Below are 115,343 nucleotides of genomic sequence, written 5' to 3' on the forward strand. Positions count from 1 at the left end.
CTGGACAAAAGCAGAAGTAGTTGCGGTGTTTACGTCATAGCCCTGCGATTCCAAGAGTTCCTTATATAGGCTGTTGCCACCCATTGAGATCAGGAGTTGCATAACCGTGTCAAAGGGCAACTTTTTTCTTGCGGGTAAAATCTTTTTCAGGATTTTTGACATAAGGTGCTGGTGCAGCTGCCATTTCTCGTATGAGGGATGTCAGCGTTTCTTTTAGCGAATTCGCGTACTCATCCATTGGCGTAACCTCCTCGTTTTTCAAGGGGCTTCGCCACACATTACCAACTGTTTGTCAAGTTCTATTTTTTATTTTCGTGCAAAAAAAGAGCGGGCTATCTTTTCGATAACCTGCTCTTGTTCTTAATTTTGGGCTCTTCGCCTTAACTTAATGACATTGGCCATTCGGCCCGGCTTTTTCGTTTTTTGAAGAGCTTATAAATTTCGGGGTCCCCGCATTATCTCGTTGCGGGCTTGGAGCCGTAACCGCCGACGAGCTTGCGGCGTTTGCGGCGCTGCGTCGTCATGACGCTGCCAAGTCCCATGAGGAACGTCGGAATGCCTGCGAATATAAGCGTAATGATCCACTCCTTCATCCCGAGCGGCACCGTCTTGAAAATCGGCTGCAGCGGCTCGACATACATGACGACAAGCATCAACGCCAAGGACGACAGGACGGCCAGCACCAAATATTTGTTTTGAAACGGATTGCGATGGAAAATCGATCTCGAGCTCCGGCAGTCGAACACGTGGATCAGCTGCGCCATAACGAGTGTGGCGAAGGCGACGGATTGTGCCTTGATCAGCACTTCGGCGCTGCCGGGATTTTCCCGGAGCATAAGCCAGAATGCGGCTAATGTGCATATTCCGATCAAGATGCCGCGGCTGATGATTTTCCAGCCCAATCGGCGGGCGAATATGTTTTCTTTGGCGGTACGGGGCTTCTGCTGCATCAAATCTTTCTCCGGCTGATCGACGCCGAGCGCCATGGCCGGCAGACCGTCCGTCACGAGGTTGACCCACAGGATTTGAATCGGCACGAGCGGCAAGGGCATTCCCATCATCATGGCCAGGAACATCGTCATAATTTCGCCGACGTTACTGGCGAGCAAATACCGGATAAACTTGCGGATGTTTTCGTATATTCCGCGACCTTCCTCTATGGCGGCCACGATCGTGGCAAAATTGTCGTCACTCAAGACAAGCGAGGACGCTTCCTTCGTCACGTCGGTGCCGGTCTGTCCCATCGCTATGCCGATATCCGCCGCCTTGATCGCCGGGGCGTCGTTGACGCCGTCGCCCGTCATCGCTACGACATGGCCTTTGCGCTGCAGCGACTTGACGATCCGCAGCTTGTGTTCGGGCGATACTCGCGCGAACACGTACACGTGGTCGGTTTTCTCGTCCAGCTCGTCATCGGACAATGCCGACAGCTGCTGACCGGAGATGGACAAGCCGTTCTGCGGAATCATGCCGAGCTGGCGGGCGATCGCCTCGGCCGTCGTCTGGTGGTCGCCGGTTATCATCACCGTCTTGATGCCTGCCCGCTTGCATATTTGAATCGCATCCCGCACTTCTTTGCGGGGCGGGTCGATCATCCCGGCAAGGCCGACGAACACGAGCTGCTGCTCCAGCTCTTGAGGCGTTTCTTCGCGATCGGTCGATTTCAGCTCCTTGTAGGCGAGCCCGAGCACGCGCAGCGCGGAGCGGGCCATTCCTTCGTTTGCCGCCGTCACTTTCTGTTTCAGCGTAGGGGTAAACGGAATCACTTTACCGTCCCACAATACGTACGTGCATTTCTCCAGCACGACGTCCGGGGCGCCTTTCGTGAACAGCAGACGGCCGCCTTGGTGCTGCATAAGCACGGACATGCGCTTGCGGTCAGAATCGAACGGCAGCTCGCCTTTCCGTTCATACAGCCCTTCCAGCGACTGGCGGGTTATGCCCGCCTTGGCCCCCAGAACGACAAGCGCGCCTTCGGTCGGATCTCCTTTGATCGAATAAATCGGCTTAACGGGACCTTTGCTTCCTTTGCGCTTCTGCTCCGGCATTTCTTCGTGAAGGACGGCGTTGTTGCAAAGAACCCCGATTTGCAGCAGCCTGCGCAGCGTTTGGTTTTGCCGCAAATCGACCGTCGCCCCGTTGCTGACGATTTGTCCCGCAGGCTCGTAGCCGTCGCCCGTCACCTCCAGCACTTCGCCGCCGAGCCAAACATGCGTCACCGTCATTTTATTTTGCGTCAGCGTACCCGTTTTGTCCGAGCAGATGACCGAAGCGCAGCCGAGCGTCTCTACGGACGGCAGCTTTCGGACGATCGCCTTGCGCTTGATCATTCTCTGCACGCCGAGCGCGAGCGCGATCGTTACGATTGCCGGCAGTCCTTCCGGGATGGCGGCGACCGCTAGGCTTACTCCCGCCAGGAACATCGCGTACGGCGGCTGCCCGTGAAGAATGCCCGCCACTACGACCATAATCGTCAGCCCGATCGCTACGGCGATAAGGATTTTCCCGAGCTGCTCCAGCCGGTGCTGCAGCGGCGTTTCCATCGCCTCGGTGTTCTGGATCAAATCGGCGATCTTGCCCATTTCCGTCTCCATGCCGGTCCGGACCACGATCCCTTTCGCCGTTCCGCGCGTCACCATCGTGCCCATGAAGCCCAGGTTTTTCTGATCGCCGAGCGGCACTTCGCCTTCCTGCAGCTCATCCGTATGCTTGCGCACGGGAACCGATTCCCCGGTCAGAGCGGATTCCTCCACATAGAGGCTGTTCGCTTCGATCCATCGGATGTCGGCCGGAATACGGTCGCCGCTCTCGATCAGGACGATATCGCCCGCCACGAGCTCCTTGGCCGGGATTTGCACGAGCGTGCCGTCGCGAATCGCTTTCGCCGACGGGGCCGACAGCTCCTTGAGCGCCCGCAGCGACCGCTCCGCGCGAAATTCCTGAATGAAGCCGAGAATGCCGTTCATGACGATGATCGCCACGATCGTGATCGCATCCAAATATTCGCCGAGCAGCCCGGATATGAGCGTGGCCGCCATGAGCACGAGCACCATGAAATCTTTGAACTGATTCAAAAACAACGCGATCAGCGAGACATTCCGCTTCTCCGTCAGTTCGTTCTCCCCATGCCGCTCTCGGCGAGCCTTCGCTTCATCCCACGTCAGTCCTTGCGCCGGAACGACATTGTGCGCCCGGGCCGTTTCCTCCGTTCCCATCTGATACCACTTCTTCTGTTCCACGCTTTTTTCCCTCCCGAAGCGCTGTATTGTACACGCCCACTCAAGGTATATGTATTCAGACAAGCAGCAAAATATCCCACCGCCCGTCCGATGCGCGGTATTTTTCACATTTCCGGTTTTGTAAAAAACGATTATAATATTTGTTCGGCCCTCCCCGTTTATGGCATGATAGAGGGAAGCCGGGCACCGGGCCGGAATAACGAAACTGTTCGAATCAGAAGGAGTGTTTGGATTATGTCTTTGGACGGTCTCGTCACCCGAGCGGTCGTCAGCGAGCTGACGGCGTGCGTAGGCGGCCGAATCAATAAAATTTATCAGCCTACCGGGCACGACATATACCTTCATATCCGGGCGCAAGGCCAAAACCGCAAGCTGCTCGTCTCGGCCAACCCTACGTATCCGCGCGTGCATTTCACGGAAGGGCAATCGACGAATCCGACCGACGCCCCCATGTTCTGCATGCTGCTGCGCAAGCATTGCGAAGGCGCCGTTATCGAGAAGGTGTCGCAGGTCGGTCTCGAACGCATTCTCCACATCGACGTCAGACAGCGCGACGAAATCGGCGATGTCAGCTTCAAGCGGATCGTCGTCGAGATTATGGGCCGTCACAGCAATATCATATTGCTCGATCCGAGAACGGGGACGGTACTCGACGGCATTCACCACGTCACGCCGGCTATCAGCGCCTATCGGATCGTCATGCCCGGAAGCACTTATACGGCTCCGCCGGAGCAAGGCAAGGCAAACCCTTTGGAGACGACCGAACCGCTGTTTCTCGCGGCCATGCAAGCCGAGGAGGAGAGCGGCAAGCTGACAAGGCAGCAGCTCGTCGACCGGTTCAGCGGATTAAGTCCGCTTGCGGCCAAAGAAATCGTCCACCGGAGCGGATCGGCGGCCGGCGCTACCGTCGGTCTGACGGATATGAAGGCGCTGTGGAGCTCTTTCCGGGATATGATGGCGGCGGTCGCGGCCGACCGGTACGAGCCCGTTATCGTTGAAGAGGAGGCAAGCGGGAAAACGTACTTTTCCGTCATGGCACTGACGCATGTGGAAGGTACGGCGAGCCGATTTGATTCCGTCAGCGCGTGTCTCGAGGCGTATTACGGGGACAAGGCGGAGCGCGACACGGTCAAGCAGCGCGCCTCCGACCTGCTCCGTTTGTTGCAGAACGAGCGCGGCAAAAACGCCAAGAAGCTGGAGAAGCTGCGGGAGACGATCGAAGACGCGAAGGAAGCGGACGACATCCGCATCCTCGGCGAGCTGCTGACCGCCTCCCTTCACCTGATGCGCAAGGGCGAGAAATCGATCGAGGTCGTGAATTACTACGACGAAGAGCAGAAGACGGTCAAGATCGAGCTGGACCCGCTTCTGACGCCGTCGGAAAATGCCCAACGCTATTTCAAGAAGTATACGAAGCTGCGCAACAGCTTGACCGCCGTCGAGGAGCAGATCGATTCGACGAACGCGGAGCTCGTCTATATGGACACATTGCTGGCTCAGCTGGACCGCGCCTCGCTCGCCGACATCGAAGGAATCCGCGACGAGCTGGTCGAGCAAGGCTACGTTCGCGAACGCGGCGGCAAGAAGCGGAACGGCAAGAAGAAAAAAACCGACAAGCCGGTCCTCACCTGCTACACATCCGGCGAAGGCATCCCGATCTACGTCGGCAAAAACAACATGCAGAACGAATATTTGACCAACCGCCTCGCCCAGCCGAACGACACTTGGCTGCATACGAAAGACATCCCGGGCTCCCACGTCGTCATCCGCGCCGACAAATTCGGCGAAACGACGCTGCAGGAAGCGGCTATGCTCGCGGCCTACTACAGCCAGGCGAAATCGTCCAGCCAAGTGCCGGTCGACTATACGCTGATCCGCCATGTGCGCAAGCCTAACGGGTCGAAACCGGGCTTCGTTATATACGAGAGGCAGAAGACGCTGTTCATGACGCCTGACGAGCAGGCGGTCAAATCGATGTCGGTGACGGTGAAGTAAGGCTAAATGCCGCTCAGCCGCGATGTTCTACAAAGAGGAGACTGTCTATTATGAAACAAAACAAATACGATGACCCCGGATTTTTCGCAAAATACAGCGGAATGCCCCGTTCGGTCGGAGGACTCGATTCCGCCGGGGAATGGCCCGCCTTCCGTGCGCTGCTGCCCGAGCTGCGCGGCAAAAGGGTGCTCGATATCGGCTGCGGCTTCGGCTGGCACTGCCGGTATGCGCGCGAACGGCAAGCCCGGTCGGTGGTGGGGATAGACTTGTCCGAGAATATGATTGCGCGTGCGAGGGAAAGCACCGACGATCCCGCGATCGAGTACCGCATACTCGCGATCGAAGATATGCATTTCGATGCGGCGGAATTTGACGTGGCGATCAGCTCGCTTGCCCTTCATTATGTCGAACGGTTCGATATTGTGTGTCAGAAAGTGCATCAGTGTCTGGCACCGGGAGGCGCGTTCGTGCTATCGTTCGAACACCCGGTCTTCACCGCGCTCGCCGCGCAAGATTGGCACTACGGTCCGAATGGCGAACGATTGCATTGGCCCGTCGACCGTTACCAGGACGAAGGGCCGCGCGAAGCCAGATTTCTGGACAACGATGTCGTGAAGTATCATCGTACAGTGGCCACTCATATAAATGCGCTGATCGATGCCGGCTTCAGGATTGCGAGTATTTCGGAACCGCAGCCGTCTCCGGAATTACTCGATAAGCATCCCGAAATGCGGGACGAGACGCGCCGCCCCATCTTTCTCCTAATCTCGGCCGTTAAAGACTAATACGGCAACAAAAAGAGCAGTACGGCGTTGTCCCTAAGAGGATCGCCCGTACTGCTCTTTACATTCCTACTTCACGGCAAATCCGGCAAGGATCGGACGATGATCCGACGTCGTTGATTCCAGTACGGCCGCCTGAAGTTTGACAAGCCGGCCGGAATGCAAAATATAATCGATTCTGTCGGTCGGAGCGTCGGACGGGAAGGTGAGGACGTCCGGGAGGCCGGCGAAGCAGTCGGCCATCCCCCCGTCCAGCAGCAGATGCAGCTCCGGACTGTCCGGGGCGGCATTGAAATCCCCGGCCAGCACGAGGGGTCCCTCCCGCCGCCGGATAATCGCCAGCGCTTCCTTCGCCTGCACCAGACGCTGATCGGGTGTCAGCCCCATGTGGATGCAATAACAGCCGAGCCGCGTCCCATTTATGTCGATCTCCGTCTCGAGGAGCCCCCGCTGCTCGTAGCCGAAACTGCTCAGCGGGTAGTTTCGATTGCCGACGATCTCGTATTTGCTTAATACCGCGGTTCCGTATTGTCTGCGCGGCGCTCCCGGCTCCGGAGGCTCCAGGTCCAGATTGGCCCCGTATGCGGCGTGCATGCCGAGCGCTTCGGACAAGATCCGAACCTGATCGGCGAACCCGCTCCGTTTCGACCAATGCTTATCGACTTCCTGCAAAGCTACGATGTCCGGGTCGGCCGCGGCGATCGTATCGATCGTCTTAGGCAAATTCGGCACCTTCGCATAGTCCGTACCGAACTGAATGTTGAACGACATCAGCTTGAACGACTGAGCCATCTTGCGTCACCGGTTCGGCAGCGATATTTCGACTTCGCGCTTCAGCTCGGAAGAGCGCAGCACCCCGTCGATGATCGCCTGATTGTACAAAATTTGCTCGCCCGGAATCGGGGCGGCGCGCCCTTCGCGGATCGCCGCTACGAAATCTTTGACTTTCTCGTGGAACAAGTTGATCGAATGCTCCTTGATCGGGATCGGACTTTCCGTCTGATGGCCGAGCACGTCGTGGAACAGCGTAATGCTTCCTACTTTGCCGTCCCATACGCCGCTCCAAGGCCCTTTGCCGGCAGGCGTAATTTTCAGCCCGCCCTCGGAACCGAGAAACATCGTCGCCCCGAGCGTATCCATATGCATCGCCCAGCTGATTTTGAAATTCAGCGCAATGCCGCCCTCCAGCCTAACAAGCGCCACGCCGAAATCCTCGACGTCGAACTTATCGGCTTCGGGGTGGTACTGCGGATTCGTGCCGAAGAAGTTGGACGTGTACGCGCTGACGCTGAGCGGCTTCGGATAGCCCAGTGCGTTAAGCGCCATATCGAGCGAATAGCAGCCGATATCGGCCATCGCGCCCGCTCCGGCCAGCTCCTTGCGGACGAACGTCCCGCGCGGCATGCCCCGGCGGCGGCCTCCGCCCGTCTCTACGTAGTACACATTGCCGAGCTTGCCCGACTGGACGATGTTGCGGATAACGTCCATATTCGGGTCATAGCGCGGCTGGAAGCCGATCGTCAGCATACGCCCCGTCCGTTTGGATACTTCCACCATGTCGATCGCTTCGTCCAGCGTAACGGACATCGGCTTTTCCAATAAAACCTGCTTGCCCGCTTCCATGGCATCGACCGCTGTCCGGTAATGCGCCATATTCGGCGTACAGATGCTGACGCCGTCCAAATCCGATTGCAGCAGCTCGCGATGGTCTTCGAACGCTTTCGCGTCGGTCAGCCCGGTCGCCTGAATGAATTCCGCCGCTTTGCCTGGGACTACGTCGGCCACGGCGACGATTTGTACGTTGTCTATCGTTTTGTATGCGGCCACATGAGCGCGTGCAATACCGCCGCTGCCGATAATGCCGATTCGTATCGTACGGTTGGTAGTCATTTCGCCTGTTTCGCCTCGCTTCGCGTATTTTTCCGGTATGCGCCCGGAGTCATGCCGAATCGTTTTCGAAATACGAAATACAAATAGTTGGAGCTGGAAAAGCCTTGCGCGAGCGCTATGCGTTCGATCGGCTCATCCGTACCGGCCAAGCTTCGGCACACCGCTTGCAGCCGAACCTCTTCAACGTAGTCGCTGAAGGAGCCCATGCCGTTCTCGCGGAAAATGCGCTGCAGCTGTCTGCCGCTTATATGGATTTTCTCCGCCACGTCCTCGAGCGTAATTTGGCGCATGTAATTGGCTTCAATAAATTGACTCGCCATCTGGATGCGGTAGGCGTTCATATCCCGCGTAGGAATGCTCGACTCCGCCTGATGATGACCGAAAGCCCGCACCGAGCGGAGCAAAATTTGAATGACCGACTGCTTGATCGTCGTATACATGCCGGGCTCGTTCTCGGTCCAGGCCAGAAATGCCGTCATAAAGCGATCCATGGCGCCGAACTGATCCGCCGTCGGCCTGCGCGGCAGCTCCTGCAGACGCCTTACGCATTCTTCGGCTTCGTCCGCCTCGGAATCCGCCCCCCAGCCGGACGACGCCTCCATCCCGTCCTCATGAGCCAAAGACGAAGCCGTGTCGAGCTTCACGATATCGATATGCAGACACAGCTCATCCATACCTTCCCGGTCGTCCGCCTCCTGCCGATGCTCGACATCGGGCCCGGTCAAGTAAAACATCCCTTCGTGAAAAGGGTGAGCGATATCGTCCATAATCACGACGCCTTTACCGCGCGGAATAAAGTGAAATTCGTACTCGGCGTGCTTATGGAACCCGACTACCCTGGAAGGGGAGAACGTCGTCCAATGAAAGTGAAGGATGCGGAAGCCGTAGTTGCCCCAGCGGAACCGGATATCGCGCCGTTCCCATTCCTTATGCCTGCCGTTGATAAATGCATACGGATTGCGCTTCTCCACGCGCTTCGCCGAGTGAAGGACGGCATCGCCCGTATCGGTCATACCCACCTGGCTGCGTCTTCTTGCGCAAGCTCGCTCAGCTTCACGGCTTGATCGCTTTGTACGGACAAATTGGAAGCTTCCATCAGCTTCGTCAAGTCGAGCGCAAGCGCGATATTTTCGGACGCCACCGTATTGTTCCGGATATGCCCTACCCATTGCTGGATCGCCGTCGCCCGGTTTGCGGGCTGTTCCTTCACGGTCCACGATTTGGAAGCTTCTTCGCCGAGCTTGGACGTGCGCAATACGATCCGGTTGTCCGGCGTTCCGAACAACATCGATCCTTCCGTGCCGTGAAGCTCCAAAGTAAACGGCGAGAACTTGTTGACGAAGCCCGCCTCCACGATGCCAAGCGCCCCGTTCGGATAACGGAGTACGGCTACGGCGTTGTCCTCGACCTCTTTGCCCGTCACATATCCGTAGTTCGCGGTAACGCTTTCCGGGAGCCCGAGGAACAGGCGGGTCAAATACATCGGATGACAGCCCAGATCGATCAGCGCTCCCCCGCCCGTCTGCTCCAGGTTATAGAAATGCGCAGGCAGCCAGTTCGCCACCGCTCCGCCATGCGACAAGCGTGCGCGCACCAGCGTCAATTCGCCGAGCAGTCCTTGGTTCAGCACTTCCTGAATAGCAAGCGTGTAGCCGTCGTTCAGACGGGGAAGCGATACGGTCAGCTTGACGCCCGCCTTCTCTACGGCAGCTACGATCTCATTCGCTTCCCGGATCGTCGTGGCCAATACTTTCTCCGTAAAGATGTGTTTGCCGGCGTTCGCCGCTTTGACCATAACATCCCGGTGCATATTCGAAGGCGTATCGACGACTACCGCATCGATATCCGGCTGCGCAAGCAGCTCGTCAAGCGATTCATAGAACCTTACACCTCTGGCTTCGGCTTCCTTTTGGCCTCTTTCGGCTATTTCGTCCCATACCGCTACAATTTCCGTATCCGGATGCTCGTTAATTTGTTTGGCGTAATCTTTGGCGTGCACGTGCCAAAAGCTCAGCATGGCCACACGAATCACAATAGATCCACTCCCTCGGATATGGAACTTTTACGGAATATCTGCTCACTGACGAACGGGACTTGCCGGACTCGACAAAGCTCCGGTCGTCAGTCAGGGAGGTAATTCCGTTAAAGCTCCTATGTACTGAAAAAATACGACACTCCCTACAAAATACCACAGTTCATCGCCGTTGATTAGTGCTATATTGTGACATTCTTACTCAAATATTACGACAAGCCTTCAAATCCCCTTACAGGAACACTATTCTCGCAACCGGCAAACTCCTCACAAGATTACCCCACGATGCGGAGCCTTCTTCGAATTAAAAAAAAGCGGGCCCGCAGGCCCGCAAATCCATCGTTCTACCTTCTCGCTCCCGATCCGAGCGTCCATCCCTCTACGAGCGACGTCAAATATTGCTTAACGTCCTGCTTCAAATCGTCGCGCGACAAAGCAAATTCGATCGTCGCTTCGATATAGCCGAATTTGTCCCCGATGTCGTACCGCTTGCCCTCGATCGGATAAGCGATCATCGGCTTGATCGTATTCAGCAGGCGAAGCGCGTCCGTCAGCTGGATTTCTCCGCCGCGGCCCGGCTTGCACTCCTCGAGCAGCCGGAAAATATCCGGCTCGATGATGTATCTGCCGATAACGGCCATATTGGAAGGGGCCGCCTCGCGGTCCGGCTTCTCGACCAAATCTTCGATCCGCGAGTAGGGGACCGGTCCGTTTACCGATTCCGAAGGAGAAACGATCCCGTACTTCTGCACGTCTTCCCAAGGTACGCGCTGCACCGCGATGACGGACGAACGCTCGCGCTCGTACAAATCGATCATCCGTTTCAAGCAAGGCGGATTGGAGTCGATGATGTCGTCTCCAAGTAGCACGGCGAACGGTTCGTCTCCGATAAACTTTCTCGCGCAGTGGACGGCATGGCCGAGACCGAGCGGCTGCTTTTGCCGGATATAGTGAATGTCGGCCATATTGGATATGTCCTGCACGATGCGCAGCAGATCCGAGCTGCCCTTCTCTTCGAGCGTCGCCTCCAGCTCGACCGATTTGTCGAAATGATCCTCGATCGCCCTTTTGTTGCGCCCGGTTACGATAATAATGTCCTCTATGCCGGACTCGATCGCTTCTTCAATAATGTACTGGATCGCCGGCTTGTCGACGATCGGCAGCATTTCTTTCGGCTGCGCCTTCGTGGCGGGCAGGAAACGCGTACCGAGTCCCGCTGCGGGTATAATGGCTTTACGTATAGTCACGACCGGTCACGGCTCCTCTCGAAATAACGGCTTGAAGCTTGCAGACGCTGTACGATGTCGGCACCGGCATGGCGAGCCCCGAGCGGCGCGTGGAAGACGACTCCGCCCCTCGAGCCGTGGAAATCCGAGCCTGCGGTCGCAATCAATCCGAACCGCTCCGCCATATCCGCATAATGCGCTTCGGTTTCCGGCGAATGGTCGGAATGGTACGCCTCGATGCCAGCAGCTCCATATTCGATCAGCCGTTGTACGAGCTCATCGTTTCCGTACAGGCCGGGATGTGCAATGACGGGCACTCCGCCCGCTTCGCGGATCCAATCGATCGCATCCTCCGGACGGCTGCGAGGGGGATTGACGTAGGCCGCCGCGCCATTGCCCAAGTATCGGTCGAACGCTTCGCTCATGTCGGCGACATACCCTTTCCCGACAAGCACCGCTGCGATATGGGGGCGACCTACCGTCTCGTCTTTGCCGGGCTTCTTGCGCGATTGTTCCAGCACCTCATCCATCGTCACGGGAAGCCCCAGCTCGGCCAGCTTGGCCAGTATCATCTCGTTGCGCAAATCGCGGGTACGCCTCAGCTGTTCCAGACGCTGCCGGAATACAGGGTCTTCCGTATCGATGTAGTAACCTAGCACGTGAATATCCCGTCCGTCCGCGACCGTGCTTATTTCCACGCCGGGGATGACCGTCATGCCCAAGCTTTTCCCTTCGGCCACCGCCTCTGCGACGCCCGCCACCGTGTCGTGATCCGTAATGGCGAGCCCGCGAAGCCCGGCTTCCCGTGCCAGTCTGACATTTACGGCGGGAGCGTTCGTACCGTCTGAAGCGGTCGTATGCGAATGCAGGTCATACCGTTCCGTCACGCTGTCGTTCCTCGCTTTCCTATGAATATTCGCTTGCTTACCGGCTCATAACCAGGCATTCAAATCGCGCTCCCGCAAAAACGTCAAAAACGTGACCGCCGAAATCGGGAGAAGAGCCGCCTGCAAATAGATCGAATAAAAGTGCCGGGTAAAGGTCAAGCCTTCGATCGATTTCACTTTAAAAATGCCGAGCGCCGTCTCGTGTCTGACGGCCGTAGGCGACATGAGGGTTATGCCGAGGCCCGCTTCCACCGCGGATTTGATCGCTCCGGTGCTGCCAAGCTCCATGACGATTTTGAGCCGGTCCGTCCCGAAGCCGACTCGCTGCAGCTCTTCCTCCATCACCTGCCGCGTACCCGATCCTTGCTCGCGCAGGATGAACGGATACTTCAGCACATCGTCCAGCGTAATCGATTCCTGAACGGCAAGCGGATGATCCGAAGGAACGATCAGCTTCAGCTCGTCGTTCAGCACGATTTCCGCTTTGACGTCGGGGTGATGAATCGGCGCTTCGACGAGGCCGAACGTCAACTGATGATTAAAGATTTCCTCAAGAATTTGCGTCGTATTCATAACCTTCAGGCTGACGGAGATACTCGGGTATTCTTTGCTGAACGGCCCCAGCAGCCGGGGCAGTATATATTCGCCGATCGTAAGGCTCGCTCCGAGCTGCAGGCGCCCTTCCAGCATATGGGTAAATTTGGACATCGCGATATCCGTATCTTTGATCAGATCGATGCTTCGTTTGGCGAACGGAAGCAGCGTACGGCCGGCTTCGGTCAATTCGATTTTTTTCGTGGACCGTTGGAGCAGCTTCGTGCCGAAATAATCTTCGAGCGACTGAACCTGCATCGTCACTGCGGGCTGCGTCATATGAAGCGCCTGTGCCGCCATCGAGAAGCTTCCCTTATCGGCTACCGTATAAAAAATATGCAGCTGATGAAAATTTAACGCCATACCGCTCCCGCCCCCTTTCTATTAGATACTGTAGCGGAACGGCCGCCGGTTTGCAACAAATGGAAACGAAATACGACCGAAATTTATAACCTCTATACAGGTTAAAAAAGCATGCGGGCCGCTTGCGGCTGCATGCTTGATCGAAACGACGGCTGTCGTTATTTCCGTTTACGGCTGTTCTTGATCAAAGTCATTCTCCGGGAATGCCGGAGCCAGGAATAATAGGATTTCAAGTCCCGCAGCTCGATCACCTCGGACATGCGTCCCAAGAAAGTGACGATTATCATTTTGTGGAGCGGGTTGCCGGCAATATCGTATTCGTTCTCGAGTACGGAAAACTCGGCTACCATGACCAAGTCTTCCTCGATGACATAGACGTCTTTCTCGTTTTTGTAATAAGGCTTGATTTGGTCTTTTTTCAACCGATCCCACAGAAAAGCGCAAATATCCTCGAAGCCGGTCTTTTCGCTTTCTACGCGATCGATCCAGCGGGATCGGGCATGATTCGTAATGATGATGTCGGCTATTTTTTTATCGCCCAACACGACGTAGAACGGTTCATACGTGCTCCAGCGATCCATAATTTTATCCTTCATAATCCCAACCCCTTTCCTACCGAATCAGGCCTTATTACCTATGTACATCGAAGTTAACTTTATTTTACTCGATCTTTAATATTTTTCCAAATGGAATATGTACTATTTTTTGAAGTTTGACCGCCCGTTTGAGGTACGCGAATTTTTTAAAAAACATGCCGTCCGCCAACTATTAAGAATACGATCCGGCATGGTATAATTAAATCTTATGAATGAAGCCGGCAAAAGGGAATGCACTTCGCCCGGCTATGGAATATTCCCGCATTTACCTAGTAACCGACGCCCGATTTCTCATATCAAGCAATACGTATCTCCAAGCAGATACGTTATTACGCGACGGTTTCTATGTGTAAAGTTTCGCTTTATCTGGCACATTACTATTATATTCCGTACGGATCTCGTTTCGGAACGACCTCTCGATTTTTTTTACGAACGACAATTTCTGGATCGCCTTCGTCGTTTCATCCGCCTTCTCGGCATTTACGTATAAGACGACGTAGTGCATTCGCTTCGAGACGTAATGAATGGTGCCGAACTTCTCCAGATGCTTCGTCTGCTTCAGGTCGGACACCCACAAGATGAGGCCGGTGCGTAGTGGATACATCGTCTTCTTTCCTTCCTTCTATCGGATCGCCTTAACGGCTGTAAAATTGCGGCGCAATCATGGCTTGAGGAAGCCAGCATGATGACTACACAAACGGGAGTGATCGCAAATCATGAGTTCAGAACTATTGGTACGCATCGAGCGGGGACCTTTGACGGAATCGGTCCATCACGGGCATATTGCCGTCGTCGAGGCGAAGGGCAGCTTGCTTGCTTATGCCGGAGATGCCGGCTATCTTACATTTGCCAGATCGGCCGCCAAGCCTTTGCAGGCCGTCCCGGTTATCGAGGCGGGCGCCGACCGGCGATTCGGTCTGACCGGCGAGCAGATCGCGCTGATGTGCGCGTCTCACAACGGAGAGAGCGAGCATGTCCGAACCGTGGCCGACATGCTGGGCAAGCTCGGGCTTGCGCCGGATGCGCTGCTGTGCGGTTCGCACTATCCGTTTCATGAGCCGGCGGCAGACCGGATGAAGCGGGCGGGCGAGGAGCCGACCCGGCTGCACAACAACTGCTCGGGCAAGCATGCCGGAATGCTGGCGTTAGCTCGCATCATGAACGCTCCGACCGGCGGCTATGTCTCGCCCGATCACCCGGTGCAGCAAGCGATGCTCCGCGCTATAGCCGATCTGGCCGGCGTATCGCCCGGACGCATTCGCCTCGGCACCGACGGCTGCGGCGTCCCGGTATTCGGCCTGCCGCTCGATCGGCTCGCATACGCGTTCGCCACGCTGGGCGCACCGGCCCGGCTCGACGAGCCGCGCGCTGCCGCTTGCCGCACCATTCTCGATGCCGTCCGCAATCATCCGCACTACATGGCCGGAACGGATCGGTTCGATACCCGGCTGATCGAAGCGACGGGCGGCCGCATCATCGGCAAAATGGGCGCCGAAGGCGTCTTTGCGTTAACCGCCCCCGGGGAAGGCGCCGCTCTGGCCGTCAAAATCGCGGACGGGGCGCAGAGGGCGCTGTATCCGGCGGTTGTGGAAGCGCTTATCCAACTCGGCTGGCTGAAGCCCGACGAGCGGGCCGCCCTCGCCCCGTTCCATCGTCCGCCTGTGCGGAACTGGAGCAAAGACGAGGTCGGCGCCGTCGTGCCCGATTTCAAGCTGCACTGATTGTGCGGGCTTGTCAGCCGCAGCTGCTGCACCCTCCGCTGCATCCGCCGGTGCTGCAGCTGCCGCCTGTCGGCAGCGGGTTGTTGCTCGGCACCTTGATCGTTTCCGAAACGGCATGTGCGATTGTCTCCGACACGCTGAACAGCAAATCGTCGAGCAGCGATTCCGCTTCCTTGAACCGTCGGACCGCTTCGAAGGCGTCGAGCTTCTCCTGCGCTTTATGGACTGCTTCCAACGCGGCATGGTAATCCGGGTGAAAATGTCCGAATCTTTCGCAATCCTCGAAATTCAGCTTCGCCTTGGCGAAAGCCGATACGGCCGTCTGGATTTCGGAATCTCGTTCCACGGCGTTTTTCCATCGTATATATTCCGCCACTTCCGCGGAGCTATTGATCATGTCTCCGACATTGTACGCCTGCAGGAGCAATTGCGCCATATCAAGCGTTTGCGTCTCGGTCATGCTCATCGGTTCCGTCCTCCTCCGTCACCGGGACTCGTCGTTGATTCCCGGCAATATGAGCTGCATCTCCTCCCACTGATCGGGCTGCAGCCGGACTTCGTTCATTTGCTCGAAGCCGGTAACCGCCCAATCGTCGCGGATGCCGTCCAGACGAAGAGGGATTAGTAGAGTATCGGCGCCTGCTTTCCGCAGCCGAAGACACGCTTTCCAGTCCAACGCCTTCTGGACCATCTGCTTGCGGGTCGATACGTGATACGTTCTGAGGTCTTTCAGCCATATCGGCGGAACTTCCTGCAGTCCGGGATACACGTCTTCGATTAACGGAAAATTGCACTCTCTATCATAATACTGCACCGCCGCCTTCGAGTAAATAAGCCCTTTAGAGGGAACGCCTCCATCGGCTGGAATAGGGTCCAGTCCCCCGGCTTCGACCGGCGGCTCCGGCTGCTGCGCGGCTTCATCCAGAAGCGGAAACGAAGCGCCTTCCTCATCCGCTCCGCGCTTGATCCCGCCGGGGCTATAGCCGCTCCGCTCGAGCAGCGCCCTAAGCTCCGCCGCCTTATCCGCACGTACGACCCATGCCGCAGGCCCCAATGCTTCAGCAAGCAGCGGCGCGATCCGATCGTTCCGGCGAACCGTATCCGCCGTAGCTTCATCCCGGAATCTCAATACGGTGACCGTCTCCACCCGCAGCTGCGACTGCTGCTCGCCCCATTGCGCGATCGCCGCCTTTACGTTGTCCGGCACTGCATACTTCGCATGGGCTTCCAGAAATTGCAGCGTGCCGTCCGCCGTTCTTCCATGATCCAGCGCCCGAACTACCGTTTCCCGTGTCATCCGGTATACGGCCATATGCTCATGCCGGACACGTTCGCAGATCATCTCCAGCTCCCATCTCACCCGGTAAGAACAATCGGGCGGCACTATAAGCTCGAAATCGGGCTGAATGAAGAACCGCCCCCCGCCATCGGTTCGGTTGACCGGAGCGGTCTGCTCCCCATCGAATCCGTCATGCGGCAATCCCTTGTCCGCTCCAAGCGGCTGCGGTTTCCGAAGCCAGCGGAATAATCGATTGCCGTCCGCCGCACTGCCAATTTCCGACCATCCCCAAGCGGCCAGCGGAGCAAGCCAGGACAGCAGCGGTTCGGCCTGGTTCGTCATCCGTATTTGGCCGCCGGATTTGGCATCCGCTGTCCCGACGCCTGCATCGCACAGCTGCCCGACCATACTCCCGATTGAAATCCAGCTTCCTTCCGGCATTTGTTCTGCGAAGCATACCGCATGCTGCAGCCAAACGTCCGTCGAACCGTTTGCCGTTTTCCATAGTTCATACAGTCGATCGTTCATCTCCGCCTCGGACAGCGAGAACCATTGCGCCAGCCGTCCGGGCTTTACCGTCAGCCGCTCGCTTCCTTTGGCGAGCAAGCCCAGCCGGAGCGCCGCTCCGCATAAGAAATCGACGGCGGCGGAACCGAAGTCGGCTTTTACGATTGCCGGCGCCCCCTCAGCCGGCTTCAACTCCTCATCCCGAACCGGGACAAGCGCGGCAAGCCGTCCCGCATGCCGTTTGTGAGTCCCGCCCTTCTGCGTGACCGTTACATCCTCCTTGGCGATATAAGCCAGTACGGACAGCATGTGAACGGCTATTCCGGGACGATACAGCGAATCGGAAGCGGCTTCTTCCCCCTCATATATCGCCTTGTCCGCCGCAATGGGCAGCAGCAGCTTTTGCCACAGCGGAAAACAGTCCTCCGGAAGGATATAGTCCGTCTCCCCCCATTTTCTGCGAAGCTCGAATATAATGCCTCTCCGGCATAGCCGGATCAGCCCCACCTTCAATGCGGCACCGGACCAGTTCTTCCGCCCCGTCTTCTCCAGCTTCGCGAAGTCGAAAGGTTCGCGGCCGAAACGGCGCACGATGAGATCCAGCGTCTTTCGCTCCAGCTCAAAAAGCGAATCGACCATCAGGCGGACGGCTTCGTCCGACCGGAGCTGACGCGCCAAGTCCGGCTCCGCTCCGGCCCATCCGTTATGGCGGCATATTTCATGGCGCATCGGTTCCGACATATTCGCAAGCAATTCCTCAAGCTTCATCCAGCACCTCCAATTCCCGTTCCGCTCCGGGCTCCGATTTCCGGATTTCGTATCGGTATCCTTGTTCCAGCAAAAACAGCTGACGGTGTATCGAAAAATCTTGCTCCCGCGTATCGTCGCTGACAAGCGAGTAAAAGTAGGCGCGGTTATCCTCCCGCTTCGGACGCAAAATCCGGCCGAGACGCTGCGCCTCTTCCTGCCGCGAGCCGAAGCTGCCGGAAACCTGGATGGCGACCCGGGCATCGGGCAAGTCGATCGCGAAGTTGGCCACCTTGGATACGACGAGCGTCCGGATGTCGCCGCGGTTGAACCGCTCGTACAGCTCATCCCGCTCTTCGTGGGGCATTTCTCCCGATATCATCGGCGCGCCGACCGTCTCGGATATGAGCCTCAGCTGATCCAAATATTGGCCGATTACGAGCGTCTGCTCCTCCTTGTGCCGGTCCAGCAAGCCGATCAGCACGTCCAGCTTGACCGGATTTTCCCCGGCTATCCGCTGCTTGTGCCGCGCTTCCGCCTGCGAGTACGCCTCCCGTACCTCATCGGGCAGCGGAACGCGCACTTCCATACATTGCACGCGGGCAACCCAGCCTTTGTGCTCCAAATCTTTCCACCCGGCCTCGAACAGCTTCGGGCCGACGAGCGAGAACACGTCCTCCTCCCGCCCGTCTTCGCGAACGAGCGTCGCCGTCAATCCGAGTCTGCGGGTCGCTTGAATGTCGGCGGTCGCCCGGAACACCGGAGCGGGCAGCAGATGCACTTCGTCATAAACGATCAGCCCCCAGTCGCGCTCGCTGAACAGCGACATATGCGAAAATCCGTCCTCCTTGCGATGCCGGTGCGTCAATATTTGATAAGTGGCGATCGTAACCGGGCGAACCTCCTTGCGGTCCCCGCAATATTCGCCGACCAGCTCCTCGTCGAGGTCGGTTTTGTCTAGCAGCTCGCGCTTCCATTGGCGCACGGATGCTACGTTTGTCGTCAAGATGAGCGCGGCGCACTGCAGCCTGGCGAGCGCGGCGATGCCGATCACCGTTTTCCCCGCGCCGCAAGGCAGCACGACCACTCCACTTCCGCCGTGCAGCCGTTCTCCGTTATAGAAAGCGTCGGCGGCGGCCCGCTGATAGTCGCGCAGCCGGAACGGCTCGCCCGCCGCGGTCGATTCGCGGAGACGGATCGGCAGCGTTTCGCCGTGGTGATAGCCGGCCAAGTCCTGCACCGGAAATCCGAGCCGGATCAAATCCTGCTTGATTACGCCCCGGTAAACCGGCGATATTTCCAGCGCGCCATCGGCCGCGGCTCCTCCAATGAAGTAAGACTGGAGCGACTTGTATCCGGACAGCTTCTCCAGCAGCTCCTTATCTTCCGCAACGAGCATCATCCGCTGACCGTCGATCACGAGCTTGACGAGCCCGTATCGTCCGACGAAGTGGCTCACATTTTGCTTCACCTGCAGCGGCACATCGAATTTGCCGTAGCTGTTCAAAACGCCGATGATGTGCTCCACGCTCAAACCCGATGAAGCGGCGTTCCACAAGGACAGCGGCGTCATCCGGTATGTGTGGATCAGTCCCGGAGTCTTCACCAGTTCGGCAAAGCGGCTCAGGGCGATGCCCGCTTCTTCTCCTTGCGGATGGCCGGCTTCGAGCATTACGGTCGAATCGCTTTGGACAACCAGCGGCCGATCCGGATCATAGCGCATGTCGGTTCCCTCCAGTTCCATTCCCCTTATTCCAAATCAGTATTAGTATGAAAAGAATCGGGCGGAAATAAACGGTCCGCCCCGCTTTTACGCGTTGAACGCCGCTCGCCGAAAGAGTACTATAGAGATTGAACATACGGGGGAGGAACCGCACATGCACCATTTCAAACCGATTCGTATTCTGCTTCTATTCGCGCTGCTGCTTTCCGGTTGCGGCTCGCCTGCCGCGAGCGGCGGAGCGGACGGCATGGACGGAATATGGAGCCGCTACCCTGAACTGAAAGGCCGGTCCTACACGACCGCCGAAGTGAAAAGGGTCGTCGACGGGGATACGTTCGAGACGGATAAGGGCGAGAAGGTCCGGCTAATCGGCATGAATACGCCCGAGACGGTCAAGCCGAACAGTCCGGTCGAGAAATACGGCAAGGAAGCAAGCGCGTATTCGAAAAAACAGCTGACCGGAAAAACCGTATACTTGTTTGCCGACGCCGGGGATAAAGACAAATACGGACGGCTGCTCCGCTACGTGTTCGTCAAAGGCAGCGCGGAGATGTACAACGAGACGATGCTCAAGGAAGGCTATGCCAACACGATGACGATTCCGCCGAACGTCATGTTTGCCAAAACGTTCGTAGAGACCGAGCGGGAAGCGCGGAACAAAGGCAAAGGCTTATGGGGCGGCGGAGACGCCAAAAGCGGTCCGAACAAGACGGGAAGCGCAGCCTCCTGCAAAGATCCTCAAATCAAAGGCAACATCAATTCCAAAAACGAGAAAATTTATCATCTCCCCGGCGGAAAGTCTTACAGTCAGACGAAAGCCGAGATGATGTTCTGTACCGAGGAAGCGGCCGAAGAGGCCGGATTCCGGAAAGCGGGGGAGTGAGAAATCCCCCAAAAGTGATGCTGGCCTCCGATGCCGATTCCGATTACTTTTGGGGGAGCCCCCGTTATCCGTGGAAATTAGCTTCGCATAATTTTCTAAACGACAAAAAAGAGAGCGGCACGATACACGGATGCCGTCTCTCTTTTTTGTGTATTCAGGTGGACTTCGGAATTAACGTGCCGAAGCCATATGGTCGACATTCTCGGAAATTTCGCTTAACGCTTCGCCGGCTTCGTTCACGAAAATTTCCCGTACCGCCAAGTCGGCAATCGCTACGACTCCGACAAGCTCGCCGCCGCTTACGACCGGCAGACGGCGAATTTTGTCCCGCGCCATCAGCTTCGCCGCTTCGTCGATCGTCGTGTCCGGCGCGACCGTCGTCACGTCTTTGGAAATCACTTCCTCCACCGCCGTGGATCCGGAATGCTTCTCGGCATAGCCGCGAACGACCAAGTCGCGGTCCGTTACGACTCCGATCAGCCTCTTGCCTTCGACTACGGGGACGAAGCCGATATCGTTCTGCTTCATCTTCACCGCGATTTCGTAAAGATTATCTTGGAGCGTAACCGTAACGCAATCGGTACTCATGATATCTTTTATCGTTTTCACCGGATAGCCTCCTCCTTCTGCTTATGTTGACGGATTGCATCTTTAGGTTTTCCGGGTACAGGGAGGGCATACCTGTGAGTTTGTTCCATTCCTTAGCGGCGGTTCGCTTCCAAATAATCTTCCGCCATCGAGAAAAGCAGCGCCGCCGACTGAAGCATGGCCGACTCGTCGATGTCGAACCGCGGATGATGGTGAGGCGCGACGATCCCCCCTTCCGCGTTGCCCGCTCCCACGAACATGAAGCAGCCGGGAACGTGATGCAAGTAGTACGAGAAGTCTTCGCCCGCCATGATCAGCGGACTGCGAACCGCCCGATCGGCACCGAACAGTCGAGAGGCAACGCGAAAAAATCGTTCCGTTTCCGCCTCGTCGTTGACGACCGGAGGATACCCGACCTTGTAGTCCAGCTTAATATCGGCTCCGTACATCTCTCCGGTTCGCGCGCATATTTGCTCCATTCGTTCCACGATCCGATCCCTTACGCGAACATCGAACGAGCGTACGGTCCCGGTGATGCAGCACGATTCCGCTATAACATTGAAGCCGTTGCCGGCCTGGATTTTCCCTACCGATACGACGCACGGCTCGACCGGATCGATACTGCGGCTGACGATCGTCTGCAGGTTTACGATAAGTTGGGCCCCGACCATAATGCTGTCCACCGTCTCGTGGGGCAATCCGCCATGACCGCCTTTGCCCTTGATTTGAATGACAAATTCGTCGGCAGCCGCCATGACCGGACCCGCGGCCGAATACACGTTGCCAGCCGGAAACGGCGTCCACAGATGAACCCCATAAACGGCATCGACTCCTTTCAGCGCCCCGTCCGCGATCATCGGTGCCGCACCGCCCGGGCTCAGCTCTTCCGCGGGCTGGAACAGCAGCTTTATAGTCCCCGCCAGTTCTCCCCTTTTCCCGGCGAACAGCTTCGCCACCCCGAGCAGCGCTGCCGTATGCGCATCGTGTCCGCATGCATGCATGACGCCGGGGACGGTCGATGCATATTCGCACGTTTTCTCGTCTTGTATAGGCAGAGCGTCCATGTCGGCCCGCAGCGCTACCGTCGGGCCCGGCTTCGCTCCGCGCACCGTACCGATGACCCCGTACCCGCCGACGTTCGCCCTGACCTCGACGCCCCATTGCTTCAGCAAATCCGCCACGAATACGGATGTGCGCTTCTCCTCGTAAGAAAGTTCGGGATGGCGATGCAGATGGCGGCGCCATGCCACCATATCCGCGAACATCGACTGCAGCTTTTCCGATAGGCTGTTCATGCTTTCTCCACTCCCGACAGTTGCATGATTACGTTACAGTTTCTTAACGGTTTACTGATTTCATTGTACCAAAACGGCACAGCCGTTTCATCCGCGCGTCGGGATCGCCATCAAATTTTAAAATCTCGGATTCCTAATAGGCTTGCGCATGCAAGGGAAACATACTATCATGGATAAAGGATTGCACGCCTGCCGGAAATACTTTATATGAACGCTCAGGAGGTTCCCTATCGTGATTATCGAAAATGCAGGACTGAAAGGCTTGAAAAGCGATTTGGCTCATTTGGACAGCGTATCGACCAAGATCGGCTTCATTCGCTGGCAATGGGAATATTACCGCGCTACATACGATTTGAAAGTGGAATATAAACCGACGAACGACGAGTATTTTTTGCGGTTCAACGCGAGAGTTGTGGAAGGCAAGCTGGAATCCCCGTACGCGATTTTGACGCTGGAAGACGCTTATATCGGACGCGGCACATTCCCGCACGGTCTCGATTACGACTCCCCGATTCCGGATCAAGTTCTGAAAATCGCGAACACGAAGCTGGCCGAATTGAAAAAGCAGCTGAGCGAATAAACGTGAAGGCGGAACCGTTATGAACGAACCCCGTAGGGGCACTCCGGATTTCATGCTGCTGCTGCTTACGTTTCTGCTCGTCGGTTTCGGGCTTGTCATGGTTTTCAGCGCAAGCTCCGTAATCGCGCTAGCCAAGGAAAAGTTCAACAACGATCCGTTATATTTCGTGAAGAAACAAGCCATCTTTGCCGTCGCCGGCACGGTTGGCATGTTTTTTCTTATGAATATTCCGGCGAGCAAGCTTAAGCCTCTGCTGCGCCCCGCCTTTATCATGGTGCTGGTACTGCTTATCCTGGTTCCGTTTTTCGGAATCGAGGCGAATGGCGCGAAGAGCTGGTTTAATATAGCAGGGTTCAGTATGCAGCCTTCGGAATTTGCCAAAGTAGCCGTCATCCTTTATTTATCTTTATTGATCAGCAAGAAAGGCGAGAAATTCCGCGACTTGAAGAAGGGGCTTCTGCCGACAGTCATTATCGTCGGATTTGTTGCCGGACTGATCATGCTGCAGCCCGATTTCGGGTCCATGATGATTCTCGTTATGGCCGCTTCGCTCGTCATCGTCGTCGGAGGCGCCAACCTAAAGCACATCTTTCTGGCTGTCGGGTCGATTGCCGTTATTGCCTCCTTAGTCCTGACGATGTACATGCTGTCGTCCAAGTCGCTCGGCTATCGGATGGATCGTATATCGTGCTATCTCGATCCTTGGTTCGATGAGAAGGACGTCTGCTATCAGATCGTGCAATCGTTATATGCCTTCGGGCACGGAGAGGTCATGGGCGCGGGCTTCGGCCAAAGCATTCAGAAGATGCATTATTTGCCGGAAGCCTACAATGACTTCATCTTCGCGATTATCGGCGAGGAGTTCGGTTTTGTAGGCACCGTTTTATTTTTGCTCTTCTATTTGGCTTTCTTGTGGCGAGGCATTATCGTCTCTCTGCGATGTCCCGACACGTTCGGGAACTTGGCCGGGATCGGAATCATCGGATTAATCGGCATCCAGGCGCTGATCAATATGGGGGGCGTAACCGGCACGATCCCCATGACAGGGATTACGCTGCCGCTCATCAGTTCCGGAGGCTCATCCCTGCTCGTTACGATGTGCAGCATCGGCATATTGCTCAGCATTTCCAGAGAATATACCCGGACGGACAAGGAACATAAGGAGCATAAGGAACGAAGACATAGATAACGGACGGAGGGGTGCGTAGTGTCCATTTCGATACGCTACGCGGTGCGGGAAGATTTACTAAAGCTGCTTGACATTTACAACGATGCGATTGTGCATACCGTCGCCACCTTCGATCTTGCAGTCCAATCGATTGATGAACGCGAAGGATGGTTCGCGCAGTTCGGCGAACGTTATCCTCTCATCGTGGCCGAACGGGATGGTTGCGTCGCGGGGTACTGCTGCTTAACCGCCTTTCGAAGCAAGCCGGCTTACAGCCGCACGGCGGAACTGTCGATTTACTTGGATAAAGATTTCCGCGGAAGTGGTATCGGGACGGCTCTGATGGAAAGGATCCTCGGCATCGCTCGGGAACGCCGCTTTCATGTCATTATCGCTGCTATTACGGGCGGCAACGAGACGAGCGTCCGGCTTCACCATAAATTCGGCTTCGTGCCGATCGGCGTTTTTAAAGAAGTCGGCTACAAGTTCGACGCTTGGCAGGACGTTCACTTTTTCCAACTGACGTTACCGGAATAATTCACTTATGCGGCGCTCCTGCGCCGCTTTTTTGTGTTCCCATTTTACAAAATGTTACAAAATCCCCCTCTTTACAAGGCGGCATCTCTGTTTCATGATAGATTTGCAAGGTTACATAGGAATGACCCGACTTTCATCCGAGCAAAGGAGCGTGAAATGATGTCCAAAAAAATTTTGATCATCACGGGGGATGCTGCGGAATCGCTGGAAGTATATTACCCGCTGTACCGCGTACTGGAAGAAGGGTATGAAGCCGTTGTCGCTTCCCCGACCAAGAAAGTGCTGCGGACGGTCGTGCACGATTTCGAAGGATGGGACACGTATACGGAAAAACCGGGCTATCAGCTGGAGTCTCACGTTTCGTTCGCGGATGTCAACCCGGCCGAGTTCGATGCCCTTATTATCCCGGGAGGCCGGGCGCCGGAATATATCCGGTTGAACGAGCACATCCCGCGCATCGTGGGCCATTTTTTCGAAACGAATAAGCCCGTAGGCGCGATCTGCCACGCGGCTCTCGTGCTCGCCGCCCTGAAGAACAACAGCTATTTCGAAGGCCGCACGATGACCGCTTACACGGCTTGCAGACCGGACGTCGAGAACCTCGGCGCCTCTTACGCGAAAGAAACGCTTTGCGTGGACGGGAACATCGTCTCCGGCCATGCTTGGCCGGATTTGCCCGGCTTCATGCGCGAGTTTCTGAGGTTGGTTCGGGCTTGACTTTGTAAAATGTTGCGGCGCAGTTGCGCCGCTTTATTTTTTAGGATGAACCTGGACAACAAAAAAGCGGTGCCTAAGCACCGCCCGTTCATTACTTGATTCGTACAGCCGCTTCTTCCGCTTCCTCTTCCTTAAAAGCGACGCCTTCGACTTTCACGTTGACTTCCACTACGTTCAATCCCGTCATGTTTTCCACGGCTTCTTTCACGTTTTCCTGCAGTTGGCGGCAAACCTCTTGTATTTTCGAACCGAAATTGACGATTACGCGCAAATCAATCGCCGCTTCCAATTGTCCGACTTCAACGGATACGCCCTTCTGCACGTTTTTCCCGCTGAGCCGTTTTGCCAATCCTTCCGAAATGCCTCCCGACATGGCGGCGACTCCCGGTGTTTCAAGTGCGGCCAGTCCGGCGATCGTAGCTACGACGTCATCGGAAATGCGGATCATTCCCGTTTGATTGTCAACGGACATTCGTCTCACTCCTTGTATACGAATATTTCCATTGTACCTTGTCCGGAGGTCGGTTCGCAACCAAACGGGAAACGTTCGGAAATCGTTCATTTGTTCTATGCATTTTCAAATTTTTCCTTTATAGTAGAATAGGATTTGGAACAATAAGGAACTTTAACGGAATAGGTCGGTAATTCGGTTAAAGTTCCTAAGGAACACTGGTACAAGTCGGAAGGAGCATGGATATGAAACAAAAGCTGTTTTACGCCATTTTGATTGCAAGCTTCGCCGTTAGCGCAATCGCCCATTACAGCGGGATGTCCAGCACGCTGCAATTTTTCCTGTGCTGTATTGCCGTCATATTCGCCGCGGGCTTCATGGGAAAAGCGACGGAAAGCGTGGCCCACTATGCCGGTCAGCGGGTCGGCGGATTTTTGAACGCTACGTTCGGCAATGCGGCCGAGCTGATCATCGCGATTTTCCTCGTCAAGGACGGCCTGCACGATATGGTCAAGGCGAGCATCACCGGCTCGATCATCGGCAACATGCTGCTCGTTCTCGGCCTCAGCGTGTTGTTCGGGGGCTTGAAATATAAAGTCCAAAACTTCAACGTCAAGCTGGCGGGCTACAACGCGTCTCTGATGCTGCTGTCCGTCGTGGCCTTGTTCATACCGGCGCTGTTTGCCAAAAGCTTCACCACCAAGGAAACGGACACGCTCAGCCTCGTTGTCGCCGTCATTCTGATATTGGCTTATGTGCTATGGCTGCTCTTCTCCATGATTACTCACAAGGAAGAGCTGAGCGACACCGCCTCTGTCCACGTCGAGGATGCGAACGCGCACGAGATGAATTGGAGCAAAGGGAAATCCATTCTGTTCCTGCTGCTCGCCACCGTCATGGTCGCTTTCATCAGCGAATGGCTCGTCGGTACGCTGGAGGAATTTACGCACAAGTTCGGCTTGTCCGAGCTGTTCGTCGGCGCATTCCTGATCGCCATCATCGGCAATGCTGCGGAGCACAGCGCCGCCATCTTCCTTGCCATGAAAAACAAAATCGGCGCCGCCGTCGAAATCGCCATCGGCAGCAGCTTGCAAATCGCCTTGTTCGTGGCCCCGGTGCTCGTTCTCGTCAGCTATTTCATGGGCAATACGATGAACATCGTCTTCACCACTTACGAGCTCGCCGCAATCGGGGTATCGGCGGTGATCGCCAAGTCCATTTCCCAGGACGGGTCGACGAGCTGGTACGAAGGCGTGCTGCTGCTGGTCGTCTATGTCATATTGGGGATCGCGTTTTTCCTCGTGTAAATCGGCCGGCTACGGTTTACGGAACTGTGTTCCGCTATTCGCCTGCGAAAATCGTATATTCCAAAAATAAAGGAACTCACGTCCGTAATTCAGCCTCCTTGCTGCGTTTTTCCATGAAAATCGGGAGGATTACGGAATGAAGTTCCTTTATTTGATGGATGTGCCGGAAACCGGCGGGTTTAACGGAACATAGTTCCTCTATTCTTTCGGATAAAAAAACGAGCGGCTCGCCGGGAGCTACTCGTCTTTGTTTTTGGCCAACGCCTCGTGCAATTGGGCCAGCTTGCGCTCCAACTCGCTCAAGATGCTCTTGCCGACTATTTCGGAAATAAGTCCCGCGCGCGCCGCGAAGTCGATTTCCCGGGAGAGCCCATACATCTGTGTATCCAACACCTCTTCATAAAGAGGGCATCTGCGATTCGTTAACGATTCCATCTGGATTTGAATCAGCTTCTCGATGTTGTCCGCATCTTCTTGAAGAAGCGTCAACGCTTTCTGGTGCAAGCTGTCCATGACGTCCGATGAAGACATCCCGTTTCCCCCTTTGCGCAAAGCTCATCCAGCTTCTATAAGCTTATGATAGACGAAAACCGGCGATTACACAAGCGATAAGAAACGAATGCCCGATTTTTCGGATTGAATCCGCACGGGCCAGCCGATACAATAAGATCGAACCTATACACAGTGAGGAGCACGCGGATGAACGCGGAAACGAATCCTTTCAACCGAAGCTTCGATCATTTGGAAGCTTTGGCCGATACGATCGGCGAAGTGCTGGAAGCGCCCGTTACGATCGAAGATGCAAACCATCGCCTGCTCGCTTACAGCAAGCATGATCTGCATACGGACGCGGCCCGAATCGCCACCATTATCGGCAGGCGGGTACCCGAGAATGTTATAGGCAGCCTATGGAAGGACGGCGTCATCCCCCGCCTGATGGAAAGCGACGAGCCGCTGCGTGTGAAATCGATCGGCGAAGTCGGGCTCGGCGATCGTGTCGCCGTCTCGATACGCAAGGACAATCATGTCCTCGGCTATATATGGGCGATCGAGGCATACCGCCCGTTGGACCAAAAGGCGCTATACCAATTAAAAATGGCGGCCGGCGCCGCAAAAATCAAGCTGCTGCGGCTGCAGACGCAAAGGCGCAAAGAGGACGAGGAGCGCCGCGACTTGTTCTGGGAGCTTCTGACCGGCCACCATAAGACGATTCAGCAGGCAAACTCGAAAGCCCAGGCGCTCGGCATCCGGCTTCCCGGAACGTTTTGCGTCACCGTGTTCCAATTCCGCTCCGACGTCAACGACACGCTCCATCAGCAAATTCATTATATCGTTACGACGACGCAGCGGGTCCGCCCGGTGTTTCATGTCATAACCGGCAATCAGCTGATCGTGCTCGTGGCAAGCGCAAATGCGGCCCGTTTTTCCGCGGATGCGGCGGAGTTCGTAACGGCCTTTTGCCAACAAATCAACGACCGGTTCGCCAGCCCGCCGCTCGAAGCCGGCATCGGCGCCGTCTATGAAGAAATTACTTCCGTCGAACAAAGCTACCGCGAAGCGCTGACCGTGCTGCAGATCAAGGCACAGTTCCCCGCGGAGACAGGGACGATCGTCCATTATCACGAGCTCGGCTATTATCGCTATCTTCCTTACTTTCTCGAACAGAAGCGGCTGCACCGGTATGAGAATCCGTGCTTGAGACGGCTTCGTGCGTACGATCGGGAACATCATGCCAATCTCCTCGAAACGCTGGAGATGTTTCTCGCTGCCGGCGGAAACGCCAAAGAGGCGGCCGACGCGCTTCATGTGCACACGAATACGCTGGCATACCGGCTGAAGCGGATCGCGGATATCGGAGGGATCGATTTCACGAACACCGATCAACGAATAACGCTGTTTTTGGATATCAAAACGGATAAATGGAGCGGGAGCCCGGAGACTTTGTGATTTTTCACAAGCCCGGTCTCTTTTTTTCTCGGTTCGGGACGAAGCCGTACGGCTTGTTCGCACGTATACTTGTATCGATAACGTGCGGGGGAGCTGGAAAACATGAGAATCGGCATACCGAAAGAAATCAAAAACAACGAAAACCGGGTGGCGATTACGCCTGCCGGAGTAATGGCGCTGGCCAAAGCCGGGCACGAGGTCCGGATCGAGAACAATGCGGGCGCCGGAAGCGGCTTCCGCGACGAAGATTATGCGGCGGCGGGCGCCGTCCTGTGCGCCGAAGCTTCCGATGTATGGGACCGTTCGGACATGGTCATGAAAGTGAAGGAGCCGCTGCCCGAAGAATACCGGTTTTTCCGGCAAGAGCTGATCTTGTTCACTTATTTGCACCTGGCGGCCGAGCCGGAGCTTGCGAAAGCGCTCACAGCAAAAGGCGTGACCGCCATCGCTTACGAAACGGTGCAAGTGAACCGCACGCTGCCGCTGCTCACTCCGATGAGCGAAGTGGCCGGACGGATGGCCGCGCAAATCGGCGCGCAATTTCTGGAGAGGCCAAAAGGCGGCAAAGGCATTCTTCTCGGCGGCGTCCCCGGCGTGAAGCGCGGAAAAGTGACGATCATCGGAGGCGGCGTAGTCGGCACGAATGCGGCCAAAATCGCGATCGGGCTGGGCGCCGACGTTACGATCATCGATATGAACGCGGAGAGGCTGCGGCAGCTCGACGACATATTCGGCACGCAAATCCATACGCTCATGTCCAATCCGCTTCATATTGCGGAGGCGGTAGCCGAATCCGATCTCGTTATCGGAGCGGTCCTCATTCCGGGTGCCAAAGCACCGAAGCTAGTCCCGGAAAGCGCCGTCCGCTCGATGTCGCCGGGCTCCGTCATCCTCGACGTCGCGATCGACCAAGGCGGCATATTCGAAACCGTCGACCGTCTCACAACCCATGACAGCCCTACTTACGAAAAATTCGGAGTCGTCCATTACGCGGTAGCGAACATGCCGGGTGCCGTACCCCGTACCTCTACGATGGCCCTGACCAACGCCACGCTGCCTTACGCGCTCGAAATCGCCAATCACGGAGTACTTGCACTGTCACGCAACGAAGCGCTCCTGAGCGGCGTCAACACGATGCGGGGGGCCGTCACGCATCCGGCGGTTGCCAAAGATTTGGGCTACGCGTTCGTCCCCGTCGGGCAGGCGGTTTGATCCGCACAGATTGTGCTTGAGGTCTAAAGAAAAACGACTACTTCAAAGGGTGAGCGACCGCTACTCTCACTCCGAAAACCGGAAGTTTGCCATGCTCTTCAGAAGCTCATACTTCGCTTTAGCCATTTAACAAAGTTAACGTAAGGCATGTCAGGTGAACAACGAACCGTATTTGCTTATTTGTAAACCTCATTGCGCTATCTGGCTCCATTTCTCGGGAATTTGACGATTAGTGAACCTGGCGTAACTATTACTGAACTTAAGTTCAGTAATAGTAAAATTTGGTTCGCTACTTCCCGAATTCGCCCATCTGGCAAGTAAATAGCGCATTAAAGTTCAGTAATAGTGAAGTTTGGTTCGTACAGACCCATATTCAACTGATTAGTAGAAATCGACTGATATTTCATGCAGAAAGGCTGTCCCGATTTTGATCGGGACAGCCTTTCTCATCTTAAAGCCAACTATATAACGATTACTCGCTTACTACGTTTACGATCAAGCTATGCTTCTTGAACACATCCACCATTGCAGTCGTCGCTTCTGCGGCGTCGGGACCGTGCACGTGCAAATCGTAAGTGCCCGTATCGAGCAAAGTCGTAAACAGGCCGAGTATGCTTTTGACGTCGATGAATTTATTTTCATATTGGAGAACGATGGAAGCTCTGAATTTGTTGGCTGTTTGCGAAATTTCTACGATTGCCGCGTTGCTTGCGCTTGTCATGAACAATCCCTCCAAGTAGAAGCGGCACTAGTCCGACTTCCGTATTTAATTACTATCTTATCGAAGAACGCGTATTCGCGCAACGATCATTTTGCCTGAATATGCTTACTTCAAATGCTCGGGGTTGAGCCCTTCGAGCTCCGGAATGACGAAACGGCCGTCTTTACGGATCAGGACATCGTCGAAATAAATTTCTCCTCCGCCGTATTCGGGCCGCTGGATCAGCACCAGGTCCCAATGCACCGATGACCGGTTGCCGTTGTCGCATTCCTCGTACGCTTGGCCCGGAGTGAAATGAAGGCTGCCGTCGATCTTCTCGTCGAACAGCGTATCCTTCATCGGATGCAAAATGTGCGGATTGAAGCCTAGGCTGAATTCGCCGATGTAGCGCGCGCCTTCGTCCGTATCCAGCACCTCGTTCAACCGTTTCGTATCGTTCGCCGTCGCTTCGACGATTTTGCCGTTCTCGAAACGGAAGCGGACATTCTCGAATGTAATGCCCGAGTTGACGCTTGGCGTATTGTAAGACAGCACCCCGTTGACGGAATCCCGCACCGGGCAGGAGAATACTTCCCCGTCCGGAATGTTGCGGTGTCCCGCGCATTTTTTGGCGCCGATGCCTTTGATCGAGAACGACAGGTCGGTACCGGGGCTTATGATTCGCACTTTGTCGGTACGGGTCATTAAATCGGCTAGCGGATTCATCGCCGCGTCCATTTTCCGGTAATCCAAATTGCAGACGTCGAAGTAAAAATCCTCGAATGCGCGCGTGCTCATATTGGCCAGCTGAGCCATCGACGGGTTCGGGTAGCGCAGGACGACCCATTTCGTCTTCTTGACCCTGCGTTCCAGATGGATCGGCTTGTAATAAATGCTTTTGTACAAATCGTGCTTGTCGCTCGGAACGTCGGACATTTCGTTAACGTTTTCTCCCGAACGGACGGCTATGTAGCAATCCATTTGCTCCATCCGGCGCAAATCCATCTCGGCCCAATGCTCGAGCTGCTCTTTCGTAATCGACTGGAGCAACGAGCTTAGAACGGCGCGGTCTTCGTACAGCACGTAAGGGTATCCGCCTTTGGCGTGAACTTCCTCTACGAGACAACGGACAATTTCCCGCTCGGAGCCGATCATTTCGATCAGCACTTTTTCGCCGGGCTTCACGTCCACGGAATAGCCGACCAGATTGGCGGCCAAAGTTTGCAGGCGGGAATCTCTCATAAGCGGAATCATCTCCTTAGATGGGATCGGTATCGTCACGCTTGGCGGTCCATTTCTGTTTCACCCAGTGGCCCAGCCAAAGCAGCAGAACGAACAGCAGCAACACGATCATCAGCCGGCCTTTATGCTCTTTGAACCGGATCAGGTCATGACCGATCAGCGTCTCCATCCATACGATCGGCAGCTTGCCGATGACCGTAGCGGCAAAAAACGGCCGGAACCGGATTTTCGAAACACCGGCGCCGAAATTGACGAGCGACGAAGGAATGACCGGCATGAGCCGGCAAAGCAGCGTGTAGAAGAAGCCGTTATGCGCAACCTTTCGGTTGAATGACCGAACGTAAGCGTATTTAGCCAGCTTCGTCTCCACATAGTCGTGAGCGACATACCTCGCAATGAAAAAAGCGGCCGCCGCGGAAACGCATGACATCGCGTAATTAATCGCAAATCCGCCGTACAAGCCGAACACGTAAGCATTCGCACCGGCTATGAGCACGAACGGGATGAACGGGAACCAGGTTTGAAAAAAAATGGCCATCATTCCCGCCAGCACCGCAAATATGCCGAGAGAATGAAGCAGATCGGCCAATTGCTCGACATTGCCGTGCCGCAGCTCCCGTCCCGGTTCGGTGAATAGGACGAAATAGGCGACCGCCCCGAACAAGGCGAGCGGAATGGTGAATTTCCAACCGAGACGAATGTTGTTCAATCCGATAAGCCCTCCTTGTTTGCCCTGCTCCCCATTCGCCCACCGGGCAACCCGACGCTACCCGAAATAAAAGGAAAAAAGCCCCGTCCGGCCCCAAAATCGTTTGCTGTGCATCCGAATGAATCGCGGTCGACCAGAAGCTTTATTCATTGTATCACGGAATCGGGAGTTGTAAATGGAAACGAGGGCAAGCTTCCGCGCAGCTTGACCGTTCGGCTCGGCAGCGCATCAGGTACCGTTTGCGCGGCTATCGTAGCTGGTAAATTTGTAATCGATTAGCGTCGTTTCCCGTTTTTGCCCGCCGTCCGCATTATAGATCATTTCCGTCTCGATCTGCATTTTTTGCGGAAGTCTGCTGACCCGGTCCACCCATATCCGGTATACGGAATTCGCCTGCAGGGAGCCGTTCGCTTCATCGATGAGCCGCCTTGTCTTCTGCACGTTTTGGTCCAGCTCGCCCTTCATTCGGGCCGCTTCGCGCTCCGACAACCCGTGCTTCGTCCGCAGATCGGCCAGCTTCTTATCCGTGTCGAGCACGCCGGCTTGCCGGGCCAGCTGCTTTCTGACCGCATCGGTCGTCTCCGCGGCGTCCGGCGTAACCGTCAGCACGGTCAACCGGCTCTCCGTTTCGTCCCTCGCGCTCTCCACCCGCTTCTTCATCGCATTCAGCTGCTCCAGCTTATACAACGGGCTCCACGGCAGCAGCAGATTGGCGCTCTCCTCCGAACCCGACTCCGCCAATACCCACTCATTTTCTTTGCGGTTGAATACGACTTGATTCGCCTCCCGGTCCGCTTTCGCCGATCCGAGCGCTTCCGAGCCGCCCCCCCCGTACCGGTCGAACGCCATGGACAGCCGGTTATGTCCGGTCACTACTCCTTGAAACGCGCCCCCCGTCTGCATCGGCAAGCCGCCGACCGAAACGTTGGTCGTCCCTTCGAATCTGAAATTGTCGGTCCCGGATAACCCGGATATGGTCTGCTTCAGCAATTCGTCCGGATCGGATTGTATTCCCGTGAGCGAGCAGGACGTGATCAGCACGATACCCGCCGCGCAGGCGATCAGGGCGAACGCGAATCGCCGAAACCGGTTCCGATTTCGTTTCTTAAGCATGAAATCCCTCCTGAATAACGATGCTGAGCGTTTACCGTTCAGCATTAGCGTTTCCCCGGAATGGATTGTTATGCGTTTCCTTGCCGTCCGCTTACCCGATGCAAATGCGGTTTTTGCCGGAATGCTTCGCCTTGTACAGCGCCATGTCGGCCCGGTAGAACAGCGATTCCACACTGACTTTCTCGTCTTCCCGGTTCCAGTCCGACACTCCGCACGATACCGACACTTTCGGCGACGTTTCCGCGAGTACCCGCCGTCTTATCCGTTCGGCCACATGCATCGCCTGCTCCTTTGTCGCCTGCGACAAGTAGACGGCAAGCTCCTCCCCGCCCCAGCGCGAGGCGATGTCGCCTTCACGGATACAAGAGCGGATAATTGCGCTGACCTGGATAAGCACGCGATCCCCGATCTGGTGGCCGTGAGTGTCGTTCACTTTCTTGAAGTCGTCGATATCGACTACGACAAGCGAGCCGCAATAATCCTTTTTCTGGAACAAACCGATCTGATCGTCCAAATAATGCCGCGCGAACAATCCGGTCAGCCGGTCGGTCTGAACCATCTTGCGAACTTCCGCGTGAAGGCTGGCGTTCGAAACGGCAAGGCCGATATGGCCGGACAGCGTCTGCAGCAGCTTGTAATTGTCGTAGGAGAAGTAGTGGGCCCTGCGGTGCGTAACGAGAATGACGCCCACCACGCTGCCTTCGACCATAATGGGCGAGGCGAGTAATGAGCGGGAATTCGTGGCGTCCATCCATACCGATCGAATCGTTCTGTCGGCGTGATAATCCGATATAATGATCGGTTCCTTCGTAGTGACTACGCGCCCGGCGAAGCCATAATCGGTGGCGATGTGCTCGCTGAAGAAGGAAGCCGGCTCGCTCGCGCGCACGATCAGCTCGGAATTGGCTTTGTCCAGCTCCAGAATGCAAGAAAACTCCGCATCGAAAATATGGCGCAGTTCCGTGGAAGCGAAATGAAATATATCTTGCAGCTTCAGGCTTTGATTCAAGCGCTGCGTAATTTCGTTAATTAGACGAAGCTCGCTTACGAGTCGGTTCGATTGCTCGTACAGTCTGGCATTCTCGAAGGCGCTGCCCGCCGTGTCGGCCAGCATCGTGATGCCGTATATCGTCTCCGCATCCGGTTGTATTCCGTCCGTGATCGCAAGACGGAGCACTCCGTATACGCCCTGATTTCCCCGCAAAGGAAAAACGGCTTCATCCGGCTTCCCCTCGCCGTCGATCCCGACGACCAACCGTCCTTCGGTAAAGGCGAGCAAACGGCTGTCGCCGTCCAATTGCCGGAACAGCAGCGGCTTCACGGAGGCAATCGAGCAGTATTGGTCATGCGACAAATAAATTTCGAATGTTCGTCCGGACAACAGCTGCTCCAGTATGGAGATCAGCTCCGTCAACACTTGGTCGACATCGTTGTGCTTATGGATCTGCATCGCCATCTCGTACAGCGCTTCTTTGCCGGAGGCTTTCCTCTCCAGCTCGTCATAACGGGTGTGCAGGGCGCGGCTGCGACCTTCGGCGATCTCTTTCTCCATATAGGCTGCGAAGGCGATCCCGACGAGCTGCATGCTGTCGGCCAGTACCGTTTCCGGGGTACCGTCGCCGGCAATGCGGACCAAATAAGCGATAAGTGTGTTGTCTTCGGAGAATATGGGGAGTGATGCCAATACGTACGGATGGGCTTCAAGGCTTGAGGGCGGCCAATCCAGCGCGGCCGTCCGGTACGACCGGTCGCGTGTGCATGCGGTGAAAGCGGTTATAAACGGTTCTGAGAGAAACGATTCGGCGGTTACGGGATGCGCGGCGGCCTCCGGGCTGAACGGGTGGTGAATCATATAACGGCCGTCAGAATCGAAAAGCGCGTAAACATCCGAACGTCCGGGCATACGCTTCTCCAACTCGGCCGCAAACGTGCGGAAAGCATCCGACACTCCGGCTGCGAGTCGGTCCTGATGTGGCATTTCTCCCATAGCAAACCCCTTTAGTGAAACGTCAATACTCCTATCATACTAGATTGGCAATGCTTACGCATTAAAAATTAAATCAAGATTTGCTAAAGCCGGACGGACTTAGCTGCTATTGCTGCTTATAGTCCTTCTCATGCTTGACATTGCCTATAGTCTTCTTATAAAATAAGTAGTCGAGTGGAACAAGGTGTTTGTTTAATTGGCGACGCACGATGCGACCCTCACGGTATGCGTTACCGACGGACCAGCGGCTGAACTGTCTGTCGGGAAACGAACGGCAATCGCCCGTTTCGCAACGTCTACCGCGTCGGAACGTCTCCCCTATTCCGCCGCCTACTTGAGCAACGAAACACTATCGGATAAAGGAGCAACTTATACATGGCACGCTACACAGGTCCCAAATTCAAATTGAGCCGCCGCCTCGGCGTTTCGCTGAGCGGAACGGGCAAAGAATTGAAACGCGCATTTCCTCCAGGACAACACGGTCCGGGTCAACGCAAGAAGCTGAGCGGCTACGGCATCCAGCTGCAAGAAAAACAAAAGCTCCGCCACATGTACGGCTTGGGCGAGAAGCAATTCCGCAATCTGTTCGACAAAGCGTCCAACATGCAAGGGATTTCCGGCGAAAACTTCATGGTCCTGCTCGAAAGCCGTCTGGACAACCTCGTATACCGTCTCGGCTTGGCTAACTCCCGCGCCGGCGCCCGTCAGCTCGTCGCTCATGGCCATGTAACGGTAAACGGTAAAAAAGTAGACATCCCTTCTTACACGGTAAGCACGGGCGACGTGATCGGCCTGCGCGAAAGAAGCCGCGGACTTTCTTCCATCAAGGAAGCATTGGCTAACCGCAACTTCCTGCCGAACTACCTCGAGTTCGCCGATTCGTCGATGGAAGGCAAGTATATCCGTCTGCCGGAGCGCTCCGAGCTTCCGCAAGAAATCGACGAAAAGCAAATCGTCGAGTTTTACAGCCGTTAATGATCAATCCCCCGAGCGATTCGCTTGGGGGATTTTTTGTTTTGCTCAGGGAACTGAGGGTTCCCCCAGAAGTATTAACAATAGCATTGATCGATGCAAATTCTATGATTTAGCTGCCAAGGGAACCTTCACTTCTGGGGGATTAACTTAATTTTGGCGAATTTGCGTTTTCCGACTTGGATCACATCTCCGTCGGCAACCGGAATCTCGGCATTCGGATCGGAGACTTTCGCTTCGTTATGCTTCACCGCGCCCTGAGCGACGCTTCGTTTCGCTGCCCCGTTCGATTCCTGCAAGCCGAGGGCGACGAGCAGCCGAACAATGCGGATCGAACCGTTATCGAGCTCGGCGGCGGATAGCCGTACTTCCTCGATCTCATCCGGCAGCGCCTTTTGCTGGAACACCGTGACGAAGTGGCGCTCCGCTTCTTCGGCAGCCGCCTCCCCATGGTACATGCGCACGAATGTGAAGGCGAGCTTCATCTTGGCGTCACGCGGATGCAAGCTTCCGCCGGCCAGCTCGGCTTTCAGCTCCGCCAGCTCTTCTCCGGTCAAATCGGTCGCCAGCTCGTAATATTTGACCATCAGCTCGTCCGGCACGGACATCGCTTTCCCGTAAATCTCGTTCGGCTGCTCGTCGATGCCGATATAATTGCCGAGGCTTTTGCTCATTTTCTGTACGCCGTCAAGCCCTTCGATCAGCGGGAGAATAATTGCCGACTGCTGTCGCTTGCCGTACTCCTTCTGCAGCGTCCGCCCCATCAGCACATTGAATTTCTGATCCGTTCCGCCGAGCTCGACGTCGCTCTCCAGCTCGACCGAGTCGTAGCCTTGCATGAGCGGGTAAAAAAATTCGTGAACGCCGATCGGCTGCCCTCCCGTGTACCGCTTCGTAAAATCGTCGCGCTCCAATATGCGGGCAACGGTCACTTTGGCCGACAACTGGACGACATCGGCGAAGTTCAGCTTGTTCAGCCACGCGGAATTGTAGTAAACGGTCGTCCGCCCCGGCAGCAACAGCTTGTAGATTTGTTTCTGATACGTCTCGGCGTTCCGCTTCACATCTTCTTCCGAAAGCTGCTTGCGCGTCTCCGATTTGCCAGTAGGGTCGCCGATCCGCCCGGTAAAGTCGCCGATGATCAGCTGCACTTCGTGCCCGAGATCCTGGAATTGCCGCAGCTTGCGCAGCACGACCGTATGACCTACATGGAGATCCGGCGCGGACGGGTCCATTCCGAGCTTCACTTTGAGTGGAATGCCCGTTAGCAGCGACCGTGCGATGCTTTCCTTCAAGTCTTCCTCCGGCACGATTTCCACGACGCCGCGGCGAATCGTATCCAGCTGGCGCTCCGCCTCCCTTTTCTGCTGCTCTGTCAATTGTTCCCATGCTTCCATTGTAGTCAACCTCCCCAAGTAATACCCCCAAAAGTAAAGCCTGCGCCGAATTACTTTCGGGGGAGCATTCAAACACAAATAGCCCTCCCGTCCACAAAGGGACGGGAAGGCTTAGACCCGCGGTACCACCCTGATTATTTCAATCCGCGCTCCCGCAAATCATTGCGGCGAACTAAATTGAAATCACTCGGCATAATAACGGGATTTCCCGGCGAAAACTTGGCGCAGCAAACGCGCTTCCCTTTCCGCGGCTCCGGACCGTACTTCGGCAGGACGGCGCATCCCGGCTCGCAGCGAACGCCGGTTCTCTGTAATGCTTACTCCACCCGCTTACTAGCTCCCCGCCGTGCGGCGGCAGAGCAATCCATCTCAGCTTTGACCGTTTTCAATTATTTCATCAGTTATATCATAAAGACGGCGAGAAAGTCAAACCATTAATTATGTGGTATAATAAGCCTGTTGTACCTGAAGGAGGATCGAGGAATGGCCAAGGACTTATCGAATAAACCTACCCCCGTACCCCGCAGCAAGTGGAGAAAAGCGGGGCGGATCGCCCTGACAACGCTCAAATGGACGTTCGCCGCCTGCGTCATCGCCGGATTTTTGGGAGCCGGGGCTGCATTCGGCTATGTAAGCGCCCTTGTCAAGGACGACCCGGTTCGTCCGAAAGACGAAATCGTGGAAAAAATTAATGAAAATGCGATTACCGGCTTCGTCTACTTCAACGACGATATGCCGATCGGCCAGCTGCGATCGGAAGAAGACCGCCGCCCCATCGGCATTCAAGAGCTGCCCGATTTGGTGAAAAATGCTGTATTGGCCATTGAGGACCACGAATTTTACAGCCACTATGGTGTCAACCTGAGAGCCTTTACCCGCGCCGTTACCCAGAAGCTCACGAACGCCGACGTGCAGACCGGCGGGAGCACGATTACCCAGCAGGTCGCACGTCGCGTATTTTTGTCACTGGACCGCAACGATAACCGGAAGGCGAAAGAAATCTTTTTGGCGCTTCGGCTGGAACGGCTGCTGTCCAAAGATCAGATCCTGCTCGCTTATTTAAACAAAATCCCATACGGCAACGGCTCGTCCGGCTACAATCTATACGGGATCAAAGCGGCTGCCAAGGGCATCTTCAACATCGACGATCTGAATCAGCTCAACGTGGCCCAAGCCGCCTATTTGGCGGGGCTTCCTCAGCTGCCGTCCAAATTTTCAGCTTTTACGAGTCGCGGAGAAGTGGACGAGAAAGGGTTTGCGAACGCAGTCGAACGGACGAAGCTTGTCCTGAAGCGGATGCTCGAAGAAGGCGTATTGACTCAGGCGCAGTACGACGAGGCGCTAGCCTTCGACCTCAGAAGCTCGCTCGCCAAGTCGGAACAAAAGGCTTATAATACATATCCTTACTTGATGCTGGAAGTGGAACGGCAAACGACCGACATATTGGCGAACCTTGCCAACCCGAATTTGAATAAGGATACGAAACAAGGCCAAGAGAAATATGCGGAGGCGGTCAAGCAGGCGCACGAGGATTTGCTGCGCAAAGGCTATCACATTTACACGACGATCGATAAAACGCTGTACGATGAAATGCACGTCATATCCGACAATAAGGACAACTTTACGCCGGACGACAAGGACAAAGGGGTCGAGCAAATCGCCGCGATCGCCCTGGACAACAAGACCGGAGCCATTCTCGGGATGATCGAGGGCCGCGACTTCTACAAGGAGCAGATGAATCTGGCCACCCAGATGACCCGCCAGCCGGGTTCGACGATGAAGCCGATCGCCGCCTACATTCCCGCCATCGAGAAAGGCTCGATATCGCCCGCCTCGATCATCGACGACGTACCGGTCGTGCTGAAGGACGGCTCCAAAGGATTTCATCTGCCGGAAAACTGGGACAACGATTTCCACGGGCTCGTCACGGCCCGCCAAGCATTGAACCAATCGTACAATATTCCGGCCATCAAGCTGTTCCTGAACGTCGTAGGAATTAACAACGCTTGGGACTTCGCCAAGAAGCTCGGAATCACGACGCTCGAGAAGAGCGACTACAACGCGCAAACCGGCGTTATAGGCGGATTGTCCAAAGGCGTATCGGTCGAAGAATTGACGAATGCCTACAGCTCGATACCGAATAAGGGCGTTTTTACCGACACGTATTTGATCCGCAAAATTACCGACTCGGACGGCAATATCGTATACGAGCACGAGCTGAAGCCGACCGCCGTATTCTCGGAGGAAACGGCCTATCTCATTACCGACATGATGAAAACGGTCGTCAGCTCCGGTACGGCGACGCTCTTGAAGAAAGATTTCAAATATTACAACAAAGTTCCGATCGCCGGCAAAACGGGCTCCACCCAAAACGACGGCGACGCCTGGTTCGTCGGCTACTCTCCGGATATTACGGTCGGCGTATGGGCCGGATACGACCAGCAAAAACATACGTTGAAAAAGACGGGCTGCGACAAAAACGGCGAGCTGGGCTGCGGCACGCAGCGCGCCTTGAAAATATGGGCCAAAGTGATGAACGCCGTCGTCGAGAAACGCCCCGAGCTGATGCCGACGAAAGAATTTACGAAACCGGCCAGCATTGTCAGCATGTCGGTATCGGCTTACTCGGGCAAACTGCCGAATGCTCAAACGACGGCCGCCGGCAAAACGGTGACGGACATTTTCAACAAGAAGTTTATACCGACCGAGGAAGACCAAGTTTTGATCAAACAGAAGTACATCGCCTACAACGGCAAAGTATACGTGCCGCAGCCGGGCACTCCGCCCGACATGGTCATGGAGAAAACCGTCGTCAAGCGGGAGAGGCCGATTGCCGATATCATCAAGGAGATCGAGGCGATTTTGCCGCAGCTCCCCGCAAACAACCGGCCTGACATATCGCACTATTATCCGCTCGACTACGAGAATGACGCAGCCTACGAGGTAGATCCCCGCGCCGACGACGGGCAGCCTCCGAGCCCTCCGGCCGGCGTAACCCTGAAGCGTTCGGGCGAAAAGACCGAGATCACGTTCCAGGAGGCCGGAAGCGCGGATATAGTCGGATATCGGCTGTACAAATCCGAAACCGGTGTCGGAGGCTTTCAGCGGGTATCCGGCAAAGTGGTATTGACCGGACACGACCTGTTGTTTACCGATATCGGCAGCGCTCAGCGTACCGTCGGCTATTATGTCACGGCTGTCGACGTCGCCGGCAAAGAATCGAAGCCAAGCAAGGTCGTATTGTCCGACGGGGGGACCCTCGATATGACTTCCCCGCTGGATGCTCTCGGCGTACCGAACGGCCAAACCGGCAGCGGCGGTACAGGAACCGGATCGGGAACGGGAACCGGCGGCAATACGGGTAAGCCGGACGACAATAAACCGGGGAGCACTACGGGCAGCAAAACGCCGCCTTCCGTACCCAAAAACGTCGCCGTCAAAGCGTCTGGCGCCGGTCTGGAAATTACTTGGTCCGCCAATCCGAGCAACGAAGGCGTCAAACGGTATGAGGTACAGTACAGCGACAAGGAACAAGGCACGTACAAGAAGCTGCTGTCGACCGAGACCAACAAATTGAACTACTATGCAATCGTATTCGACGGCTGGTATCGGGTCGTCGCCGTTAACGACGCCGGCGAATCGAAGCCTTCTCCGTCCGTGCAGTTCAAGAGCAAAGCCCCGTAAACGCGGAAAAACAGCATCGACCTCCATGGAGGCCGATGCTGTTTTTGTTGGAGTGCCATTTTACTTGGCCGTCGTCACATCGCGGATAAATTTACTTAGCCCCGGCATGCCCGAACCGGCCGCATCGCGGAGCGCTTCCTTCCGATCGTAAGCGACGCGGACGATTTGGACCGAGAACCCGGAATGAGACTCCCCGTCCATTTCGCCCTCCATGACGACATACGAGGCGAGCGGGATTTGATCGAGCGGCAGACCGACACTGCCTGCGTTTACGAGAAAAAGACTCTCGAGCGGCAACACGTAAGCCATATGGATATCGCCGTACAGGACGAAGTCCGGCTCCTCCCCTTTCCGCCCGAGCCAGTCGCCGGTCAGCTGCGTATTCAGGAACATCGACATTTTCTCCGAAGCCGATGTTTTTAAGCGGATCCGATCGTACACGCTCGTCGGCGAAGCGTGCAGCAGCCGGACTTTGCGCCCGCTCCAATAGAAATCGTGGGAGAAAGGCAGATCGCGCAGGTAAGCGAGCCTGTCCGGTCCGAGTAAAGGCTGCGTCCAGAGCTGCCACACCCACTCCTCGTTTTCCGGCGGCAGCGTCAGCTTATGGTCCCAATTTCCTTGCAGCACGACCTCGCATCGTTCGCGAACCGTATCGACCGCTTCCGCCGGATGGGGGCCTTTGCCGGCGAGATCGCCCAAGCAAAAAACACGGCGTATTCCTCTTCTGTCGATATCGTCAAGAACGGCTTTCAGCGCGGGTAAATTGGCATGAATGTCGGAAATGACGGCAATCTGATCCATAGGATGTCCTCTCTCCGGAACCGTAGTAAGTTTCCAAGATTACCATCATAACGGACAACGTCTGATGATCGCAAGGTATAGTTTTATCATAACGGATTCGACGCTGCAAAAAACCCCGCCGGCGGTTGTACGCCTACGCGGGGTTGACTGCTCCTATATGCAGTAAAAGATCAATCCTCAATCGTCGAAAGATCCCCCGTCGGCAATCCGAGCTCCCACGCTTTTAGTACGCGCCGCATAATTTTGCCGCTTCGCGTCTTCGGCAGCTTATCCTTGAACTCGATTTCGCGCGGTGCCGCGTGCGCGGCCAGCCCTTCCTTGACGAACTTGGCGATGTCGGCCTTCAGCTCGTCGCTCTGCTCGAATCCGGCTCTCAGCGAGATGAACGCCTTTATAATTTCCCCGCGCAGCGGGTCAGGCTTGCCGATGACGCCCGCCTCCGCAACGGCCGGATGCTCGACGAGCTTGCTCTCCACCTCGAACGGTCCGACACGCTCGCCCGACGTGTTGATAACGTCGTCCACCCGGCCTTGGAACCAGAAGTAGCCGTCCTCGTCCATGTAAGCGGAGTCTCCCGATACGTACCAGCCTTGGAGACGGAAGTACTCCTCGTACTTGGCGGGATTGTTCCAAATTTTGCGCATCATCGACGGCCACGGCGTCTTGATCGCCAGATTGCCCATTCGATTCGGAGGCAGCACGTTGCCGCTGTCGTCCACGATCGCGGCGTCCGTGCCGGGTATCGGCTTGCCCATCGAGCCGGGCCGAATATCCATGCTGGGGTAGTTGCAAATCAATTGCGCGCCCGTCTCCGTCATCCACCACGTATCGTGGATACGATGCTTGTATACTTTCATTCCCCAACGGATCACTTCGGGGTTGAGCGGTTCGCCGACGCTCAGCACATGGCGCAGACTGGTCAAATCGAATTGCGCGACCATATCGTCGCCGGCGCTCATCAACATCCGGAATGACGTAGGCGCACTATACCATACCGTCACCTTGTTCTGCTCGATCGTCGAGTACCAGTCCTGCGGCTTGAACCGGCCGCCGCGGACTACGTTCGTCGCCCCGTTCAGCCATGGGGCGAACACCCCGTAGCTCGTTCCGGTCACCCATCCCGGGTCGGCGGTGCACCAATACACGTCGCTTTCCTTCAGATCGAGTACGATTTTGCCTGTATAATAATGCTGGATCATCGCATTGTGTACATGGAATACGCCTTTCGGCTTGCCGGTCGAACCGGACGTATAATGAAGAATAAGCCCGTCCTCGCGGTCTACCCATTTGATCGGCAGCGTTTCGGACGCTTGCGCCATTTCCGCTTTGAAATCGACTTGCCCAGGTTCTGTCCGGATTCCGTCGCCCACTAGAATGACATGCTTCAGGTGCGGCAGATCGGCTACCGGGACGCGCGGCAGCAGCGCGGGCGTGGTCACGATGGCGACGGCTTGGCTGTCTTCCAGACGGTCGCGGACTGCCTGCTCCATGAACGCTTCGAACAGCGGGCCGACGATGGCGCCAATCTTGATCGTACCGAGCAGAGCATAATACAGCTCCGGCGTACGCGGCATGAAGATGAAGACGCGATCTCCCTTCTGCACCCCTAGCTTGCGGAGCACATTGCCGAATTTGTCCGAATTCGATTTCATTTGCCCGTATGTGACGGCTTCGTTACGGGTTGCGTCGCTGTAATACAGCGCCACTTTGTCCCGGCGTCCGGCCTCGACATGGCGGTCGATCGCCTCGTAGGCCATATTCACTTTGCCCGTCGTATGCCAGGAGAACTGCTTCTCCACCTCGGACCAATCGAATGCGCTGCGGGCTTCCTCGTAGCTTCTCAAGTTGGCATCCGTTGCGGTTGCCTTCATGATTTCCGTTTGCTCGTTGCTCATACTTCACTTTCCCTCCCGTAAACTTCGACATATGAAACGTTTTCACAAAGTCTAGTTGTCCGAAAAGCAACATTAGGGTGAAAGTTTTGTGGCAATCCCATTATACCATATCCAAAAAGACCTCACATTGCTTTTCATTACCGGTCTAATCTGATATAAGTAGCATAGGGGCTTTTCAATAGAACGACCGCATCCGGAAAGGAGAAGCCAGTTCATGGAGCACCGTAAAAGGTATCATTCGAAAGAGATCGACTTCGAAGGCAAAACGCTGCTGGTGGAAGGGCCCGTGCCGCCGGACCATCTGCGATCGCTGCGCATGCATTCCGACTTGGATGCGTTCCGGCGACCGAATGAGCAACACGATGCGCTCGTTGAAATATCCGAGCTGCCCGAAGGACGAATCATCCTGACCCGGGACGGTTCCACGATCGTCGGTTACGTCACGTTCCATTATCCCGACGAAATGGAGCGCTGGTCCGAAGGAAATATGGAAGATTTGCTGGAGCTCGGCGCGATCGAGGTAGCGGACGACTATCGTTCGATCGGGCTCGGCAAGAAAATGATCCAGCTTGCTTTTCGGGAAGAACAGTTGGAGAATATGATTGTATTCACGACCGAGTATTACTGGCATTGGGATTTGAAGGGCAGTCTGTCCAACGTGTGGGATTACCGCAAAATGATGGAGAAGCTGATGAAATCGGTCGATATGGTATGGTTCGCGACGGACGACCCGGAAATATGCTCGCATCCGGCGAACTGCCTCATGGTGCGCATCGGCAAAGAAGTTCCGCTTTCCTCGGTGGAACAATTCGATACGATCCGGTTTCATAACCGGTTTATGTTTTAATTAAACGGAGGACTGCTTTATGAGCAAAAATGCGGTGTACGTCTTCCACGAAGACGAATTGCAATACCGCTTCAACGATACGCATCCGTTCGATCCGGAGCGGCTGCTCATGACCCGCGATCTGCTGGAAAAGGCGGGAGCGCTGGAACAGTCGCAATTCCGCAAGCCGCCCAAAGCGGATGACGAACACATCTTGCTCGTGCATACGCCGGAATATGTCGCCGAAGTGAAAGCGTTAAGCGAACCGGTCCCTTCCGAGAAGTCGATTCGGGAGGCCGAACGGTTCGGCCTCGATACGGAAGATACCCCCTACTTCGCCAATATGCACGACATTACGTGTCAAATCGTCGGCGGCTCGATCGAGGCCGCGGACATCGTCATGTCCGGCCTGGCCGACCATGCGCTCCATCTTGGCGGCGGGCTTCATCATGCGATGCCGAACAAAGGGGCAGGTTTCTGTATTTATAACGATGCGTCGGTCGCAATCGCTTACATCCGCGAGAAATATAACGCCAAGGTGCTCTATGTGGATACGGACGTACACCACGGCGACGGCGTTCAATGGTCGTTCTACCACGATCCGAACGTGTGCACGCTGTCGTTCCATGAGACAGGCAAATATTTGTTTCCGGGTACGGGGGCTGTCAACGAGCGGGGCGACGGAGAAGGCTACGGCATGTGCATCAACGTTCCGGTCGAGCCGTACACCGAGGATGACTCTTGGATGGAAGGATTCGACGAGGCGATGGAGCGTGTCGTCCGTTTCTTCAAGCCGGATATTATCGTGAGCCAGCACGGCTGCGACGCCCATGCCCTGGACCCGCTCGCCCATGTGCACTGCAGCACCCGCATTTATATGGAAATGCCTTATACGATTCATCGTCTGGCGCATCAATATTGCGAAGGGCGATGGGTTGCCTTAGGCGGAGGCGGTTACGATATTTGGCGTGTCGTCCCCCGCGCTTGGAGCTTCCTGTGGCTGACGATGATCGATCATCCGCTTATCGAACGTTTGGCCCGCGAGCCGTCCCTCCCGCTCCCTGAAGCATGGCTGTCGGAATGGACGAAGAAAAGCCCGCTGGAGCTGCCTCACACATGGCTGGACGACGTCTCGCAGTGGGCGCCGATTCCGAGACGGGACGAAATCACCGAGAAAAACCGGCGTACCCGGGAAATCGCGCTCATGTATGTGCCGGAGTAAGAGAGCTTCTTTCCCCGCCCCGATAGAAATAACGTCGGATACACAATAAAATGCGCCGACTCCCTTCAGGAGCGGCGCATTTTTAGATCCGGCCAGCCTTCTATAGGTTCTCGACCATATGCTCGATGATCCGGAACGAACGATCGGCCGACTGAGCGGCGAATTCGGTGAAATTGACGTGAGCCGAGCCGTCCGCCTTGTCCGACATCGACCGAATGATCACGAACGGCGTTCCGTTCATCGCACATACCTGCGCCACCGCCGCTCCTTCCATTTCCGTACAAGCTCCTCCAAATTGTTCATGGAGCAGCTTGACCGTATCCCGGTCGGCGATAAACTGATCGCCGGACAATACGCGTCCTTGAACGGTATGTCCTTGCGTCACGCTCGCGCTTGCTTCCGCAGCCAGCGACACGAGCGCCGGTTCCGCGCGGAAAACGGACGATTCGGCGAACGGAATCGTGCCTCTGGCGAATCCGAGCGGAGAAGCGTCCATATCGTGCTGCTGGCAGTCGGTCGAGATGACGATATCCCCGATATCGAGAGACGGGTCGAGCGCTCCGGCCACGCCAGTAAATAGGATCGCGTCGACCCCGAAGCGGTCGATCAATATTTGCGTGCATACCGCCGCATTGACTTTGCCGACGCCGGATTTGCAAAGAACGACCGGTTTGCCGCAGAATATTCCTTCCTTAAAGAGGATGCCGGCTTTTTCCGTTACGGTTTCGTTGTCAAGCCGCTCCTCGATCCTCTCGATCTCTTCGGCCATCGCGCCGATCAAGCCGATCTTTTTGTACATAATTATTCCCCCAAAAGTGAAGTTTGCCTCTGCAGCTTATTCCGATTACTTTCGGGGGAGCCCCCAAAACCTTACCCCCAAAAGTGATGATTGACTTCGCAGCCTATTCCTTCCGCTTACCTATTCGGACAAAAAAAGAGGGCTCATTATACATGAGCCACGGACTTGCGTTGAATGACTTCGTGCGGCAGGAGAACTTTGGACATTTCCACGTTTTCCTTGTTCATCAGCTTCGTCAGCAGGCGCATCGACACGGCGCCGATATCGTACATCGGCTGGGCCACGGTCGTCAGCTGAGGACGTACCATCGAAGCCATCCGGATATTGTCAACGCTGATGACGGAAATGTCATCGGGCACTTTCAAGCCTTGGTCTTGGATCGCGTGGATCGCGCCGATCGCCATTTCGTCGGTTGCCGCGAATATCGCGGTCGGACGGTCGGACAGTCCGAGGAAATATTTCATCACTTCGTAGCCGGATTCATAACGGTAGTTACCGATGCGCACCAGCTCCTCCGTCACGGCGATACCCGCCTCCTCCAACGCCTTCTTGTAGCCTTGGTATCGGGCATATCCGTTGGCCGGATCGTGGAGCGTGCCGCTGATCATGCCGATTTGGCGGTGGCCTTGTCCGATCAACAGCTTGACCGCGTCATAAGCAGCCGCTTCATGGTCGATATCGACCGAAGGAATTTGATCCTTGTCGTCCGTAGTGCCGCACAGCACGATAGGAACCGTGGCGGTCTTGAACGCTTGAACGTGATCCTCGGTTACGGTGCCGCCCATGAACAGGAGCCCGTCCACTTGCTTTTCGAGCAGCGTGTTGATGACGCGAATTTCTTTTTCTTTCTTCTTGTCGGCGTTGCACAAAATAATATTGTAATGGTACATGTTGGCGATATCTTCGATCCCGCGGGCGACTTCGGAAAAAATCGAGTTCGATATATCGGGAATGACAACGCCAACCGTCGTCGTTTTCTTGCTCGCGAGGCCCCTTGCTACGGCATTGGGACGGTACCCGAGACGCTCGATCGCTTCGAATACTTTCTTTCTCGTTTGAGGCTTTACATTCGGGTTGTTGTTGACTACTCGCGATACGGTCGCCATCGATACGCCGGCTTCGCGGGCAACGTCATAAATCGTTACGGTCACTATGATCTACTCCAATATTCAGTCTACAAAACAAAGGAAACGTTTTCTCGTCATTTGCATCCATCATACGACAAAATAGCCCAAATCGCAATGAAAACACGGTTACATTTCGGTTACAGAATCCGTATTCAGCTTCTCGAGAAGCATCGATTCCGTAATTCTCCAATGAGACGCATGCCAGACGGCCCTTCTTCCTTGGACGAACAACGCTTGCGGAGACTCGTGCTTCACATTGAGCGATTCAGCGATCAGATTGGAAACCGGACGCGATTCGATAACGTGGACAAGCGCGTACTCGATTTCCGGATTCGGGTTTTTATGCAAATACTTCAGCCATTGCTCATAAGCCTCTGCGCTGATCGGGCAGCTCGTGCTGTGCTTGAAGACGAGCACGGGCGTCTCGGAGCTGGATTCGAGCAAATTCAGCCATTGTTTCGGAGATTCCAGTTCGACGATTTCCATTTGTCCGCACCTCACGCATCTGATCCGTTGCTATCTTATCGTATATACTATCAAAAATAAGGCAAAAAAGCCAACTCGCGTCGGCTTGTGGAAGCAGCTGCCGCCGTATAATCGGAATCGGCTCAACCTGCAGCGTCGTCATATGAAGTTTGCATCCGCTTTAACTCGGGTCCGTTTCAGGAAAGACGATATGTAGCCGTCATGTAGTTCGTAATTTGTTTCAGCCGGACGTGCAAGTCCTCCCTCCACTCGGCGTCGCCGAGCGACTGGGCAAGCAGCAGCAGATCGAGCAGCTCGTTGATTCGGTCTTCGATGATCGTGACGACTGGGAGATGTTTGTTGTCTTTATTCGTTACTTTATGGAGCAGATGCGCCAATTCGGATATGTCGTTGAACAAGACGGACCCCGCCTTCGGATTCGACCCCAAGGAGCGAATGTATCCGGTAAGCTGGGACTTTACAGGGGGAAACACTTCCGACCGCTGGCAGTCGTCGCACGAATAAATCGGGACGTTCTCGATCTCCATTTTGTTTTGAAAAATGACGGTACGCAACCGAATTTTCATCGTCGCGCCGCAGCTGCATGACTTTTGCACTGCAAAAAGCACTCCTTCCGGGCCGGTCCTGCTGTCTATGAACGGTATTTGATACAACAATATTCGATCTTGTACCGCATTCTCCTTCACGATACCGACTAGTATTTTTTGCTAACCGAGACGGTACTCTTGAACAGCCGGTCCACGAACGGGATAGAGAGCGCGAGCATCGCCAGAGCCGCCCCGATCGCGTCATTGCGCAGGTCCAGCACGTCCGGCGATCGACCGGGCACGAAACTTTGGTGATACTCGTCCGTGACCCCGTACAGCAGGCAGAGCAGCACGACAAGCGCTTTCCCGGACCAGGTCGAGGATCTCGGCAGAAGCGCCCAATAGAACGTGACAGCCAGCACGAAATAAACGATAAAGTGCCCCCAATCGAAAGAAGTCATCCACGGAAACCATTGTTGGAAAAAGGGCAGCAGCGTCCCCAGATCATTGTCCGTCTGGTGCGACATATAAAAGATGACCGCCATCCAGACGATTGCCGGCAAAAAGCGGAGCAACCGGTTCATAGGACTCTCCCCTTGTCTAATGCGCATTGTACATGCGCAGTCATAGCTTAATTAATTATGACGGATCGTACCAAAATTACAATAGTCATGTGGTACAATGGTTTTCATGGAGGGATGAAGAAATGAGATTGAACGGGAAACAAGTTATATGTCTCGTAGACGAGGAATTCGAAGATTTGGAGCTTTGGTACCCGATCTACCGGGCGCGCGAGGAAGGCGCCGTCGTCCGGCTGGCTGGTCCGGAGAAAGGCAAGACGTACCACGGTAAATACGGAGTGCCGGCCGCAGCCGACATGTCGTTCGATGAAATGGACGCCGCCACGTGCGACGGCTTGCTCGTGCCGGGCGGCTGGGCGCCGGACAAGCTTCGCCGGTACCCAAAAGTGCTGGAGCTCGTACGCGATATGGATGCGGCGGGCAAGCCGATTGGCCAAATATGCCATGCGGGCTGGGTGCTCATATCCGCCAAAATTTTGCAGGGGCGCAAAGTAACGTCGACCCCGGGTATTCGCGACGACATGGAGAACGCGGGAGCTGTTTGGTTCGACGAGGCGGTCGTTGTCGACGGAAACCTCGTTTCCTCCCGCCGCCCGCCGGATCTTCCGCCTTACGCGAAAGCGTTCTGCGACGCGATGGCGTCCCGCTAATCGGTAAGCCGTAACAAAACAAAAGACCCCCGATACAGGACCTAAATTACGATCCTGTTCGGGGGTCTCCCTATTGGTGCCGGGGACGACTACCCTTGTGCCGACTCCTCGGTCAGCTTCATTTCGGCCTGCACGATTTGACCCAATATGATATCCTCGATCTCCGGGACGAAAGGTCCTCTCAAATTAAAGAAAAAATTGCAGCTCGCCTCGTATCCGCCTTCCCCGATCATTTTGCGGGTCGGTACATAGCAGTATACCCCGTTCGTGTAGCCCAGCGTCATCGTCGTCAGCGAGCCGAACCATTTCTTGATCAGCAGCGAGTATTCGGTCGAAACTTCGCCTTCCATCGCCACGAGACGGGTTTGCCCGTCCAGATGCCAGATGCTTATATAATGCGGCAGCCGGTCCTTCACCGTCCCGTCACGGATCGCCCGGCTCGTCCGGATCGCCGCGCTGCGATAGAAGAAATGGGTGGACGGATCGGCGGCCATATCGTCGTAGAAGGCGCTGTCCGTCTGTTCCGTATACAGAAGCGGATCGACAAGTATGGTCTTGAACGGACCGTCTACCGGGCGGAACTCCCCGCTCTCCATGACCTTTAGGACATCCGCGGCCAGCTCGGCGCCGGCCTCCTCCGTTTCCGCGGCGGACAAGCTGCGGAACTTGTCGCCGTCGGCGGTTTTGAGCGGCTTCAGCTCCCCCGCGCACCCTTGCAGGAATAGCGCGGCTGCGCCCGGATACGTATTCTCCAGTACGCGGGACGTCGCTCCGGCGAAATCGTTCGACAGCAGCATATTGTCCGAACCCATCGATGTCGTGTGGCAGCCGTAATTGTACAGGATGCCTTTGACCGCTCCGGATCGGTCCGTCAGCTTCAGAACGAACAAGTCTTTGTCGATGTCGCCTTCGTAATAAGGGCGCCACGCCACACCGGCTCCGTCCGGCCTGCGCCGGCTGACGGCAAAGTCGGACCTTCCCCGCCCGATCGACAGATCCCCTTCCGCAAGATTGCTGCGGCAGTAGTCCGTCATGCGTACGATCGTGTCCCGCAGCCGGCAATACAACGCTTCGTCCGCACTGTAATCGAGCTCCTCTTCGTTGTCCTTCCAACCGTCCTGGGCGATGCTGTAGCCTCCACGACGGGTTGCGGCGTCGAGGCCGGTCAAAAATACGGAGTGGTGCGTGTGGGAGAAATTAATCATAACTTCGTCATGTGCAAGGCCAAACGCTTCCCGCAGCGCCTCCTTGATGCCGACAACGAAGCTGCGGTCCGAACCCAAAGCGTCGATCGTCAAAATAAGCAGTGTTTTGTTCGCGGACAGCATGACGGCTTTCACGTACAGCGAGTCATGCACGCCGGCGCTTTTCTGCTGCCTGGCTCCGTAGCCATGCATAAAGATAGGGTCGTCTGGAGTCATATCCTCGCTCGCGCAGCAAAATTTCATGTCCATCAGTCTCCTCATCCGCCTTGACGGGCGTTATCAGAACCATCATAGCATGAAAAACCGGCACAGTTAAGTACGTGTATCGAACCTGTTCGAAATCGTGCCGGGGAATGCATCCCCGCGGTCGTTCGCTTATTCCGCCTCATTCGCATTGTCTTTGGACTGGGTATGGAGCAGCGTCTTCATCTCCGCACTCGTGCGGCAAGTAAGCAGACGTTCCAGCAGACGCTTGCTTTCCTCCTCCGTGCTGTCGATCAGCCTGCTCTTCACATTCAACAGCGATTGTCCGGCCATGCTCAGCTCGTGCACCCCGAGTCCGAGCCAGATCGGCAGCGCATCCGCGTCCCCGGCCAATTCCCCGCAGACACTGACCGATATTCCGTGCCGGCGGGCCGCTTCAACCGTAAGCTTCAGCATCCGCAGCACGGCCGGGTGGTACGGCTCGTATAGATGGGATATTCGCTCATTCATCCGGTCGACCGCCAGCACATACTGGACCAAATCGTTCGTGCCGATGCTGAAAAACTGTACTTCCTGCGCAAGCATATCCGCGATCGCCACCGCAGCCGGAACTTCGATCATAATGCCGACCGGAAGAAGCTCGTTGAAGGGCACGTTCGCCGAGCGAAGCTCCTGCTTCGCGAGCTCCAGCACTTCCCGCGCCCTGCGCACTTCCTCGATGGAAGAAATCATCGGCAGCAGCAGTTTGATATTGCCATAGTGGCTTGCTCTCAAAATGGCTTTCAACTGTGTTTTGAACATATCGCGTCTGTCGATCGAAATTCTTATGCCCCGGTAGCCGAGAACCGGATTCTCTTCCTCCGGCAGCGATATGTAGTCGAGCTGCTTGTCGCCGCCGATATCGAGCGTCCGGATAATCATCGGCTTGCCTTGCAGGTTTTGCGCCGCCGACCGGTACACCTCGAACTGTTCGTCCTCCTTCGGCCACGTAGTGCCGTCCATATAGAGCATTTCCGTGCGGAAAAGGCCTACTCCCTTCGCCCCCTGCTTGAGCGCCTGCTCAAGCTCCTGGAGCGATGTGATGTTGGCCGACAAATTGACTTCCCGCCCGTCCTTCGTCACCGAAGGAATATCGACGATCGACTGCAGCCGTTCGCGGCTGCGCGCCAGCCGCTGGCGGCGCTCCCTGTACGCTTCGACGATCGGCTCTCCCGGGTTCACAAAGACGTCCCCCGATTCGCCGTCGACGACGAGCAGATCCCCGGACTGAACGCCGCCGTCAATGCCGAATACGAACGGAATCCCCATCGCTCTCGCCATGATTGCGGTATGCGACGTTTTCCCGCCCGTTGCGGTAACGATGCCGAGCAGCTGCGATGAATCGAGATGCGCAAGCTGGGAAGGCGTCAGCTCCCTCGCCACGATGACGAACGGCTGATCCTCCGGCGGCTTCGTCTCTTCGAACGGGCCAAGCAGATGCTTGAGCAGCCTCGTGCCGACATCTTTGATGTCAAGCGCCCGTTCCTTCATATATTCGTCGTCGAGCAGGTCGAACATGTTGACGAACTTGTCGACGACTTCCTTGACGGCTACCTCGGCCGCTTTATATTGACGCTGGATAATGCCCGCCACTTCGTTCATGAACACCGGATCTTCGAGAATGGCCAGATGCGCGTCGAAAATGTTCGACTCCTCGACTCCGAGCACTTCGGCGATCTCCTGCTTGATTTGCTGCAGCTCCGTTTTGGATATGCGGACCCCTTCATGCAGCCTCTCGAATTCGAAAGCCATATCGTTTACGTCGACAGCGCTCTCGGTCATATCCCATTCCCAATCGGGGAGGACGAACGCTTTCCCTATGGCGATCCCGACAGCCCCTCCGTTGCCTTTAACCATGAGACGGATCACCTCCCGGGAGCTTGGCGTCTTTCTCATCGGCCGGTTCCTTCATAATGACCGACATGACGGACGCTTGACCTTTCTTGACATGCTTGAACGGGGCGAAAGCCCATGATTTCACGACGTTCGGATTCGTAATGACCATCGGCGTGGCCAGCGACTTGGCGTGCTTCTTTAACTTCTGCAGATCGAACCGGATGAGCAGCTGGCCGACGGATACCTCGTCGCCTTCCTTCACTACGGCGGTGAACCATTTGCCGGCCAGCTGGGACGTGTCGATACCGATGTGAAGCAAAACCTCGAGTCCTTCCTCCGTCTTCAAGCCGATCGCGTGCATCGTAGGATAAATGTGCACCACCTTGCCCGATACGGGGGCGAGCAGCTCACCGCGCTCCGGGTAGAAGGCGACTCCGTTCCCTACGAGCTTCTGGGCGAAAATCGCATCGGGCACTTCCTCGATCGGAATCATGTTTCCTTGCAGCGGCGCGTGGAAGTGCACCTGTTTGATTTCTTTCTGCATCACTCTTACGATCTCTTCCCGGATCAGCTCGGAAAACGTCCCGAAAACCACCTGCACATTGCCTCCCCCGAGCCGGATGACTCCGGCCGCCCCCAAATGTTTCAATGCATTGATGTCCATCTGTTTGTCATTCCCGAGCGTCAGCCTTAGACGGGTAATGCACGCTTCGATCTGGTTGACGTTGTTTTTGCCGCCGAGCGCCTGCAGGATGAGCGGAGCCCTGTAACGGACGTCCCCGGCCCATTCCTCCAGCGACGAGCCTTCCTCGCGGCCCGGCGTAGGGAGCTGGAACCGGCGGATGGCCCAACGGAACAGCACGTAATAAATGGCGGCGAACACGAGCCCGATCGGCAGCAGAAGCAGCCCGTTCGTAGCCAAATGCTCGTTGATGACGAAATCGATCGCACCGGCCGAGAACGAGAAGCCGTGATGAATATCCATTTCGTAAGCGAGCCACATCGCGACCCCGGACAGCAGCGCGTGAACGACGAACAAATACGGCGCCACGAACAGGAAGGCGAATTCGATCGGCTCCGTCACTCCGGTAAGAAAAGACGTGAGCGCGGCCGTCAAAAAAGTCGCTTTCACCTTAGGCTTCAAATCTTCTCGAGCCTCGTGAATGATCGCGAAGGCGACGGCGGGAAGCGCGAACATCATAATCGGATATAACCCGGCCATAAATATGCCGGCTTCCGGATCTCCCGCGAAGAAGCGGGGCAGGTCCCCGTATACGACATGTCCGTCGTCCCGCATATAAGGTCCGATCTGAAACCATACGACGTTGTTCAAGATGTGATGCAGTCCGAACGGCACAAGCAGACGGTAGGCGACGCCATACACAAACGTGCCGACTTCGCCATGCATGAGAATCCATTCGCCGAACCGGTCCATGACCGACTTTACCGTGGGCCCCACCTGAATCACGATCGTTGAGAACAAAATCGAGGCAAAGCTCATGAATAGCGGCACGAACCGCGGGCCGCCGAAAAATTGTATGTACTCGGGCAGTTGAATCGATTTGAACCGGTGATACGAAAAAGCGGCCAACACGCCGATCAGAACGCCTCCTGCGACGCCCAGTTCAAAAAAAGTGCCCATATACGTTTTCGTTAACGAAAAAAAGATAAAATAACCGAGCAGAGCGGCCATTCCGGCAATACCCGCATTTTGCGTCAAGCCGAGCGCCACGCCGATCGAGAATAGAAAGGGCAAGTAAGTGAAAATCGCCGTGCCCGTATAATTCAAGATTTCGCCGAAACGTCCCATACCGATCATGTCCCACGGCATATTGCCTAGAAACAGCAGGATGGCCGCCGCCGGCAGAGCAATCGTCGGAATCATGAGCGATCGCCCGAATTGCTGTAAATTACCCGTCCAGTTCAACCATTCCCCCCCTTTCCCATTCATCGTATAGCTTCCGTGCTTTTTTGTCAAAAGCTTCAAAGACGCATGATGAATGACTAAGACCCCATCCGCTTGCGGATAGGGTCTGTGACGTCAATGAACCGTAAACGCCGGAAATTGCGATTTATAGTCCGTAAACTGCTGATGCGCTTGATTGATCTCCTGCGTATCCGCAGCTTTCATCTTGTACCAGCCCTTTTGGAACATCAAGTCGAACAGCTGGAACTGGGTTTGATGAGCGTCCTGCAAAATCGCTCCGATTTTTTGACGCAGCTGCGGATTTTGCATTTCGTTCAATCCGGTGTTGTAGCCGGATGTCAAATATTTTTCGTAAGATAAAATGTCGTTGATCCGGTCACGATCGTTGAATTCCGGCCCTTTCACCTGAGGCAGCTGACCGGATTGGGGTACTGCGATTTGGGTAGCCACGTGTTGATCCCTTCCTTTGCTCGTGAATTAGGAACTTTAACGGAATTACCGCCTTGACTGACGACCGGGGCTTTGTGAACCGGCAAGTTCCGGTTGTCAGAATGCAGGTATGTTATTCCGTTAAAGTTCCTTATGCGTGCAGCTCGGCTAAAATCGACTCATAATGCGCGATATGCTTTTGGCCGGTTTGCTCGATCATCTGGCGGATTTGCGGGTCGGTGCAAGCGTCCGCGGCATCCTTGCACTTTTTCACGGCAAGCAGTTCCCATGACAAGAAATCTTTCAAATAATGCAGCTCCTTATCGGAATGCATGTTCCGGTTGGCCGTCATATTCATGTTTTGCTGCTGCATGGGCATGATGTCGTAGCCTCCGATTTTTGTTCTATTATGAACTTTAACGGAATTACCGCCTGACTGACGGCCGTGGCAATCTCGGTCGTCAGAGAGCAGGCACATGATTCCGTTAAAGTTCCTTATGAGAGAAGAGCGGACCGATGGTCCGCCTTGGTGTATGTGCTATTTAGAAACGGTAGCCTGTGCCCGAGAAACCGGTAGAGCTAGGCTGGCTGGAATCGGAGCGCAAGTAGCTGTCGTGCCCTTGCTGGTTGCCCCGGTAATTGGCCGTATGGAACGATTGCGGCGAAGTATAAGATTGAGCCTGGGTTTGGCTTTGGTTTTGGAAGCTGCTGTATTGCGGCTGGAATTGGCTTTGAGCCATACCCGTGAACCCGTATCCGGCTTGAGAAGACGGATTCTGCGAATCCGAACGGAGGTAGCTGTCATGTCCCGGTTGGTTGCCGCGGTAGTTTGCCGTATGGAAGCTGGCGGCGCTTTGGGCAGTACCGGCCCAGCCGGATTGTGCGCTTTGGGAAGTACCGGCCCAGTTGGTTTGTTGTCCGCCGATTCCGTACGAAGAAGTGATCGAACCGGTACCGAACTGGGACGGGTTCTGCGAATCGGAACGGAGATAGCTGTCATGTCCTTGTTGGTTACCGCGATAGTTCGCCGTATGGAAGCTGTTGATAGATTGCTGGGATTGTCCGAAGGCTTGCCCTTGGTTTTGATATTGGGTTTGGTTTTGTCCATATTGCGACTGGACCATGCCTACCGGTTGATACTTTTGTTGCTGCTGTTGACCGCGGAATTGGGAAGTACCGAATGCGGAGCCGGATTGTTGGTTATACACGAGTGTGTATCCTCCTCGGAAAATAGAAAGTCTTCAGGAACGGGTCCGTATTAAACTGGCGGCATCCCATCACTGAAGCCTTTACTATTGTCCTCGTTTTTTAAGTTTTTTATGGCTGGAAGTGTTTTACTCGGGAACTTTATGGGGACAAACGTACCTGCTCTCTGACAACCGGCGCTTGCCGGTCGTCAGTCAGGGTGGTAATTCCGTTAAAGTTTCTTGTTCGGCAGCAAAATCGAATCTTCCACTTTGATGCAGCGGTCCATGACCGCTTCGATCCCTTCCGCCTGAACGATAGCGGCCGCTTCTTCGTTGAATATGCCCTGCTGCAGCCAGAAGGCGTTCGGCTTATGCTTCATCCGCAGCGTTTCTTGGGCAACCGGAACCGTATCCTCGCTTCGGCGGAACACGTTGACGATATCCACTTGCTCTTCGATATCCGCAAGCGATTTATAGCTTTTCTCGCCCAGCACGGACTCCACGTTCGGATTGACGGGGATGATTCGGTATCCTTTGGCCTGCATCGCCTGGGACACCATGTAGGACGTACGGTCCGGTTTATCGGACAGGCCGACCACCGCAATCGTTTTCGTCTGCTGCAGCAATTCCTTGATCCGGTCACGCGAAGGATTCTCGAACCCCATGTCGTTTTGGCCTCCCTGCTAAGATTTAGTATAGGACAACGCTTGCTTGCCCATTGCGTCCCAAGTAGCCAGAAACTGATCTTTGTTCAGCTTGTGGGCTTTTTTGCCGCTTAACGGATCGTTTACGTACACGTGCTGCTCATCATAACCGACCAGCAGGGCGGCATGCTCCATAAACGTCGTCTGAATCGGTCCGATCGGCGTATCCCACGAAACCCAATTTTTCGGGACGTTGAAGTCGATCGTCGTCCATACGATAACCGGCAACCCTTCGGCGATTTGGCGCTCGATCGTATCAAATTCCGAACCGGTCAAGTCGACGGCTGTCGGCACGTTCGCCTGCAAGGTCGGGAACAACCCGGTGTGATAAATGCCGAAGCCGCGCGTCTTGCCCGTCACATCGCCGACATAGCCGGTGTTCGGGTTGCCCCAATACACGATCGAGCCCTTCTCCCAACGAATCGGAGTCGGGTCTTTGACCATTTCCTTGACAAGCTCCATCTTGCCCTTATTCACGCCGTAATAATTGAGAAGCATCGTGAGGCTGACGATTTCGCAGCCCGGAGGTAGCTCGGGCAGCTGCCTGACTACAGGCGCGTCAATCATTGCCGATGCCGGTTTGGGCGGGAGGGGCTTCGGCGCTTCCGGAGCTTTGCCGTTCGATCCTTCAGCCCCTTGCGCTAGCACGGCCGCGGTAGCGGGCTCGAGGAAAATGTCCTTGCCGGTAACCCTCGCATACAGCAGCACGCTGAACACGCCGCTTGAGAAGAGCAGCCCCACGATGAGAAACATGGTGAATACGTATTTCGTCAAAATCAATGCGATCTTCATTATACAACCAACTCATTCGCTTCGTTGTAGTTGGAGCTGCACCGCGACTCAGTCGATCAGCTCGACCTGTGCGCCGATCGATTTCAGATGATCGAAGTATTGCGGATAAGATTTCGCCACGTGATGAGCATCCTTGATCGTGAGTCCGCGCTTCGAGCGAAGCCCTACGACGGTAAGCGCCATGATGACGCGATGATCGAAATGGGCATCGATCTCGACGCCGCCTTCGACGCCTTCCGGCTTGCCGTGCACGATAATTTCGCTCTGTCTTTCTTCCACGTCCGCTCCGGCCTTGCGCAGCTCGTTCAAATAATCGGTAATCCGGTCGCACTCTTTGTAACGCAAATTTTCCACATTGTAAAACCGCGACGTCCCTTCGGCGAATACGGCCGCCGCCACCATCGCAAGCACCGCGTCGGTGAAATGGTCGCCGTCGAATTCGACCGCCTTCAGCTTGCCGTTTCCTTGCACGTGCACGATGCCGTTCTCGTGCGTCAGCGGGACGTTCATCGCTCGCAGCACGTCGATGACGGCGCGTTCGCCTTGCTTGCTTGCCTCCTCGAGCCGCAGCACCCGTACGTCGGACTGCGTGACCGCCGCGGCTGCGAGTACGGCTGCCGATCCGGGATAATCGCCTTGTACGATATATTCCTTCGCTTCATAGCGTTGCCGGCCGGGCACGCGATAATGCATCAGGTCCGGACTCGCTTCGATGCGGATTCCGGCTTGCGCGATCACTTCCAGCGTTTGACCGACTACAACCTTCGACTTGAGATCGTGAAGCACTTCGATTTCGCTGTCTTCGTCGAGCAGTGGAGTCATGAACAGAAGCGAGCTTAAATATTGAGAGCTGACGTTGCCCGATACTTGGATCCGTCCGCCTTTCGGATGGCCTCCCCGGATTGTGATGGGCAGCCTGCCGTTATTGTGCTCGACACCGACGTTCATTTGCCCGAGAGCCGTGATCAAATCGTTGTGCGGCCGCTTCCCGAGCGAATCGGGATACGTATTGACGAACGTAAGCTCCGGGCAGAACGCCGCTATGGACATGAGAAATCGCAGCACAGCGCCGGCATTGCCGACGTTAAGCTCGCTTATCGGCAGCGGATGCCGGCCGAAGCCCCGGATCGTCATCGTATCGCCTTCTTCATGCAATTCCGCGCCCAGGTCGCGGATGCAGCGCCGCATCGCGTCGCTGTCTTCGCTGTGGGCCGGGAAGCGGATCGTGCTCGTGCCGTCCGCAAGGGCGCCTACGAGCATATAGCGCGTCGTATAATTTTTGGAGGAAAGAGCGTTAATTTCCCCTTTCAGAGCCGGCGTTTGTTTCACAATCGCTTTCATCGTTCTCCATCTCTCCTTCTGCTATGTAAGGCATGACTGCACCTGACGGGTCACAAGGCCCGGCCGATGCAGTACCCGATATACGATAATCCGATACCGAACAAATAGGTTGCTCCGACGTATCCGATCAATGCGCGGTAACGCGATTGACGAGCCAGCGTCACGCTTTCCTGCTTCAATGTCGAAAACGTGGTGAAAGCTCCCATGAAACCTGTACCCGCTAGCAGCAGGACGGCCGTACCCGGGTTCGCGCCGATCAGCAAACCGAGTAAAAACGAGCCGGTCAGATTTATTGTCAGTGTACCATACGGAACAGCGCTTTGGAATCGCTCCGCGATCTTTTTGGACAAGGAGTAGCGGAGAATCGCCCCGGCGAAGCCTCCGGCCGCCACAAGCGCCACATTCAACCACATCAGACGACGCCTCCTCCGCTTGTCTTTCTCCCGGCCAATCGACCGCCGATCCATGCGAGCGCAAGACCGCCCCACAGACTGGCCAGCACATAGGCCAGAGCCTTACCGCCTTCCCCGGCCTGCAGCAAATGAATCGTCTCGGCGCTGAAGGCAGAGAAAGTCGTGTACGATCCGACGAAGCCGCTCGCGACCGCCGCCCGCCCGTTGTCGGACAAGCTCAGGCGAGCCGCGCCGCCGCCGGAAAGCCAGCCCAGGGCAAAACTGCCGGAATAATTGCATAATAACGTCGCGGCTGGGAACAAGGCCGCCGATAAGACAGGATCGACCGCCAGGCCGACCGCGTAACGGCATAATGCCCCCAATACGCCGGCAATACCTACATACATATAGATCAAGAAGCATCTCCCCCGTTCCGGCGCCCGACTGGCGGGCCGCATTGACTTCCCGTTTTCGTTCACCTATGATAGACGTGATTATTTCCAGATCCGCTGCAGCGGATCGTCAGGAGGTCCATTCATGAGCGAGATCAGCACGATCGAACCGGCCGAAGTGAAGCGGCGGCTCGACAACGGCGAACGCCTGAACGTCATCGACGTCCGCGAGGACGAGGAAGTCGCCGCGGGTATGATACCCGGGGCAAAGCATATTCCGCTCGGACAGCTGCCCGAACGGCATGAAGAAATCGAGCGCTCCGCCGAAATCGTGCTTGTATGCCGCAGCGGCAACCGGAGCGGACGCGCCTGCGATTACTTGAATTCTCTTGGAATCGCCGGCTTGAAAAACATGACAGGCGGCATGCTCGCCTGGGAGAAGCTGTAAGGCCGCGCGCCTTACAGCTTTTTTACTTTACTCTACCGAAAGCCTTTCAATGATCGCTTCCACAATTTGCTCCACCGTCTTGTCCGACGTATCGATACGGACGGGCGCGAAATCGTAAGCATGCTTGCGCTTCTCCAGCAGCTCGGGAACAGACTTCTCGGCATTGCCTCGCAGCAAAGGCCGGTTCGGATCGTCCTTCACCCGATTGATGATTGTTCCGACATCCGCCGTCAAGGCGACGACCAGTCCGTTGTCGAGCATGATTGTCCGGTTTACCTCCGCCAGTACGGCTCCTCCGCCGGTAGCTACGATTTGACCGGTCCGTCCCTCCAGCTCCCGCTTCAGCGTATCCGTCTCGACCTTGCGGAAGTACGGCTCGCCCTTCTCGGAGAAAACTTGCGGAATCGTCGTTCCTTCCTCCGCTTCGATTACCGCGTCCAAATCGATTTTACTCCAGCCGAGCCGTTCCGCCAGGACGGACGCTACGGTCGATTTTCCGGTCCCCATAAATCCGACCAATACGACGTTACGTTTAAGCACGCCATGTTCGCCCCTTCCCGACTTCCGTGTGTTCATTCGAATTCTATCCTATCATACCGGACGGTCTCCTTAAAAGGGAGCGGTCCGGATGGCGCACTATGCCACAGTGATGGAACGTTTTTGTGACGATCCGGCAAATATTGTGAATAATTCCTGTGCGGAATAGTTATGATTAATAATAGACCCGCATTCCGTCCATAAAAGGAGCTGAGCCGATCCCATGCAACAGGCCGCATTCCCGAAGCCGCCCGACCGCCGACTCGAGCAAATACTGAGCCCGAATCATCCGCTGTGCAAAGAGGACGTCGTATGGGTGCTGGAATTCGTCAAAAAAAAGGTGGCCGAGCAAGATCCCCGATTGCTGGATCTGCCACAACCACGCTTGTTGAGAAACTTCCAACATTTCGCCGAAGCCGCCACGATGCTGCTCCAGCGCAGACCGAGCTGCGTCAACGAGGCGGACCGCCTCCGCACGGCGCTGGTCGAAGCGACGTACGGCCTGCTCGATCCGGCACCGCCAAGGCGAGAACGTTAGGATCCGCTTAGTCCATCCAGTGGAAATGGAACGTGCCTTCTTTATCCACTCTTTGGAACGTATGCGCGCCGAAGTAATCCCGCTGCGCTTGAAGCAGGTTGGCCGGAAGCCGCTCCGACCGGTAGCTGTCGTAATAAGCCAGCGCGGATGCGAAGCAAGGCGCCGGAATTCCCCGCGATACGGCGACGGAGACGACTTGTCTCCACGCGTCCTGGTAAGACTCCACGACTTCCTTGAAGTACGGATCGAGCAGCAGGTTTCTGAGGCCCGGCTCGCGATCGTACGCGTCCTTGATGTTCTGCAGAAAACGCGCGCGGATGATACAGCCGCCGCGGAAAATCATCGCGATGTTGCCGTAGCTCAAGTTCCAGTTGTATTCATCGGAAGCGGCGCGCATTTGCGCGAAGCCTTGCGCGTAAGAGCAAATTTTGCTGGCGTACAGCGCCTTGCGTACCGCTTCTACGAATGCGGCTTTGTCCGGGGCGGCCGGCACGTTTTGCGGACCCTTCAGCAGTTTGCTCGCTTGTACGCGCTCGTCCTTGATGGCGGACAGCATGCGCGCGAACACCGATTCCGTAATGATCGAGAGCGGCACTCCGAGGTCGAGCGCGCTTTGGCTTGTCCATTTGCCGGTGCCTTTTTGGCCGGCTTTGTCAAGAATGACGTCCACCATCGGCTTGCCCGTATCCGGATCGACCTTCTTGAAGATGTCGGCGGTAATTTCGATCAAGTAGCTGTCCAGCTCGCCCTTGTTCCATTCGGAGAAAATTTCATGAAGCTCCTCCGTGCTGAGGCCCAGCACGTCCTTCAGCAATTGATAAGCTTCACAGATAAGCTGCATGTCGCCGTACTCGATGCCGTTATGCACCATTTTGACGTAGTGTCCGGCACCGTCCGGTCCGATATACGTACAGCAAGGATCGCCGTTCACTTTGGCGGAAATGGCCGTCAAAATCGGTTCTACGAGCTTATAAGCGTCCTCTTGTCCGCCCGGCATGATCGAAGGGCCTTTGAGCGCGCCTTCTTCGCCGCCCGATACGCCCGTACCGATGAAACGGATGCCGCGTGCTTCCAGTTCCTTGTTGCGGCGCTGGGTGTCAGGGAAATACGCGTTGCCGCCGTCGATCAAAATGTCGCCTTCCTCGAGCAGAGGGAGCAGCTGGCTGATCGTATCGTCCGTCGGCTTGCCGGCCATGACCATCAGCAAAATTTTGCGCGGACGCTCGAGCGATTGGACGAATTCTTCGGCCGTGTAAGTCGGCACCAAATTTTTGCCTTTCGCTTCGTTCGCGATCAGATCGTCCGTTTTCTCGCGGGAACGGTTGAATACCGATACGGTAAAGCCGCGGCTTTCGATATTGAGCGCCAGATTTTTGCCCATGACGGCCAAGCCCACGACGCCGATTTGTTGTTTCGACATGAATTTCTACCACCCTTATCCGAGTTTATGTAAGCCACGTTTCATGCAAACACTATACTATTCTATCCCATTTGCATCAAATTGTCATAGCCCCAAATCCGCCGTCTACGCGCAGCAGCGATCCGGTAACGAATCCGGACGCCTTCTCGGAAGCCAAATAAACGGCTGCGCCCTGCAATTCGTGGGCTTCGCCGAACCGGTTCATCGGCGTATGCGTCATGATCGAAGCGATGCGCTCCGGGGACAATATTTTGCGGTTTTGCTCGGCCGGGAAGAAGCCCGGAATGATGGCGTTGACGCGAACTCGGCTCGGAGCGAACTCGCGGGCCAAATTTTTCGTCAAATTGTTGACCGCCGCTTTGGAAGCGGAATAGGTGAACACTCTCGACAAAGGCGGCTCGGACGATACCGACGAAATGTTGATAATGCTGCCGCCCTCGCCTTTCTCCACCATATATTTGCCGAACACTTGGCAGGCCAGGACGACGCCTTTCAGGTTGACGTCCATGATGGAGTCCCATTCTTCCATCGTAATATCGAAAAACGGAGTCGCGCTGTTTTTGCCCGGACAATTCATCAGGACGTCGACGCGGCCGGTCCAATCCAGCACTTCCCCGAGCACCCGGCGCAAATCGTCGGCGCTCGTCGCGTCTGCGCTGAAGCTTTTCGCTTTGCCTCCGGCTTCCTCGATTTGTTTGACGACCTGCTCGCTCTTCTCCATATTGCGGCCGACGATCGCCACATCCGCGCCGTGCCCTCCGAGAGCTACCGCCATCGAGCCCCCGAGCGTGCTGTTTCCTCCGATGATAACCGCTGTTTTGCCCGTCAAGTCAAACAGATTCATCATAGTAAGTTCCTCCTTGTGCCGTCTAAAGCGGAAACGGATGGAGCGAGTCCCGCTCCATAACCGGATGTCATGCTCCGCCGACGTGCTTTTTTTGGAACGCCGCAATGGCGTCGAACTGGTCTTTCAGTTGGTGATAGACCGAGCCGTAAATTTGGGTCAGCTCGCGGTAAACCGCATGATTAACGGCATCGGGCTCATGGCGAACGGTCGAACGCACCCAATCGTGGATCGACGAGAAATCGCGGATTTCGCCCAAAGCCAGCAAGCCGAGCTGCGCCGCCCCGAGACCCGAGCTCTCGATCGAGTCAGGTACCGTTACCGGTGTCCCGAGCGTGTCCGCCATGATCTGCCGCCAGAACGGAGAGCGGGCGAAGCCGCCCGAAGCGCGAATTTCCTTTGTCCGTCCGCCCAACTCCTCGAGCGCGAGCGCGACGGAGTGAATCCGATAGACGACGCCTTCCAGAACGGCGCGGATCATATGCTTCTTCTCGTGGAACAGCGACAGCCCGAAGAACACGCCCCTCGCGTTGGCGTTCCAATAAGGCGCCCGTTCCCCGGCGAGCAGCGGCAGGAAGAGCAGCCCGTCCGATCCCGGCGCTACCTGCTCCGCAAGCTGCGTCAAATAATCGTACGGATCCATGCCGCGTCGGCGGCCCTCTTCCGCTTCCTGCGTGGCAAGCTGGTCCCGCACCCAGCGGAACATGATGCCGCCGTTATTGATCGGGCCGCCCACAACCCAGAAATCTTCCTTGAGCGCATAGCAGAACAACCGCCCCTCCGGATCGGTCAAAGGCTCGTTCACGGTGCCGCGAACGGCTCCGCTCGTGCCGATCGTAACCGCGTACACGCCCGGCTCGAAAGCGCCGGTGCCGAGGTTGGCCAGCACGCCGTCGGAAGCGCCGACAACGAACGGAGTATCGGCAGGCAAGCCCATTTCCGAGCTGTAGGAAGCGGACAGACCTTGCATAATATGCGTAGTCGATACCGGTTCGGACAGCTGCTCCTTCGTTACTCCGGCAACTCTCAGCGCTTCGTCGTCCCAGTCCAGCTTGCGCAGATTGAACAAGCCTGTGGCGCTCGCGAGCGAATAGTCGATGACGAACCGGCCGAACAGCTTCGCGAACACGAACTCCTTGATGCCGATAAATTTAAACGTCCGGCCGACCAGCTCCGGCTCGTGACGATTGAACCAGATCAGCTTCAGGAGCGGCGACATCGGATGGATCGGAGTACCGGTATTCCGGTATATGCCCAAGCCGTTCCATTCGTTCTTGAACGGAGCCACGTAGTCGACGCTGCGGTTGTCCGCCCACGTAATACACGGGGTAAGCGGATTAAGCTCGCGGTCGACGGCGATCAGGCTGTGCATGGCCGAGCTGAACGAGACGCACAGCACTTCGGAGCCGGCTATTCCGGCTTTCGCGATTACATCCCGGATGCCGCGGACGACCGCCGAAAAGATTTCCAGCGGATCCTGCTCCGCCCGGTCCGGCGTAGGCGTGTACAGCGGGTATTCGATGGAGTTTGAAGCGAGCACGCGGCCTTCCCGATCGATCACGAGCGTCTTCGTGCTCGTCGTCCCGAGATCGGCGGCTACTACGTACTTTTTGGCGCTGAATGTATCGGTCATTTCGGCAAATACCCCTCATCGTCGAACTTCAGGTCGTATGGTTCGGACAATATTTCGATATCCGGATGGTTCCGCGCCTCTTCGAGCAAATTGACGGAAATTTCGATCTCGCCCAGGTGCAGCGTATCGCGGATGCGGACTAGCCGGCACTTCGTGTAATCGAGAATGTTGCATGTTTTGACCGCCGCTTTGATGGCGTAATAATCGTTCTCCAGCGTCGTGGCCTGCTTCGTGGGCGCGCATACGGTCGAAGTCAATCCGTTGGCGTAAGTAGCCGGCCAGTCGGTTTTGTCCGTCAACCTCTTCGTCGTAAAGTCGGCCGTACCGACGCCGTTCGCATTCCCTTTCGTTTCCGGCGTCAAATCAAGCACGACCATTTTCGATACGTCCGGTCCGCCGTGGGCATACTCTGTCGGATAACGTCCCGTAATGTTCGGGTCCATGCCGTCGCCGCTAATGTTTTTGCCGATATAGTCGATGACGAGCACGTCGATCTGATCGAACAAAATTTTCGGCAGACGGGATTTCGCCTCGATGAGCAGCTGTTCCTCGCGGCGTTCGATATCGGCTGCAGGCAGCACTTCCACGCGGCAAGTCTCGTCATAAGCGTTCTCCACGAGCGCCACTCCGAACAGAATCGGAAGCTTGTTCAGCATGATGTTGGCCATGGCCGGTACGTTCTCGGCCATATACTTGAAGCCGAGCTGGTGGCACGCCTCGGCCCCCTTCTGCTTGCCGAGCCCGATCGCGATCATCTTCATGATGCCGCTCTCGATCCGGCCGCGGAACGCGGTGTGCGGCTTCACCCGGTTAATGACGACGATCGCGTCCGCCTCGTAGGCGTATTTGTCCACATAGACGGGAAGTCCGTTCGCCATCTCGTCGATTTTCACCACTTCCATCGAGGACAAGATCGGGGCGCCCATCGCTTCCTCGGTTACGCCGAGGTGGTGCAGCACGTCGATCTGACCCGCCGCCGTAGCGCCGCCGTGACTGCCCATGCACGGTACGATAAACGGCTCGCCGCCGGCCGCCTTGATCGCTTCGATCGTCGTCCTCGTAAATTCGGCGATATGCGCCACCCCGCGGCTTCCGACGGCTACTGCGACCCGCTGTCCCGCCTTGATCGTATCGATCGCGCCCGGCTTCTTCAGCTCTTCGCGCAGCGCCCCGATGTAATCCTCCACCTTCGCGGCGTCAAACTTTTGGCGAATCCGCACCATCTGCGGAATCGGAATATCGTCAAGCAGCGTCCGTAAAATGCTCATTGGCGTAATGGCCTCCTTCAGATACATCCTTCTATGATTGCGTGGAAAAGCTCAGACTATCCGGAATCGAAGCCGCACGCGTCACGCTTGCGCTTATTGGCGGTGCGCCGGCGTTACCGGTCTATCTTCCCGACCGATTCGCGAACGACCAGCTCGGTCTCCACGAACACCGTCTCCTTCGACGGCGTTCCCCGCTCGATCTCGCTCAGCAGCTTCTCGGCCCCGATGCGGCTGATCGTTTCCACGGGTCGCTTCACCGTAGTGAGCGCCGGCGACAAAAACGCCGAGAATACGTCGTCATCGAAGCCGGCGACCGATATATCGCCGGGTACGGTCAACCCGTTCTCGGCTATCGCCTTCATCGCTCCGACCGCCATCTCGTCGCTGGAGCAAAATACGGCCGTCGGCAGCGGGTCTTTCCGGAGCAGCTCCTTCATGGCATGGTAACCGCCTTCCAGCGTATAACCGCCGACGATATGAAGCCCGGGATCGGTTTCGATGCCGTATTGCCGCAATGCCTGCAAGTAGCCTTCCTTACGGGCCTCCGACGATTTGAACGTCTGTTTCCCCTCGATAATGGCGATCCGGCTGTGGCCTTGAACAATCAAATGCTCGACGACGCGCAATACGCCCGCCCTGTCGTCCGCCAGTACATGGACCGGCGACAAATGCTCGGGGTTACGGTTCAACACGACGAGCGGGATGCTTCTCTCCGCCACGTAACGGATGAACGACTCGTCCTGGTCGCTTTGGCTCATCACGATGACGCCGTCGAACGTCTTGCGGGTTACCGCCGCGAAATTGCCGTCATAATCGTCGATCGCGTTCACGATCAGATGATACTTCGAGTTGACGGCGCCGTGTACGCCTTTGACCGTTTCGTGAAAAAAGTTGGACGATGTTCCTTTCGACAAGGTCGAAAAAAACAACCCGATATGATACGAACGTGCGAGTACCAAGCTTTTGGCGCTGTAGTTCGGCGTATAATCGAGCCTGTCGGCGATCGCCCGTATTTTCCGCTTCGTCTCTTCGTGAATAAGCGGACTGTCGTTGAGCGCCCGCGATACGGTCGTGTGAGACACGCCGGCCATCCGGGCGATATCCTTGATCGTTACGGTCATCCTACCACCTCTTGTCGCCTTGATCATAGCATACAATGCACACGTTAACAAGAACAAATAGAAGCTCCCGAAAAGCGAAAACAACCGTCCCTCAGGCCCTTTTCGGTGCCGGAGACGGTTGCTACGTCATCCCTTTATGATTGTATTGCCGGCTTTCCGCGAAAGCCCTCGGACTATTGTTCATTTCACATTTCCAGCTGCAGCATCTCGCTGCGCATATCCTTCAATCGCTCTTTGCATTGCGCCGTTTTCTCCTCGTCCCCCGCCATAATGGCATCGTGCAGCGAAGCAAGCTCGTAATCCAGCTCCAGCCGCAGCACGGCCGCCCGCTCTTCCGCACGCTTCGATTTGAACGCCTGAACCATTTCATCCAACGTTACCACCGGCTCTTTTTGGAACAGCACCTTGTGCTCGACCCCCGATATTTCTACCATCCGGATAATTTCGCCGAACATAATGTTTTCGATTACAATTTGACGTTCACGGAACCTTTTGACGATTGCGTGTCCGCGCGTATCGCCTATCATTTTCTCCATCAGCTCGGACAGCTTCTCGTCCTTGAACGAATAGTCGCCGACGATTTTGTAACGGTCGCCGATGCGTTGAAATTTCAGCTTGATCAGCTTGCGTCCGGTGCGGATCGATATGACGAACTGCTGCTCGTTCTCGTTCCAGTACAAGGAGTACCCTTCCTGTATAAGCGACTTGATAAAGTTGCGGATTTGCCGGCGGTCAAAACGCAACTCCAGGTTGCAATATTCCACTTCATAACTTTTGTTCACGGCAATCCCCTCCCTGATTGACACTGGCGCCATTTGTCGCCCCATTCTCCGTTCCAATTCCCTACTTCGTTCGATGGAATGCGGTTGCCAAGAACGCGTTGGACTAGTCTGAGTTTGGCTAAAGGCTTGCCATAATCACACTTATCTCCAGCCCAGGCGGTTGTAGGCTCTTTGACAGAATGTTCAGACAACTTGACTGCTTACTACTATCTTATTATGGATCATATGATTTAGCAACTTGGATTATTGATTATTTTTTAAGCCGAAACGAAAAAAAACATAAGCCGTTCCGCTTCGATGTCCGCATTCTCGCCAGCCAGCTTCCGGTCAAGGCCGTCAGGTAGTCCGAGCATAACGTAAATCCCGTACAAGCCCCAAATGGCTGAATTTCACCAATCTGCGGAGTCCAGTTACGGGAGCGAGAGCAGACGCGGAAACGGTTCGAATGAGTCGAAAAAAGCCGACCTGTTCAGGTCGACTTGATTCCCTGCGTATTAAAGAACTTTAACGGAATAACGTTTCCGCTAGTTCCTACACCATGATTTTACAAATATCGTTCGTAAACTCGACCGGATCTTGGATCGGCAAGCCTTCGATCAGAAGCGCCTGATTGTACAACAGCGCCGTATACAAATTCACCTTGTCCTTGTCTTGGGCAAAAGCGTCCTTGAGCGATTGGAACACCGCATGATTGACGTTGATTTCCAATACCTTGTCCGCTTTCACGTTCGGATTGTTCGGCATCGCCTTCAATATTTTCTCCATCTCGATCGTCACTTCGCCTTCGGTGGAGAGGCAGACCGGGTGCGACTTCAGCCGCTTGGACGCTTTCACGTTCGTTACTTTGTCCGTGAGCAAGCCTTTCATATAGTCGAACAGCTCTTTGTTGTCGGCGTTTTCCGCATCCGCATTGTTTTTCTCTTCGTCCGCTTCGATGCCGAGGTCGCCGCTCGATACGGATTTGAACTCCTTCTCCTTATAGTTCATGACCATCTTGATCGCGAACTCGTCGATATCGTCGGTGAAGTACAAAATTTCGTAGCCTTTGTCGGATACGAGCTCCGTCTGCGGAAGCTTCTCGATCCGTTCGTTCGATTCTCCGGATGCGTAATAAATGTATTTCTGGTCTTCCGGCATTCTCGACACGTATTCGTCAAGCGTAACGAGCTTCTTCTCCTTGGAGGAGTAGAACAGGAGCAAGTCCTGCAGAACATCCTTGTGCATGCCGTAGTCGCTGTACACGCCGAATTTCAATTGGCGGCCGAACGATTTGTAAAATTGCTCGTACTTCTCTCTTTCGTCCTTCAGCATACTTTGCAGCTGGCCTTTGATTTTGCTTGCGATGTTTTTCGCGATCAGCTTCAACTGGCGGTCGTGCTGCAGCATTTCTCTGGAAATGTTCAGCGACAAGCTCTCCGAATCGACCATCCCTTTCACGAAGCTGAAATAGTCGGGAAGCAGGTCGGCGCACTTGTTCATGATCAATACGCCGTTCGCGTACAGCTCCAGCCCTTTCTCGTATTCCTTGGAGTAATAGTCGAACGGAATGTTCTCCGGGATGTACAGGATCGCCTGGTAAACGACCGTGCCGTCCGCGCTGATATGAATATGCTTGAGCGGTTTATCGAAGCCGTAATGCTTCTCCGCGTAAAAGTTCTCGTAGTCCTCGGTAGTCAGCTCGCTCTTGTTTTTGCGCCAAATCGGAACCATGCTGTTGACGCGCTGCTCTTCCTCGTAATCCTCGAATTCGTTGTCGCTGCCTTCCTTCGGCCGCTTTCCTTTGACGTCCATCTTGATCGGGTACCGGATGAAGTCGGAATATTTCTTGATAATCGCCTTCAGTCGGTACTCTTCCAGGAATTCGTCGTAGTTGTCTTCTTCCGTATTCGGCTTGATTTTCAGTACGATTTCAGTACCGACCGAATCTTTCTCGCAAGGCTCGATCGTATAACCGTCCGCCCCCGTCGACTCCCATTTAAAGGCGCCTTCGCCGCGCAGCGCTTTACTCGTGACCGTTACGACATCGGCTACCATGAACGCGGAGTAGAAGCCCACGCCGAATTGACCGATAATATCGTGGCCGTCCTTCGATTCGTTTTCTTTCTTGAAAGCCAAGGAGCCGCTCTTCGCGATCACCCCGAGATTCGTTTCCAGCTCTTCCTTGGTCATGCCGATACCGGTATCGCGAATCGTCAGCGTCCGGTTCGCTTTGTCGGCCGTTACTTTAATGTAGTAGCTGTCTTTGTCGAACACGAGCTTGTCGTCGGTCAACGCCAAGTAGTAGATCTTATCGATCGCATCGCTAGCATTCGAGATCAGCTCTCTTAAAAAGATTTCGCGCTGCGTATAAATCGAGTTGATCATCATTTCCAATAGTCGTTTGGATTCGGCCTGAAACTGTTTCTTCTCCACTCGTAATTCCCCTTTCGGTTCGGTGCTTGGGTTAGCACTCTCTGCTTTCGAGTGCCAGCTTCTTCTTATATATCATTCCTCCTAATTGATGTCAATACGAAACGATTGAAGCCGCCGCGACAACTTAAAAGATTTGTAAGAAATTTAGTTCTTTTTTTGTCAAAGTTCTCTAGTAAACTGGTTTTGTGGCTTTCGTTAGCGCGCAAACGAAAGCAATACTCATGTAAGGTGGTCACTCATGCAAAAATGCAACGTCTTGATCGTGGACGACGATGCCGAAATCGTGGAAGCCGTCGGCATTTATTTGCGCAACGAAGGCTTGAACGCCTATTCCGCCGGCAACGGGCTCGAAGCGCTGGAGGTGCTGGAGAGGCACGACATTCATCTGATCGTGTTGGACGTCATGATGCCCAAGCTGGACGGCATTCAAGCTACGCTCAAAATCCGCGAAACGAGAAACATTCCGATTCTGATCGTCTCGGCCAAAGCCGAGGATGCCGACAAAATTATCGGCCTGAACGCTGGAGCCGACGACTATATCAGCAAGCCGTTCAACCCTCTGGAGTTGACGGCGCGGGTGAAATCACTGTTGGGAAGGTACACCCGCCTCGGAACGTACAAAGCTGCCGACGATGTCATCTACGCGGGCGGACTCTCGCTGAACAAAAGCACGAAGACGATAACCGTCGACGAGGAAGAGGTGCGTCTGACCGCAACCGAATACAAAATCGTCGAGCTGCTTATGGAAAATAAAGGACGAGTGTTTTCGATCGAGGAAATTTACGAAAAAGTATGGAGAGAGCCGAACTGCAACGGAGAGAACACGGTAGCGGTGCACATAAGACGCATTCGCGAGAAGATCGAAATCAATCCGCGCGAGCCAAAATATTTGAAGGTGGTATGGGGTATTGGATACAAAATCGAAAAATGAACCGGACAAGCCGGCGGTTGCCCGGGCGCTGCTCGTGTGCCTCGCGGGACTGGCGCTGCTGTTTGCCATCGATATCGGCAAAAACCGGGACTATATTTACGATAATCCTTTCTTGAAAGGCGATCTTTTCTATAGCATTCATGCTCTGCTGAATGTCCATGACATTGTAAAATACAATGTCGAATACCGGCGTTACAACCTTATGAACGAGAAGGAAAAAGTTAGCGAAGCGGTAATTCGGCAGTGGAGAGACGAATTCGACGCCTCCATGAGCGAGGCGATGCTCCACATCGACAGTATGCCAAGTCCGCGGCCAAAACGTTCTCCCGATCAAAGCTGGACCTTATCGGCTTCTTCCGTCTCGGCAATACGGGCGCTGCAAGAGCGGACAGGGCATTGGATGGCGGACGAATGGAACAAGCAGGTCGAAGCCGTCTGGAACGCCCAGCTTCTGGAAGCAAGCAAGCAATACGTTGCCGATAGAGACTCCGAACAGCAAAACTTAAAACGGAAAATGGAACGGATCGATCCCATCGTGAAGTACACGATAAACGATCGGCGGAATCATGAAACGTATTCGAACCAAACCGATAATCCAGACGAGGTGTTGCTTAGCGAACTATATACGGAGACAGCCCGTACGATGACTTTTCCGTTAAAGGAACCGATCAAACAGCTGAATTCGCTTAACGACTATTTCAAACAAAATCAATTGGAAGGCACGTTTACGTTTTATGCGAACGTAGAGCCTGCCGATCCCGCCTTCGCGACGGAAATGGTCATGGCCAAAGACTACATTCGGCTGCTGTCGATGCGCGAACGGCTGCAATACGAAATATTCGGGCTGGCGGCCGCTCTAATGTCGATGGCGCTGCTCATGCTGTATTTATATAAGAATAAAGTGTCGGACAACGGACTAAAGACGATTACGGCCCGCTGGCAAGCGCATCCCTATCGATATCCGCCTTGCACTTCCGTTTCTCGTTATCTTCATCGCGGTAAAATTCGGCAAAGAGATGTATGGCTGGGGCATGCAAACTCCGGTCGGTCCTTTGAACAAATGGTTCTTGCTCACGACGCTCGTCGCCTACGTGAGCATTAGCCTGTTCGACGCGTACTATCTGTATCGCATGAAGGGGGCATTTTCCGAACAATGGCGAAATGGCTATGTTTTGACGCTGGGCAAGCTGGCATCGGCGAGTATGGTCAACAAAAGTATGCTGTACAAGTCGGTCCTTGTATTTGCCGCAACGCTTCTGTTTGGGCCGGCTATCATCCTGATTACGAACGAGTCCGGGACTTTGTCTGTTCTCGGCATCGTCTATACCGCTTTCTTCCTGCTGCTCCTCCTTCCTTACTTGTTTCAAAGGCTCCGCATGTTCAACGCGATGCTCTCGGGCGCGAGCGAGATTGCCGCGGGGCAGCTGAACGTGACGTTCGAGGAGCGGGGAAACGGGCAGACGGCCCGTATGATGCGGCAGCTGAACAATATGAAGCTCGGATACCAAGCCGCGCTGGAGCGCCAATTAAGAAGCGAACGGCAAAAGTCGGAGCTGATCTCGAACGTTTCCCACGATTTGAAGACGCCACTGACGTCGATGATCAATTTCGTTGATTTGCTCAAAAAAGAAAACTTGCCTCAGCACGACTTGAACCGGTACGTGCAAGTGCTGGATAGGAAAACGCAGCGGCTCAAAGTGCTGATCGACGATTTGTTCGAAGTATCCCAGCTTACGGGCGGCGCGGTGCGACCGGTTCTAGAGCCGGTTAACGCATCTGCGCTGCTGCAGCAGGCTTTGGCCGAATTCGCCGACAAGATCGACGCCTCCGGGCTCCAATTCCGGGTGCATATCGGGAATCCGCACATGATTGCCCGACTGGACGGCAAGAAAACATGGCGGGTGTTCGAGAATTTGATCGATAACGCTCTTAACTATTCCATGCCTAACACCCGGGTTCATGTCTCCTTAACCGAGGAGAACGAGTATATCGTGCTGCGGATCAACAACGTTTCCGCTTATGAAATCAATTGCGAGGCCGAGGAACTGTTCGAGCGGTCGAAACGGGGCGACGCTTCACGTCATACGGAAGGGTCGGGCCTGGGGCTCGCCATCGCGAGAAGCATTGTCGAGCTGCAAGGCGGGCGAATGTTTATTGAAATCGACGGTGACTATTTCAAGGTGACGGTTATGTTGATCAAGTAAGGAGAAGGCCCCGTTGACTGGCGGGGCCTTTTCCTCTGCGGCGAAACCGGTTACGGCGTTGTGGTTTCTTTCGGGTACGATTTCCAGCCGATGTTCGAAACGTTCCATTTCCCGTCGCTTTGCTGCCAGAACCTCAGCTTGTACGTAACGAACCATTTGTCCGTGCCTTGGGTGAGCACCTCGTATTCGTTCTCGGCTTCCATCGGCTTGATCGTGAGGCCGGTCTCATACGTGCCGAAATAGTCGTTCAACGCCTTCAGCTTCGATTCGCTGATTGTGCCCCCGCCTTCGATAATGGCATACGGATTCAAGTCGCCTTTGACGCGATCGCTCCAGTACGGTTTAATCAGATCGACGTGCACATACTGCTCTTCGGTCAGCTTTTCCTTCGACAGCTTAGGGGTTCCGACATTGATCGGAATGTCCTTGATATCTTTCCACCGCATATAGACGGTTCCTTTGTACAGGTTGGTCAAAGTCGGGTACGACTTGTTCTCGTGTACGAAATTGTAGCGGATCGGCGTATCCAGCGTAATTTGTTCAGGCACTTCCACCTTGGGCGGATCGATCGGAGCCGGCGTACTCGTACCGGTTCCCGTGCCTGTGCCGGTTCCGGCACCCGCATTCCCGCCCGTCGACGGAGAAGTCGTTCCCGTCCCGGTTTCGGGCTGTGTCTGGACCGGCATAGCCAGCTTAATAACCTTCTTATCTTCGTCCCAGCTTACGGTTGCTCCGAGCAGCTCCCCGATCGATTTGAAGGGCAAGTAGCTGCTTCCTTCATAAATAAGAGGGGTCGCGTCTTTTACGCTTTTGCCGTTGACCTCTACTTTGAAATCCGGCCGCAAATAAGCATCCACCCGCTCAAGCGTATCTTTCGCATACACGCCGCTCGTGAAGACGATTCCCATCGCGATCGTCAGCATTATCGTTTTTCTCATCCGTACTTTATCCATTTGCGCTCCTCTCTCTACTCTCCCTTATCCGCGAGTATATATGTATTCTATTTCCAGATTCTATTATATCGCACATGTCGGAATCCGCCTAGGAAGCGTCGACAATTTGCGCCAAGCCTGCGATTGATGTACTGTATGAGTTGTGCGATCACGGTCCGATGCAGAGGACATCTGGAAAAGTTTCATAGTCAGGAGGCTTCCGATGACGTTCCCCACTTTTAATCAAGAAGATTTCGATGTGTTTACGATTCCCGGCCTGGAGCCGCGTATGGAAGCTTTAATCCGCCTCGTCCGGCCGAAGCTGACGCAGCTCGGCGAGGAGCTTGCCCCGTTTCTGTCCGCGCACTGCGGGGAGCCGATGTTCCCGCATGTCGCCAAGCACGCGCGCAGGACGATCAACCCGCCGGCCGACACGTGGGTCGCCTGGGCGAACAACAAGAAGGGCTACAAGGCGCATCCCCACTTCCAGCTCGGCATGTGGTCGACCCATGTGTTCGTTCAATTCGCCGTCATTTATGAGAGCGGCAATAAAGAAGTATTCGCCCGGCATCTCGAGAAAAAGTTGAAAGAGATGCGCAAGTCAATTCCAGGGCACTTTCGCTGGTCAACCGACCATATGCAGCCCGAGTCGACCCTTCACGCAGAGATGGGCGAGGATGATTTCGCGCACATGATCGACAAGCTGAAGCGCGTGAAAAAGACGGAAGCGCTGTGCGGCATACGCATCGAGCGGGACGATCCGCTACTTCACGACCCCGGACGATTCGCGGAAACGGTCAAACATACGTTCGAGCAAGTAATGCCGCTCTATCGCATCGCATTCTGAGGCCGGAGCGCTCGGCAGCAGCCTTTCGTATGATTCTCCAAAGTTTGGAACAAACTAAACGGGAACTTAGACGAAAGGAAAGGTGATGTTCCATGAATACCCGAGACACGCTCAAGCGGCTCGTTCTCGGCACCTTCGTCCTCGGTATGTCGGGGACTATCGCATTTTCCGCGCCAAGCTTGCAAGCCCATGCGTCCGCTCTCCATCCGGAAGCTCCCGAAGCGAGGCAAGAAGCCCCCGAGACGGGTCCCTCCGCAGCGGAGAAAGGTGAGAAGCATCGACATAAAGGCTTCTTCCTGATCGAGGATGCCGCCACGATAATCGGAATCGACAAGGGCGAGCTGCTGAAGCAGCTGGAAAGCGGCAAAAGCATTGCCGAAGTAGCCGGCGCCAAAGGAATCCAGGAAGCCGATTTGACTAACCGCCTCCTCGCCATCCGTATGCAGAAGATCGACGAAGCGGTCAAGTCCGGCAAATGGACGCAGGAGAAGGCGGACCGGATCAAGGAAAGGTTGCCCGATCATTTGAAAATGATGGTCAACAACAAAAATTGGAAAGATTGGCACAAAGCCAAGGAGCACAAAGGCAAGGAACATAAGGACAAAGAACATAAGGGCAAGGAGCACAAAAAAGCGAAGGAAACGCAAGCCGACAACGAGGCATTGCCCTTCTGATAGACGTTTTTCTTTACGAACGGAAAACCGGCCTGAACGGGCCGGTTTTTTGCTGCCATACGGTTTTGTGCCGCCGTCATAAGAATGACATATTTTCGTGCTATACTGTCGGCACCCGAATCCGACGTTTTCGAAAGGCGGTACTTACTATGCGCTTTCCTGCTCTGAGATCCAGAAAATGGCTTCTCACCTCTACCATCTCCTTCGTCGTGTTCTCGGCCATCACCTGCCTGTATGCCCAGGAGCAGGCTTCCTCCGCCCAAACCGCCCCGGCTCCGTCGACGGCGGCGGCAGTTTCTCCCGGCGAGGAGCTGTACAAGCAAAACTGCATGGCTTGCCATGCCGCCGATGGAACCGGCATCGGCCGCAATCCCGCGCTAGTGTCGGACCGGTTCAAGAAAAGATACGGCGCCTATGACAAAGCTTTTGCGTTTATCAGCGACAAAATGCCCGAGAATGCGCCGGGCTCGCTTCGGGAAGAGGAGTATGAAGCGATCGTCAAATATGTATTGTCCTTGAACGGCATTCCTACGGACTTCTCGGATATTGCCGGCCATTGGGCGGAAGGAGCGATTACCGCCCTGCAACGCAAACAAGCCGTCGACGGGTATACCGTTAACGGCAGCCTGTTGTTTAAACCGGATCAGCCGATTACCAGAGCCGAATTCGTCGCTTACTTGGTTAAAGCGAAGCAGTTGTTTCTGTCCAACGATTCCGGGTCGGCCTGGAAAGATATCGGCAAATCCAAATACAAAACGTATATCGTCACGGCGGTCGAATACGGCATCGTCGATGGATATCCCGACTCTACCTTTCGTCCGGACAAACCGATCAGCCGCGCCGAGATTGCGGCAATCGTGACGCGCAGCGAGGTGCTCGATGCCGAAGGCTCCACGGCGCTCTCCTTCCGAGACGTTCCCTCGGGGCATTGGGCCGGGAGCGTCATCCAAGCAGCCGTTCGCGCCGAATTGTTCAACGGATACGAGGACGGAACGTTTCGCCCGGATCAATCGATCAGCCGCGCGGAAGCCGCCGCCGTTTTGAACAGGATTGTCCCCTAGGATCCGCCCTCGTATTGTCGGCTAAGCCCGGGAGTAAAGAAGCGGATTCAGATGGGTCGCCGCGACGTCTCCGGGCTTAAGGCCCGGGAAACACGCTTCCATGTCGTTCTTTCTGGCGTTGGAATCCGGTTCCGCCACCCTCTCCCCATCCGCGTAATAAATGATCGTCATCACTTCGCGCATCGTCTCAGTCGGATTGCCCGGAGCGGCATGGAGCGTCCAGCCCGCATGAAAGGTCGCATCCCCCGCGGCGAGCGCCCCGTAGTTCGCCTTCTCCAGCCCTTTGCTCTCGATATACGCGCCGAGCGTCCGGTGGGACTCGTCTGAGATAACGGTTTTGCTAATATATCCGAACTTATGCGACCCCGAGGCGAACGTCATCGAGCCCACCTCCTCGGTAACCGGCACGAGCGGCATCCACATCGTGATCGTGTTCGGGGTATCGAGCGGCCAATAAATTTGATCCTGATGCCATGGCGTATGCCCTCCTCCCGGCTCCTTGAACAGTGCCTGATCGTGATAGAGGCGCACCCCGTCCACCCCCATCAAATCGGCGGCGATTTGCGCGAATCTGCGGGCCAGCACGAATTTCCTCGCCGCCTCGTTTTTCGTCCACAAATTGCCGATCTGGATAAACGCTTTGCCGTACGTATCCCGTTCGTGCAGCGGCTTCGAGTGATTGTTGTGCTCCCGCACAAAATCGGCGATCGCCGGTCTGTATCCGGCGATTTCGTGTACGCCAGCCACCTGGCGCAGAACGATATGCCCGTTCTCCCGATAACTTGCCGCTAGCTCCCCGGTAACCGTGTAGCTGTCGTTCAGATCGGGCAAGCTTCCGGCAGCTCCTGCCGATTGATTCCTTTCCATTCGCTCATGACCTCGTTTCGGTAAATTTGCTGTAAACGCTGCAATCTACCCCGATTGTAGCAAGAGCGGACGAAGCTTTCTTTGTGAAATGCCTTCGAATTTTTGTATATTCCGACTGAACCGTGCCCCCTCTGCACCGCTATTTACTTCGAAGCACCCTCATGCTCGCGGCGGTACGATCCGGGGGTTATGCCCGTACTTTTCTTGAAAGCCTTCGAGAAGTGATGAATATCGGTAAATCCGCACAGCTCGGATATTTGCGGCAGCGTCATCGTAGAACCGGCGAGCAAATCGCGGGCATGCTGTACGCGCATACGCAGCACGTACTGGTAAGGGGATTGCCCGAACGTTTGCCGGAACAAAGCCGTGAACCGGGACGGAGACAGCTTCGCCTGACGCGCCAGCTGCTCCACCGTCAGCCGCTCGGACAGGCGAAGCGAGCAATACGATGTAACCCAATTCAGTTGGCCCGTACCTGCCGAGGCCGTCCCCCCCTTGCCATAGCTTCTCAGCAGCATAAGCACCGCCTCCGTCGCGAGCTGCTGGGCTTCCAGCTGCCCCATAGGCGTCTGCTCCATCCAAAGCGCGATCGCTTTCAGAAACGCATCGCGAAAATGCGCCGAATCCGCCGGATAAAACTGAACCGGAACATCCACATCGTTAAAATCGTTCAGCTTCGGCTGCAGCAGATGAGCGTATTCGTCAAGCGCCACTTGGCCCGGCCTCGTCGGGAAGCTCTCGCTGCGTCGCGGATTGTAGAACAAATCGAGATGGGCAAACGGCGTAATCGTATTTGTCGTCCCTTCGAACCAATGAAGATCACCCGGCTGCACCAGGCAAAAATCTCCGTCGCGGAGCCGGTATTCCTTCCCTTCCACATACAGATGGAAGTTCCCCTCCTGCACATAGATGAGCAAATAGTCGAGAAGACGCCGCTCCCCATACTTGTACGGATACCGCACCGCAAAGTCAGCCTGACGAATATACGGGACCAGAGGGCTGGCGGCTATTTGCTCATAAACCGATTTCATCCGCGTCTCCTCCCGCTCGGGCAACGTTTGCCTTAGCGTTATCACACTGCGCTGAATTGTGCGATTTTTTATTGCTTCGTTGAGTTTGTCGGGATAACTCCCTCGGGGACTTCGCCGTCCATGTCCAAATAGTAATGCCTTATAGGAGCTAACTTCTCATCCAACTCATATACAAGCGGAACGCCCGTCGGAATATTCAGATCGACAATACCGTCTGCAGGAATTTGATCCAAATATTTCACCAAAGCCCTCAACGTATTGCCATGAGCGGAAATGATCACTTTTTTGTCTTCTTTCAGAGCCGGTACGATGGAATGATGCCAATACTCGATCACGCGTTTCTCGGTATCCTCCAAATTTTCGCTCAAGGGGATTTCACGCTTCTCCAAATGCTTGTATTTAGGGTCATTCCCATCATATCGCTCGTCTTCCAGGTCGAGCTGGGGCGGTCTTACGGTAACCGATCTTCTCCAAATATGGACTTGTTCTTCCCCGTATTTTTGAGCCGTTTCCGCTTTGTTCAATCCTTGCAGCGCACCATAGTGTCTTTCGTTCAGCTTCCATGACTTCGAGACGGGAATCCACATCAGGTCCATCTCGTGCAGGATGATCCATAACGTTCGAATCGCTCTTTTTAAGACGGAAGTGTGGGCTTGATCAAATAAGTATCCGTGCTTCTTCAGTATCGTTCCCGCTCTCCTTGCTTCTTGCAAGCCGGTTTCGGATAAGTCGACATCCGTCCATCCGGTAAACCGATTTTCCAAATTCCATACGCTTTGACCGTGACGAATCAGCACCAATTTGATCATCAGTTTCAGCCTTTCGGTTTGGAATGCATTTCCTATTTTTCCCCGTATAAAGTAAGGAAATATACTCTCGAACTCGAACAACTAATCGATATGATGGACTCCATGTGGAAGCGCCTAGCGGTAAAATCATGGTGCCACGAATCGTTTTACATAATTCCCCAGCTCTCCGATCCTGCTTTTAACCAGCGGATTGGTTCCTTCGGGCAAATGGGTTGTCTTATAAAATCCGGCCTCGCGTACTTCGACCCCATCCGGTTTTAATTCCCCCTCATATTCCGTGCAGATGTATCCGATTACTACATTGTAGTATTCATCGCCGTTTCTCAGTTTTGTATACAGCTCTTTGCCGGAAAACACTCCGAACAGGCTCAGATTTTTCAGCTCGAGTCCGAGCTCTTCGCGGATTTCCCTTCTGGCGCAGTCTTCGGCCGATTCGCCCAACTCCATCAATCCTCCGGGTATGCCCCAAGTATTATCCCTGTATTGGACGAGCAGTATTTCTCCGGCTGCATTCCTAATAACGACGCTCGGCCTGACTAATATTAAAGGTCGGGTGCCTACGACTTTTCTTAGTTCTTCAATGTACCCCAAATTGCTGCCTCCTCGGAATTGAATTTGTTACAACTCGATCCGCCCTGCGATCTTGCTTGATAGAAGTTCCAGCATCGGCCTGGTGTACGAATCGAAATAATCATATTCGTTGACGCCGATCCATTTGAGTTCCAGTATATCTTCGTTTTCTCGGAGAGTTTTATCGAGACTGATGGTCCCCTCGAAGCTTTTGACATAGTACGTGTACTTCTTGTCCGTTTCATGAAGGAGTTCTAGCTCTTGAACGATTAGTCCCGTCTCTTCTTGTACTTCCCTAATGCATGCCTGCTCCGGGGTTTCGTTTGCATCAATCCCTCCGCCGGGATAATTCCATACGATATCTCCTCTCTTGACGTATTGCTTACCATTAGTATTTTATCGACTTTAAGAATCAGCGCTTGTGAGATCACGATGATTCGCTCCTCCCGTAGTTTTCGGTACATGGCCGAATGTATCGTACATTTGTTAAGCTCATAGTTCGTGCTTCAACCATCATTTCCCTTTTTTTCAAGGTGACCTATCAAAATAGCAGTTCTTTCCCGACCGCGGGCAGTATAATAAAAACGTCTATCGACGTACTTCTAGGATGAGCGACCGCGATCAAGAGGAAGTTTTTCTTGGTAAAGATAAAAAAAATACAACCCCGGAAATCCCGGGGTTGTCAGGCTTGTTTAGAAAGTAAAAAGAGAATGGAACATCCAAGAGGGGTTGGGGAGATGTGCGTAAAGCGAAGCGTCTGACTTTAAAATCGAGTTGTAACCGCGAAAATTATAATAAAGCAACTCGATTTTAACGGAAGTGGAGCGCATTCCCCAACTCCTCGTCTTCATTGCTTCCTCTTTTGTACACTTTCTCAACAAACTCACAACTACGGAAAAACTCCAGGGTTGTATCCTTCAGACCGCACATTAAGCGTAGTGCGTCACCGCGTTCAGTTCGTCCAGCTTCCGCTTCAGATCGGCGATCTCGTACTCAGGCAGGTCGAGCTGCGGAGCTCTCATATGGCCCGCGTCGATGCCTCTCAGCTTGAGCGCTTCTTTGAAGTAGGACATGTTGCTGCCGCTCTTCAGTGTCTCGCAATATTGGATTGCGATGCGCTGCAGCTTTCTCGCTTTCTCCAGGTCTTTCTCGAGGAACGCGTTGTAAACCGCAACGAACGGCTCGGGGTATACGCAGGAAACGCCCGAGATGACGCCTTCACAGCCCATCGCCAGCGCCGCGAGGAACAGGCGGTCGGAGCCTTGCATGACGGAGAAGTCGCCGCCCTTGATGTTCAAATATTCGTTCGTCCGCAGAAAGTCGGGATAGCTGTATTTGATGCCGATGACGTTGCTGCATTTCGCCGCCACTTTCTCGGCAACCTCGGTCTTCAGATCGTTCGCCGCACATTGCGGGATGTTGTACAAATAGACAGGGAACGTCTCGGGTACGCTCGAAGCGACCGTTACGAAATATTGCTCCAGCTCTCGATCGTTCGCCCCGAAGAACGCAGGCGTGACGACTCCGATCCCGTCGGCTCCAATCTCGCTCGCATGCTTCGCCAGCTCGACCGTGTCGTTCTGCGTCATCGCGCCCACGTGAATGAACACGGTAACTCTGCCGGCCGCCTTGCGAACGACCGTTTCGGCAACGGCTTTGCGTTCCGATACGGACAACCGCAGCATTTCGCCCGTCGTGCCGAGCGGGTACAAGCAGTGAACGCCTTTCGAGATGAGGAACTCGGTCAACTGCTCCACTTTGCCGTAATCAATCGTTCCATCCTTGTGAAACGGGGTAACCATAGCTGTCGTAACGCCGTATAAATGTTTCATGCTCCGCTCTCTCCTCTATCAATATAAGAAAAGCTTCTAATCGAAGCCCTTTCCACGATGAATGACCCTGCGTAAGAGGTAGCTTTTCTTAGTACAGAAACTCGCAGCTCGCTTTAATGAGGCAGTGCTTCGCAGCTGCATTACTTTATCGAACTTAAACTTTCTGTATCGTTGAAAAGCTTCGACCTCTTGCCGAGTCGGCAGCGAGCTCTGCGCCCCGTGCCTTGTCACGGTGATCGCGGCCGCGATCTGCGCCTGCCGGATCGCCGCGGCCGCGTCTCTTGACGCCAAATAACCGGCGACGAATCCGCCGATAAAGCTGTCCCCTGCCGCCGTCGTATCGACTGCTTTTACTTTGCGGGCCGGATACAGCGTCATACTGTCGCGGTCCGCATAATAGCAGCCTTCCTCGCCCAAAGTGACAATGACCGCTCCGACACCTTGATCCATAAATTGACGGGCCGACTGCGCCAATGACTGTTCATCGATACGATCGAGCTCGGCCATGACCTGTAGTTCATGCTCGTTCGGAATCAAGAAGTCCACATATCGCAAAATGTGTTCGTCCAGCTTGCGCGCGGGAGCCGGATTGAGCACGGTCGTTTTGCCGAGCTCCTTGGCCAGCTTTAGCGCATACGCTACCGTTTCGAGCGGGACTTCCAGCTGGAGAACGACGATTTCGCACTGCTCGATCGCCTGCCTCCGACTGTCGATATCTTCCTTGGTCAAGTCCCCGTTCGCTCCCGGCACGACGATAATATGATTGTGTCCGGCATCTTCGACCGTGACAACCGCAATTCCGGTCGGGGCTTCCGACGCTGTCATCACCGCACTCGTATCCACGCCCGCTTCTTCAAGCGAACGAAGCAGAGCGGTGCCGTTGCCATCCGCGCCCACCTTGCCGATCATGCACACCGGCGTTTGCAGCTTGCCGATCGCCGCAGCCTGATTGGCTCCTTTGCCGCCGGGAGCTTCCGACATGCCTTTCCCGTGCAGCGACTCGCCTTCCGCAGGCAGCTTCTCCACCGTTACTACGATATCCATATTCAAACTGCCGACAACGGCAATACTGGGCTTCATTCGTCACACGCCTTTCCCGCAATCAATCCGCGACGTTTCCCGACGCGTCGAACCGCCACTCCCGCGGAGAACCGTCAAGCTTCATCATCGGGTGCGCCTCCGCCTCGGCCGCCATATTCTCCGAAACCAGTATATTGTGCAAAGCAAGCGTGTTCCGGATGCGCACGATCCGAACCCCCTCGGGGTCACGCCTCCCCGCCGTATACATCGCCGCGAAGACCGCTTCCCGATCGTCGTGCAGGATGATCGGCAGCTTGCCCCCCGATATTTCCATAGCGGTTATGACGTTCGTATACATCGCCGCGAAATCGATCTGCTCCACGACTTGGCGCGTCGTAAAATCGGCGATGCCGATGCCGACCGCGCTTCCTTTTGTTTCCGGGGTCAAGCCCCTTACAACGATTTTGTTGATCGAAGGGCCGTCGCCGAACGACCGGTCCGTACCGGAGCGACCGATCACGTTCGGGTCCATTCCGCTGCCGCTTATGTTTTTGCCGATCTCGTCCACAATCAGCACATCGATATCGTCCAGCAAGAAGCGGGGCATCAGCCGCTTCGCTTCCGCCAGCAGCTCTTCTTCGCGTCCGGGAAGCAATTCCCGGGGGACGGCTTCGAGGAGAGCCGTCTGATGGTAAGCATCCTCCACGATGGCTACGCCGAACAGGAAAGGCGTACGTTCCATGATCAGCTTGCCGACCTCCGGCAGCAGCATGCCGAATCTATCCATCCCGAACCGGTGCAAATACGAGGCGCCTTTATGTTTGCCGAAGCCGATGCCGAGCATTTTCATAATGCCGCTTTCGATGGATGCCTTGAAATCCGTATGCGGCTTGATTCTCGCTACCGCGATAATTCCGTCAGCCTGCTCGTAGGCGGTGCGGTCAAAATGCACTTCAACTCCGTCAAGCACGCTTCCTAAACGGACCGTGTCCATAGACGCCGCGATCGGCGCGCCTATCTCGCGCTCGGTCACACCATAACCGGCGAGCACACGTACTTGTCCTTCCGCTGTTGCCCCTCCGTGGCTTCCCATAGCCGGCACGATGAAGGGGTCCGCGCCCAGCTTCCTCAGCTCGGCCACGACCGCCTTTACGATGCATGAGATGTTCTCGATCCCCCTGCTTCCAACTCCGACGGCGATTCGCATACCCGGACGGATTTTGCCGCGAATCGAATCTTTATGGAACTCGTCGCCTACCATCCGCTCGATCCGATCCGGATCGATCCCGCCGGATGCGAACTGTTGAATGACCGGCACCATGCGCGGCAGTCGAATGTCGCCTTCTGTTGCATAGCTTACGCGCCCCAGGTTGACGTTCATGCCTTTCATCCGGAGACTCCACCTCCTTCAAGAAGCGGTCATACCGGATTCGCCGGTTCCTTGCCCGCGAATACGTCCAACAGCGCTTGCGCCGTTACAAGCCCCACTCTATGATACGTTTCGGCCGTCTCGGCCGCCGTATGGGGCGTCGTAATGATATTGTCCAGCTTAAACAACGGGTTATCCGCCGATACCGGCTCGGATTCGTACACGTCGATTGCCGCCCCTACGATGGTCCGCGACTCCAAAGCCCGATACAGCGCCTGCTCGTCGACGAGCGCGCCTCGAGCGGTATTGAGGAAGTAAGCTCCCCGCTTCATCTTGGCGAAAGCCGCATCATTCATCATATGACGCGTTTCTTTCAGGCTCGGCAAATGCATGCTGACGATATCTCCTCGCGATAACACCTCGTCGGAACTAACCAGCTCGACTCCGAGCTCCTCCGCCTTGGCCGTATTCGGATATTTATCATAAGCGATGATCGAGACGTCGAAGCCGCGCAGCTTTTTGGCGACCATTTGGGCAATGTTGCCGAATCCGAGCAGTCCGACCGTTTTACCGGCCAGCTCCTCGCCCACGTGCCGGTCCCAGTATCCCCGTCTGGCCGATTGATGCAGCGTCGGGACATTGCGGATCAGCGACAACAGCAGTCCTACGGTCAGCTCCGCCACCGCGTTCGCGTTTCCACCCGGCACGTTCGTAACTTTTACGCCGTATTCCTTCGCCTTGGCCAAATCTATATTGTCCACGCCGACGCCGAAGCGGGCGATTGCTTTCAGCTTCGGAGCCAGCTTGAACACGGCCTCGTCCCAAGTGTCCACTCCGGCGACCACGCCGTCGATATCCGCAACGAGCGGAACAAGCTCCTCGAACGTATGCGGTCTGCCTACTTTGTTCTCGATAATTTCGCAGCCGCCCTCTTCGAGCATCCGTTTCGCTTCTGCGCACAGCACCGAATAATTCGTTGCGGTGACGAGCACCTTTTTCAAACCGCTCATTATTTGACTCCTCCTACGGTCATGCCGCTAACCATATATTTGGAAGTGAACAGGTACATGATGACTACGGGAATCGAGGCAAGGATAGAACCGCCCATCAGCGGACCCCAGGCGAATACGTCTCCCACGATCATATCCGACAAGCCGAGCGTCAGCGTTTTGTCCGACCCTTTGGTCACCACGACCAGCGCATACAAGTATTCGCTCCAGCACAAAGTAAAAGCAAAGATGAATGTTGCGGCTACACCGGGGGCGGCGAGCGGAAAAATGATATTGAGCATCGTGCGCGCCCGGCTGCAGCCGTCGATCATGGCCGCCTCTTCGATCTCGACCGGGATCGATTTGAAATACGAGATAAGCATCCAAGTCGCATAAGGAATCGTAATCGTCGGATAAATCAGCATCAGCCCGTAAATCGAGTTGTTCAGGCCGATCAAGGAAACGAGCATATACAGCGGAATAAACAATACCGCTCTTGGCATCAAGTAAGCGTACAATATGCCTCTGGAAACGACGCTTCTCCCGCGGAAACGCAGCTTCGCGATGGCGTATGCCGCCAGCATGCTGACCGCAATGGAAGCAAACGCGACAATAACGGAAACGATCAAACTATTCTTCACGTTAATAAGGAAATCTTTCTCGGTCACGAGTTTGACGTAAGCGGACCAAGTAAACTGCTTAGGCCAGAACGAAGGCGTCATATTGTAAATTTCGGCATTCGATTTAAACGACGTATTGAACATCCAATAAAGCGGAAACAAAGCGAATAGGAGCAAAACGGCCAATGTGACGTAGACGAGTATCCGGTTCGCGATCGATTTATGTTCCATGCCCCATCACCTACTCATTCGAAGATAGCGAACGCTTCGTGACGAAGTTGATCAGCATGATCAATGGCGGCATCGTCAGAATCGCAATCGCGATCGCTTTACCGAGACTCATATTCAGAAATCCGATCGTATAGCTGAGCGTAGACAGCACCTGCGTACCGTTGGACGGACCGCCGCGCGTCAGCAGCCAAATGATCTCGAAATCGTTCAGCGTCCAGATCGTGGTCATGACGGCAGCAAGTACCGTAACTTCCTTGACCGATGGCAGCGTCATGTATATAAACCGTTTGAACGCCCCGGCTCCGTCCAGCATAGCCGCTTCGTACATTTCTTTGGACAGCGTCTGCAGTCCGGCCAGAATGGCGATCCCCATGAACGGAATCCCGCGCCATACATTGACCAAAATAACCGAAATCATCGCAAGATCCGGACTGGCCAGCCAGCCTACCGGCTTGGAGATCAGATGAACTTTCAGCAGCAGGTAATTCAGCACGCCGCCCACATCGGAATAAATCCATTGCCAAGTAAAGACGGAAACGATCGTAGGAATCGTCCACGGCAGGAACAGCAATACCCGGAAGACGTTCCGGAACACGATTTTCTCGTTCAGGACAAGCGCCATGATCATCCCGAACACCGTCTTGCCGATAACCGCCACGAGCGTGAACACGACCGTATTCCACACGGCTTTCCAGAACAGCGAATCCTTGACCAAGTCGATATAGTTGCCCAAGCCGATAAACTTTGCCGGCACCCCGACGACTTTATTCGTAAAGCTTAAGTAAAGCGCCCATCCGAAAGGGACGACCATGACGGCAAGCAGATAAATCAATACGGGACTCATCAGCACGTAGGCAAGCTTGTTGTCCGTGTTCGTTCTCAAGTTTCATCCCGCCTAACTATCAGGCTGCGGAATAACCTATTCGATACCGGTTATCCGCAGCCATCTTTTTATTTGTTACTTTTTGTAAATATCTTCGATCTTCGTCTGCAAATCTTTGATTGCCGTCTCCGGCGTGTAGCTCGTCTCCAGCAGCAGCTTCTGGAACGCGTCGTTCACGATACGCAGATTGAACACTTCTCCCGCTTTCGGATTGTATTCTCCAGGGTAGCCGAGGAAGTAGAAGCCTTTGACGGAATCGACGAATGCTTTGTTCTTCTCATCCTGCCATACCGGCTCACTCGTAAGCTTTGAATAAACCGGACCGGTGAGCGGCGCGCCTTTCTCGATCCATGTTTTGTACCAGTCGGTGGCGAGCATGTATTCGACGAACTGCTTGGCCAAGTCTTTGTTTTTCGAATCTTTGAAAATACCCAGGTTGTTGCTGATGCCCGGTATGAACGTGCCTTTCGGTCCGGCCGGATAAGGAGCGATGCCGGTTTTCTCGTACAAGTCCGGATTGTCCTTCTTGATCGTGCTGAGCGTACTGCCGACGTTGAAAATCATCGCCGCTTGACCGCTCAAGTAAGCTTTGTTGTTCCCGCTGTCATCCCAGCCCAGCGCGCTTGGCGGCGTGCTCTTGTCGGTCAGGAAAATGTCGCGGATAAACTTCGTCGCTTCGACCGTTTCCGGCGTATTGGCGATGACCGTCTTGCCGTCCTTCGTATCGACCGAGCCGCCGTACGACCAGATGATGCCGCGGGTCAGGAATTCGGCGTCGGAGTTTCCTTTGCCGTAGCCCATGCCGGCTCCGTATACGCCTTTGCTCGGGTCGGTCAGCGCCTTGGCCATCTTCCTGAACTCTTCCCACGTTTTCGGAGGAGCGTCGAAGCCGGCGTTTTTCAGCAAATCTTTACGGTAGTACAGCACTTGGGACTCGGTCCAGAACGGGATCGCGTACTGCTTTCCTTGGAACGTAATCGCCTTCTTCATGCTCGCCTGCATGTCGCCGTTTTTGCTTTCGATCTTTTTGACCACATCGGTCAAATCCTCAAGCACGTCTTTGCCGTAAAATTGGCCGATCTCCTGATAGCCGAAGAAGGATACGTCCGGTACGGTTTTCGATTCGATCGCCGCCGACCACTTCGGATAAAAATCTTCATATGCAATCAGTTCGATATTGACGTTTACGTTATTATCGATGCCGAATTGCTTGGCCCGCTCTTGAATAAGCTTGTTTTGGTCTTCGAACAATTGCTTCTTCATCCAGAACGTCAGCGTCGGCTTGGACTTGCCGTCCGCCGTCGTCTCGCCTGCCGTCGTCTTGCCTCCCGTGCTGCAGCCTGTAACCAGCGCCGCAAGCAAAGTGGCTGCGCCCGCTCTCTTGATCCATTGATTCATGCTTGATGACCTCCCGTATTTGTTGGGTACTGTCGCGTAATTACCCACCTTATTGCCGATGCCTGCTCCCGGCATCTTAAAGCAGATATGTTATTACGTGACAGTTCCTTGGTCGATTCCGGGCTTCCGATCCCCGATCGATTCGGGACATCGTCGCCTCCTGAATTAATAGTAAAGCGTTTCCCCTTCCGTTAAAATGACAACTATTTAACCTGGATGGCACAAAATTAACTAGATCGGATTACGAATAATTTCGCTTAAGCTCGGGAAGCTAAACTTAAGGAGGTGTAAATTTTGGTAAATAATCGCGAGCCATTCCCAAATGACAGTTCGGATGTTCAAAAGGAAATCAAGACGATCGGCGAAGTCGCAGCCGAAAATGATATTACGAATGTCGAAGAACAAGGTCGATACTTCACAGAGTCGGCCAGCAAACATCAATATTTGAAATCGAATGCTTCGATCGTAGAACACTTGCTTACCAATAAGATCGAGAAGGAAAAGTCGCATGAGATGAACAATAATTAGACGGAAAAACCCTCCGAGGCGGAGGGTTTTTATCGTTTCAGAATGTTTAAGTTCGCTAAATCATTAAAGCGAACAGAAACATTCTGAACCAAGAGAAACTTCCGCTAAATCGCGGTCGCTCATCCTTGAAATACATCGATAGACGTTTTTCTTACAAATTGAAAATACTTAATGCTCCTCCACCGTCTCCAGCTTCTGCCGGAACTCCTGAGGCGTGAGCGAATAGTACTTTTTAAACACCTTGATGAAATAATTCGGATTTTGATAGCCGAGCTGCAGGGCGACCTCATAGTTTTTCAGCGAAGGATCGGCAAGCAGGGCGGCGGCCTGCTCCATTTTCAGACGCAGCACGAAATCGCTCAAATTATCCCCCGTCTCCAGCTTGAAGATGCGCGACACGTGGACGGGATGCATGTACATATAATCGGCGATAGCCTGCAAGGAAACGTCTTCTACCAGATGCTTCTGCACGAACTGCTTGATTCTCCGCACCGTATTCTCGCGGTCGTTTCTCGTCTCATTCTCCATACACTGCAGCAGCAGCTCGAGCGACTGGAACATCCACTGGTGCAAAGTTTCCAGGGAACGGCTCTGCGCCAAGCCGGTTACATCGGACAGGTGCGGCCCGATCATATCGGTCAGTTGGCGTCCGTTCTTGTGCGCGAACGAGCTGAACGAGGCGTATATGGAGAAGAATGCTTCCATCAGATGCTCCTGAGAGTCGGCCCATTTCTGGCTCAGCTCGCCCCAGATGCCGGTCAGCTTATCGTGAGTCCGTTCCCAATCCCCGGATTCGAGCAGGTGGACGAGCATCGGCGGCTCGTAAAGCCGCTGCAGGGCATGAACGGGAAGCTGCTCCAGCTCGTCCGAGGCATAAATAAGCAGGCCGCTCTGATTGCCTACTTGCTTGCGCATGGACAACAAAATTTCTTCATATAGTCGCTTGATGTCGACCGGGAACGATCCCCATCTGCTGATCAGAACGGATACGCTCCCTTTCAGAAAACGATCGACGCTGAGCTGCAGCTGGGAAGCCATCGACTGCAGCCGGTTTTCGGCTGTATGATGCTCCTGCCGGTCCCGATGAGCCTCGGAGAACATGACGAGGAATACCAAATAACCGTGCAGGTCTTTGCAGCTCCATAACCGGAACTCGTCCTCGAACAGCTCCTCCGCCATATTGACGACCGCGTACTCCATCAGCGACAAGCTGTAGAAATCAAGCTCGGCGAACCGGTCCTCGAGCCGGAACAGCATAAGAGCGAAACGCTCCTCGGCCGGTATCGGGATTTTGAGCGACTCCAGCTTCTGCCGCAGCCGTTCCGGCGAAATTTTCATCCCCTGCAGCAAGTCCCCAAGCAAATCCCCCTGAAGCTTAGGCAAATGCTCCTGAAACGCCTTCGCGACTCGTTCATATTGCCGGTTCTCATCCCGTTCCAGCTTAATTGCTTGAACGAGATTTCCGACTTTGGCGAGCACCTCGTCGTCCCCGATCGGCTTCAGCAAATACTCGTGGGCATCGTGCTGAATCGCCTGCTGCGCATATGCGAACTCCGCATGGCCCGACAGCAAAATGCATTTGACTCTTTTCCATTCCCGGCGGACGAGCGCAAGCAGCTCCAGCCCGTTCATGCCCGGCATGCGGATGTCGGTCATCATAATATCGATCGTATTCGTCTTTAACAGCTCCAGCGCTTCATGGCCGGAATAAGCTTTAAATACGGTCGAGATCCCGATCTCGTCCCATGGAAGCGTATCGGCAAGGCTGTCTACTACACTGGCTTCGTCGTCGACGATGAGCAACTGAAACATCCGAATCCCTCCCCTTCGTCAATATACCGCTCAAGACGGCTCCTTCCGATCCTCCCATACCATCTCCACGCGAAACCCGTTCGAACCGGGCTGCGAGAAATAAAGACCCGATCTTCCTCCATACATATGGACGAGACGCTGGTGGGTGTTCCATAAGCCGAAGCTCGCATTCTCGTCTTTCGGCAGAGCCATTTTCCTTTGCAGCTCCATCATCTTTTCCTTATCCATTCCCGGGCCGTTGTCTTCGACGATAATCCGGTTAAGTCCGTCGCCCTGTTCGCCCGTTATCCGGATGAGGCCGAATTGCACATTGTCCTCCACGCCGTGGATGACTGCGTTTTCTACTAGAGGCTGTACGAGCAGGCGCGGAATTTCGAGGGAAAGCATCCGGTCCGCGATTTCGATCTCGTAATGGAACCGCTGCATGCGCATCGTCTGGATATTCAAATAGTTCTCGATCAGCTTGATTTCCTCGGCAAGTGTCGCGGTCGGCTTCTCCAGCCGTGTCGAATACCGGTAATATTCCCCCAAGTTCAGCGCCATCGCGCCGACCGCCTCCTTATCCCCAAGATTGGCCATATTTTTAATGTAGAACAAGCAATTGTACAAAAAGTGCGGGTTGATTTGCGACTGGAGCTGCTTAAGCGTAGCCTCCTTGGATCTCAGCGTTTCCTTGTACACCTTCTCGATCAAATCCCCGATCTGCTCCGCCATCTCGTTGAAGCTGTGGAACAGGAAGTCGAACTCGTTGTTCGTTTGCCGCTTCAGCCGCGAAGCATATTGTCCGTCCTTGATGCGCTGAACGCCTCGTATGAGCATCTGGATCGGCCGCTGGACGTTTCGGTACAGCAGCAGGGTGACCAGAATGCTGAGCGCCATCAGCAGGCAGATCGAGGCGTAGAACAAATTCCGGCTCGTGACGATAGGAGCGAAGATGCTTTGCAGCGGGACGATATCGACGAGGAACCAGCCCAAGCTTTCGGAGCGGATATAGTTGACGATATATTTGCCGTCGTCCAGATCGATCGTCAAGCTTCCGCCGGGCATAAGCTCCGTTCGTTCCAGCCGCTCCACGGTTCGGCTTACGAGCGTCCGGTCCGCGGTATAGCTAATAATCGGCTCCGCCCCGGCCTGATACAGGAACGGCTCATGCTCCCCTCCCTGCTTCAGCAAATTCAGCATGTTGCGCAAATTATCGTCGGTAAACCGGACCTCGACGAGCAAATTCGAGATGTCGCTTTCCTTTATTCGCGAGAAGAACGTTTGGGTGATGCCGAACGTAACCGCGCTCCGGTGCGTCCATTTTCTCCATTCCGGGCTGCGGATGTAGTTCTCGTCGTATTGAACCGAGTAATCGGTCGACAGCACTTCCTTGGAATCGGGCAAATGCAAAATGATTTGGTTGTTCCAGGCGCTAGTCGCGATTTGCATGTTCAACATCTCTACGATTCGGCTTTGCCGCTGGAGCTGGGTGAGCCGGGAATCTACATTTCTGCCGTTCAAATATTCCCGGATGCTGTAATCGCGGCTCGCCGTTACCGAATATTTCGTCAGCTGGTCGATCATCATTTCCATCTGGCTCATAAAGAAGGTGAGCCGGTTCCGGTTGCCGTTCTCGATCGTGTCGCGAACGACGTTTACGCTCACTTGATTCGAATACCCGTACAACAAAATGATCGGGATGAGCAGCGAGACGACGAGCAGTATAATTTTGCCGAACGTGTTCATTTGCCGTTCTCCCCGTCGATCAGCGCCTGGAACTCGCGATTCGCTTTGTCCGCCGCCGCAGTTATGTCTTCGTCCAGAAGTCCTTGGATGACAACATCGCCGATAATGTCGCGGGCTTGACCTACATTGACGACCTGCGGGCGGTCATGGCCGACGCCTACCCGCATCGATTCCATGACGACGCTAATATACTCCGAAGGGAAGCCGGATACGCCCTGCGGGTCGTTCCATACGGACGTCCGTGCTCCCGGGTTGCCCATTTGCTGAGATTTCATGACGACCTCCTTGCTCGTAGCCCACCGGATAAAAAGCCAAGCCGCATCTTTACGGACAGAGCCCGCATTCATCCCTAAGCCCCAGGCGGTCACGTTGAACGGCTTGGAACCTGCTTGTCCCGCCGGAAACATGGCGATTCCGACCTTGTCGGCAATGGACGATTGATGTGAGCCCATCGCGATCGAATAAATCGCGCTCGCATCGGTGTAGAACGCCGCCTTCCCCTGCGAGAACAGTCCGGCCGCCTGCTGCCAGCCTATATTGAATACGCCCGAAGGTCCGTACCGCTTCAGAAGCGTTACATAACGGCCGATCCCTCTAATCGCTTCCGGCGTATTGATAGCCGATCTGCCGTCCTTCTGAAAATCTCCGCCTTCCGAGTACAGAAACGACGAGAGCTGCGTCACAAGTGCGTTTCGCTGCCCTCTCGCCACGAAGCCGAACACGCCGTTAACCGGATCGTGCAAAGCTTTGGCGGCCGCCTCCAGCTCATCCATCGTCCGGGGAACGGACAATCCGGCCTGCGTCAGCAAATCTTTGCGGTAAAATAAAATTTGCTGCTCCGTTGACAACGGCATCGCCGCGATTTTCGAGTCATACGTAACGGATTCGATCGCAGTCTGCGAAAAATCCGCGAAGTCGTAGTTCGAATCGCCTGCTACGTATTTGTCCAGCGGCTGAAGCCACCCGTTACGGCCGAACGATTTCAGCTCTTCGAGGGGCCGGGTCATGAATACGTCCGGACTCGTGCTGCCGGCCGCAAACTGAACGGAAAGCTTCTGGCTCAGCTGCTCGTTCGTAAAGCTCGTCAAATCTACTTTCAGCCCCGTGCGGGCTTCGAATTCCGGCAATAAAGCCCGAATGGCGTCGGCTGCCGGGCTGTTGCCCATATATGCCGTAATGCTCCTTCCGGTAAGCGTCTCGCCCATTCCGCCGGGAACGGATTCCGCAGGCTGCCCGGCATCGCCCCGGCATCCGGACGTCAAGCCCGCCATAAGGGTAATACAGGCGATCAGGACCGCGCGGCGATTGCGGCTGCAAGTACGTTTCATGGCGGTCATCTCCTCGGCATATTCTCACGTTTCCATTATAGGAATAGCTTTACCCGGTTTGAAAATAGTATTTATTTAATAATCGCTATACATTGTTAACAGATTGCCGATTTGCAATAGAATTTCCATGATGGTACGTTGGGAAAGTAATCTGACTACTTCAACAGGCGAACGGAGGTATTGAGTGTGACGAAGCAGCTGACGGATTCGACCGTCCTAAGCAACGGAGTACAATGCCATGGCTCGGACTCGGCGTATGGAAAGCGGCCGAGGGCGGCGAAGTGGAGCTTGCGGTAAAGACGGCGATCGGCATCGGTTATCGCAGCATCGACACCGCAGCCGTATACGGCAATGAAGAGGGCGTAGGCAAAGCAATTCGCGAGAGCGGGGTTGCCCGCGATCAGTTGTTCATTACGACCAAAGTATGGAACTCCGATCAAGGATACGATATATCGCTTGCCGCATTCGAACTGAGCCTGCGCAAGCTCGGGTTGGACTATGTGGATCTGTATTGATGCACTGGCCGGTAAAGGGCAAATACAAAGATACGTGGAAAGCGTTGGAGAAGCTGTACAAGGACGGACGCGTGCGCGCTATCGGGGTCAGCAATTTCCATGTGCATCATCTGGAAGATCTGATGAAGGATGCGGAAACAAAGCCGATGGTCAATCAGGTGGAATATCACCCCCGTCTATCTCAGCGCCCGCTTCTCCGTTATTGCAAAGAACAAGGCATTCTATTGGAGGCGTGGAGTCCGCTCATGCAGGGCAAGGAGCTGCTGTCGCACGAGCTTCTGACGGAGCTGGCCGGTAAATACGGCAAATCGCCGGCGCAAATCATATTGTGGTGGGACCTGCAGCACGGCGTCGTTACAATTCCGAAATCGGTCACCCCGGCGCGCATCCGCGAAAATGCGGACATTTTCGATTTCGAGCTGTCAGCCGCGGATATGGAAAGGATCGACGGCTTGAATCTCGACCGCCGCGTCGGAGCCGACCCGGACAATTTCAATTTCTGATTGCAGCCTCGGCCTGACCTCTACGAAGCCGGGCTGTTTTTGCTTTTCGCTAACTCTTCCTCATGTACAGCTCCCTGAACTCCGACGGGGTCATCCCTTCATGCTCCATGAATCTTTTGTTGAAATAACTGGCGCTGGAATAGCCCGCTTCCTTGGCGATTTGCTGAATCGGCAAGTCCAGCTGCTCCAGCAGCCGCTGTTTGCCATACTGCAGCCTGCACAACGTAATGAAAGCAAGCGGCGTCATCCGGGTAGCCTTGCGGAACAGCTTGCAGAAATAGTAGGAGCTCACTTCCGCCTGCCCGGCCCAATATTCCAAATCGAACGGCTCTCTGGCCCGCTCCTGCATGTACGGCAGCAGCTCGGGGATGCGGTCCGCCGAAGCGGTGCCTTTAACGGCGGAGAACGGGACCGCGTGACCCATGAATTCCACGAGAAACGCATAAGTGAGCGCCGAAAGCTTCGTTTCGTGCAATATTTTGTGACGGCTGGCTTCTTCATACAGCGCGAGATGGGCTTCCTCCAGCGGCTTCACCTGGTTCATCGACCAAAGCGTAGAGCGGTGAAAGCCGTGCTCGATCATGAACTCCTTCAGCTTGTCGCCGTAGAAGTGCACCCATTTGACATGCCATGGATCGTCCTCGGAACTGTAGTACCGCTGTTCTTCCAGCGGGAAATACAGGAATGCACTCCCCGCCTGCAGCATATAGGATTTCCCTTCGATCTCGACATAACCTTTACCGCTTACGACCAGATGGATATTGAATTCGTTGATGGCCCCTTTTCCCCGATAAATGCTGTGCTCCGGGACGTCCCAGCTAGAGCCGACCGAAACGGGGGAACAAAAAAAACGCCGCTCCGGCAAAGTAGGCAAAATACATGGAAGGTTAGGCAACCGAACACCCCCGCACACGATCACGATGACAATATCGTGTTATTTAGTTCAATATATTATTATATTTATTCTATTATCAATCCTTTATAATGACAATATACTTTTAACAAAGCGAGGGATAACCTATGGTTGCAGCAAAGCTGCGGTGGGGTATCGTCGGTTGTGCGGGCATCGCGATCCGTTCCGTCGTACCCGGCATTCAACAATCCGCGCGAGGCGAGGTGGCGGCGATCGCAAGCCGCGATGAGACGAAGGCGAAACAAACGGCGGAGAAGCTCGGCATTCCGAAAGCATATGGAAGCTATGAAGCGCTGCTCGCCGACGGCGATATCGATGCCGTCTACATCCCTCTGCCCAACCATCTGCACAAGGAATGGACAATTCGCGCCGCCGAAGCCGGCAAGCACGTGCTGTGCGAGAAGCCTTTCGCAATAAATGCGAGTGAAGCGCAAGAAATGGTGGAGGCTTGCGACAAGCATGGCGTCAAGCTTGCCGAAGCGTTTATGTACCGTTATCACCCACGCTATTCGCGAATAAAGGAAATAATCAAATCCGGGGAGATCGGGACGATTCGCGGCATTCATGGAGCGTTTACGTTCAACAACTCGGCCAACACGACCAATTTCCGCAACGACCAGACGATGGGCGGCGGCTCCCTATACGATATCGGCGTTTACCCGATCAGCGCGGCACGGCTGCTGCTCGAGCGGGAGCCGGAAGCGGCTACCGTCCACGCCTTCTTCTCCCCCGAGCACGGAGGGGTGGATATGATGGCTTCCGGCCTGCTAGAGTTCGCCGGCGGGGTAGGCTTGACATTCGACTGCGCGATGTGGGCCGCCGGACGCAACACGCTGGAAGTGCTTGGCACTGACGGCAGAATCGAACTGCCATCCGCTTTCGTCTGCAGCCCGAGCGCTCCGTCGGTATTCTATGTGACGGCCAAAGGCCAGCGTCGGGAAGAACAGATGGAGGCGATCAATCAATACAGCCTGCAGGCGGACGATCTTGCGGCAAGCGTATTGGACGGGACCCCGCTTTCTTTCGCCTCTTCCGACGCCATTGCCAACATGCGGGTAATCGACGCTTGTCTCGAATCGGCGCGGACGCGCTCCCGCGTCACCATTTCCAACCGTTGAAAGGGGAAAATCCGCAATGAATTATTTCCAAATTCCAGGCTTGAACAAACCATGCGCCCAGCTTATGCTCGGAACGGATTATTTCAAACCGGAGCTGCTCGATACCGTCGGCGTCATCTTGGACGCATATATGGCAATCGGCGGCAATGCGATCGATTCGGCTTACATTTACGGCGGCGGGAAGAGCGAAGAAACGATCGGTCTGTGGATGGAATCGCGCGGCAACCGCGAGGATGTCATCGTTCTGACGAAGGGCGCGCATCACAATGCCAGCGGTCCCCGTGTCAACAAAGAGGCTATCGACGAAGAGCTGGCGATCAGCCTGCAGCGGCTCCGCACCGATTATGTCGATCTGTACGCACTGCACCGCGACGATCCGAACGTGCCCGTAGGACCGATTATCGAAGCGCTTAACGAACATATCGCTGCCGGCCGCATTCACGCTATCGGTGTTTCCAACTGGACACATACGCGCATACATGAAGCGAATGACTACGCCGCCGCACATGGACTTGTAGGCTTTACGTTCAGCAGTCCGAATTTAAGTCTCGCGAAGCCGAACGAGCCGTTCTGGGCCGGATGCGTTTCCGCGGACGCCGAGGCTTGCGCCTGGCATGAAGCGAATCAGTTCCCGCTGCTGTCCTGGTCTTCGCAAGCGCGCGGCTTCTTTACCGGCCTGTTCACCCCCGAAGTTCGCGATAACGCCGATCTCGTCCGCGTCTTCTACAGCGACGCCAACTGGGAACGGTATCGCCGGGCGGAGCAGCTCGCCAAGGAGCGGGGCGTATCGACGATTCAGATCGCGCTCGCATACGTATTGAACCAGCCGTTCCCGACATGCGCGCTGATCGGGCCCAAAAACGTAACGGAGCTCGAATCGTGCCGCGACGCGATGGCGATCAAGCTGAGCAAGTCGGAGCTCGACTGGCTGGACTTGTCCGCCGAGCTTAAGACCGTTTGAAATTGCCAACAGTAACAGCGACGATCTTCAGATTACAGCACCGTTCGGGTGAAACGCCCGGACGGTGTTTTGGTGTGCAAACCTATACGTTTAGCCGGCTCCCGTCGTCCGTCACATCACACACTCGCTGAGCGGAATTTCTACGTTCACTTTGCAGGTCAAACTTATACTGCCCCGGTCTCGCCCCACTAAATGGAAAACCTACAGTACAAGTAACAAGAATAGGGCAAATAATGAGCTATAACGGGAAAACCTACAGATAAATTCGCCAAAATCGGGCCCAAACAGCAAATTCGATAAAATATACTGCAGGTTTTCCAGTTCACAATCCGAAAAATCGAAAAAATCGAGAAAATAACGACATGTTTTCCAGTTACGGGAGCGGAAACGGTTCGTATTAGACGAATCAAATAAAGGCGCCCCCACACCCCAAAAAGTGACGCTAACCTTCGCAGGTTACGCCAAGGACTTTATCGGGGGTCTCCAACACCAGACTTTTAACTTGGTATGTTGCCTTATAAATGCAAAAAAAGGCTTCGGTCGGGAACGCCATTCCCGCCGAAGCCTTATGATGATCACGGCTTGCCGACCGCAGCAAACTTCGTTTGGAACGACAGCGCCATATCGAGATACGGCGCGTCGTTCGCCAATTCCGCCACGTCCTTGCGTCCGTCGCCGTTCATATCGCAAACGAACAAATCTCCGGTCGAATGGCCCCAAGGTCCCATCCGCGACAGCAGCTCGAATCGCAGCGGGCCGGTCTGCCGATAAACCGCGAACATTTTCGTTTCGGCATTCCAGAACAGCACGTCTTCTTTCCCGTCTCCGTTGAAATCGCCGATTTTCACTTGACCGTCCTCGCCTGTAGGTATCGTCAGCCGAAGCACGTTCCGCTTCCATTTCCGGGCGGCCGTATCCGGGACGAGCTCGATCCATCGCGAAGAATGCGGGAACGGGATCAACAACGAGTCATTCCCGTCACCGTCCAGATCGGCGACGTTAAGCCGAACCGGCAGGTTCCGGTCCCATGGGCGCGGCGCCAGCGGCACAAGCTCTTCTTGCATAAGCGAAAAGCTTTCCAATTGGCTGCCGTCGGCCGCTTCCCCGGCGATAATCCATCCGCTCCCTTTATTTCTTAGCGCGAACATGTCGCTCCAGCCGCTAGGTTTTCCCGTCTTCCAAGTACGGGATAAGACGAATTCCGACTGCCGGGAGCGATAGGACTCCAGCGTACCGTTAGCTCTCAATACCAACAGGTCGGATTTTCCGTCACCATTGTCGTCCAAGAGCGTCCAGACGTCGCCTTTCGAATAGCTAAGCTGACACCATACGGCCGGAGCAGACGATACTTCATTGCGCAGGCCGCGGAAATCGCCCGGCGTGACGACGATTTGCCCTTTGGTCCGATCCCATTCGACGATGTCCGCTTGACCGTCCCCGTTGACGTCGCCCACTTTGACAAAACCGGTGCGGTCTTTGCCGACCCTCATACTATGTGCCGGGACGAACGGGATGAAGTCCGTAATCGAGATGAAGCTGAAGCCTTTTTCGGCAAGCCGAGGCAGTAGCTTCTGCATGGGACTTTTCTCGCCGGCCGGATAACGGTAAAGCGGCACCCCGTCCTTCAGGACCGGTTCTCCGTCTTCGTCCGTAACCGGAAGCAAATGCTTGAATTCGAGGAAAGGGTGAAAAAAGAGTGCAGGAAGCTTGTCGGATTTGTTCAACTGATTCGTAATAATGTCGACATCGCGGTTATAAGGGATGTAGGATAACGGTGTTGGAACGTAAATGGCTCCTAACGAGGGTGATCCGTACCCGGTATTCCGCCCGGTCGAATATTGCGGCTGCAGCGCGTTGCGGTTCTCCTGAACGTTCGCTTGGAAGTGCAAGCCGAAGTAATTGCGGAACACCACATCCTGCTCGGGCAGCGTCCTGTAATGCGGAGCTTCCCAGAAATAAGGGAATAGGCCGATGCGGCGAAACTTCTCCGCCCCCTCTATGATCCGCTGCGACGCATATTGAGTCGTCATCGAATCTTTCACGTCGGGCATATAGAATTCATTGCCGATGCCGGATTCCTGATGGCCGTCTGCGCGGAACGTATCGCCTACCTGATGCGTATAACCGTGCATGCCGATGACCGCGCCGGATCGAGATGCTTCATGAAGCAGTGCGTCGAACGACCGCACATATTCGTTATCCACTTCGTCGATCGAGACGTCGTAACGGGCCCCATCCTTCGCGACATTGATCCATCGCGGGATCACGGCGATCTGATAACGGACTCCGCGTTCATTTAATAATCCGAGAACCGCTCTCAGCTTCCCAAGCTGTTCGGCTCCTTCATATTGGCCTCCGGGGCCGACATCTTCCAGCCGGAGCAATATTTGCTTCGGCATATTGTCGTTACCGAGCGCAGTTGCAAAATACAGCGTATAAAATAAGACGAATATTCCCGTCACGGCGAGCAGCAGACGCGTGCGGGGACGAAATGCGAGCAGCCGTCGTTTCTTAATGCGAGTCCCTCCTGGTGCCATTCAGTCTATGCAGGTGATTACCTAGTACTATGGTTGTATTATATCTAAACCGCTTACAAATTACATTAAAAAAAATGCCCGCATCGCTGAAAGTCGCATGAAATTTGTCGAATCCTGCAATTTTAGCCCCGCGCCCCCCGCCGTTTTCCTCGATAATATAAAAGATCCCGGCCGCATAGACCGGGATTGAATTCAATTTTCGCTGGCGCGCCTTCGCTAGCAAGCCGGTTACCCCGCCGCACTAGCCTGCTTCGACTGGCGATCGGCCGCCCTGAACGTCATAAGCAGCATGATGGCGGCCAAGCATAACGTTCCGCCGATGGCAAACGGCAAATGGATGTTCAAATGATACGCCCCCATTCCCATAAGCGGACCGGCGATCCGCCCCAAGCTGTCCATCGAGGAGTTCAAGCCTGTCGCGACGCCTTGTCCGACCTTCGTTTTCTGCGAAATGAGCGACAGCACGCAAGGTCTGATGAGTGCGTTGCCGGCCCCGAAGACAGTCAAATACAAGGTTGCCGTCAGCAAGCTGGAAGAGAGCAGAATCAGGAAAAAACCGATCGAGGAAAGAACAAGACCGATCGCGATCACCTTCGGCTCGTCCCCCGGCTTCACGAGCCTGCGCACGACCCCGCCTTGAATCGCCGCCCCCACGATGCCGCTGACCAAAAACATGATGCCAATGTCCATCGGGCCTGCGCCGAATTTGATCGCCTCGAAATATTGCAGCGTCCCTTCCATCCCGGCCAGCGTGAACGTTACGAAAAACGACAATATGTACAAATATTTCAACGAGCCCGAGAAAGCCGTCCAGCGGGATGCCCGCTTCTTTACGTCTCTGCGCTTGGACGCCGGCAGCGATTCCTTGAGCCTGGCGGCGGCAAGCAATAACGTGACGAAAGAGAGCGCCGATGCGACATAAAACGGGACGGACAGTCCGAAGCCGGTCAACAACCCTCCGACGGCCGGACCGAAGATGAATCCGAGTCCGATCGACATGCCGACCAGTCCCATTCCTTTCGTCCGGTTCTCTTCGGTCGTAATATCGGCCACGTAGGCGACCGCGCACGAAGTCGCCGCTCCGGAAAACAATCCGCCCAATATGCGGGACACGTACATCAGCCACAGTCGGTCTCCCGCCAAGCCGAGCAGCAGGAAGCTGACCGCGAACCCGGACAAGCCGAGGAGCAGAACGGGACGTCTGCCGATTCGATCCGATAGCCCTCCCCAGAACGGCGACATGAGGAACGATACCGCCGAATACAGCATGAGCATCATATTGAGGTGGAACGGACTCACAATTTCCGGCAATACCGGAATAATGATGCCGAACCCTATGAAAATCGTCATCAGCAGAAGCATAATCGCGCCAAGTTGCTTTCTCACCATAAAGTCCTCCGAAAAAAAGTATGGAGCTGCACCAAGCTCCAATTATCTTACCATAACTTTACGGTTGACAAAAATGAACAATTGAAGAACGAACAGCGCCGCGAGAACGAGCCCGCTCATAACAAACGGAGCATGATGGCTGAACGAATCCCACAGCTTGCCGGAAATGATCGGTCCGACCACGTTGCCGGAGCCTTCGATCGTAAGGAAAAACCCCCATATCGCTCCCCGTTTTTCTTTCGGAATGACCGATGCGATCAAGGCGTTCCAGGACGGAATGATCAGCGCATAGCCGATGCCGAGAAGCGTTACGAGCGCAAGCACGATATAGATCGATGAGACGAACGTAAAAGTCAGCAGCGTGAACGAGCTGAGCAGCAGGCCGATGTTTATAAACCACCGGGTACCGAAGCGGTCCACCAGCTTGCCGACCGGTATGAGGAACAGGACCGTAATCGCTCCTCCGGCGATCAGGAACATGCTGTACTGCGACGGGGTCAAATGAAGCACCGTGCGGGCATACAGCGTCAATACCGGGGTAAGCAGCCCGAGGGCGAACGTCTGCGCGAACAACGCCGGGTAAAACACCCAGCTGACGTTTAACGATCGTCTGACCTCGCCCAAATACTGGCGCGTCTTGCGCATTTGCCGGGTCCATAAGCTTTCACGCGGCTGTCCGGCATGTCTGCCTTTCAACTCGTTCAGCAGCGACTTTACGTCCGTGTCGCTGCGGCGGCGCTTCGGCATGAAATACGTCAGCAGCAAACAAACCGCCATCAGCAGGACAAGCAGCCGGAATGCCGGCGTATACGATTCCCCTATAAAAAAGTTGATGACGACCGGACCCAAACCGACTCCGGACAGCCACGATAAATAAATGATCGACATCGTCGTGCCGTTCGCTTGCTCGCCTACCGATTCGGTCGCCCCCGTAATGACGCTAGGCCATAGCGGCGAAGTGCCGATTCCGAGCAGCGTGCAGGAAACGATTATCCAAGCGGTATGCGTAAATGTAACCATAATGAGGACGGACGCGAACGTCACGAGAACCCCGGCCAGCATGACCGCCCGATAGCCGACTTTATCGATCAGCCAGCCTACAGGCGAACGGAATAGATTGTCTCCCAAATATTGAAGCGCCATCGTCCAGCCGATAATAAAGGTAGAGATGCCGAGTGCCGACTTCATGTAGATTGGCAGGATGGAGACCAATATCGCGCCCTTCACGAATTCCACGATAAACATGATAAGAAGAAGGATCACGACGAAAGGAGTAAAAAACGGCTTTTGACTTAACCAAAACGATTTCAGCTTGTTCATATATCCACCCTCTGCTCGCAGCTTGCTGAAGTTATGCGGAATTATCGCGGCATTGCCGCGGTATCTCTCCAGTGTTCCCCAAAAGGCATAGTAAATTACGGAAAACGGCAACACTTTCGTAACAAAACTTTGACTTGCATGTCCCGTCCAATTTGATATACTCAACTTTGTTTACGCAAATCATTTGCAATCGCCTGGAAAGAAGGGATGACCGCATTGGATCACAACCGCACTCCTTTGTTTACCGCGTTGACCGAGCACGCGTCCAAACGCCCGATACAATTCCATATCCCCGGACATAAGACGGGAGCCGGCGCCGACCCCGAATTCCGTTCGTTTATCGGGGACAACGCTCTATCGATCGACTTAATCAATATAGCACCGCTGGACGATCTTCATCAACCGACCGGCATTATTCAAGAAGCGCAGAAGCTCGCTGCCGACGCGTTCGGCGCACAATATACGATCTTTTCCGTCCAAGGTACGAGCGGGGCGATCATCACGATGATCATGTCCATCGTCGGCGAAGGCGACAAAATCATCGTCCCGCGCAACGTGCATAAGTCGATTTTGGCGGCTATCATTTTCTCGGGAGCGAAGCCGGTCTTCCTCTCCCCCGCCCGCGACCAAAATCTCGGCATCGATCATGGCGTAACGACAAGCTCGGTCAGGAAGGCGCTCGCCAGACACCCTGACGCGAAAGCGGTGCTTGTCATCAATCCTACCTACTACGGGGTTTGCGCCGATTTGCAGGAAATCGTCGATCTGGTGCACAGCTACGATATTCCGGTGCTGGTCGACGAAGCGCATGGGGCGTTGATTCATTTCCATGACGACCTGCCCTTGTCCGCCATGAAAGCCGGCGCCGATATGGCGGCGACAAGCGTGCACAAGCTGGGCGGCTCGATGACCCAAAGCTCCGTATTGAACGTGCAAGGTCCGCGCGTCAACCAAAGACGCATCCAGACGATTATCAGCATGCTGACTACGACATCCACGTCGTATTTGCTGCTCGCCTCCTTGGACACGTCTAGAAGAAATCTGGCGCTGAACGGCAAAGCGATGGCGGAGAAAGCGATCGGACTGGCGCAATACGCGCGCAGGAAAATTAATGAAATACCGGGTCTGTACTGCTTCGGGGAAGACATACTCGGCACGGAAGCGACGTTCGATTACGATCCGACCAAGGTTACCGTCCATATCCGGCATTTGGGCATTACGGGCTATGATGTGGAGAATTGGCTTAGGGACCGTTATAATATCGAGATCGAGCTTAGCGATATGTACAACATCCTTTGTTTGATCACACCCGGGGATACGCAGGAAAACGTGGACATTTTGCTGGAAGCTTTGACGGTGCTGGCCAAAGAGTACGCGGACAATCAAGCCAACGAGCTGGTCGTGAAAATTCCGGAAATTCCGCAGCTTTCCCTGACGCCGCGGGACGCGTTCTACGGCGACACGGAGCTGGTGCCGTTCAAGGAATCGGCGGGACGCATCATGGCCGAGTTCATCTACGTTTATCCGCCCGGCATCCCGATCTTGCTGCCCGGCGAAGTGATATCCCAGGAAAATATCGATTATATCGTCGACCATCTCGAAGTCGGACTGCCGGTTAAAGGACCGGAAGACCGTACGATCGAGTTCGTCAAAGTTATCGTCGAAACGAAGCCAATATATTAAAGGTCCCCCAAAAGTGAAGAATGCCTTCGAAGCTTATTCCTATTACTTTCGGGGGAGCCCCCTTACTATCCCCTAAAAATGACTTTGGCAAAGCAAAGGAGATGGTCCCGCGAGGCGGTGCCATCTCCTTTATTATTAATCTATCAATCTCTCAGTATTGCTCCTTCACCGGCATGGATGGCATGAGCTGCTTCAAAAAATCGGACACTTCCTCCGCCTCTCTCGCCTCCAGGTGAAACGCGCGCTGCAAGTATAGTAAATTGTCGAGGTCGTCGTAATCCAAAAGGGAAGACCGGTTCGTCTGCATACAAATGATAAGCGGTTTGCCGAAAAACACGGAGGTGTATACGATACCGAAATCGTAACGCGCCCGTTCGCTCGCATAGCCGACAAATTGGATAGTCGCCTGCTCGGCCGTATCATATAAACGTTCGAACATAGGTTCACGCTCCCTTTGGTTTGAATTTTCTGAATATTTACACTATATCACGCTGCGATTCGGTTTGACAATAATAAAAAAGCATCATGTTGTAAATACATAGACGAAATGCTATGATGTTCATGGTAAAAACGGAACGACAAGGATGGTGCAACGATGGCGCAAAGCGCTTACATTTATCTTGTGGACGGATCGGCCGCCTCCACCTTGACGCTAGACGAGTTGAAAGAGCATCTGGGCCGTTACAAGGAACAAACCTCGCTTACCGGCAAGCAGCTCGGATGGGATTATGCCGCATCGGCCTTTCCGTACTCGGTGGAAACGAAGCCCGAGGGGCAAGGCAAATGGTTTTACTTGAAAGGAAGCAATCCTCTTTACAAATATATTTTGTTCGGTGTCGGCAGCAAGAAGGTGGACGATCAGGACAAGCCGTACATACAAGTCACGCTCCCGGACGACGCGACCGTCGGAGACAAGTCCAAAGGCAATGAATTGTGCAAATATTTGGCCCGCCATCTGAAGGCCGAGCTGCATTTGTTCAACGGACGCACGATGTACTTCAATCCCCGCAAGTGACATCGAAAAAGCCCCTCTTCATCGCGGGATGAGGAGGGGCTTTTTTCCAATATTACGCTTGCGATTCGGACTCTACGATTTCCTCGTATACCGCCGTCACATGCTCCCATTCGGCGTCGTCTTCGATATTGACCAGAACCGCGTCTTCGCCGTCCTCGTCAACCCGGAAGATGATGCTGTCCGCTTCCGGATCGTTCCGATCCAGCAATACGGCATAAGTTTTTTCTTTCGTTTCGAACGTATATACGATCACCATTTCGTGTTCGTTGCCGTCTTCATCGGTCAGAATAAACACATCTTCCTCGTGCTCATCCCCGCAGCCGCAGTTATCGCCGTGCTGATGCTCGCTCATGCCAAGCCCTCATTTCATCGATTGGATTTCAAATCGTTCCTATCGTACCATTTTCCAAATTATCGGTCAATGAAGGCTTGCATTGTGCGGTTTACTCGGAAATTATCGTTTTCTCGGATACGACGGCGTAGTCTTGCGATTCGTTCAATTTGATTTTGAATTGAACCTTGTATTTCCCGACCGTGTCGAACGAGACGCTCTCGAGCGGCCAGCTGTACCAGAAGCTTTCCTTGCTTTCCTGCTGCAAGGAAACTACGGAACGGATGACGGTTCCATCCGGCGACACGAGATCGATCTTGAACGAATGAATCGGCGTCGTCAAGCTGTCGACCTGGGCGGCAACGACGAAATCCAGCTTATTCCCTTTGCTTACTTTGCCGAACGGCGTCTTGGGCGAATCGTCTTTGGCGATGTCTCTTGCTACGAACATATGTACATTCGGTTTGTAAATGGAAGCCGTCTTCGTTTCTTCGTCCCATTTTACGACAGCCTGCAAAGAATCCGACAGCTCTCTAAGCGGCAGGACGACGCGTCCTCCGGTCATGAAGCCGGGAACGTCTCCGGCCGGCACCTCTACGTTATTCAAGAGCACTCTGACTTTCGAATATCCTTGATACTCTCCCCACGGCGAGCTGGCATATGCGATTCCTGTTCCAAGTACGACCAATGTAGCGGTAAGGACGGCAAGCCGCTTCACATTCATTGCAAAAACCTCCACGTCAGCATTTCGTTGTACTCTGTTATACTTCGAAATATAACGAAAGTTGCGGAGCATGAAGCGAAAAATAATTGCAATTTGCCGTAAAAATAGTTACAATATTGTATTAAATTTCCATACTTCGCAAAAGTCTAGCAAGTAGAAAAGATTGACAAATTTATATATTACACCACAAACGAGTCAGTTGTAAACAAAAATTAACATACATAGAATGTTGTTACGCCTACCGGAAAAATCAAGTAAACTGACATATATATCTACTATTGAAAGAGGAAGCGGGAGTCATCATGAGCCATTATAACGGACTGCATGTCGAAATCGACCAGATGAAGAAACTGCTTGAGCACACGGCAAAGGAATACATGTATAATTTCAGACATCCCCAAGTCGTGGAAATCAGTCAGCAGTTGGATCGCTTAATCGTAAAAGTGATGGGGTACGGCCGGTAACGCCTCCCACATTCCTTCCATAATCAGCCTTGCCCGCCTTTGCCGCCCGAGAAGCGCAAAGGCTTTTTTTCATTATAGGCCTCCGCCGGTTACGGATCGACCTCCAACTCCTTGATCCGCCTCTCGGCATAACGAGTATCCTTGTAAGCAAAATACGTTTCCGCCTTCTCGACGATCACCGCTCCGTTATACTCGGGAATTCCCGCATAAGGCTCGTACACGCCTTTTGGAAACAGCACGTTTCCTTCGGGCCAGTACACCTCGATATTGCCCTGCCGGATATCGGCGAATTTGGCCCGCCCGTACAGCGTTCCGCTCCGGTTGTAGACGACGACCGCTTCCCCTTCCCCAATCCCGAGCTCCCGCGCATCCGCAGGATGCAGCAGCACGTCTTCACGCATTGCGGCATTAAACGGATCTTTATTGTTGTACACCATCGAATTGAACTGCTTCCCCCGTCGGGTCGTCGCGTAGAAATGTCCTTCGGGCTTCCGCAGCTCCGGCAGCTGGATCGGAATAAGCTTGCCTTTGCCGTCGGGAGTCGGACAGCTCCCTTCCTCGCACAGCCATACGCCGCCCCATTGGAATACGTCCCCGGATTGGGACAGATGCTGGATGCCATCATAATAGGGAACGGCTGCGGCGATTTCGTCGCGTATATGCTGGGCCGATCGGAATACAATCTTCGACTTCAGCTCCGGCTTCACTCTCGCGGCCAAATCGGTGATGATATCCCACTCCGCCCGCGCTTCGCCGATCCGCGGACCTGCGATCTCCGGACTAAAATACACCATCCGTTCCGTGCTGGTCGATGTGCCGCCTCCCGGCTGCTCGTAGCGCGTCATCGCAGGCAGCACGATCACCTCTTCCCCGGCGTCGGCGAGCGTCGAGCTGTTCAGAATAATATCCTGATGAACTCTCAGCTCCACGCTTTCCAAACATTTTCTGATAAAATCGGGCTTCGGCATCGTTTCCAGAAAATTGCCGCCGCTCATGTACAATACGCGGGTACGGCGCTCATGACCGTCCGGCAGCAACGCATTCTCGAGCGACAAACCGACGATATCCCCTTGCCAGGCCGGAATCGGAAATCCCCAAAGCGCCTCGAACCGTTGGCGGCTCTCTTCGTCGATCGGTCCTCCTCCCGGCAGCGACATCGGTTCGGCGCCCATCTCCCCTGCGCCCTGCACGCTGCTGTGTCCGCGAATCGGCATGAGTCCGCAGCGCTCCCTGCCGACGAAGCCGCGCAGCATGGCCAGATTGGCAAGCTGGGATACGTTGTCGGTCCCGAACCGATGCTGGGTCAAGCCCATGCTCCAGACGAACACCGCGCTCTTAGCCGACGCGAGCATCCGGGCGAATTCGCCGATTCTCTCCTTCGTAAGTCCCGAGCTTTTCTCCAGAACGGGCCAGTCCAGTGAGCTCACATGCCTTCGCAGCTCCTCGCAGCCTGTCGTATGCTCGTTTATAAATTTCCGGTCGAGCGCCGAGCCGGGCCGCTCCCGCTCCATTTCGAACCAATGCTTCATGATACCGTTCGCGAGCGCGATATCGCCGCCGATATGGACCTGCACGAAATCATCGACCATCTTCGTGCCGAACAGCGCGCTTTCCGGTATGGACGGAATCCAATAGTTTTCCATCGCCGGCTCGCGATACGGGTTTACGACGACGATTTTCGTCCCCGCCTTCTTCGCGGCATACATATATTTGGTGGAAACGGGCTGATTGTTGGCCGCGACGGAGCCCCAGAAGACAAGCACGTCGGTGCCGATCCAATCCTTATAGCTGCAGCTGGAAGCGCCGATGCCGAGCGAGCGCTTCAAGGCCGTTTTGCTCGGGGAGTGGCATATGCGCGAGGCATTGTCGATATTGTTCGTGCCGAGAAAACGCGCCACTTTGGAAGCGGCGTAATAGACCTCGTTCGTGATGCCGCGGGCCGTCCAGTAAAAGGCAAGCTGCTTCGGGTCGATGCCGCGGATTTTGGCCGCGATCCGATCCAGCGCCTCGTCCCACGTTATACGCTCAAACCGGTTCTCCCCTTTCCGGCGTATAAGCGGATACGGAATGCGCCCGAGCTTGCGCAGCCGGGTGCTGTCCATCGCCTTCAGCCGCTCGATGTCGCCGAACCAATGAGGCTCTATCTCCGGCATCGTATTCAACCGCAGCACATTGAGCCGGGTCGTGCACAGATGCGGGCCGGTCAGCGTCTGGTCGCGCAGCCCCGATACGCCGAGCGCGCAGCCGTCGCATACTCCTTTCGTCAAAATCCGGTAAGCGTACGGCAAGTTGTCGCGATTGTCGTAAAGCGCTTTCAAAGTATCCCAAATATGATGGGGCTTCACCTTGCCTAAGCCGAGGGGGGCGGGGCTGACCCATAGTGACGGCTTCGGCGACTGGTCGAGCCTGATCGGCCCGGTATGCTTCGTTTTTCCCACGATGGACTCCTCCGTTCGATAGCGTTCCATGCTATTATGATAACATGAACCCGCTTCGGCGGCATCCCGGGATTTTATACGATTAGGAGTGTTCCTATGACTATCGACGCATCCGTAACCGAGTGGTCGGTCCGCAAATATTCGGGCGATGATTGGACATTGGAAGAAGATACGGTCGCCAGCGAATACCCTCTCACCGTCTTCGTCAACGATACCGAATTCGCCACGCTCGTCTGTTCGCCTTCCGATCTGGAGGAAATGACCGTCGGCTTCCTCGCTTCGGAAGGCGCTATTCGTTCGTACGGCGACATTGCCGAGCTCTCCATCGATACGGACCGCGGCTTCGCCTACGTCGGCCTCGTTCGAAGGGACGCACTCGATCCGGCCCTGTTCTCCAAGCGCAGAATCGGCTCCTGCTGCGGCAAAAGCCGGCAATCGTATTATTTCCACAGCGACGCGCAAACGGCGCACCCGATCAGGTCTACGCTAACCGTGGACGCGAACCGCTGCTATGAACTGATGCGCAGCCTGCACGCGGCATCGGACACCCACCGGCTGACCGGCGGTGTGCATGGCGCCGCTCTTTGCGGGGAGACGGGGATCACCGTTCATTATGCCGATATCGGCCGGCATAACGCCTTGGATAAATTGTACGGCCATTGCCTGATGCACGGGTTGTCCGCCGCGGATCGGACAATCGCCTTCAGCGGGAGACTTTCCTCGGAAGTCGTGCTGAAGGCGGTCAAGATCGGATCTCCTGTCCTGCTTTCCAAATCGGCGCCTACGGACTTGGGACTGCGGCTCGCCGACGAGCTGGGCTTAACCGCCGTTGGATTTTTGCGGGGAGGCTCCATGAACGTATATACGCATCCCGAACGAATCGCAACTCACTTCACGTAACGGGTCAGCACGCAAGGAATGCCGTTTCCGACCGCGCCGGGCTGCTCCATTCTGGCCATATACCGGATGCCTCGTGCGCATTGCTGCTTGCAGACGGCGCATACGTCGGACGTGACCAACTTGAAGTGTGCCTGCGGTCTGGCCGAAGATACGTGCTTCTTTATTTTTTTGCCTGCCATCGTCATACCTCCCGCCATAATACATCGATCGAATGCTTCATTCGCAATGTATCCTATGCGGGAGCGGATGACGCAGACTCCGCACCTGTCCCGTGGAATCGTAATTTTGCGTCTAAGATCGGCGGTTTTGCGAAAAATTTGTCGAATGTCGAGAGCGCATTCTTTTCATCTTTGTGGAAAAATGATACATTTAACGTAATGTGTCTTTTGGCCGAAGGAGGAAGCGTATGAGTATGGATATCCGGATGATCGGCACCGGCCAAGCATTCGCTAAAAAATATTTCAACAATAACGCGCTCGTCACTTGCAACGGTTATACGCTTTTGATCGACTTCGGCATTACCGCACCGCTCGCGATGTATCATATGAACGTCCCGCTCGATGCCATCGACGGCGTGTTCGTCACCCACCTTCACGCGGATCATATCGGCGGATTCGAGGAGCTGATGCTTCGTCTGAAGTTCAATTACAACAAAAAACCGACGCTGTTTATCGAAGAGCATCTGATCGCGCCATTCTGGGACTATTCTCTTAGAGGCGGGTTGGAGTTCGGGGCGGACAGCCGGCAGTCGCTGGAAGATTTCTTCCACATCGTGCCGTTATCGGTCGGAGTTCCGAAAGAAATACATTCGGGGTTCCGTCTCGAAATTTTGCCGACGAGACATTTCCTGGATATGCCCAGCTATTCGGTCATTCTGAACGACCAATTGTTCTACAGCGGGGATACCGTATTCGATCCGGAGCTGATCCGTACCGTGCACGAACGGGGCTGCCTTTATTTGCTTCACGATTGCCAGCTGGAGGGCCATGGCCTCGTACATGCGACGCTCGCGGAGCTGCTTACGCTGCCCGAGGAGATTCAGCAAAAAATATGGCTGATGCATTACGGAGACAACATGGAGAATTATATCGGCAAAACCGGACCGATGACGTTCATGATTCAGCACAAAACGTATTCGTTCCCTATTCCGGCATCCGCGACATAGTATAAGAAAAGCTTCTGATCGAAGCCTTCTCGATGATGTTCATTCGTGTTTTAGCGGTAGCTTATTCTTGGTAAGCAAAGTCTCTCTTCGCTTTAGTGCTTTAGCGAAGTTAAACTTTCCTTATCGTTAAGAAAAACATTTATCGCCGTAATTTCATGGATGAGCGACCGCGAGCAAGAGAGACGCTGTCCGTCAGCCGCATAACAAAAAAACCGGGCGATGCCCGGTTCTTTTCCAAAACCCTATTCAAAACGCGGCAAATTGTCCAAATTGTTGCTCGGATCCCCGTCAGCGTCTCCCCGGATGTACGTTTCGCCGTCTCTTCCTTTAAATGCATTGACGCCCTGGATCGCACCCGATTTCACTTCCGTCAGCGCCTGCTCGTAATTCAAAACCCGGCCGCTGGACGTCTTGAAGGCGGTAATGTCCCCGTCGCCATTTTTTTGGACGGCGATGAACGACTCCCGGTCGTTACCCGACTCGTTATTCATGTTGTGCGTCTCCTTCCTGGTGTGGATTACGTCCTGCATGGATAGTTTTCCCTCCCTCGATCATTTTATGATAACTTTAGCGTTTCTTAAGCAAATCTATAAGGTATCGATATAGGAATCGGTTGCTCGGGATGGTATGGTGGTCTTAACTTTCCTAACATTACGGTGGAGGTAATGTTATGTTGCAAGGTTTGTTATGGGCTCTCGCGGGACTGGGCATCGTCAGCTTCATTGGCGCGTATGGACTTCTTCACAATGCAACCCATAGAATGAAGATGGATCGCAATTATCGTCTGCTCGCCGCCCGCGATGTGCTGACCGGCCTGATTCATTACGACGAATTTTACGTCCAGCTGGAAAAGCTGCTGCGCATGGAATCCAAAGTGCTGCTCGTCATGATCGACTGCAACGATCTGAAATCGGTCAATCATACGCACGGGGCTGCGGGCGGAAACCGGATATTGAGGCAAATTGCCGATCTGATGAGCCTTTCTTTCCCGAATGCGGCACTGCTGTCCCGATACGGCGGGGATGAATTCGCCATGGTGTTCTGCAAGCTCGACGCCGAGCATGTCGATTCGATTAAGCGGTTTCTGGAATCCGAAATTCCGAAGCTGACCGGCATCCAGATCGCCCACGGACATTCCGTCTTCCCCGAAGACGGCACGACTAACGAGCAATTGATCCGCGCGGCGGAAGCAGGCTTGGAGGCGATGAAGCGCGAGCTCCGGCAGAAGCGCGAAAGCCATATCGAGCATTCCGAGAAGCTGCGCGTGA

109 protein-coding genes and 2 pseudogenes (1 of these 111 running past the window's edge) are annotated in these 115,343 nt (G+C 54.9%); 34 read left to right on the forward strand and 77 right to left on the reverse strand.

Annotated features, from left to right (window positions below):
* Positions 1-109: 109 nt before the first annotated feature.
* Positions 110-238, reverse strand: coding sequence for a hypothetical protein (locus FE783_RS38735; RefSeq protein ID WP_274381464.1), 129 nt, complete (start codon positions 236-238; stop codon positions 110-112).
* A 217-nt stretch (positions 239-455) separates the two neighbouring features.
* Positions 456-3,239, reverse strand: coding sequence for a calcium-transporting P-type ATPase, PMR1-type (locus FE783_RS26935; RefSeq protein ID WP_202916268.1), 2,784 nt, complete (start codon positions 3,237-3,239; stop codon positions 456-458).
* A 234-nt stretch (positions 3,240-3,473) separates the two neighbouring features.
* Here FE783_RS26935 and FE783_RS26940 point away from each other — a divergent pair, with 234 nt between their 5' ends.
* Positions 3,474-5,234 (forward strand): Rqc2 family fibronectin-binding protein, encoded by a 1,761-nt coding sequence (locus FE783_RS26940; RefSeq protein ID WP_138882476.1) that lies wholly within the window; start codon positions 3,474-3,476, stop codon positions 5,232-5,234.
* Between the two features lie 50 nt (positions 5,235-5,284).
* Positions 5,285-6,019: a class I SAM-dependent methyltransferase gene (locus FE783_RS26945; protein ID WP_138882477.1), complete on the forward strand. Its 735-nt coding sequence runs from the start codon at positions 5,285-5,287 to the stop codon at positions 6,017-6,019.
* A 66-nt stretch (positions 6,020-6,085) separates the two neighbouring features.
* On the opposite strand, the gene FE783_RS26950 is transcribed toward FE783_RS26945, so the two are convergent.
* The 9 genes from FE783_RS26950 to FE783_RS26990 all read right to left on the reverse strand — a co-directional run bounded on the left by FE783_RS26950 (position 6,086) and on the right by FE783_RS26990 (position 14,208).
* The gene (locus tag FE783_RS26950) at positions 6,086-6,808 is read right to left on the reverse strand and encodes an endonuclease/exonuclease/phosphatase family protein (protein ID WP_138882478.1); all 723 of its coding nucleotides are present in this window, start codon (positions 6,806-6,808) and stop codon (positions 6,086-6,088) included.
* Positions 6,809-6,814: 6 nt separating this feature from the next.
* Positions 6,815-7,906: a Gfo/Idh/MocA family protein gene (locus tag FE783_RS26955; protein ID WP_138882479.1), complete on the reverse strand. Its 1,092-nt coding sequence runs from the start codon at positions 7,904-7,906 to the stop codon at positions 6,815-6,817.
* Entirely contained in the window at positions 7,903-8,919 is a 1,017-nt protein-coding gene (locus FE783_RS26960) for an AraC family transcriptional regulator (RefSeq protein WP_138882580.1), read from the reverse strand. The genes FE783_RS26955 and FE783_RS26960 overlap by 4 nt, the downstream gene beginning before the upstream one ends.
* Positions 8,916-9,938: a Gfo/Idh/MocA family protein gene (locus tag FE783_RS26965; protein WP_138882480.1), complete on the reverse strand. Its 1,023-nt coding sequence runs from the start codon at positions 9,936-9,938 to the stop codon at positions 8,916-8,918. Before FE783_RS26965 ends, FE783_RS26960 begins: the two co-directional genes overlap by 4 nt.
* 344 nt (positions 9,939-10,282) lie before the next feature.
* A complete protein-coding gene (gene galU, locus FE783_RS26970; RefSeq protein ID WP_138882481.1) occupies positions 10,283-11,185 on the reverse strand; it encodes a UTP--glucose-1-phosphate uridylyltransferase GalU in 903 nt (300 codons plus the stop codon).
* Positions 11,182-12,051, reverse strand: a complete 870-nt coding sequence (locus tag FE783_RS26975) for a PHP domain-containing protein (protein WP_138882482.1) — start codon at positions 12,049-12,051, stop codon at positions 11,182-11,184. The genes galU and FE783_RS26975 overlap by 4 nt, the downstream gene beginning before the upstream one ends.
* Before the next feature lie 45 nt (positions 12,052-12,096).
* Positions 12,097-13,008, reverse strand: coding sequence for a selenium metabolism-associated LysR family transcriptional regulator (locus tag FE783_RS26980; RefSeq protein WP_138882483.1), 912 nt, complete (start codon positions 13,006-13,008; stop codon positions 12,097-12,099).
* 158 nt (positions 13,009-13,166) lie between these two features.
* Positions 13,167-13,604, reverse strand: coding sequence for a hypothetical protein (locus tag FE783_RS26985; protein WP_138882484.1), 438 nt, complete (start codon positions 13,602-13,604; stop codon positions 13,167-13,169).
* 343 nt (positions 13,605-13,947) lie between these two features.
* Positions 13,948-14,208 (reverse strand): YlbG family protein, encoded by a 261-nt coding sequence (locus FE783_RS26990; RefSeq protein ID WP_138882485.1) that lies wholly within the window; start codon positions 14,206-14,208, stop codon positions 13,948-13,950.
* A gap of 112 nt (positions 14,209-14,320) precedes the next feature.
* Between FE783_RS26990 and FE783_RS26995 the strand changes: the two genes are divergently transcribed.
* A complete protein-coding gene (locus FE783_RS26995) occupies positions 14,321-15,325 on the forward strand; it encodes an asparaginase (protein ID WP_138882486.1) in 1,005 nt (334 codons plus the stop codon).
* 13 nt (positions 15,326-15,338) lie between these two features.
* Here FE783_RS26995 and FE783_RS27000 read toward each other — a convergent pair whose 3' ends face one another.
* Genes FE783_RS27000 through FE783_RS27010 form a run of 3 tightly spaced genes read right to left on the reverse strand, consistent with a single transcriptional unit; the run spans position 15,339 to position 19,581 of the window.
* The gene (locus FE783_RS27000) at positions 15,339-15,791 is read right to left on the reverse strand and encodes a YlbF/YmcA family competence regulator (RefSeq protein WP_138882487.1); all 453 of its coding nucleotides are present in this window, start codon (positions 15,789-15,791) and stop codon (positions 15,339-15,341) included.
* A gap of 18 nt (positions 15,792-15,809) precedes the next feature.
* A complete protein-coding gene (locus tag FE783_RS27005) occupies positions 15,810-17,879 on the reverse strand; it encodes a helicase-associated domain-containing protein (RefSeq protein ID WP_138882488.1) in 2,070 nt (689 codons plus the stop codon).
* Positions 17,869-19,581, reverse strand: a complete 1,713-nt coding sequence (locus FE783_RS27010) for a DNA repair helicase XPB (protein WP_138882489.1) — start codon at positions 19,579-19,581, stop codon at positions 17,869-17,871. Before FE783_RS27010 ends, FE783_RS27005 begins: the two co-directional genes overlap by 11 nt.
* 154 nt (positions 19,582-19,735) lie before the next feature.
* Between FE783_RS27010 and FE783_RS27015 the strand changes: the two genes are divergently transcribed.
* Positions 19,736-20,464 carry a thermonuclease family protein gene (locus FE783_RS27015; protein WP_138882490.1) on the forward strand — a complete coding sequence of 243 codons (729 nt, stop codon included), beginning with the start codon at positions 19,736-19,738 and terminating at the stop codon, positions 20,462-20,464.
* Positions 20,465-20,635: 171 nt separating this feature from the next.
* Here FE783_RS27015 and FE783_RS27020 read toward each other — a convergent pair whose 3' ends face one another.
* Both FE783_RS27020 and FE783_RS27025 read right to left on the reverse strand, forming a co-directional pair.
* Positions 20,636-21,073: a CBS domain-containing protein gene (locus FE783_RS27020; protein WP_138882491.1), complete on the reverse strand. Its 438-nt coding sequence runs from the start codon at positions 21,071-21,073 to the stop codon at positions 20,636-20,638.
* 92 nt (positions 21,074-21,165) lie between these two features.
* Positions 21,166-22,347: a M20 family metallopeptidase gene (locus FE783_RS27025; RefSeq protein ID WP_138882492.1), complete on the reverse strand. Its 1,182-nt coding sequence runs from the start codon at positions 22,345-22,347 to the stop codon at positions 21,166-21,168.
* Between the two features lie 232 nt (positions 22,348-22,579).
* Between FE783_RS27025 and FE783_RS27030 the strand changes: the two genes are divergently transcribed.
* From FE783_RS27030 to FE783_RS27045, 4 genes are all read left to right on the forward strand, one after another.
* Positions 22,580-22,927 (forward strand): YugN family protein, encoded by a 348-nt coding sequence (locus tag FE783_RS27030; RefSeq protein ID WP_138882493.1) that lies wholly within the window; start codon positions 22,580-22,582, stop codon positions 22,925-22,927.
* Positions 22,928-22,946: 19 nt separating this feature from the next.
* A complete protein-coding gene (gene ftsW, locus FE783_RS27035; RefSeq protein ID WP_138882494.1) occupies positions 22,947-24,116 on the forward strand; it encodes a putative lipid II flippase FtsW in 1,170 nt (389 codons plus the stop codon).
* Positions 24,117-24,134: 18 nt separating this feature from the next.
* The gene (locus FE783_RS27040; RefSeq protein ID WP_338015910.1) at positions 24,135-24,632 is read left to right on the forward strand and encodes a GNAT family N-acetyltransferase; all 498 of its coding nucleotides are present in this window, start codon (positions 24,135-24,137) and stop codon (positions 24,630-24,632) included.
* A 159-nt stretch (positions 24,633-24,791) separates the two neighbouring features.
* Positions 24,792-25,349 carry a DJ-1/PfpI family protein gene (locus FE783_RS27045; protein ID WP_138882495.1) on the forward strand — a complete coding sequence of 186 codons (558 nt, stop codon included), beginning with the start codon at positions 24,792-24,794 and terminating at the stop codon, positions 25,347-25,349.
* A gap of 91 nt (positions 25,350-25,440) precedes the next feature.
* Here the strand turns inward: FE783_RS27045 and FE783_RS27050 are convergent, their stop codons facing one another.
* On the reverse strand, positions 25,441-25,821 hold the full coding sequence (locus FE783_RS27050) for an Asp23/Gls24 family envelope stress response protein (protein ID WP_138882496.1): 381 nt from the start codon (positions 25,819-25,821) through the stop codon (positions 25,441-25,443).
* Between the two features lie 224 nt (positions 25,822-26,045).
* Here FE783_RS27050 and cax point away from each other — a divergent pair, with 224 nt between their 5' ends.
* The gene (gene cax, locus FE783_RS27055) at positions 26,046-27,107 is read left to right on the forward strand and encodes a calcium/proton exchanger (protein WP_138882497.1); all 1,062 of its coding nucleotides are present in this window, start codon (positions 26,046-26,048) and stop codon (positions 27,105-27,107) included.
* Between the two features lie 237 nt (positions 27,108-27,344).
* Here the strand turns inward: cax and FE783_RS27060 are convergent, their stop codons facing one another.
* Complete coding sequence (locus tag FE783_RS27060; protein ID WP_138882498.1) at positions 27,345-27,638, reverse strand: Fpa/YlaN family protein; 294 nt, start codon at positions 27,636-27,638, stop codon at positions 27,345-27,347.
* Between the two features lie 168 nt (positions 27,639-27,806).
* On the opposite strand from FE783_RS27060, the gene FE783_RS27065 reads away from it, so the two are divergent.
* Together FE783_RS27065 and ald are read left to right on the forward strand one after the other, a co-directional pair.
* On the forward strand, positions 27,807-29,054 hold the full coding sequence (locus FE783_RS27065; protein WP_138882499.1) for a PucR family transcriptional regulator: 1,248 nt from the start codon (positions 27,807-27,809) through the stop codon (positions 29,052-29,054).
* A gap of 102 nt (positions 29,055-29,156) precedes the next feature.
* The gene (ald, locus tag FE783_RS27070) at positions 29,157-30,266 is read left to right on the forward strand and encodes an alanine dehydrogenase (RefSeq protein ID WP_138882500.1); all 1,110 of its coding nucleotides are present in this window, start codon (positions 29,157-29,159) and stop codon (positions 30,264-30,266) included.
* Positions 30,267-30,738: 472 nt separating this feature from the next.
* Here ald and FE783_RS27075 read toward each other — a convergent pair whose 3' ends face one another.
* The 5 genes from FE783_RS27075 to FE783_RS27095 form a co-directional block, all read right to left on the reverse strand.
* The gene (locus tag FE783_RS27075; RefSeq protein WP_138882501.1) at positions 30,739-30,987 is read right to left on the reverse strand and encodes an HPr family phosphocarrier protein; all 249 of its coding nucleotides are present in this window, start codon (positions 30,985-30,987) and stop codon (positions 30,739-30,741) included.
* A gap of 105 nt (positions 30,988-31,092) precedes the next feature.
* On the reverse strand, positions 31,093-32,208 hold the full coding sequence (locus tag FE783_RS27080) for an aminopeptidase (protein WP_138882502.1): 1,116 nt from the start codon (positions 32,206-32,208) through the stop codon (positions 31,093-31,095).
* A gap of 16 nt (positions 32,209-32,224) precedes the next feature.
* Positions 32,225-32,917 carry a TVP38/TMEM64 family protein gene (locus tag FE783_RS27085; RefSeq protein WP_138882503.1) on the reverse strand — a complete coding sequence of 231 codons (693 nt, stop codon included), beginning with the start codon at positions 32,915-32,917 and terminating at the stop codon, positions 32,225-32,227.
* A gap of 228 nt (positions 32,918-33,145) precedes the next feature.
* Positions 33,146-34,030, reverse strand: coding sequence for a hypothetical protein (locus tag FE783_RS27090; RefSeq protein WP_138882504.1), 885 nt, complete (start codon positions 34,028-34,030; stop codon positions 33,146-33,148).
* Between the two features lie 91 nt (positions 34,031-34,121).
* Positions 34,122-36,017: a GGDEF domain-containing protein gene (locus FE783_RS27095; RefSeq protein ID WP_138882505.1), complete on the reverse strand. Its 1,896-nt coding sequence runs from the start codon at positions 36,015-36,017 to the stop codon at positions 34,122-34,124.
* Between the two features lie 375 nt (positions 36,018-36,392).
* On the opposite strand from FE783_RS27095, the gene rpsD reads away from it, so the two are divergent.
* Positions 36,393-36,992 (forward strand): 30S ribosomal protein S4, encoded by a 600-nt coding sequence (gene rpsD / locus FE783_RS27100; RefSeq protein ID WP_138882506.1) that lies wholly within the window; start codon positions 36,393-36,395, stop codon positions 36,990-36,992.
* Between the two features lie 128 nt (positions 36,993-37,120).
* Here the strand turns inward: rpsD and tyrS are convergent, their stop codons facing one another.
* Entirely contained in the window at positions 37,121-38,386 is a 1,266-nt protein-coding gene (gene tyrS / locus FE783_RS27105) for a tyrosine--tRNA ligase (protein WP_138882507.1), read from the reverse strand.
* Positions 38,387-38,869: 483 nt separating this feature from the next.
* Between tyrS and FE783_RS27110 the strand changes: the two genes are divergently transcribed.
* Positions 38,870-42,070: a penicillin-binding protein 1A gene (locus FE783_RS27110; RefSeq protein ID WP_138882508.1), complete on the forward strand. Its 3,201-nt coding sequence runs from the start codon at positions 38,870-38,872 to the stop codon at positions 42,068-42,070.
* Between the two features lie 60 nt (positions 42,071-42,130).
* On the opposite strand, the gene FE783_RS27115 is transcribed toward FE783_RS27110, so the two are convergent.
* Both FE783_RS27115 and acsA read right to left on the reverse strand, forming a co-directional pair.
* Positions 42,131-42,871 (reverse strand): metallophosphoesterase family protein, encoded by a 741-nt coding sequence (locus FE783_RS27115; protein ID WP_138882509.1) that lies wholly within the window; start codon positions 42,869-42,871, stop codon positions 42,131-42,133.
* A gap of 170 nt (positions 42,872-43,041) precedes the next feature.
* On the reverse strand, positions 43,042-44,766 hold the full coding sequence (gene acsA, locus FE783_RS27120) for an acetate--CoA ligase (protein ID WP_138882510.1): 1,725 nt from the start codon (positions 44,764-44,766) through the stop codon (positions 43,042-43,044).
* 214 nt (positions 44,767-44,980) lie between these two features.
* Here acsA and FE783_RS27125 point away from each other — a divergent pair, with 214 nt between their 5' ends.
* Positions 44,981-45,613 carry a GNAT family N-acetyltransferase gene (locus FE783_RS27125; protein WP_138882511.1) on the forward strand — a complete coding sequence of 211 codons (633 nt, stop codon included), beginning with the start codon at positions 44,981-44,983 and terminating at the stop codon, positions 45,611-45,613.
* 19 nt (positions 45,614-45,632) lie between these two features.
* Positions 45,633-46,814 carry an acetoin utilization protein AcuC gene (locus FE783_RS27130; RefSeq protein ID WP_138882512.1) on the forward strand — a complete coding sequence of 394 codons (1,182 nt, stop codon included), beginning with the start codon at positions 45,633-45,635 and terminating at the stop codon, positions 46,812-46,814.
* Between the two features lie 100 nt (positions 46,815-46,914).
* Here the strand turns inward: FE783_RS27130 and FE783_RS27135 are convergent, their stop codons facing one another.
* From FE783_RS27135 to FE783_RS27155, 5 genes are all read right to left on the reverse strand, one after another.
* Positions 46,915-47,616: a 5'-methylthioadenosine/adenosylhomocysteine nucleosidase gene (locus FE783_RS27135; RefSeq protein WP_202916272.1), complete on the reverse strand. Its 702-nt coding sequence runs from the start codon at positions 47,614-47,616 to the stop codon at positions 46,915-46,917.
* Positions 47,617-47,759: 143 nt separating this feature from the next.
* Positions 47,760-48,764 (reverse strand): catabolite control protein A, encoded by a 1,005-nt coding sequence (gene ccpA, locus FE783_RS27140; RefSeq protein WP_138882514.1) that lies wholly within the window; start codon positions 48,762-48,764, stop codon positions 47,760-47,762.
* Positions 48,765-48,866: 102 nt separating this feature from the next.
* Positions 48,867-49,226: a bacillithiol system redox-active protein YtxJ gene (ytxJ, locus tag FE783_RS27145; RefSeq protein WP_138882515.1), complete on the reverse strand. Its 360-nt coding sequence runs from the start codon at positions 49,224-49,226 to the stop codon at positions 48,867-48,869.
* A 176-nt stretch (positions 49,227-49,402) separates the two neighbouring features.
* Positions 49,403-49,822, reverse strand: coding sequence for a hypothetical protein (locus FE783_RS27150; protein WP_138882516.1), 420 nt, complete (start codon positions 49,820-49,822; stop codon positions 49,403-49,405).
* Between the two features lie 98 nt (positions 49,823-49,920).
* Entirely contained in the window at positions 49,921-50,337 is a 417-nt protein-coding gene (locus tag FE783_RS27155; protein WP_138882517.1) for a VanZ family protein, read from the reverse strand.
* 122 nt (positions 50,338-50,459) lie between these two features.
* Between FE783_RS27155 and FE783_RS27160 the strand changes: the two genes are divergently transcribed.
* Entirely contained in the window at positions 50,460-50,984 is a 525-nt protein-coding gene (locus tag FE783_RS27160; protein ID WP_138882518.1) for a type 1 glutamine amidotransferase domain-containing protein, read from the forward strand.
* Positions 50,985-51,073: 89 nt separating this feature from the next.
* Here the strand turns inward: FE783_RS27160 and FE783_RS27165 are convergent, their stop codons facing one another.
* The 11 genes from FE783_RS27165 to crcB all read right to left on the reverse strand — a co-directional run bounded on the left by FE783_RS27165 (position 51,074) and on the right by crcB (position 61,447).
* Positions 51,074-52,432, reverse strand: coding sequence for a neutral/alkaline non-lysosomal ceramidase N-terminal domain-containing protein (locus FE783_RS27165; RefSeq protein ID WP_202916269.1), 1,359 nt, complete (start codon positions 52,430-52,432; stop codon positions 51,074-51,076).
* Positions 52,433-52,564: 132 nt separating this feature from the next.
* Positions 52,565-54,289 carry a phosphoenolpyruvate--protein phosphotransferase gene (ptsP, locus tag FE783_RS27170; RefSeq protein WP_138882520.1) on the reverse strand — a complete coding sequence of 575 codons (1,725 nt, stop codon included), beginning with the start codon at positions 54,287-54,289 and terminating at the stop codon, positions 52,565-52,567.
* Complete coding sequence (locus FE783_RS27175; RefSeq protein ID WP_138882582.1) at positions 54,282-56,195, reverse strand: glucose PTS transporter subunit IIA; 1,914 nt, start codon at positions 56,193-56,195, stop codon at positions 54,282-54,284. Before FE783_RS27175 ends, ptsP begins: the two co-directional genes overlap by 8 nt.
* A 114-nt stretch (positions 56,196-56,309) precedes the next feature.
* Positions 56,310-56,645: a spore coat protein gene (locus FE783_RS27180; protein ID WP_138882521.1), complete on the reverse strand. Its 336-nt coding sequence runs from the start codon at positions 56,643-56,645 to the stop codon at positions 56,310-56,312.
* A gap of 130 nt (positions 56,646-56,775) precedes the next feature.
* Complete coding sequence (locus FE783_RS27185) at positions 56,776-57,003, reverse strand: hypothetical protein (RefSeq protein ID WP_138882522.1); 228 nt, start codon at positions 57,001-57,003, stop codon at positions 56,776-56,778.
* Between the two features lie 163 nt (positions 57,004-57,166).
* On the reverse strand, positions 57,167-57,832 hold the full coding sequence (locus tag FE783_RS27190) for a hypothetical protein (RefSeq protein WP_138882523.1): 666 nt from the start codon (positions 57,830-57,832) through the stop codon (positions 57,167-57,169).
* Between the two features lie 209 nt (positions 57,833-58,041).
* On the reverse strand, positions 58,042-58,476 hold the full coding sequence (locus FE783_RS27195; RefSeq protein WP_138882524.1) for a CoA-binding protein: 435 nt from the start codon (positions 58,474-58,476) through the stop codon (positions 58,042-58,044).
* Positions 58,477-58,494: 18 nt separating this feature from the next.
* Positions 58,495-59,307 (reverse strand): C39 family peptidase, encoded by an 813-nt coding sequence (locus FE783_RS27200; RefSeq protein ID WP_138882525.1) that lies wholly within the window; start codon positions 59,305-59,307, stop codon positions 58,495-58,497.
* A 48-nt stretch (positions 59,308-59,355) separates the two neighbouring features.
* Entirely contained in the window at positions 59,356-60,648 is a 1,293-nt protein-coding gene (gene aroA / locus FE783_RS27205; RefSeq protein WP_138882526.1) for a 3-phosphoshikimate 1-carboxyvinyltransferase, read from the reverse strand.
* A gap of 50 nt (positions 60,649-60,698) precedes the next feature.
* Complete coding sequence (locus tag FE783_RS27210) at positions 60,699-61,061, reverse strand: fluoride efflux transporter FluC (protein ID WP_138882527.1); 363 nt, start codon at positions 61,059-61,061, stop codon at positions 60,699-60,701.
* Positions 61,061-61,447, reverse strand: coding sequence for a fluoride efflux transporter CrcB (crcB, locus tag FE783_RS27215; protein ID WP_238403278.1), 387 nt, complete (start codon positions 61,445-61,447; stop codon positions 61,061-61,063). Before crcB ends, FE783_RS27210 begins: the two co-directional genes overlap by 1 nt.
* Positions 61,448-61,577: 130 nt before the next feature.
* On the opposite strand from crcB, the gene FE783_RS27220 reads away from it, so the two are divergent.
* Positions 61,578-61,880 carry a rhodanese-like domain-containing protein gene (locus FE783_RS27220; RefSeq protein WP_138882529.1) on the forward strand — a complete coding sequence of 101 codons (303 nt, stop codon included), beginning with the start codon at positions 61,578-61,580 and terminating at the stop codon, positions 61,878-61,880.
* A 27-nt stretch (positions 61,881-61,907) separates the two neighbouring features.
* On the opposite strand, the gene FE783_RS27225 is transcribed toward FE783_RS27220, so the two are convergent.
* Positions 61,908-62,420, reverse strand: a complete 513-nt coding sequence (locus FE783_RS27225; protein ID WP_138882530.1) for a shikimate kinase — start codon at positions 62,418-62,420, stop codon at positions 61,908-61,910.
* Between the two features lie 220 nt (positions 62,421-62,640).
* Between FE783_RS27225 and FE783_RS27230 the strand changes: the two genes are divergently transcribed.
* Positions 62,641-62,955: a hypothetical protein gene (locus FE783_RS27230; protein ID WP_138882531.1), complete on the forward strand. Its 315-nt coding sequence runs from the start codon at positions 62,641-62,643 to the stop codon at positions 62,953-62,955.
* Between the two features lie 7 nt (positions 62,956-62,962).
* Here the strand turns inward: FE783_RS27230 and gndA are convergent, their stop codons facing one another.
* The 7 genes from gndA to htpG all read right to left on the reverse strand — a co-directional run bounded on the left by gndA (position 62,963) and on the right by htpG (position 72,435).
* Positions 62,963-64,375 carry an NADP-dependent phosphogluconate dehydrogenase gene (gndA, locus tag FE783_RS27235; RefSeq protein WP_138882532.1) on the reverse strand — a complete coding sequence of 471 codons (1,413 nt, stop codon included), beginning with the start codon at positions 64,373-64,375 and terminating at the stop codon, positions 62,963-62,965.
* 76 nt (positions 64,376-64,451) lie between these two features.
* Positions 64,452-65,219 carry an SDR family oxidoreductase gene (locus tag FE783_RS27240; RefSeq protein WP_138882583.1) on the reverse strand — a complete coding sequence of 256 codons (768 nt, stop codon included), beginning with the start codon at positions 65,217-65,219 and terminating at the stop codon, positions 64,452-64,454.
* A 70-nt stretch (positions 65,220-65,289) separates the two neighbouring features.
* On the reverse strand, positions 65,290-66,852 hold the full coding sequence (gntK, locus tag FE783_RS27245) for a gluconokinase (RefSeq protein ID WP_138882533.1): 1,563 nt from the start codon (positions 66,850-66,852) through the stop codon (positions 65,290-65,292).
* Positions 66,849-68,120, reverse strand: coding sequence for a nickel pincer cofactor-dependent isomerase, group 22 (locus tag FE783_RS27250; protein ID WP_138882534.1), 1,272 nt, complete (start codon positions 68,118-68,120; stop codon positions 66,849-66,851). The genes gntK and FE783_RS27250 overlap by 4 nt, the downstream gene beginning before the upstream one ends.
* Positions 68,121-68,233: 113 nt before the next feature.
* Entirely contained in the window at positions 68,234-69,241 is a 1,008-nt protein-coding gene (locus tag FE783_RS27255) for a LacI family DNA-binding transcriptional regulator (protein WP_138882535.1), read from the reverse strand.
* A 185-nt stretch (positions 69,242-69,426) separates the two neighbouring features.
* Positions 69,427-70,023: a hypothetical protein gene (locus FE783_RS27260; RefSeq protein WP_138882536.1), complete on the reverse strand. Its 597-nt coding sequence runs from the start codon at positions 70,021-70,023 to the stop codon at positions 69,427-69,429.
* 531 nt (positions 70,024-70,554) lie between these two features.
* Positions 70,555-72,435, reverse strand: coding sequence for a molecular chaperone HtpG (gene htpG, locus FE783_RS27265; RefSeq protein ID WP_138882537.1), 1,881 nt, complete (start codon positions 72,433-72,435; stop codon positions 70,555-70,557).
* Between the two features lie 238 nt (positions 72,436-72,673).
* Between htpG and FE783_RS27270 the strand changes: the two genes are divergently transcribed.
* The 3 genes from FE783_RS27270 to FE783_RS27280 are packed head-to-tail and all read left to right on the forward strand — an operon-like array spanning position 72,674 to position 75,570.
* Positions 72,674-73,366 (forward strand): response regulator transcription factor, encoded by a 693-nt coding sequence (locus tag FE783_RS27270; RefSeq protein ID WP_138882538.1) that lies wholly within the window; start codon positions 72,674-72,676, stop codon positions 73,364-73,366.
* The gene (locus tag FE783_RS27275; RefSeq protein ID WP_138882539.1) at positions 73,344-74,468 is read left to right on the forward strand and encodes a hypothetical protein; all 1,125 of its coding nucleotides are present in this window, start codon (positions 73,344-73,346) and stop codon (positions 74,466-74,468) included. The genes FE783_RS27270 and FE783_RS27275 overlap by 23 nt, the downstream gene beginning before the upstream one ends.
* Positions 74,398-75,570, forward strand: coding sequence for a sensor histidine kinase (locus FE783_RS27280; protein ID WP_202916270.1), 1,173 nt, complete (start codon positions 74,398-74,400; stop codon positions 75,568-75,570). The genes FE783_RS27275 and FE783_RS27280 overlap by 71 nt, the downstream gene beginning before the upstream one ends.
* Positions 75,571-75,620: 50 nt before the next feature.
* On the opposite strand, the gene FE783_RS27285 is transcribed toward FE783_RS27280, so the two are convergent.
* Complete coding sequence (locus FE783_RS27285) at positions 75,621-76,508, reverse strand: stalk domain-containing protein (protein WP_158302051.1); 888 nt, start codon at positions 76,506-76,508, stop codon at positions 75,621-75,623.
* A gap of 217 nt (positions 76,509-76,725) precedes the next feature.
* Here FE783_RS27285 and FE783_RS27290 point away from each other — a divergent pair, with 217 nt between their 5' ends.
* From FE783_RS27290 to FE783_RS27300, 3 genes are all read left to right on the forward strand, one after another.
* Complete coding sequence (locus FE783_RS27290; RefSeq protein WP_138882542.1) at positions 76,726-77,349, forward strand: YktB family protein; 624 nt, start codon at positions 76,726-76,728, stop codon at positions 77,347-77,349.
* A gap of 92 nt (positions 77,350-77,441) precedes the next feature.
* Positions 77,442-78,023 (forward strand): hypothetical protein, encoded by a 582-nt coding sequence (locus FE783_RS27295; protein WP_138882543.1) that lies wholly within the window; start codon positions 77,442-77,444, stop codon positions 78,021-78,023.
* A gap of 149 nt (positions 78,024-78,172) precedes the next feature.
* On the forward strand, positions 78,173-79,084 hold the full coding sequence (locus tag FE783_RS27300; RefSeq protein ID WP_138882544.1) for a c-type cytochrome: 912 nt from the start codon (positions 78,173-78,175) through the stop codon (positions 79,082-79,084).
* 21 nt (positions 79,085-79,105) lie between these two features.
* Here the strand turns inward: FE783_RS27300 and FE783_RS27305 are convergent, their stop codons facing one another.
* From FE783_RS27305 to FE783_RS27360, 12 genes are all read right to left on the reverse strand, one after another.
* A complete protein-coding gene (locus FE783_RS27305) occupies positions 79,106-79,951 on the reverse strand; it encodes a phytanoyl-CoA dioxygenase family protein (RefSeq protein WP_138882545.1) in 846 nt (281 codons plus the stop codon).
* A 143-nt stretch (positions 79,952-80,094) separates the two neighbouring features.
* Positions 80,095-80,982, reverse strand: coding sequence for an AraC family transcriptional regulator (locus tag FE783_RS27310; RefSeq protein WP_138882546.1), 888 nt, complete (start codon positions 80,980-80,982; stop codon positions 80,095-80,097).
* A 68-nt stretch (positions 80,983-81,050) separates the two neighbouring features.
* Complete coding sequence (gene gpmA / locus FE783_RS27315) at positions 81,051-81,791, reverse strand: 2,3-diphosphoglycerate-dependent phosphoglycerate mutase (protein ID WP_138882547.1); 741 nt, start codon at positions 81,789-81,791, stop codon at positions 81,051-81,053.
* Positions 81,792-81,917: 126 nt separating this feature from the next.
* Complete coding sequence (locus FE783_RS27320; protein WP_138882548.1) at positions 81,918-82,382, reverse strand: NUDIX hydrolase; 465 nt, start codon at positions 82,380-82,382, stop codon at positions 81,918-81,920.
* Between the two features lie 27 nt (positions 82,383-82,409).
* Entirely contained in the window at positions 82,410-82,721 is a 312-nt protein-coding gene (locus tag FE783_RS27325; RefSeq protein WP_338015913.1) for an NUDIX hydrolase, read from the reverse strand.
* Between the two features lie 569 nt (positions 82,722-83,290).
* Positions 83,291-84,193 carry a dihydrodipicolinate synthase family protein gene (locus tag FE783_RS27330; protein WP_138882549.1) on the reverse strand — a complete coding sequence of 301 codons (903 nt, stop codon included), beginning with the start codon at positions 84,191-84,193 and terminating at the stop codon, positions 83,291-83,293.
* 36 nt (positions 84,194-84,229) lie between these two features.
* A complete protein-coding gene (gene rbsK, locus FE783_RS27335; RefSeq protein WP_138882550.1) occupies positions 84,230-85,273 on the reverse strand; it encodes a ribokinase in 1,044 nt (347 codons plus the stop codon).
* A 22-nt stretch (positions 85,274-85,295) separates the two neighbouring features.
* Positions 85,296-86,603, reverse strand: coding sequence for a nickel pincer cofactor-dependent isomerase, group 22 (locus FE783_RS27340; protein WP_138882551.1), 1,308 nt, complete (start codon positions 86,601-86,603; stop codon positions 85,296-85,298).
* A gap of 29 nt (positions 86,604-86,632) precedes the next feature.
* Positions 86,633-87,592: a phosphoglycerate dehydrogenase gene (locus tag FE783_RS27345; RefSeq protein WP_138882552.1), complete on the reverse strand. Its 960-nt coding sequence runs from the start codon at positions 87,590-87,592 to the stop codon at positions 86,633-86,635.
* The gene (locus tag FE783_RS27350; protein ID WP_138882553.1) at positions 87,592-88,422 is read right to left on the reverse strand and encodes a carbohydrate ABC transporter permease; all 831 of its coding nucleotides are present in this window, start codon (positions 88,420-88,422) and stop codon (positions 87,592-87,594) included. The genes FE783_RS27345 and FE783_RS27350 overlap by 1 nt, the downstream gene beginning before the upstream one ends.
* Before the next feature lie 10 nt (positions 88,423-88,432).
* Positions 88,433-89,305: a carbohydrate ABC transporter permease gene (locus FE783_RS27355; protein ID WP_238403275.1), complete on the reverse strand. Its 873-nt coding sequence runs from the start codon at positions 89,303-89,305 to the stop codon at positions 88,433-88,435.
* 75 nt (positions 89,306-89,380) lie between these two features.
* Positions 89,381-90,703 carry an ABC transporter substrate-binding protein gene (locus tag FE783_RS27360; protein ID WP_138882554.1) on the reverse strand — a complete coding sequence of 441 codons (1,323 nt, stop codon included), beginning with the start codon at positions 90,701-90,703 and terminating at the stop codon, positions 89,381-89,383.
* Between the two features lie 294 nt (positions 90,704-90,997).
* Here FE783_RS27360 and FE783_RS27365 point away from each other — a divergent pair, with 294 nt between their 5' ends.
* Positions 90,998-91,231, forward strand: coding sequence for a hypothetical protein (locus FE783_RS27365; protein ID WP_138882555.1), 234 nt, complete (start codon positions 90,998-91,000; stop codon positions 91,229-91,231).
* A 168-nt stretch (positions 91,232-91,399) separates the two neighbouring features.
* On the opposite strand, the gene FE783_RS27370 is transcribed toward FE783_RS27365, so the two are convergent.
* The 4 genes and pseudogenes from FE783_RS27370 to FE783_RS27380 all read right to left on the reverse strand — a co-directional run bounded on the left by FE783_RS27370 (position 91,400) and on the right by FE783_RS27380 (position 96,099).
* Positions 91,400-92,569 carry a helix-turn-helix transcriptional regulator gene (locus FE783_RS27370; RefSeq protein ID WP_420799774.1) on the reverse strand — a complete coding sequence of 390 codons (1,170 nt, stop codon included), beginning with the start codon at positions 92,567-92,569 and terminating at the stop codon, positions 91,400-91,402.
* A gap of 138 nt (positions 92,570-92,707) precedes the next feature.
* A pseudogene (locus FE783_RS39035) lies at positions 92,708-93,043 on the reverse strand (response regulator); the annotation flags it as partial.
* Between the two features lie 30 nt (positions 93,044-93,073).
* A complete protein-coding gene (locus tag FE783_RS27375) occupies positions 93,074-94,771 on the reverse strand; it encodes a sensor histidine kinase (RefSeq protein ID WP_138882557.1) in 1,698 nt (565 codons plus the stop codon).
* Positions 94,768-96,099 (reverse strand): ABC transporter substrate-binding protein, encoded by a 1,332-nt coding sequence (locus FE783_RS27380; protein WP_138882558.1) that lies wholly within the window; start codon positions 96,097-96,099, stop codon positions 94,768-94,770. Before FE783_RS27380 ends, FE783_RS27375 begins: the two co-directional genes overlap by 4 nt.
* Before the next feature lie 186 nt (positions 96,100-96,285).
* On the opposite strand from FE783_RS27380, the pseudogene FE783_RS27385 reads away from it, so the two are divergent.
* Positions 96,286-97,117, forward strand: a pseudogene (locus FE783_RS27385) (aldo/keto reductase).
* 49 nt (positions 97,118-97,166) lie between these two features.
* On the opposite strand, the gene FE783_RS27390 reads toward FE783_RS27385, so the two are convergent.
* Positions 97,167-98,012, reverse strand: a complete 846-nt coding sequence (locus tag FE783_RS27390; RefSeq protein ID WP_238403276.1) for a helix-turn-helix transcriptional regulator — start codon at positions 98,010-98,012, stop codon at positions 97,167-97,169.
* 125 nt (positions 98,013-98,137) lie between these two features.
* On the opposite strand from FE783_RS27390, the gene FE783_RS27395 reads away from it, so the two are divergent.
* Both FE783_RS27395 and FE783_RS27400 read left to right on the forward strand, forming a co-directional pair.
* Positions 98,138-99,148 (forward strand): Gfo/Idh/MocA family protein, encoded by a 1,011-nt coding sequence (locus FE783_RS27395; RefSeq protein WP_138882559.1) that lies wholly within the window; start codon positions 98,138-98,140, stop codon positions 99,146-99,148.
* A gap of 16 nt (positions 99,149-99,164) precedes the next feature.
* Positions 99,165-100,109, forward strand: coding sequence for an aldo/keto reductase (locus FE783_RS27400; RefSeq protein WP_138882560.1), 945 nt, complete (start codon positions 99,165-99,167; stop codon positions 100,107-100,109).
* A 575-nt stretch (positions 100,110-100,684) separates the two neighbouring features.
* On the opposite strand, the gene FE783_RS27405 is transcribed toward FE783_RS27400, so the two are convergent.
* The 3 genes from FE783_RS27405 to FE783_RS27415 form a co-directional block, all read right to left on the reverse strand.
* Positions 100,685-102,646, reverse strand: coding sequence for a DUF2334 domain-containing protein (locus FE783_RS27405; RefSeq protein WP_138882561.1), 1,962 nt, complete (start codon positions 102,644-102,646; stop codon positions 100,685-100,687).
* Positions 102,647-102,874: 228 nt separating this feature from the next.
* Positions 102,875-104,032: an MFS transporter gene (locus tag FE783_RS27410; protein WP_138882586.1), complete on the reverse strand. Its 1,158-nt coding sequence runs from the start codon at positions 104,030-104,032 to the stop codon at positions 102,875-102,877.
* A gap of 45 nt (positions 104,033-104,077) precedes the next feature.
* Positions 104,078-105,355 (reverse strand): MFS transporter, encoded by a 1,278-nt coding sequence (locus tag FE783_RS27415; protein WP_138882562.1) that lies wholly within the window; start codon positions 105,353-105,355, stop codon positions 104,078-104,080.
* Positions 105,356-105,571: 216 nt separating this feature from the next.
* Here FE783_RS27415 and FE783_RS27420 point away from each other — a divergent pair, with 216 nt between their 5' ends.
* A complete protein-coding gene (locus FE783_RS27420) occupies positions 105,572-107,038 on the forward strand; it encodes an aminotransferase class I/II-fold pyridoxal phosphate-dependent enzyme (protein WP_476638931.1) in 1,467 nt (488 codons plus the stop codon).
* Positions 107,039-107,189: 151 nt separating this feature from the next.
* Here the strand turns inward: FE783_RS27420 and FE783_RS27425 are convergent, their stop codons facing one another.
* Entirely contained in the window at positions 107,190-107,477 is a 288-nt protein-coding gene (locus FE783_RS27425; protein WP_138882564.1) for an SAV0927 family protein, read from the reverse strand.
* Between the two features lie 156 nt (positions 107,478-107,633).
* On the opposite strand from FE783_RS27425, the gene FE783_RS27430 reads away from it, so the two are divergent.
* The gene (locus tag FE783_RS27430) at positions 107,634-108,053 is read left to right on the forward strand and encodes a DUF1885 family protein (protein ID WP_138882565.1); all 420 of its coding nucleotides are present in this window, start codon (positions 107,634-107,636) and stop codon (positions 108,051-108,053) included.
* 52 nt (positions 108,054-108,105) lie between these two features.
* Here FE783_RS27430 and FE783_RS27435 read toward each other — a convergent pair whose 3' ends face one another.
* Positions 108,106-108,405 (reverse strand): DUF1292 domain-containing protein, encoded by a 300-nt coding sequence (locus FE783_RS27435; protein ID WP_138882566.1) that lies wholly within the window; start codon positions 108,403-108,405, stop codon positions 108,106-108,108.
* Positions 108,406-108,496: 91 nt separating this feature from the next.
* A complete protein-coding gene (locus FE783_RS27440) occupies positions 108,497-109,108 on the reverse strand; it encodes a stalk domain-containing protein (RefSeq protein ID WP_138882567.1) in 612 nt (203 codons plus the stop codon).
* A 302-nt stretch (positions 109,109-109,410) separates the two neighbouring features.
* On the opposite strand from FE783_RS27440, the gene FE783_RS27445 reads away from it, so the two are divergent.
* Positions 109,411-109,572: an aspartyl-phosphate phosphatase Spo0E family protein gene (locus FE783_RS27445; protein ID WP_138882568.1), complete on the forward strand. Its 162-nt coding sequence runs from the start codon at positions 109,411-109,413 to the stop codon at positions 109,570-109,572.
* Positions 109,573-109,661: 89 nt separating this feature from the next.
* On the opposite strand, the gene FE783_RS27450 is transcribed toward FE783_RS27445, so the two are convergent.
* On the reverse strand, positions 109,662-112,010 hold the full coding sequence (locus FE783_RS27450) for an FdhF/YdeP family oxidoreductase (protein WP_138882569.1): 2,349 nt from the start codon (positions 112,008-112,010) through the stop codon (positions 109,662-109,664).
* A gap of 96 nt (positions 112,011-112,106) precedes the next feature.
* On the opposite strand from FE783_RS27450, the gene fdhD reads away from it, so the two are divergent.
* Positions 112,107-112,910, forward strand: a complete 804-nt coding sequence (fdhD, locus tag FE783_RS27455) for a formate dehydrogenase accessory sulfurtransferase FdhD (protein WP_138882570.1) — start codon at positions 112,107-112,109, stop codon at positions 112,908-112,910.
* On the opposite strand, the gene FE783_RS27460 is transcribed toward fdhD, so the two are convergent.
* Positions 112,898-113,095 carry a hypothetical protein gene (locus tag FE783_RS27460; protein WP_420799772.1) on the reverse strand — a complete coding sequence of 66 codons (198 nt, stop codon included), beginning with the start codon at positions 113,093-113,095 and terminating at the stop codon, positions 112,898-112,900. The genes fdhD and FE783_RS27460 overlap by 13 nt on opposite strands.
* Before the next feature lie 221 nt (positions 113,096-113,316).
* On the opposite strand from FE783_RS27460, the gene FE783_RS27465 reads away from it, so the two are divergent.
* A complete protein-coding gene (locus FE783_RS27465) occupies positions 113,317-114,075 on the forward strand; it encodes an MBL fold metallo-hydrolase (protein ID WP_138882572.1) in 759 nt (252 codons plus the stop codon).
* 242 nt (positions 114,076-114,317) lie between these two features.
* Here FE783_RS27465 and FE783_RS27470 read toward each other — a convergent pair whose 3' ends face one another.
* On the reverse strand, positions 114,318-114,605 hold the full coding sequence (locus FE783_RS27470; RefSeq protein ID WP_420799773.1) for a DUF3892 domain-containing protein: 288 nt from the start codon (positions 114,603-114,605) through the stop codon (positions 114,318-114,320).
* Between the two features lie 140 nt (positions 114,606-114,745).
* On the opposite strand from FE783_RS27470, the gene FE783_RS27475 reads away from it, so the two are divergent.
* Positions 114,746-115,343, forward strand: the 5' end (the start) of a protein-coding gene (locus tag FE783_RS27475) for an ATP-binding protein (RefSeq protein ID WP_138882573.1). Its footprint extends 647 nt past the window's final position; the window shows 598 of its 1,245 coding nt (coding positions 1-598); its start codon is at positions 114,746-114,748; the stop codon falls past the right edge of the window.

It is taken from the genome of Paenibacillus mesophilus (assembly GCF_005938385.1).
Lineage (GTDB): Bacteria > Bacillota > Bacilli > Paenibacillales > NBRC-103111 > Paenibacillus_AB > Paenibacillus_AB mesophilus.

Coding starts and splice junctions, on each gene's coding strand:
- FE783_RS38735 (WP_274381464.1), bottom strand. CDS start 238: ATGGATGAGTACGCGAATTCGCTAAAAGAAACGCTGACATCCCTCATA.
- FE783_RS26940 (WP_138882476.1), top strand. CDS start 3,474: ATGTCTTTGGACGGTCTCGTCACCCGAGCGGTCGTCAGCGAGCTGACG.
- FE783_RS26945 (WP_138882477.1), top strand. CDS start 5,285: ATGAAACAAAACAAATACGATGACCCCGGATTTTTCGCAAAATACAGC.
- FE783_RS26950 (WP_138882478.1), bottom strand. CDS start 6,808: ATGGCTCAGTCGTTCAAGCTGATGTCGTTCAACATTCAGTTCGGTACG.
- FE783_RS26955 (WP_138882479.1), bottom strand. CDS start 7,906: ATGACTACCAACCGTACGATACGAATCGGCATTATCGGCAGCGGCGGT.
- FE783_RS26960 (WP_138882580.1), bottom strand. CDS start 8,919: ATGACCGATACGGGCGATGCCGTCCTTCACTCGGCGAAGCGCGTGGAG.
- FE783_RS26980 (WP_138882483.1), bottom strand. CDS start 13,008: ATGGCGTTAAATTTTCATCAGCTGCATATTTTTTATACGGTAGCCGAT.
- FE783_RS26985 (WP_138882484.1), bottom strand. CDS start 13,604: ATGAAGGATAAAATTATGGATCGCTGGAGCACGTATGAACCGTTCTAC.
- FE783_RS26990 (WP_138882485.1), bottom strand. CDS start 14,208: ATGTATCCACTACGCACCGGCCTCATCTTGTGGGTGTCCGACCTGAAG.
- FE783_RS26995 (WP_138882486.1), top strand. CDS start 14,321: ATGAGTTCAGAACTATTGGTACGCATCGAGCGGGGACCTTTGACGGAA.
- FE783_RS27000 (WP_138882487.1), bottom strand. CDS start 15,791: ATGAGCATGACCGAGACGCAAACGCTTGATATGGCGCAATTGCTCCTG.
- FE783_RS27005 (WP_138882488.1), bottom strand. CDS start 17,879: ATGAAGCTTGAGGAATTGCTTGCGAATATGTCGGAACCGATGCGCCAT.
- FE783_RS27010 (WP_138882489.1), bottom strand. CDS start 19,581: ATGCGCTATGATCCGGATCGGCCGCTGGTTGTCCAAAGCGATTCGACC.
- FE783_RS27015 (WP_138882490.1), top strand. CDS start 19,736: ATGCACCATTTCAAACCGATTCGTATTCTGCTTCTATTCGCGCTGCTG.
- FE783_RS27025 (WP_138882492.1), bottom strand. CDS start 22,347: ATGAACAGCCTATCGGAAAAGCTGCAGTCGATGTTCGCGGATATGGTG.
- ftsW (WP_138882494.1), top strand. CDS start 22,947: ATGAACGAACCCCGTAGGGGCACTCCGGATTTCATGCTGCTGCTGCTT.
- FE783_RS27045 (WP_138882495.1), top strand. CDS start 24,792: ATGTCCAAAAAAATTTTGATCATCACGGGGGATGCTGCGGAATCGCTG.
- FE783_RS27050 (WP_138882496.1), bottom strand. CDS start 25,821: ATGTCCGTTGACAATCAAACGGGAATGATCCGCATTTCCGATGACGTC.
- cax (WP_138882497.1), top strand. CDS start 26,046: ATGAAACAAAAGCTGTTTTACGCCATTTTGATTGCAAGCTTCGCCGTT.
- FE783_RS27060 (WP_138882498.1), bottom strand. CDS start 27,638: ATGTCTTCATCGGACGTCATGGACAGCTTGCACCAGAAAGCGTTGACG.
- FE783_RS27065 (WP_138882499.1), top strand. CDS start 27,807: ATGAACGCGGAAACGAATCCTTTCAACCGAAGCTTCGATCATTTGGAA.
- ald (WP_138882500.1), top strand. CDS start 29,157: ATGAGAATCGGCATACCGAAAGAAATCAAAAACAACGAAAACCGGGTG.
- FE783_RS27075 (WP_138882501.1), bottom strand. CDS start 30,987: ATGACAAGCGCAAGCAACGCGGCAATCGTAGAAATTTCGCAAACAGCC.
- FE783_RS27080 (WP_138882502.1), bottom strand. CDS start 32,208: ATGAGAGATTCCCGCCTGCAAACTTTGGCCGCCAATCTGGTCGGCTAT.
- FE783_RS27090 (WP_138882504.1), bottom strand. CDS start 34,030: ATGCTTAAGAAACGAAATCGGAACCGGTTTCGGCGATTCGCGTTCGCC.
- FE783_RS27095 (WP_138882505.1), bottom strand. CDS start 36,017: ATGGGAGAAATGCCACATCAGGACCGACTCGCAGCCGGAGTGTCGGAT.
- rpsD (WP_138882506.1), top strand. CDS start 36,393: ATGGCACGCTACACAGGTCCCAAATTCAAATTGAGCCGCCGCCTCGGC.
- tyrS (WP_138882507.1), bottom strand. CDS start 38,386: ATGGAAGCATGGGAACAATTGACAGAGCAGCAGAAAAGGGAGGCGGAG.
- FE783_RS27110 (WP_138882508.1), top strand. CDS start 38,870: ATGGCCAAGGACTTATCGAATAAACCTACCCCCGTACCCCGCAGCAAG.
- FE783_RS27115 (WP_138882509.1), bottom strand. CDS start 42,871: ATGGATCAGATTGCCGTCATTTCCGACATTCATGCCAATTTACCCGCG.
- acsA (WP_138882510.1), bottom strand. CDS start 44,766: ATGAGCAACGAGCAAACGGAAATCATGAAGGCAACCGCAACGGATGCC.
- FE783_RS27125 (WP_138882511.1), top strand. CDS start 44,981: ATGGAGCACCGTAAAAGGTATCATTCGAAAGAGATCGACTTCGAAGGC.
- FE783_RS27130 (WP_138882512.1), top strand. CDS start 45,633: ATGAGCAAAAATGCGGTGTACGTCTTCCACGAAGACGAATTGCAATAC.
- ytxJ (WP_138882515.1), bottom strand. CDS start 49,226: ATGGAAATCGTCGAACTGGAATCTCCGAAACAATGGCTGAATTTGCTC.
- FE783_RS27155 (WP_138882517.1), bottom strand. CDS start 50,337: ATGAACCGGTTGCTCCGCTTTTTGCCGGCAATCGTCTGGATGGCGGTC.
- FE783_RS27160 (WP_138882518.1), top strand. CDS start 50,460: ATGAGATTGAACGGGAAACAAGTTATATGTCTCGTAGACGAGGAATTC.
- FE783_RS27165 (WP_202916269.1), bottom strand. CDS start 52,432: ATGAAATTTTGCTGCGCGAGCGAGGATATGACTCCAGACGACCCTATC.
- ptsP (WP_138882520.1), bottom strand. CDS start 54,289: ATGGTTAAAGGCAACGGAGGGGCTGTCGGGATCGCCATAGGGAAAGCG.
- FE783_RS27185 (WP_138882522.1), bottom strand. CDS start 57,003: ATGCCCATGCAGCAGCAAAACATGAATATGACGGCCAACCGGAACATG.
- FE783_RS27195 (WP_138882524.1), bottom strand. CDS start 58,476: ATGGGGTTCGAGAATCCTTCGCGTGACCGGATCAAGGAATTGCTGCAG.
- FE783_RS27200 (WP_138882525.1), bottom strand. CDS start 59,307: ATGAAGATCGCATTGATTTTGACGAAATACGTATTCACCATGTTTCTC.
- aroA (WP_138882526.1), bottom strand. CDS start 60,648: ATGAAAGCGATTGTGAAACAAACGCCGGCTCTGAAAGGGGAAATTAAC.
- FE783_RS27210 (WP_138882527.1), bottom strand. CDS start 61,061: ATGTGGTTGAATGTGGCGCTTGTGGCGGCCGGAGGCTTCGCCGGGGCG.
- crcB (WP_238403278.1), bottom strand. CDS start 61,447: ATGTATGTAGGTATTGCCGGCGTATTGGGGGCATTATGCCGTTACGCG.
- FE783_RS27220 (WP_138882529.1), top strand. CDS start 61,578: ATGAGCGAGATCAGCACGATCGAACCGGCCGAAGTGAAGCGGCGGCTC.
- FE783_RS27230 (WP_138882531.1), top strand. CDS start 62,641: ATGCAACAGGCCGCATTCCCGAAGCCGCCCGACCGCCGACTCGAGCAA.
- gndA (WP_138882532.1), bottom strand. CDS start 64,375: ATGTCGAAACAACAAATCGGCGTCGTGGGCTTGGCCGTCATGGGCAAA.
- FE783_RS27240 (WP_138882583.1), bottom strand. CDS start 65,219: ATGAATCTGTTTGACTTGACGGGCAAAACAGCGGTTATCATCGGAGGA.
- gntK (WP_138882533.1), bottom strand. CDS start 66,852: ATGACCGATACATTCAGCGCCAAAAAGTACGTAGTAGCCGCCGATCTC.
- FE783_RS27250 (WP_138882534.1), bottom strand. CDS start 68,120: ATGAGCATTTTACGGACGCTGCTTGACGATATTCCGATTCCGCAGATG.
- FE783_RS27255 (WP_138882535.1), bottom strand. CDS start 69,241: ATGACCGTAACGATCAAGGATATCGCCCGGATGGCCGGCGTGTCTCAC.
- FE783_RS27270 (WP_138882538.1), top strand. CDS start 72,674: ATGCAAAAATGCAACGTCTTGATCGTGGACGACGATGCCGAAATCGTG.
- FE783_RS27280 (WP_202916270.1), top strand. CDS start 74,398: ATGCAAACTCCGGTCGGTCCTTTGAACAAATGGTTCTTGCTCACGACG.
- FE783_RS27285 (WP_158302051.1), bottom strand. CDS start 76,508: ATGAGAAAAACGATAATGCTGACGATCGCGATGGGAATCGTCTTCACG.
- FE783_RS27290 (WP_138882542.1), top strand. CDS start 76,726: ATGACGTTCCCCACTTTTAATCAAGAAGATTTCGATGTGTTTACGATT.
- FE783_RS27295 (WP_138882543.1), top strand. CDS start 77,442: ATGAATACCCGAGACACGCTCAAGCGGCTCGTTCTCGGCACCTTCGTC.
- FE783_RS27300 (WP_138882544.1), top strand. CDS start 78,173: ATGCGCTTTCCTGCTCTGAGATCCAGAAAATGGCTTCTCACCTCTACC.
- FE783_RS27305 (WP_138882545.1), bottom strand. CDS start 79,951: ATGGAAAGGAATCAATCGGCAGGAGCTGCCGGAAGCTTGCCCGATCTG.
- FE783_RS27310 (WP_138882546.1), bottom strand. CDS start 80,982: ATGAAATCGGTTTATGAGCAAATAGCCGCCAGCCCTCTGGTCCCGTAT.
- gpmA (WP_138882547.1), bottom strand. CDS start 81,791: ATGATCAAATTGGTGCTGATTCGTCACGGTCAAAGCGTATGGAATTTG.
- FE783_RS27330 (WP_138882549.1), bottom strand. CDS start 84,193: ATGAAACATTTATACGGCGTTACGACAGCTATGGTTACCCCGTTTCAC.
- rbsK (WP_138882550.1), bottom strand. CDS start 85,273: ATGAAGCCCAGTATTGCCGTTGTCGGCAGTTTGAATATGGATATCGTA.
- FE783_RS27340 (WP_138882551.1), bottom strand. CDS start 86,603: ATGAAAGGCATGAACGTCAACCTGGGGCGCGTAAGCTATGCAACAGAA.
- FE783_RS27345 (WP_138882552.1), bottom strand. CDS start 87,592: ATGAGCGGTTTGAAAAAGGTGCTCGTCACCGCAACGAATTATTCGGTG.
- FE783_RS27350 (WP_138882553.1), bottom strand. CDS start 88,422: ATGGAACATAAATCGATCGCGAACCGGATACTCGTCTACGTCACATTG.
- FE783_RS27360 (WP_138882554.1), bottom strand. CDS start 90,703: ATGAATCAATGGATCAAGAGAGCGGGCGCAGCCACTTTGCTTGCGGCG.
- FE783_RS27370 (WP_420799774.1), bottom strand. CDS start 92,569: ATGAAAATTTCGCCGGAACGGCTGCGGCAGAAGCTGGAGTCGCTCAAA.
- FE783_RS27375 (WP_138882557.1), bottom strand. CDS start 94,771: ATGAACACGTTCGGCAAAATTATACTGCTCGTCGTCTCGCTGCTCATC.
- FE783_RS27380 (WP_138882558.1), bottom strand. CDS start 96,099: ATGAAACGTACTTGCAGCCGCAATCGCCGCGCGGTCCTGATCGCCTGT.
- FE783_RS27395 (WP_138882559.1), top strand. CDS start 98,138: ATGGTTGCAGCAAAGCTGCGGTGGGGTATCGTCGGTTGTGCGGGCATC.
- FE783_RS27400 (WP_138882560.1), top strand. CDS start 99,165: ATGAATTATTTCCAAATTCCAGGCTTGAACAAACCATGCGCCCAGCTT.
- FE783_RS27405 (WP_138882561.1), bottom strand. CDS start 102,646: ATGGCACCAGGAGGGACTCGCATTAAGAAACGACGGCTGCTCGCATTT.
- FE783_RS27415 (WP_138882562.1), bottom strand. CDS start 105,355: ATGAACAAGCTGAAATCGTTTTGGTTAAGTCAAAAGCCGTTTTTTACT.
- FE783_RS27425 (WP_138882564.1), bottom strand. CDS start 107,477: ATGTTCGAACGTTTATATGATACGGCCGAGCAGGCGACTATCCAATTT.
- FE783_RS27430 (WP_138882565.1), top strand. CDS start 107,634: ATGGCGCAAAGCGCTTACATTTATCTTGTGGACGGATCGGCCGCCTCC.
- FE783_RS27435 (WP_138882566.1), bottom strand. CDS start 108,405: ATGAGCGAGCATCAGCACGGCGATAACTGCGGCTGCGGGGATGAGCAC.
- FE783_RS27440 (WP_138882567.1), bottom strand. CDS start 109,108: ATGAATGTGAAGCGGCTTGCCGTCCTTACCGCTACATTGGTCGTACTT.
- FE783_RS27445 (WP_138882568.1), top strand. CDS start 109,411: ATGAGCCATTATAACGGACTGCATGTCGAAATCGACCAGATGAAGAAA.
- fdhD (WP_138882570.1), top strand. CDS start 112,107: ATGACTATCGACGCATCCGTAACCGAGTGGTCGGTCCGCAAATATTCG.
- FE783_RS27460 (WP_420799772.1), bottom strand. CDS start 113,095: ATGACGATGGCAGGCAAAAAAATAAAGAAGCACGTATCTTCGGCCAGA.
- FE783_RS27465 (WP_138882572.1), top strand. CDS start 113,317: ATGAGTATGGATATCCGGATGATCGGCACCGGCCAAGCATTCGCTAAA.
- FE783_RS27470 (WP_420799773.1), bottom strand. CDS start 114,605: ATGCAGGACGTAATCCACACCAGGAAGGAGACGCACAACATGAATAAC.